The sequence below is a fragment of the Mucilaginibacter pedocola genome (assembly GCF_002013915.1).
GTDB lineage: Bacteria > Bacteroidota > Bacteroidia > Sphingobacteriales > Sphingobacteriaceae > Mucilaginibacter > Mucilaginibacter pedocola.
Genome location: NZ_MBTF01000012.1, coordinates 230,500 through 345,842, shown reverse-complemented (window position 1 = coordinate 345,842; position 115,343 = coordinate 230,500). Strand labels below are relative to the sequence as shown.

The 115,343-nt window shown below is 46.0% G+C and carries 91 protein-coding genes and 1 other RNA gene (2 of these 92 only partly in view); 48 read left to right on the top strand and 44 right to left on the bottom strand.

Features of this window, described 5'->3' with window-relative positions; genetic code table 11:
* Window positions 1–76 carry the final stretch of a hypothetical protein gene (locus BC343_RS13875; protein WP_078348391.1) on the top strand. It extends 305 nt beyond the left edge of the window, so 76 of the gene's 381 nt are visible here — the last part of the coding sequence; the start codon falls outside the window, past its left edge; its stop codon occupies window positions 74–76.
* A 97-nt stretch (window positions 77–173) separates the two neighbouring features.
* Here BC343_RS13875 and BC343_RS13870 read toward each other — a convergent pair whose 3' ends face one another.
* Window positions 174–1,778 carry a Na+/H+ antiporter gene (locus BC343_RS13870; RefSeq protein WP_078348390.1) on the bottom strand — a complete coding sequence of 535 codons (1,605 nt, stop codon included), beginning with the start codon at window positions 1,776–1,778 and terminating at the stop codon, window positions 174–176.
* 171 nt (window positions 1,779–1,949) lie between these two features.
* Between BC343_RS13870 and BC343_RS13865 the strand changes: the two genes are divergently transcribed.
* On the top strand, window positions 1,950–2,534 hold the full coding sequence (locus BC343_RS13865) for a Crp/Fnr family transcriptional regulator (RefSeq protein WP_078348389.1): 585 nt from the start codon (window positions 1,950–1,952) through the stop codon (window positions 2,532–2,534).
* A gap of 55 nt (window positions 2,535–2,589) precedes the next feature.
* On the opposite strand, the gene BC343_RS13860 is transcribed toward BC343_RS13865, so the two are convergent.
* From BC343_RS13860 to BC343_RS13850, 3 genes are all read right to left on the bottom strand, one after another.
* Window positions 2,590–3,141 (bottom strand): nuclear transport factor 2 family protein, encoded by a 552-nt coding sequence (locus BC343_RS13860; RefSeq protein ID WP_078348388.1) that lies wholly within the window; start codon window positions 3,139–3,141, stop codon window positions 2,590–2,592.
* Between the two features lie 183 nt (window positions 3,142–3,324).
* Window positions 3,325–3,695: a transfer-messenger RNA gene (gene ssrA / locus BC343_RS13855) on the bottom strand.
* A 183-nt stretch (window positions 3,696–3,878) separates the two neighbouring features.
* Window positions 3,879–4,916, bottom strand: coding sequence for an acyltransferase (locus BC343_RS13850; RefSeq protein ID WP_078348387.1), 1,038 nt, complete (start codon window positions 4,914–4,916; stop codon window positions 3,879–3,881).
* A gap of 103 nt (window positions 4,917–5,019) precedes the next feature.
* Between BC343_RS13850 and BC343_RS13845 the strand changes: the two genes are divergently transcribed.
* From BC343_RS13845 to fucP, 4 genes are read left to right on the top strand one after another with little or no spacing between them, the layout of a single operon-like run.
* Window positions 5,020–6,183: a glycoside hydrolase family 172 protein gene (locus BC343_RS13845; RefSeq protein WP_078348386.1), complete on the top strand. Its 1,164-nt coding sequence runs from the start codon at window positions 5,020–5,022 to the stop codon at window positions 6,181–6,183.
* A 1-nt stretch (window position 6,184) separates the two neighbouring features.
* Window positions 6,185–7,048, top strand: coding sequence for a fumarylacetoacetate hydrolase family protein (locus tag BC343_RS13840; protein ID WP_078348385.1), 864 nt, complete (start codon window positions 6,185–6,187; stop codon window positions 7,046–7,048).
* A complete protein-coding gene (locus BC343_RS13835; RefSeq protein ID WP_078348384.1) occupies window positions 7,045–8,274 on the top strand; it encodes a DUF6786 family protein in 1,230 nt (409 codons plus the stop codon). The genes BC343_RS13840 and BC343_RS13835 overlap by 4 nt, the downstream gene beginning before the upstream one ends.
* Window positions 8,275–8,321: 47 nt before the next feature.
* Window positions 8,322–9,602 (top strand): L-fucose:H+ symporter permease, encoded by a 1,281-nt coding sequence (gene fucP / locus BC343_RS13830; protein ID WP_078348383.1) that lies wholly within the window; start codon window positions 8,322–8,324, stop codon window positions 9,600–9,602.
* 84 nt (window positions 9,603–9,686) lie between these two features.
* On the opposite strand, the gene BC343_RS13825 is transcribed toward fucP, so the two are convergent.
* Genes BC343_RS13825 through BC343_RS13815 form a run of 3 tightly spaced genes read right to left on the bottom strand, consistent with a single transcriptional unit; the run spans window position 9,687 to window position 13,624 of the window.
* Window positions 9,687–10,370, bottom strand: coding sequence for an arylesterase (locus BC343_RS13825; RefSeq protein ID WP_078348382.1), 684 nt, complete (start codon window positions 10,368–10,370; stop codon window positions 9,687–9,689).
* 8 nt (window positions 10,371–10,378) lie between these two features.
* Window positions 10,379–12,931 (bottom strand): ABC transporter permease, encoded by a 2,553-nt coding sequence (locus BC343_RS13820; RefSeq protein ID WP_078348381.1) that lies wholly within the window; start codon window positions 12,929–12,931, stop codon window positions 10,379–10,381.
* Window positions 12,932–13,624: an ABC transporter ATP-binding protein gene (locus BC343_RS13815; RefSeq protein ID WP_078348626.1), complete on the bottom strand. Its 693-nt coding sequence runs from the start codon at window positions 13,622–13,624 to the stop codon at window positions 12,932–12,934.
* 155 nt (window positions 13,625–13,779) lie between these two features.
* Between BC343_RS13815 and BC343_RS13810 the strand changes: the two genes are divergently transcribed.
* From BC343_RS13810 to BC343_RS13800, 3 genes are all read left to right on the top strand, one after another.
* Complete coding sequence (locus tag BC343_RS13810) at window positions 13,780–14,484, top strand: NUDIX hydrolase (RefSeq protein ID WP_078348380.1); 705 nt, start codon at window positions 13,780–13,782, stop codon at window positions 14,482–14,484.
* A gap of 238 nt (window positions 14,485–14,722) precedes the next feature.
* On the top strand, window positions 14,723–18,124 hold the full coding sequence (locus BC343_RS13805; protein WP_078348379.1) for a gliding motility-associated C-terminal domain-containing protein: 3,402 nt from the start codon (window positions 14,723–14,725) through the stop codon (window positions 18,122–18,124).
* Window positions 18,121–19,137, top strand: a complete 1,017-nt coding sequence (locus BC343_RS13800) for a PorP/SprF family type IX secretion system membrane protein (protein ID WP_078348378.1) — start codon at window positions 18,121–18,123, stop codon at window positions 19,135–19,137. Before BC343_RS13805 ends, BC343_RS13800 begins: the two co-directional genes overlap by 4 nt.
* A 163-nt stretch (window positions 19,138–19,300) precedes the next feature.
* Here the strand turns inward: BC343_RS13800 and rpoN are convergent, their stop codons facing one another.
* On the bottom strand, window positions 19,301–20,776 hold the full coding sequence (rpoN, locus tag BC343_RS13795) for an RNA polymerase factor sigma-54 (protein WP_078348377.1): 1,476 nt from the start codon (window positions 20,774–20,776) through the stop codon (window positions 19,301–19,303).
* A 154-nt stretch (window positions 20,777–20,930) separates the two neighbouring features.
* On the opposite strand from rpoN, the gene mscL reads away from it, so the two are divergent.
* Genes mscL through BC343_RS13775 form a run of 4 tightly spaced genes read left to right on the top strand, consistent with a single transcriptional unit; the run spans window position 20,931 to window position 22,389 of the window.
* Window positions 20,931–21,341: a large-conductance mechanosensitive channel protein MscL gene (mscL, locus tag BC343_RS13790; protein WP_078348376.1), complete on the top strand. Its 411-nt coding sequence runs from the start codon at window positions 20,931–20,933 to the stop codon at window positions 21,339–21,341.
* Window positions 21,342–21,344: 3 nt separating this feature from the next.
* Window positions 21,345–21,719, top strand: a complete 375-nt coding sequence (locus BC343_RS13785; protein WP_078348375.1) for a hypothetical protein — start codon at window positions 21,345–21,347, stop codon at window positions 21,717–21,719.
* 5 nt (window positions 21,720–21,724) lie between these two features.
* A complete protein-coding gene (locus BC343_RS13780; protein WP_078348374.1) occupies window positions 21,725–22,069 on the top strand; it encodes an MmcQ/YjbR family DNA-binding protein in 345 nt (114 codons plus the stop codon).
* Entirely contained in the window at window positions 22,069–22,389 is a 321-nt protein-coding gene (locus BC343_RS13775; protein ID WP_078348373.1) for a hypothetical protein, read from the top strand. The genes BC343_RS13780 and BC343_RS13775 overlap by 1 nt, the downstream gene beginning before the upstream one ends.
* On the opposite strand, the gene BC343_RS13770 is transcribed toward BC343_RS13775, so the two are convergent.
* The gene (locus BC343_RS13770) at window positions 22,376–23,248 is read right to left on the bottom strand and encodes a ChaN family lipoprotein (protein ID WP_078348372.1); all 873 of its coding nucleotides are present in this window, start codon (window positions 23,246–23,248) and stop codon (window positions 22,376–22,378) included. The genes BC343_RS13775 and BC343_RS13770 overlap by 14 nt on opposite strands.
* A 142-nt stretch (window positions 23,249–23,390) precedes the next feature.
* On the opposite strand from BC343_RS13770, the gene rpmH reads away from it, so the two are divergent.
* The 4 genes from rpmH (at window position 23,391) to tsaB (ending at window position 25,058) form a co-directional block, all read left to right on the top strand.
* Window positions 23,391–23,549 (top strand): 50S ribosomal protein L34, encoded by a 159-nt coding sequence (rpmH, locus tag BC343_RS13765; RefSeq protein ID WP_078348371.1) that lies wholly within the window; start codon window positions 23,391–23,393, stop codon window positions 23,547–23,549.
* Between the two features lie 76 nt (window positions 23,550–23,625).
* The gene (locus tag BC343_RS13760) at window positions 23,626–24,009 is read left to right on the top strand and encodes a ribonuclease P protein component (protein ID WP_078348370.1); all 384 of its coding nucleotides are present in this window, start codon (window positions 23,626–23,628) and stop codon (window positions 24,007–24,009) included.
* Window positions 24,009–24,248, top strand: coding sequence for a membrane protein insertion efficiency factor YidD (yidD, locus tag BC343_RS13755; protein WP_078348369.1), 240 nt, complete (start codon window positions 24,009–24,011; stop codon window positions 24,246–24,248). Before BC343_RS13760 ends, yidD begins: the two co-directional genes overlap by 1 nt.
* 135 nt (window positions 24,249–24,383) lie before the next feature.
* Window positions 24,384–25,058, top strand: coding sequence for a tRNA (adenosine(37)-N6)-threonylcarbamoyltransferase complex dimerization subunit type 1 TsaB (gene tsaB / locus BC343_RS13750; RefSeq protein WP_078348368.1), 675 nt, complete (start codon window positions 24,384–24,386; stop codon window positions 25,056–25,058).
* Here tsaB and BC343_RS13745 read toward each other — a convergent pair.
* On the bottom strand, window positions 25,055–26,494 hold the full coding sequence (locus tag BC343_RS13745) for a DUF5723 family protein (protein ID WP_078348367.1): 1,440 nt from the start codon (window positions 26,492–26,494) through the stop codon (window positions 25,055–25,057). The two genes, tsaB and BC343_RS13745, sit on opposite strands and share 4 nt — an antisense overlap.
* 123 nt (window positions 26,495–26,617) lie before the next feature.
* The gene (locus BC343_RS13740; RefSeq protein ID WP_078348366.1) at window positions 26,618–28,228 is read right to left on the bottom strand and encodes a hypothetical protein; all 1,611 of its coding nucleotides are present in this window, start codon (window positions 28,226–28,228) and stop codon (window positions 26,618–26,620) included.
* A gap of 85 nt (window positions 28,229–28,313) precedes the next feature.
* On the opposite strand from BC343_RS13740, the gene BC343_RS13735 reads away from it, so the two are divergent.
* The 4 genes from BC343_RS13735 (at window position 28,314) to BC343_RS13720 (ending at window position 32,483) form a co-directional block, all read left to right on the top strand.
* A complete protein-coding gene (locus BC343_RS13735; protein ID WP_078348365.1) occupies window positions 28,314–28,700 on the top strand; it encodes a DUF423 domain-containing protein in 387 nt (128 codons plus the stop codon).
* 6 nt (window positions 28,701–28,706) lie between these two features.
* Window positions 28,707–31,196 (top strand): replication restart helicase PriA, encoded by a 2,490-nt coding sequence (gene priA, locus BC343_RS13730; RefSeq protein WP_078348364.1) that lies wholly within the window; start codon window positions 28,707–28,709, stop codon window positions 31,194–31,196.
* A gap of 83 nt (window positions 31,197–31,279) precedes the next feature.
* Entirely contained in the window at window positions 31,280–31,693 is a 414-nt protein-coding gene (locus BC343_RS13725) for a GxxExxY protein (protein ID WP_078348363.1), read from the top strand.
* A gap of 133 nt (window positions 31,694–31,826) precedes the next feature.
* The gene (locus tag BC343_RS13720; RefSeq protein WP_078348362.1) at window positions 31,827–32,483 is read left to right on the top strand and encodes a protein-L-isoaspartate(D-aspartate) O-methyltransferase; all 657 of its coding nucleotides are present in this window, start codon (window positions 31,827–31,829) and stop codon (window positions 32,481–32,483) included.
* Between the two features lie 4 nt (window positions 32,484–32,487).
* Here the strand turns inward: BC343_RS13720 and BC343_RS13715 are convergent, their stop codons facing one another.
* Entirely contained in the window at window positions 32,488–33,546 is a 1,059-nt protein-coding gene (locus BC343_RS13715) for a nucleoid-associated protein (RefSeq protein ID WP_078348361.1), read from the bottom strand.
* Between the two features lie 157 nt (window positions 33,547–33,703).
* Between BC343_RS13715 and mnmE the strand changes: the two genes are divergently transcribed.
* From mnmE to BC343_RS13690, 5 genes are all read left to right on the top strand, one after another.
* Window positions 33,704–35,119: a tRNA uridine-5-carboxymethylaminomethyl(34) synthesis GTPase MnmE gene (gene mnmE / locus BC343_RS13710; RefSeq protein WP_078348360.1), complete on the top strand. Its 1,416-nt coding sequence runs from the start codon at window positions 33,704–33,706 to the stop codon at window positions 35,117–35,119.
* A gap of 466 nt (window positions 35,120–35,585) precedes the next feature.
* Window positions 35,586–37,496 (top strand): type I restriction-modification system subunit M, encoded by a 1,911-nt coding sequence (locus BC343_RS13705; RefSeq protein ID WP_078348359.1) that lies wholly within the window; start codon window positions 35,586–35,588, stop codon window positions 37,494–37,496.
* Window positions 37,493–38,713 (top strand): restriction endonuclease subunit S, encoded by a 1,221-nt coding sequence (locus BC343_RS13700; protein ID WP_078348358.1) that lies wholly within the window; start codon window positions 37,493–37,495, stop codon window positions 38,711–38,713. The genes BC343_RS13705 and BC343_RS13700 overlap by 4 nt, the downstream gene beginning before the upstream one ends.
* The gene (locus tag BC343_RS13695) at window positions 38,704–39,255 is read left to right on the top strand and encodes a uracil-DNA glycosylase family protein (RefSeq protein WP_078348357.1); all 552 of its coding nucleotides are present in this window, start codon (window positions 38,704–38,706) and stop codon (window positions 39,253–39,255) included. The genes BC343_RS13700 and BC343_RS13695 overlap by 10 nt, the downstream gene beginning before the upstream one ends.
* A 28-nt stretch (window positions 39,256–39,283) precedes the next feature.
* A complete protein-coding gene (locus tag BC343_RS13690; protein ID WP_202909788.1) occupies window positions 39,284–42,559 on the top strand; it encodes a type I restriction endonuclease subunit R in 3,276 nt (1,091 codons plus the stop codon).
* A 108-nt stretch (window positions 42,560–42,667) separates the two neighbouring features.
* Here BC343_RS13690 and BC343_RS13685 read toward each other — a convergent pair whose 3' ends face one another.
* Window positions 42,668–45,040: a TonB-dependent receptor domain-containing protein gene (locus tag BC343_RS13685; protein ID WP_078348356.1), complete on the bottom strand. Its 2,373-nt coding sequence runs from the start codon at window positions 45,038–45,040 to the stop codon at window positions 42,668–42,670.
* 109 nt (window positions 45,041–45,149) lie between these two features.
* On the opposite strand from BC343_RS13685, the gene BC343_RS13680 reads away from it, so the two are divergent.
* From BC343_RS13680 to BC343_RS13645, 8 genes are all read left to right on the top strand, one after another.
* A complete protein-coding gene (locus BC343_RS13680; RefSeq protein WP_078348355.1) occupies window positions 45,150–46,613 on the top strand; it encodes a sensor histidine kinase in 1,464 nt (487 codons plus the stop codon).
* The gene (locus BC343_RS13675; RefSeq protein ID WP_078348354.1) at window positions 46,603–47,292 is read left to right on the top strand and encodes a response regulator transcription factor; all 690 of its coding nucleotides are present in this window, start codon (window positions 46,603–46,605) and stop codon (window positions 47,290–47,292) included. Before BC343_RS13680 ends, BC343_RS13675 begins: the two co-directional genes overlap by 11 nt.
* 82 nt (window positions 47,293–47,374) lie before the next feature.
* Complete coding sequence (locus BC343_RS13670; RefSeq protein WP_078348353.1) at window positions 47,375–48,310, top strand: helix-turn-helix domain-containing protein; 936 nt, start codon at window positions 47,375–47,377, stop codon at window positions 48,308–48,310.
* Between the two features lie 97 nt (window positions 48,311–48,407).
* Complete coding sequence (locus tag BC343_RS13665; protein ID WP_078348352.1) at window positions 48,408–49,148, top strand: SDR family oxidoreductase; 741 nt, start codon at window positions 48,408–48,410, stop codon at window positions 49,146–49,148.
* Between the two features lie 133 nt (window positions 49,149–49,281).
* On the top strand, window positions 49,282–50,034 hold the full coding sequence (locus BC343_RS13660) for an SDR family oxidoreductase (protein WP_078348624.1): 753 nt from the start codon (window positions 49,282–49,284) through the stop codon (window positions 50,032–50,034).
* A 306-nt stretch (window positions 50,035–50,340) separates the two neighbouring features.
* Entirely contained in the window at window positions 50,341–52,683 is a 2,343-nt protein-coding gene (locus tag BC343_RS13655; RefSeq protein ID WP_162276871.1) for a glycoside hydrolase family 31 protein, read from the top strand.
* Window positions 52,684–52,963: 280 nt separating this feature from the next.
* Window positions 52,964–55,381 carry an ABC transporter permease gene (locus tag BC343_RS13650; protein ID WP_078348350.1) on the top strand — a complete coding sequence of 806 codons (2,418 nt, stop codon included), beginning with the start codon at window positions 52,964–52,966 and terminating at the stop codon, window positions 55,379–55,381.
* Between the two features lie 145 nt (window positions 55,382–55,526).
* Window positions 55,527–55,949, top strand: coding sequence for a hypothetical protein (locus BC343_RS13645; protein WP_202909787.1), 423 nt, complete (start codon window positions 55,527–55,529; stop codon window positions 55,947–55,949).
* Window positions 55,950–56,025: 76 nt separating this feature from the next.
* On the opposite strand, the gene BC343_RS13640 is transcribed toward BC343_RS13645, so the two are convergent.
* The 3 genes from BC343_RS13640 to BC343_RS13630 all read right to left on the bottom strand — a co-directional run bounded on the left by BC343_RS13640 (window position 56,026) and on the right by BC343_RS13630 (window position 58,298).
* On the bottom strand, window positions 56,026–56,457 hold the full coding sequence (locus BC343_RS13640) for an SRPBCC family protein (RefSeq protein ID WP_078348349.1): 432 nt from the start codon (window positions 56,455–56,457) through the stop codon (window positions 56,026–56,028).
* Between the two features lie 6 nt (window positions 56,458–56,463).
* The gene (locus BC343_RS13635; RefSeq protein WP_078348348.1) at window positions 56,464–56,784 is read right to left on the bottom strand and encodes an ArsR/SmtB family transcription factor; all 321 of its coding nucleotides are present in this window, start codon (window positions 56,782–56,784) and stop codon (window positions 56,464–56,466) included.
* A gap of 455 nt (window positions 56,785–57,239) precedes the next feature.
* On the bottom strand, window positions 57,240–58,298 hold the full coding sequence (locus BC343_RS13630) for a glycoside hydrolase family 130 protein (RefSeq protein ID WP_078348347.1): 1,059 nt from the start codon (window positions 58,296–58,298) through the stop codon (window positions 57,240–57,242).
* A 355-nt stretch (window positions 58,299–58,653) separates the two neighbouring features.
* On the opposite strand from BC343_RS13630, the gene BC343_RS13625 reads away from it, so the two are divergent.
* The 4 genes from BC343_RS13625 to BC343_RS13610 all read left to right on the top strand — a co-directional run bounded on the left by BC343_RS13625 (window position 58,654) and on the right by BC343_RS13610 (window position 65,661).
* Entirely contained in the window at window positions 58,654–59,265 is a 612-nt protein-coding gene (locus BC343_RS13625) for a TetR/AcrR family transcriptional regulator (RefSeq protein ID WP_078348346.1), read from the top strand.
* Window positions 59,266–59,596: 331 nt separating this feature from the next.
* On the top strand, window positions 59,597–60,736 hold the full coding sequence (locus BC343_RS13620; protein WP_143822176.1) for an efflux RND transporter periplasmic adaptor subunit: 1,140 nt from the start codon (window positions 59,597–59,599) through the stop codon (window positions 60,734–60,736).
* A gap of 166 nt (window positions 60,737–60,902) precedes the next feature.
* Window positions 60,903–64,109 (top strand): efflux RND transporter permease subunit, encoded by a 3,207-nt coding sequence (locus BC343_RS13615; RefSeq protein WP_078348344.1) that lies wholly within the window; start codon window positions 60,903–60,905, stop codon window positions 64,107–64,109.
* A 136-nt stretch (window positions 64,110–64,245) separates the two neighbouring features.
* Window positions 64,246–65,661, top strand: coding sequence for a TolC family protein (locus tag BC343_RS13610; protein ID WP_078348343.1), 1,416 nt, complete (start codon window positions 64,246–64,248; stop codon window positions 65,659–65,661).
* A gap of 261 nt (window positions 65,662–65,922) precedes the next feature.
* Here BC343_RS13610 and BC343_RS13605 read toward each other — a convergent pair whose 3' ends face one another.
* The 5 genes from BC343_RS13605 to BC343_RS13585 all read right to left on the bottom strand — a co-directional run bounded on the left by BC343_RS13605 (window position 65,923) and on the right by BC343_RS13585 (window position 75,606).
* Complete coding sequence (locus BC343_RS13605) at window positions 65,923–66,711, bottom strand: hypothetical protein (RefSeq protein ID WP_078348342.1); 789 nt, start codon at window positions 66,709–66,711, stop codon at window positions 65,923–65,925.
* A gap of 327 nt (window positions 66,712–67,038) precedes the next feature.
* Window positions 67,039–67,464: a DUF417 family protein gene (locus tag BC343_RS13600; protein ID WP_078348341.1), complete on the bottom strand. Its 426-nt coding sequence runs from the start codon at window positions 67,462–67,464 to the stop codon at window positions 67,039–67,041.
* Between the two features lie 121 nt (window positions 67,465–67,585).
* Entirely contained in the window at window positions 67,586–69,937 is a 2,352-nt protein-coding gene (locus BC343_RS13595; RefSeq protein ID WP_078348340.1) for a TonB-dependent receptor, read from the bottom strand.
* A gap of 56 nt (window positions 69,938–69,993) precedes the next feature.
* A complete protein-coding gene (locus BC343_RS13590; RefSeq protein WP_078348339.1) occupies window positions 69,994–72,672 on the bottom strand; it encodes a ThuA domain-containing protein in 2,679 nt (892 codons plus the stop codon).
* A gap of 438 nt (window positions 72,673–73,110) precedes the next feature.
* Window positions 73,111–75,606, bottom strand: coding sequence for a glutaminase family protein (locus BC343_RS13585; RefSeq protein ID WP_078348338.1), 2,496 nt, complete (start codon window positions 75,604–75,606; stop codon window positions 73,111–73,113).
* A 232-nt stretch (window positions 75,607–75,838) separates the two neighbouring features.
* Between BC343_RS13585 and BC343_RS13580 the strand changes: the two genes are divergently transcribed.
* Entirely contained in the window at window positions 75,839–76,387 is a 549-nt protein-coding gene (locus tag BC343_RS13580; RefSeq protein ID WP_078348337.1) for an acyl-CoA thioesterase, read from the top strand.
* A 154-nt stretch (window positions 76,388–76,541) separates the two neighbouring features.
* Here the strand turns inward: BC343_RS13580 and BC343_RS13575 are convergent, their stop codons facing one another.
* Window positions 76,542–76,862: a hypothetical protein gene (locus BC343_RS13575; protein WP_078348336.1), complete on the bottom strand. Its 321-nt coding sequence runs from the start codon at window positions 76,860–76,862 to the stop codon at window positions 76,542–76,544.
* Window positions 76,863–77,088: 226 nt separating this feature from the next.
* Between BC343_RS13575 and BC343_RS13570 the strand changes: the two genes are divergently transcribed.
* The 4 genes from BC343_RS13570 to BC343_RS30765 all read left to right on the top strand — a co-directional run bounded on the left by BC343_RS13570 (window position 77,089) and on the right by BC343_RS30765 (window position 81,123).
* Window positions 77,089–77,955, top strand: a complete 867-nt coding sequence (locus BC343_RS13570; RefSeq protein WP_078348335.1) for a glycoside hydrolase family 25 protein — start codon at window positions 77,089–77,091, stop codon at window positions 77,953–77,955.
* Between the two features lie 166 nt (window positions 77,956–78,121).
* Window positions 78,122–78,472 carry a hypothetical protein gene (locus BC343_RS13565; protein WP_078348334.1) on the top strand — a complete coding sequence of 117 codons (351 nt, stop codon included), beginning with the start codon at window positions 78,122–78,124 and terminating at the stop codon, window positions 78,470–78,472.
* Between the two features lie 324 nt (window positions 78,473–78,796).
* Entirely contained in the window at window positions 78,797–80,941 is a 2,145-nt protein-coding gene (gene glgB, locus BC343_RS13560) for a 1,4-alpha-glucan branching protein GlgB (protein WP_078348333.1), read from the top strand.
* Window positions 80,938–81,123, top strand: a complete 186-nt coding sequence (locus BC343_RS30765) for a hypothetical protein (RefSeq protein WP_143822175.1) — start codon at window positions 80,938–80,940, stop codon at window positions 81,121–81,123. Before glgB ends, BC343_RS30765 begins: the two co-directional genes overlap by 4 nt.
* A 54-nt stretch (window positions 81,124–81,177) precedes the next feature.
* On the opposite strand, the gene BC343_RS13555 is transcribed toward BC343_RS30765, so the two are convergent.
* The 3 genes from BC343_RS13555 to BC343_RS13545 form a co-directional block, all read right to left on the bottom strand.
* Window positions 81,178–82,140, bottom strand: a complete 963-nt coding sequence (locus tag BC343_RS13555) for a CvpA family protein (RefSeq protein WP_078348332.1) — start codon at window positions 82,138–82,140, stop codon at window positions 81,178–81,180.
* Window positions 82,141–82,193: 53 nt separating this feature from the next.
* Window positions 82,194–82,628 carry a hypothetical protein gene (locus BC343_RS13550; RefSeq protein ID WP_078348331.1) on the bottom strand — a complete coding sequence of 145 codons (435 nt, stop codon included), beginning with the start codon at window positions 82,626–82,628 and terminating at the stop codon, window positions 82,194–82,196.
* A gap of 130 nt (window positions 82,629–82,758) precedes the next feature.
* A complete protein-coding gene (locus BC343_RS13545; RefSeq protein WP_078348330.1) occupies window positions 82,759–82,992 on the bottom strand; it encodes a hypothetical protein in 234 nt (77 codons plus the stop codon).
* 187 nt (window positions 82,993–83,179) lie between these two features.
* Between BC343_RS13545 and queG the strand changes: the two genes are divergently transcribed.
* Window positions 83,180–84,133, top strand: a complete 954-nt coding sequence (gene queG, locus BC343_RS13540) for a tRNA epoxyqueuosine(34) reductase QueG (RefSeq protein ID WP_078348329.1) — start codon at window positions 83,180–83,182, stop codon at window positions 84,131–84,133.
* Between the two features lie 87 nt (window positions 84,134–84,220).
* On the opposite strand, the gene BC343_RS13535 is transcribed toward queG, so the two are convergent.
* On the bottom strand, window positions 84,221–85,240 hold the full coding sequence (locus tag BC343_RS13535; protein ID WP_078348328.1) for a 3'-5' exonuclease: 1,020 nt from the start codon (window positions 85,238–85,240) through the stop codon (window positions 84,221–84,223).
* Window positions 85,241–85,359: 119 nt separating this feature from the next.
* On the opposite strand from BC343_RS13535, the gene BC343_RS13530 reads away from it, so the two are divergent.
* Together BC343_RS13530 and BC343_RS13525 are read left to right on the top strand one after the other, a co-directional pair.
* Window positions 85,360–87,333, top strand: a complete 1,974-nt coding sequence (locus BC343_RS13530) for a DUF3857 domain-containing protein (protein WP_238381773.1) — start codon at window positions 85,360–85,362, stop codon at window positions 87,331–87,333.
* Complete coding sequence (locus BC343_RS13525) at window positions 87,334–89,244, top strand: DUF3857 domain-containing protein (RefSeq protein WP_078348327.1); 1,911 nt, start codon at window positions 87,334–87,336, stop codon at window positions 89,242–89,244.
* Window positions 89,245–89,246: 2 nt separating this feature from the next.
* Here BC343_RS13525 and BC343_RS31810 read toward each other — a convergent pair whose 3' ends face one another.
* Window positions 89,247–89,369, bottom strand: coding sequence for a hypothetical protein (locus tag BC343_RS31810; RefSeq protein WP_262493378.1), 123 nt, complete (start codon window positions 89,367–89,369; stop codon window positions 89,247–89,249).
* 34 nt (window positions 89,370–89,403) lie between these two features.
* Between BC343_RS31810 and BC343_RS13520 the strand changes: the two genes are divergently transcribed.
* Complete coding sequence (locus BC343_RS13520) at window positions 89,404–90,138, top strand: TMEM175 family protein (protein WP_078348326.1); 735 nt, start codon at window positions 89,404–89,406, stop codon at window positions 90,136–90,138.
* A 1-nt stretch (window position 90,139) separates the two neighbouring features.
* Here BC343_RS13520 and BC343_RS13515 read toward each other — a convergent pair whose 3' ends face one another.
* A complete protein-coding gene (locus BC343_RS13515; RefSeq protein ID WP_078348325.1) occupies window positions 90,140–90,760 on the bottom strand; it encodes a C40 family peptidase in 621 nt (206 codons plus the stop codon).
* A 214-nt stretch (window positions 90,761–90,974) separates the two neighbouring features.
* Entirely contained in the window at window positions 90,975–93,551 is a 2,577-nt protein-coding gene (mutS, locus tag BC343_RS13510; RefSeq protein WP_202909800.1) for a DNA mismatch repair protein MutS, read from the bottom strand.
* A gap of 293 nt (window positions 93,552–93,844) precedes the next feature.
* Between mutS and BC343_RS13505 the strand changes: the two genes are divergently transcribed.
* Entirely contained in the window at window positions 93,845–94,930 is a 1,086-nt protein-coding gene (locus tag BC343_RS13505) for a winged helix DNA-binding domain-containing protein (protein WP_078348323.1), read from the top strand.
* A gap of 3 nt (window positions 94,931–94,933) precedes the next feature.
* On the opposite strand, the gene BC343_RS13500 is transcribed toward BC343_RS13505, so the two are convergent.
* The 15 genes from BC343_RS13500 to BC343_RS13430 all read right to left on the bottom strand — a co-directional run.
* Entirely contained in the window at window positions 94,934–96,163 is a 1,230-nt protein-coding gene (locus BC343_RS13500) for a cation:proton antiporter (protein ID WP_238381772.1), read from the bottom strand.
* A 71-nt stretch (window positions 96,164–96,234) separates the two neighbouring features.
* Window positions 96,235–97,650 (bottom strand): PAS domain S-box protein, encoded by a 1,416-nt coding sequence (locus BC343_RS13495; RefSeq protein WP_078348321.1) that lies wholly within the window; start codon window positions 97,648–97,650, stop codon window positions 96,235–96,237.
* 120 nt (window positions 97,651–97,770) lie between these two features.
* Window positions 97,771–98,484 carry a phytanoyl-CoA dioxygenase family protein gene (locus tag BC343_RS13490; RefSeq protein ID WP_078348319.1) on the bottom strand — a complete coding sequence of 238 codons (714 nt, stop codon included), beginning with the start codon at window positions 98,482–98,484 and terminating at the stop codon, window positions 97,771–97,773.
* Window positions 98,485–98,542: 58 nt separating this feature from the next.
* Entirely contained in the window at window positions 98,543–99,454 is a 912-nt protein-coding gene (locus tag BC343_RS13485; protein WP_078348317.1) for a polysaccharide deacetylase family protein, read from the bottom strand.
* A gap of 89 nt (window positions 99,455–99,543) precedes the next feature.
* The gene (locus BC343_RS13480) at window positions 99,544–100,710 is read right to left on the bottom strand and encodes a Gfo/Idh/MocA family protein (RefSeq protein ID WP_078348316.1); all 1,167 of its coding nucleotides are present in this window, start codon (window positions 100,708–100,710) and stop codon (window positions 99,544–99,546) included.
* An 18-nt stretch (window positions 100,711–100,728) separates the two neighbouring features.
* Window positions 100,729–103,017: a GH92 family glycosyl hydrolase gene (locus tag BC343_RS13475; protein WP_078348315.1), complete on the bottom strand. Its 2,289-nt coding sequence runs from the start codon at window positions 103,015–103,017 to the stop codon at window positions 100,729–100,731.
* A gap of 96 nt (window positions 103,018–103,113) precedes the next feature.
* The gene (locus BC343_RS13470; protein WP_162276870.1) at window positions 103,114–104,616 is read right to left on the bottom strand and encodes a RagB/SusD family nutrient uptake outer membrane protein; all 1,503 of its coding nucleotides are present in this window, start codon (window positions 104,614–104,616) and stop codon (window positions 103,114–103,116) included.
* A 27-nt stretch (window positions 104,617–104,643) separates the two neighbouring features.
* Window positions 104,644–108,048 carry a TonB-dependent receptor gene (locus BC343_RS13465; protein WP_078348312.1) on the bottom strand — a complete coding sequence of 1,135 codons (3,405 nt, stop codon included), beginning with the start codon at window positions 108,046–108,048 and terminating at the stop codon, window positions 104,644–104,646.
* A gap of 221 nt (window positions 108,049–108,269) precedes the next feature.
* Complete coding sequence (locus tag BC343_RS13460; RefSeq protein ID WP_078348310.1) at window positions 108,270–109,463, bottom strand: FecR family protein; 1,194 nt, start codon at window positions 109,461–109,463, stop codon at window positions 108,270–108,272.
* 90 nt (window positions 109,464–109,553) lie between these two features.
* Window positions 109,554–110,147: an RNA polymerase sigma factor gene (locus tag BC343_RS13455; protein WP_078348308.1), complete on the bottom strand. Its 594-nt coding sequence runs from the start codon at window positions 110,145–110,147 to the stop codon at window positions 109,554–109,556.
* 166 nt (window positions 110,148–110,313) lie between these two features.
* On the bottom strand, window positions 110,314–111,336 hold the full coding sequence (gene ruvB, locus BC343_RS13450; protein WP_078348307.1) for a Holliday junction branch migration DNA helicase RuvB: 1,023 nt from the start codon (window positions 111,334–111,336) through the stop codon (window positions 110,314–110,316).
* Between the two features lie 137 nt (window positions 111,337–111,473).
* Window positions 111,474–112,205, bottom strand: a complete 732-nt coding sequence (locus BC343_RS13445) for a polyprenol monophosphomannose synthase (protein ID WP_078348306.1) — start codon at window positions 112,203–112,205, stop codon at window positions 111,474–111,476.
* Window positions 112,206–112,322: 117 nt separating this feature from the next.
* Window positions 112,323–113,810 carry a POT-type proton-dependent oligopeptide transporter gene (locus BC343_RS13440; protein WP_078348304.1) on the bottom strand — a complete coding sequence of 496 codons (1,488 nt, stop codon included), beginning with the start codon at window positions 113,808–113,810 and terminating at the stop codon, window positions 112,323–112,325.
* A gap of 109 nt (window positions 113,811–113,919) precedes the next feature.
* Window positions 113,920–114,849, bottom strand: a complete 930-nt coding sequence (locus BC343_RS13435) for a hypothetical protein (RefSeq protein ID WP_078348302.1) — start codon at window positions 114,847–114,849, stop codon at window positions 113,920–113,922.
* A 60-nt stretch (window positions 114,850–114,909) separates the two neighbouring features.
* Window positions 114,910–115,343, bottom strand: the end of a protein-coding gene (locus tag BC343_RS13430) for an acetyl-CoA C-acyltransferase (protein ID WP_078348300.1). It continues 745 nt past the right edge of the window; only the last 434 of its 1,179 coding nucleotides appear in the window; its start codon lies beyond the right edge, outside the window; the stop codon is at window positions 114,910–114,912.

Sequence of the window (115,343 nt, the reverse complement as noted above, 5' to 3'; positions counted from 1 at the left end):
ATACCGGGTGGACAACCTGTACGATGAACGCGTGATGAAGCTGCTTGAAACCCTGAAAGGTACTTTGGTGGATTAAGTCGTTTCCAGGCCAGGCACGAATTTATTTTCTTACCGTAAGCAAAACATATGCTCAACTTACGGTAAGTAGTATTGGTAGAGGCTCATCCACTACCTTACCTATTGGTAATACGCAACTCGGCAATATCCACCTGCATTTCTTCCCTGCGGATGGCCTCGTCAGAGTATTCTTTTTGTTTGCGGATGTGGAACAACTCGAGCCTTTGTGCGCGGTAAACATCTTTCAATACACGCTTATACACCTGCAACTCCTTTTGGTCTTTTTCCACGCAGTCCATACACTCCAGTTTGCGGTTGGTGTGGGTGAGGTGGTTCTCCAGTTCGGCCTTTAGGCCTATAAGCAGGTCGTTGTTTTCTATGGCTTCGGCATGTTTTTCTTCCAAACGGTTAAGGGCCACGTTTATCAGGCGCAGGCGTATCTCCGCTTCCTGCTGCTCCTCGGGCAGCATGGGATCTATCTCTTGAATTTTTAGCGCTTTAATGATGAGCGGTAGGGTTAGGCCCTGGAACACCAGCGTCACCAGTATCACCACGAAAGTGATGAAGATGATAAGGTTACGCTCGGGTACAGGTTTGCCGTTATCGAGCGCAAGGGGGATAGACAGTGCCGCTGCCAGCGATACCACACCGCGCATACCCGCCCAGCCAATAATAAACGAACCTTTCCAGCCCGGGTTAGGTTCTCGGTCCCTCACACGTTTAGAAAGCCATCGTGGTATAAAAGTACCGGGGTATATCCATGCCATGCGGATAAAAATTACCAATGCGCTAACCAATAGGCCGTACTTCAAAGCCTCGGAAAGCGAGTAGCCTTCCAGCCCCGCAACAATGGTGGGCAATTCCAGCCCGATGAGTATAAACACCAACCCATTTAAAATAATGGATAGGGTAGACCATACATTGATGGTTTGCAGGCGGCTTTGCCCGTCGGTAAATATCTCGTGCGAGCGGTACGATAAAAACAACCCGCCGCTTACTACCGCCATTACGCCCGAAAAGTGAAACTCCTCTGCCAGCAGGTACATCAGGTAGGGCGAAATAAGCGTAAAGGCAGAATCGATACTGGCCGTGGTAGGCAGAAAACGGTGGATAAGGTACATCACGTGCGCAACTGCCAGCCCTATAACTATCCCCATCAGGGTAACGCTAACAAAACTAACCGATGCCTGCTGGAACGAAAAACTCCCAGCAACCGCCGCCGCCAAAGCAAAGCGGAACACAATTAAACTCGAGGCATCGTTCACTAAACTTTCGCCCTCTAATATGGTAATGATACGTTTGGGTACGCTGATGCTTTTAAGCACTGATGTGGCGGCAATAGCATCAGGCGGGGAGATGATACCTCCTAAAAGGAAACCGGTTGCCAAAGTAAAGCCCGGGATAAAGTTAGATGCGGTGTAGGCAACTACGGTTGAGGTAAAAAACACTAATCCGAAAGCCAGCAGCGCAATGGGACGCTTCCATTTCCAAAACTCGTTCCACGATGTCCACCAGGCAGCCTCGTAAAGCAGGGGCGGTAGAAATATCAGGAAAACCAGATCTGGCTCAATATTGATAACCGGCATACCGGGTATAATACTGACGGCCAGGCCGGCAAGCACCAAAAAAATAGGGTAAGCAATTTTTAATCGGCGCGCCAATAAAATAAGTAAAAAGGCAGCCGATAGTAGTAACGAAAACTGGAATAAGGTATAATGCATACCTAAAGATAATAGTTTTGGCGGATATGGCAAGGGTGGGCGGTAAGCGCGAAGCTTTCACTAATTACAAATGGTAAGCGGATGATGCGCCAAGTCACACGGGCAACATATTAATACATACATACTTTGAGTGCCGCCCCTTTTTGAATAATTTTGTTAAAAGCCACGCCAATGTTCCACCCTTTTGTAATATACCTTTCCCAAAAAGGAACCCTGACAAACAGCGAACTTGAACATATTGAGCAGGCTTCGGTACAAAAAAAGCTCCGTAAAGGCCAGTACCTGCTTGAAGAGGGGACGGTAAGCAATTTTGTAGGATTTGTTGTAAAGGGCAGTTTTCGGCTATTCCGCGTTGCCGATGACGGCACTGAGCACATCATGAAATTTGCGATAGAGAACTGGTGGATATCCGATTTTACCAGCTTCATGTCGAGCCGACCTTCGCAGTGCTATATCGAGGCGTTGGAGAATAGCGAGCTGATATGGTTTTCGAAAGAGAAATGGGAACAACTGCTGGCAACTATCCCCACGTTTAAACAAATTATAGAAGAGCTTACTGCACGTAACTTTGAAGCGCACCAGAACCGCATTTTCAGTAACATCAGCGAATCGGCAGAGGAACGGTATGATAATTTTGTACGCCAATACCCTACGCTTTATAACCGTGTGCCCCTGTATATGATCGCATCTTTTTTAGGCCTAACGCGCGAAACCCTGAGCAGGGTGAGAAAACAAGCGGTAAAAAAGCCGGCATAATTAAAATGGGCGATACTTGTGAGTACCGCCCATCAAATCCAAAATATCCCGGCGTTTACAGTTTGGCCTTATCCGAAACTTCGAACGAATCTTCCAGCAGATGGTAGCGGGTAATTAGCCCATTCTCTACAACAATATCAATGCTGAACTCCGACTTCATTACTTTATCGTTCTTTTTCATGCGCGATTCGAGGTAGCCCAGAATGACCACGCGATTACCTTTGGCCAACATATCGGTGAACGTTAGTTTTTCCGGTTTTATGTTTTCGCGCAACAGCCTGAAACTTTCCTTAATGGCTGCATGCCCGGTTCGTTTGCCTATCCAGGGTACGTTTTTAGTATCGCCGGGGATAAAGTAATCGGCTTTTTCATCAAAACTCGCCACAAGGTCATCCAGTGGGGCGCCGCTTTTAAATTTATCAAAAAAGTGGTTTACCACCTTAACTGCCGCCGAATCTGTTTCGCTTGTTTGTGTTGCTTCATCGGCTGCGGTTGTTGGGGCGGTTTTCTTTGTTAACCTGTCGATACCCCTGTTACCTTTTCCATTTTTTGCAAAGGCCGCTACTACTATAATAACCAGCCCTGTAATCAAAATTAATATTTTCATGGTATTATTTATTTGATACCAAAGGTCGCGTGCGTGGGATTTGGAGGAGAGGGCATTTATCACAATCGGAGCGTGATAAATGTCAATATGTTAAAACGGATAGTGGAGTTTGACCGAGGCGTATAGCCTAAGTTAGCGTATAAATAAAAAAGCCCCGGCTTAAATAATATAAGTCGGGGCTTTCAGTGGAGCCGGAGGGATTCGAACCCTCGTCCAAACATGGTATAAAGTAAGCTTTCTACATGCTTAGCTGTTATTTAATTGTAGGGGATGAGGAAGGCCAACCGCTTGCCTGTACCTTAAACCTTAGGTGCTTTGTTTCGCTTGCTTTCCACACCTTAAAGCAGGCTATTTCCGTTTTTCGATGCCCCGTTTGCCGATCCAACAGAACAGAAAACCGGCAGGACAAAAGCTATGCTAATTCTAAATTAGGCAGCTAAGGCGTAGTTATTTTCGCCATTTATAGGTTTGAGTGTTCAGATTAAAGCGCTAATTCACCCAACGCGCTGCATGCTTACTTATTTATCTCCATCCTGTCAATTCCGGTCGACCCCAATTTTTGAGTTACGGTTTGCGGTGGGCAGTTTGCAGATTTGTAACTGCAAAGATATAGCTTTTTTTGGTTTTTTTTGGGATTTCACCGTTTGGGGGATGATTCCACTGATTGATTTTTCGATATTACTGATCGGCATTTAAATAACCGTCGAGCTGCAAACTGCAAACCGCCCACTGCAAGCCTATCCCGTTATGTGCTTTAACACCGGCACTTTACCCATTACCCATATCACCAACCATGATATTAAAAAGCAAATCAACGCCACCACTGGTATACCAATCCAGGGGGAGAAAATTAAATAGTTGATATCATTTATCTCCAGTATATTCAATATCAGCGCGTGCACAAAGTAAATACCCAGCGTATTGGCGCTGGCTTTATCAAATACTTTGGTAAGCCGCGGACCAATAGTTATAAGCGTGTTTTTTGCAATAAGGAAAGCACTGGCTGCTAACACTACCACAAAAGGCCCCAACGGCTCGTAAAAGAAGGTGCTTAATTCATGGGTTTTTACCTCGAGGTAATAGGTGCCGATGGCAATCACTATCGCGAAGCAAACAAAAAGTAGGGTAGCTATTAAAGCAAGGCCCGGGAAATTGATTTGCTTATTGGCCAGATAATAGCCCAATACCAGGTAACCAATGTATCCGCTAAAATAACGCAGTTCTATAGCAGTGCTATACCTGCTTAAATAAGGCCCGCTGATGAGTATGGTAATAAACCATAAGGCCAAAAAATAACGCAATTCTTTTTCGGTGGCCTGCCGGGCGAAACGGCCAATAATGGGTATGATAAGGTAAAGCCCGATGAGCAGGTAAACATACCACAGGTGGTATGAGGTGCCGGTTTTTAATTGGTGAAGCACCAGGCAGATGTTTTCCCAAACTGTGCCTTTAAAATAAATGATCTCCTCGTACCATTGGTAAAACACGTATACCAAACTCCAGAATAAAAAGGGGAGAATCAACCGGCCGATGCGCTTTTTCAGGAAACTGCTCAATTCATACTCGCGGCCTAAAGAGAGCGCCCCGGTTATCATTACAAATACAGGCACGGCAAAACGGGTTACCGCATTGTATACATCGCTTGCCATCCAATTGCCGACAGTTGTTGTTTTATAAGCGAATAACAATGGCGATGCGGTATGCAAAACCACCACAGCAAACATGGCCAACAGCCGCAAATTATTTACCCAATTTAGTTTCGGTTGGCGGTTCATTAGTTCGGTGGTTCAGTTTGTTTATTAGTAGCTGTCGGGTGTTTGGTAATGCCCTGCAAACTACAAACTATTTACTACATTGCAGTTCCTATAAACCACAACCATGAAGAAGCAATTGTTTTTTGCGGGGATGCTTTGCCTCCTTGCCCTAACTGCACGCGCGCAGCAAAAGTACGATGGGTTAAACAATAATATGGGTAACATCTTCCGCACTTCAGATGCCATCAGCCGCTCCATCAGTCCCGAGAATTTTAAAGGTGAAAAAGGAAAGGGCGGTATGGCCACTACGGGCACAGGTGCCGGCCCCTCGCGCGATTTGGGCCCCACCTGGAAGGTGAGCCCCAGTGTGGTCATCAAAAAGCATACAACTTATACCGTTGCCGAGATAGACGGCCCCGGCGCCATCCAGCACATTTGGATGACACCCACCGGCAACTGGCGCTACTCCATTATCCGCTTTTATTGGGACGATGAAACTACACCATCGGTAGAAGCACCCGTGGGCGATTTCTTTTGTAATGGTTGGGGAAAATACGCGCCCGTTACCTCGCTGGCCGTGGTGGTGAACCCCGGCAGTGCTTTTAACTGCTACTGGCCTATGCCTTTCCGTAAAAAATGCCGCATTACTATGGAGAACATTGACGACGAGGATATGGTACTGTATTACCAGGTAGATTATACGCTAACCAAGGTGCCCGATGATGCGGGGTACTTCCATGCGCAGTTCCGCCGTATAAACCCGCTGCCATATAAAAAAGATTATGTACTGGTTGATAGCATACAGGGCAAGGGCCAATACGTGGGTACCTATTTGGCGTATGGATCTAACAAGAACGGTTGGTGGGGCGAAGGCGAGATCAAATTTTTTATGGATGGCGATACCAAATACCCCACCATTATTGGAACCGGCACCGAAGATTATTTTTGCGGATCGTATGATTTTGACACCCGCCGTAAACGCCCCGATGGGAGTGAGGGTACCGAGTATACCGAATTTAGCGGCCCATACACCGGCCTGCCGCAAGTGATACGGGGCGATGGGCACTACAACATTGCCCAGCGCTTTGGCCTGTACCGGTGGCACATTGCCGACCCAATACGTTTTGAAAAGAACCTGCGCGTAACCCTGCAGGCATTGGGCTGGCGCAGTGGTGGCAGGTATTTGCCCCTGCAGGACGACCTTGCATCGGTAGTGTTTTGGTACCAAACCGGCGAGCACGGTGCTTTCCCTAAATTCCCCTCAAAAGACGACCTCGAGATAAACTAATATGAAACTCTACAAAACCAAAAAAGGCAACCTGCTGCAAACAACCGATGGATTTTTTAAAGTTAAAGGCGATTGGGACACTATTGTAAATAACGACTGGCTGGAGAGCTACCTGGCAAGCCTCATCACCAGGAAACCGCTTAGCGAAGCCGAGAAAAACGATTGGCTGAGCGCCGAAAATATTCTGCCGCCCATAGGCACGCAGGAGGTTTGGGCCGCTGGTGTAACCTATCTGCAAAGCCGTGATGCAAGGATGGAAGAATCACAGGAATCGGGTGGGGCCAGTTTGTACGATAAGGTTTACGATGCCGAACGGCCCGAGCTGTTCTTTAAATCTACAGCCGCGCGCGTGTCGGGGCATTTAAAGGAGGTTTATATCCGTACCGATTCTACATGGGATGTACCCGAGCCCGAACTGGCCTTGTTTATTAACTCGAACGGAAACATACAAGGCTATACCATTGGTAACGATATGAGCTCGCGCAGTATAGAAGGGGAGAACGCCCTGTACCTGCCGCAAGCCAAAATATATGAAAAAAGTGCCGCCCTTGGCCCATGCCTATTCGTGAGTGAGCAACCTATCGATAAAGAAGCTGCTATCAGGATGAAGATAATCCGTAACGGCGAGGTGGCTTTTGAAGATGAAACCACGGTATCGCGCATCAAACGGTCACTTACCGAACTTAGCGGTTTCCTTTACCGCGAATTGGATTTCCCGGTAGGGTGTTATTTAATGACGGGCACTTGCCTGGTGCCGCCGCCAACTTTCACCCTGCAGGCCGGCGATGTGGTAGAGATGAGCATTGACCATATTGGTACGATGGTGAATACCATTAATCTGAACCCCAAACATCAGCGGGCATGAAAAGAATATGTTTATTGGGTTTGATACCTGCATTGGCCGTTTACTCTTGCGGACAGAATGCCTCAAAACAGCAGGCCGCCGCTACCGATACAGCCAATTTCGCCAAAGGTACCTTTGGATATGATAGTGTGTTCTTAAGCTCGCGCGATAGTTTGGTGATATTGTCGGCAGGTAACTCGAGGGTCATTGTTTCGCCAAAGTATCAGGGTAAAGTATTTACTTCAACGGCTGACGGCGATACAGGCAAAAGTTTCGGCTGGATAAACTACAAGGCTTTTGACGGTAAGCCCGATGAACACATGAATGCCTATGGCGGCGAAGACAGGCTGTGGCTGGGGCCGGAGGGCGGGCCTTTCTCACTGTACTTTAAGCCCGGTACTAAAATGGAGTTCGATAACTGGCATACGCCGCCGGCTATTGATAACCAAGCATGGAAGTTGGTTTCGGCAAATGGCGGGGAGGCAACTTTAGAGAAAACTACCGAAATGCTCAACTATGCCAACACGCCCCTGAAGATAAAATTAGCCAGGCGCATAAAGATACTAAACAGCGAAGATGCGCAAAAAGAATTGGCGATAACATTGGGCAGCGATGTGAAAACAGTAGCCTTTACCACGCAAAACGCTATTACAAATACTGGCGATAAAGCCTGGGACAAAACTACCGGTGCACCATGCTTGTGGAATTTGGATATGCTTACCCCATCTGATAAAACGGTTATAGTTATTCCTTACAACGAGAAAGCTGCGGGCAATGTAGCAACCACCAATTACTTTGGGCAGATACCTCCCGACCGGGTGAAATTTGATAAAGGCATTTTATTATTTAAGGCCGATGGGAAATCGCGTGGGAAATTGGGCATGCCGCCCGTACGCACAAAAGGCGTGGCCGGTAGCTACGATGCGCAAAACAATGTGCTCACCATAACCACCTTTGATGTGCATCCTAACGAAACCTACCTGAACCAGGAATGGCGTACTGATAAGCCACCTTTTGTTGGCGATGCTGTGAATGCGTACAACGACGGCCCTTTAGCAAATGGCACCCAAATGGGTCCTTTTTACGAGTTGGAAAGCGTATCGCCTGCCGCGTTTTTAAAGCCGGGCGAAAAGTTGGTGCATAACCACACGGTGTACCATTTCACTGGTAGCCGTTCAGCGTTAAACGCAATTTCTTTTAAGATATTGGCAATTTCGCTGGATGATATACAAGCTGCCTTTAAATGATATATATTGTGCCACCAATTTTGCCCTTTTACATTTAAACCGAAAAAATGCAAAAAAATAGCAACGCCATAGCAGTAGCGCTTATAACTTCCCTGTTTTTTTTATGGGGATTTGCCCTGAACCTCAACCCGATACTTATACCGCACCTTAAAAAGGCCTGCCAGCTCAGCGATTTTCAATCCTCATTAATAGATTCGGCATCGTATGTAGCTTACTTCATTTTTCCTATCCCCGCGGCCTTATTCATGAAGAAATACGGCTATAAGGGTGGCATTGTGTTTGGTTTGCTGCTTTTCTCGGTCGGTGCAATATTATTTTACCCTGCTGCTGATGCGCGTAATTATGCTTACTTCCTGGGCGCTTTATTTGTGGTGTTTTCGGGGATGGCTTTTTTGGAGACAGCCGCCAACCCGCTCATCACCTTAATTGGCGACCCAAGCAGCGCTACCGTGCGTATCAATATGGCGCAAACCTTTAACGGGCTTGCGGCCGCGTTGGCACCCTTCATTGGTAAAACATTCATACTATCGGGCACCGTGTTAACCGATGCGCAGGAAAAGGCCATGCCGCCCGAGCAACTCAATGCCTATTTAAACCACGAGGCATCTTCAGTAAAACTGCCCTTTGTGGTTATAAGTGTTGTGGTATTGTTAGTTGCCATATTTGTATGGCGCACGGCCTTCCCCGAAATACACGAAGAGTCTGCAGAAGTACGCGCGGCCGAAAATAAACCATTGCTGGGGCGAATTAAAGTTTTGATAAAAGATAAGCACCTGATGTCGGGCGTGTTGGCCGAGTTTTTCTACGTAGGTGGCCAGGCTTGTGTAACCAGCTTCTTCATCCGCTACAGCGAACATGTGGCCGGCTTTGGCGAACATACCGCAGCAGAATTGTTAAGCGTAGCACTGCTACTGTTTATGTTTGGCCGCTTATCGGGCACGGCATTAATGCTGGTATTTAACCCGGTAAAGCTTTTGGTTACTTATGCCATTATCAATATAGGGCTTATTGCTGCGGCGGTTACGCTGCACGGTGCATGGCTGGTTTATGTACTAATGGCCGTGCTGTTTTTTATGTCTATCATGTTCCCAACCATATTCTCGCTCAGCATCCGCGATCTGGATGCGCCAAAGAAAAAACTGGGGTCGTCGCTGGTAATTATGGGTATAGTTGGTGGCGCCATTATGCCGCCAATAATGGGCCGCGTGTCGGACATGACCAATATCCAAATGGCCTATATTGTACCAGGTATAAGCTTTGTAGCTATCCTTTGGTTCGCGTTAAGGAATTTGAAAGTTAAGACGGTGGAGATGGTTGGTGGACACTAATTTATATTTTACCGCAATTGCGCAAAGAAAAACCGAAGGCCGCAAAGTGAAAACACTCTGCGGCCTTTGCGGTTAAAAAATCAACTACAATATTCCCTCCAATTCCTTCCACACATTAGCCCCAACAATTTTAGCACCTTCCTCGGTGGGGTGTATTCCATCTGCCTGGTTAAGTTTGCGCACGCCGCCTACGCCTTGCAGCAGGAAAGGGACTAGTGTCATTTTATTTTTATCCGCCAGCTTTGGGAATACGTTTTTAAAATCGGTAGAATAATCGGCTCCCATATTGGTAGGTACCTGCATGCCCAGCAGCACCAGTTTGGCTTGGGGGTATTTGGCTTTTACCTTGTCGATAATACCTTGGAGGTTCTTTTCTGTAGAGGCTGGGGGGAGGCCTCGTAGGCCGTCGTTCGCGCCAAGTTCAAGTACAAATATGTCGAAGGGTTGCTGTTTCAATAGCCAGTCTATACGGCTTAGGCCGCCTGCTGACGTTTCGCCGCTTAGGCCACCGTTCACTACGGTGTAAGGCAGTTTTGCCGAATCTATTTTTGCCTGCACCACGCCGGGGAAAGCCTGTGTGGCATCATCTAAACCATAACCCGCCGTTAAGCTATCGCCAAAGAATAATATGATCTTTTTTGGTTTGGCGGTTTCGGCAGATGCTGCTGTTGCAGTAGTATCTTTTTGGTCCGGTTTTTTATCTCCGCCGCAGGCCGCTAAAAAAAGCGTAAGGACAGCTACAGGTAATATCTTAAAAGAATGTTTCATGTTTTAAATTATGCGTTTGAACGTAACACCTCCAACGGTGGTTTGTTTAAAATGCCACGGCTGTTCAGTAGGCCGATGACAACAGTTAAGGCTGTAATAGCGCCAAATATACCTGCTACCGGCCATAGGTTTACTTTGTACGGCATCTCGAACTGATAGGTCGCCAGTAACCAACTTGCTGCAACGGCTATTACGATACCGGTTAATGCCGAAAGCGCGCCGAGGAATAAATACTCTAACGCGGTTATAGAGAATATCTGCCTGCGGCTGCCGCCTAAAGTACGCAGTAGTACACTCTCCTGTATGCGTTGGTATTTACTGATGCGTATCGACGATATCAGCACGATGATGCCCGTAATGATACTGAAACCGCTCATGAATTTGATCACATAGCCTATTTTATCCAGCAGTTCGTCCAGCACGGTCAGCACCAAACCGAGGTCGATAATAGAGATGTTAGGGAATTGTTTAACTACCGCCTGCTGGTAAGCTGCCGATACCGTTTGTGAGGGGACATGTGTAAGCAACACGTGAAACTGCGGCGCTTCCTCCAACACACCAGCCGGGAACAATACCTGGAAGTTGGTTTGCACCTTGTTCCAGTTCACCTTGCGGATGCTGCTTACGTAGGTGTTCATCATTACGCCCTGTACGTTAAATACCAGTTTATCGCCCACCTTGGCGTTAATACGCTGCGCAAAACGCGATTCGGCCGATATCGGGATATCCTTACCCGGCTCTGCTTTACCTATGAATTTACCATCGGTTATCTGTTCCGAATCGGTAAGCGAATCGCGGTAGGTAACGCGGTACTCCCAGGCGTAGGCACGGGGCGATATGCGCAGGGTGGTATCTTTTTTAGCATCGGCGGCGGTTTTGCCGTTCACTTTTTCTAAGCGCATGGTTATGATGGGCACCTGCGATAATATGGGCAGCCCCTGTTTGCGGGTAAGTTCTGCCAGCGGTTTTTCCTGCGCGGTTTGTATATCGAACAATATCATATTGCTTTGGTTGCCGCTTGCCGATAGTGATACCTGTGCGATCAATAATTGCTGAATGAGGAACAAGGTAGCGATGAAAGCAGTGCTCAGCCCGATAGATACTGTTAGGATAATGGTTTGGTTATTGGGCCTGTACAGGTTGGCAAAACCCTGCCGCCAAATGTAACTCCAGCCGCTCATGATCAACAGACGGGTAAAACGTATCAGCAGCCAGGCGATGGAGGTTAGTATCAGGAAGGCTACCAAAATACCTACGGTGAATACAGCAGCGCCAACCCAATCTTCCAGTTGCAAATAGGCAAAGCAAACTACAAAGCACACCACCAGCAAGTACACCAGCCAACGGAACGGGTCGCGTTTGGTGGCCGTTTCCTCGTACGACATGCGCAGGGTATTCAGTGGCGATATATTACGGATATTGATGAGCGGCAGTAGCGCGAACAGCACCGAAATAATAACACCCAGCCCAATGCCCTGCCAAATGGCCACCCACGATATCTGCACCGAAATTTCTATCGGCAAAAAATCCTTCAGCACAAAAGGCAGCAAATGCTGGATAGATGTACCCAACGCCGCACCCGCCAGTGAGCCGATAAGCCCGATGCCGGTTATCTGGATGAGGTATATCAGGAAAGCCTCGGAGGCCTTTACGCCCATGCAGCGCATAATGGCTATAGAAGCAATTTTTTCGCGGATGTAAATATTGATGGCACTTGCCACACCCACACAGCCCAACAGCAAGGCAATAAAGCCTACAAGCGATAGGAACCGAGACAAGTCGCCAAAAGAGCGGCCGGTGTTCTCTTTACGGCCTTCCACTGTATCGTAACCGTAATCTGCCTTATCTAAAGTTGGTTCTATTTTTTTGGCGAGCTTTTCTACATCAAAACCCGGCTTAAACTTGTAGTAATAAGCGTAGTTGATGCGGCTCCCCATGCCAATCAGTTTAGTATCATCAAGATACTTAAAAGGAATATATACGATAGGGGCAATGCCTGCCGATAAACCCGTTTGCCCCGGCGCTTTGTTCAAAATACCTGCTATTGCGAAGGTAGCATTACCCACCTTAATCGAATCGCCCACTTTGGCGGCAAATTGCAGCATCAGGGTTTTATCAACCAAAGCATATTTACCGCTTTTGAAATCGGTACCTGCCTGCACGGGCGTAGTTTCTAAACTGCCGTAGTAGGGGAAGGCACCATCCAAAGCTTTAATATTCACCAAACGCGTACCCTGCGTGCGGGTGAAGTATATCATCGAGGCAAAACTGCGTTCCTGCGAGCGGTTCTCGCCAAGCGAATCGAGCAGGTTTTGCAACTTTTTATCAGGTTCTTTATTGCCGGTAATGCTCAGGTCGGCACCAATAAGGGTTGCTGCCTGACTGTTAATATCGTTTTGGATATTGTATTTGAACGAGTAGATGGCCACCAGCGCCGCTATCCCGAACACAATAGACGAGATAAACAGCAGCAGCCTGGCGCGGTTTCGGCGGCTATCGCGCAGCGCCATTTTAAACAGCCAGCTAAAGTTTATTTTGCGGTTATAATTTATACTGTCCATTTATACCGCTTTTGCTGTTAATTCGTCGGATACCAGTTTGCCGCCTTTTATGCGCAAAATGCGTTGGGTTTTGGCTGCCAGTTCCAAATCGTGTGTTACCAATACCAGGGTAGTGCCTGCATCTTTATTCAGGTCGAAAATGAGTTTTACTACCTTCTCGCTGGTTTCGGCATCCAAATTACCGGTAGGTTCATCGGCAAATAATATTTTTGGTGAATTGGAGAACGCCCTTGCCAATGATACCCTTTGCTGCTCTCCGCCCGATAGCTGGGCAGGGTAGTGGTGCCCGCGGCTGGCCAGGCCCACCTTGTCCAGCAGGTCTAAAGCGCGGGGTTTTATATTTTTTTCGCCCCTGAGTTCCAGCGGTACCATTACATTTTCCAGCGCAGTTAGAGTTGGGAGTAGTTGGAAGTTCTGGAATATAAATCCAACATATTGGTTACGCACCTGCGCGCGTTTGTCTTCGCTCAGGCCGCCAAAGTTTACGCCGCTCAGTTCCACGATGCCCGATGTGGCGCTGTCCAACCCCGCGCAAAGCCCGAGTAAAGTAGTTTTGCCGCTGCCCGATGGGCCTACAATGGCATTGGTAGAGCCGGCACCAATAGCAAAGTTTATATCATCTAAAACAGTAAGCGTTCGGCCGGCACTTTTATAAGTTTTATTAAGGTTGGCTATGTTTAATATGGTTTCCAAATTTTTATGTGTATTTTGCTGTGTTAATGTAAATATCAAAGTATTATCAAATTTGTGCGGGGCTAATGTGTTTACTTACAAAGCCATTACATTTCTGCACTTTTTGGCATAGTGCCGATATTATAATTACAATTGTAAACTAATTATACTCTCGTATGCACGAATATTCCGGGCAGCACCGTATACTGGTAGCTGTAGACTGTATCATATTTGGTTTTGATGGCGCAAACGTAAAATTGTTACTGGTAAAGCGCGATTTGGCGCCCGAGTTGGGCAAATGGAGCCTGATGGGCGGTTTTATAGCCCCTTCCGAAAGCCCCGAAGATGCCGCCACCCGCGTATTGGAAGAACGTACCGGCTTGAAGAACGTGTACATGGACCAATTTATGGTGTTCGGCAAACCCGACCGCGACCCTGTAGAACGCACTCTCTCGGTAGCTTACTTTGCACTGATAGACATCCACCAGTATGAAGAGCAATTAACAGGCGAGTTCAGCCCTGAGTGGTTCCCGCTGGATAATATGCCCGAGATGATATTCGACCATGCCGATATGGTGAAGATAGCCCTAAAAGAATTACGCTATAAGGCTGCGCTTCACCCCATATTGTTTCAGTTACTGCCGGGCAAATTTACTGTGCCGCAATTGCAGTCCCTGTACGAAGGCGTTTACCAAACCGAATTTGACGACCGTAACTTCAGCCGCAAACTGCTATCAACGGGGCTGCTGGTTAAGCTGGACGAAAAGGATAAGCAATCATCAAAAAAAGGCGCTTTTTACTACAAGCTCGATCAATCGCACTACCGCGAAAATTTCGAGAAGTTTTTAAACCTGGTGCCAAATCCCGATAAGTTTTTTTGATGCTAAAACAATATATTTACCCCACCAATAAGGCGTATACTACTTTGTAGGTGCCTAAACTGAACGTATAAATAGTTTGATATTACCCCGCATCATCCTGTTTGTTAATTTATACTAATTGCAAATACTAATTAAGTTGAACAGGTTAAGGGCCCTAAGTGCAGTTTTAGCATTCTTTTTAATTAGTAGCACGTGCTTTGCTCAATCAAACCAGGGGAAGGAGTTTTGGACGGCTTACATGACCCACATGGAAACCGCCGGGCTTAGCGAAATGAGCCTTTATATAACCGGCAGTGCAAATACTACCGGTAAAGTAGAGGTGGCTGATGGTAGCTTTTCTAAAACGTTTACCGTTACGGCCAACCAGGTTACGCAGGTTGCCATACCACGAAGCGCATTTTTAACTACACAGGGTACATTTAACAAAGGCATTCATATTACAGCGCAAAAAAATGTGGCCGTTTACGGGCATATTTATGCCAGCAGTGTATCGGGCGCAACGCTTTTATTGCCGGTTAATGCTTTGGGCAAAAACTATTACTCCATTAATTATAACCAGAAATCAAATTCCGACGATGCAAACGTGCATTCGCAATCTGCGTTTATGGTTATTGCTACCGAAGATAATACGGAAGTTGAAATAATACCTACAGCCGACCTGGCAAACGGCGAACAAGCAGGTAAAACCATAACTCTTACACTAAAAAAAGGCGAAGTTTACCAGGGGCTTTCTCTTGCCGACCTTACCAATACCATCATCCGCACCAAAAGCAGCAATGGCGATTGTAAGCGCATTGCCGTGTTTTCGGGCAGTTCAAAAATTGGCATTGGCTGTATAGATGCAGGTTTTACATCCGATAATCTTTTTCAGCAGGTTTACCCCACTTCGTCATGGGGTAAAAAATATATTACCGTGCCCCTTAAAAACCGCAATTACGATGTTATACGGGTTATATTGAGTGATGATAATACCCGCTTTACAGTAAACGGCGAAGAAACCTACGTAACCCTGCGTGGAAACTATTACTTTCAAATGTCATCAAACCAGCCCAATATAATTACTGCCGATAAGCCTATACAGGTGGTGCAGTATGCGGTTTCGCAGGGCCAGCAATTAGGAAATTGCATAACCGACGAAACCGACGTTGGCGACCCGGAGATGATATACCTAACGCCAACAGAACAAACGCTTGACCATGTAACCCTTTACTCGAGCCCTTACTACGGTATTTCGCGCCAATACATTAATGTAGTTATCAAAGATCAGTATAAAAATACCTTTCAGTTAGATGGGGTGCCTTATACCAACTTTACACAACTGGCAGGCGATCCAACCTACGCTTACGCTCAAATAAATGTATCGAGCGGTGCACATAATATAAAGGCGGCTGATGGTTTTAATGCTATTGCGTATGGCTTTGGCGATCACGAATCATATGGTTACGCAGCCGGCGCCAGCCTAAAAAACCTCAACCAGTATATAGCCCTGCACGAAAATGGCGGCACCGATGCCAATACCGTTAAAGTAAACGGCTGTCGCGATGTGGAGTATAAGCTGCAGGTTACCCTGCCGTACCAAACCACAAGTATAGCGTGGGATTTTAAAGATGGTACTCCGGTTGTAACCGATAATAACCCCGCGGTGTCGTCAACAGTTGTGAAAGATGGGAAAACCCTGTACAATTACGATTATTACAAAACGGTAAAATTTACCACAGGCGACTACAGCGTAACTGCCACCGTAATAAACCCGCTTGGCGATGTATGCGGCGCTACTACCGATATTGATTTCGATTTTAGTATTACCGATTACCCCAACGCTAAGTTTAGCTACATTGGCAACTGCCTGAGCGAGCCCGTGAAATTTAAAGACGAAACCGATGCCAAAGGGAGCGAAATAAAAACCTGGCTATGGGATTTTGGCGATGGTAAAACCAGCCCGCTGCAAAACCCCGAACATACTTACGAGCAGCCCGGCGATTACCACGTAGTGCTTACCACGCAAAACGTAAACGAGTGCGCTAATGTATCGGCTCCCATAACAATACACATATCCGTTCCGCCTGTGGCTATATTTAATGTGCCGCCGCCATTGTGCGCAGGGGCAGAAGTTACTATAAAAGATGCATCGACCCCGGGCGATGGCACAATTGTGAAATGGGATTACGATCTTGGCGACGGCAGCACGGTTACCCGTACCGATAAGTTGCCCTTTACACACCTTTATGCAGCCAAAGGCAATTACACTATTAAACTAACGCTTACCACCGATAAAGGATGCATTAGCACAACCGCAGAAAAAAACATTAACATAGGCGCGGCTCCCGTTGCAGATTTTACACTGCCCGATGTTTGTATTAGCGATGCCGCAAAATTTAACGATAAAAGCACTATTGACGATAACACCGAAAGCGGCTTTACCTACCAGTGGAATTTTGGCGATGCTAATGCCAACGCGGCAAACCCCAATACCTCCACCGAACAAAACCCGCGGCACCGCTACACCGTTGCTGCCGAATATACAGTTACGTTGATGGTAACATCGGCAAATGGTTGTCCTGCTTTTAAAACGCAAAAGTTTACCGTGAACGGCGCACAGCCTAAAGCCATTTTTGCGGTGGAAAACAAGGACGCCCTTTGCAGCAGCGCGCCTGTAATATTTAAAGAACAATCCACACTTGATTTTGGCAGCTTTACCAAAATTGTTTGGTATTACGATTATAATGGCGACCGCACGGTTGCAGAAACTTTCACGCGGCCCAATATCCCCGCCAGCCGTACTTATAACCACGCATACCCCTTGTTTAACAGCCCTGCCAATAAAACTTACCGCGTGCGTATGGAAGCTTACTCGGGCGAGAGCTGCGTGGATATTACCGAGCAGGATATCACTGTAAACGCCAACCCAATTGTACAAATGGCACAATTAAACGGCATTTGCGGTAACGAACAACCGGTGCAATTAACGGCCAACAATAATGGTTATACAGGCACCGGCGTGTTTAGCGGAAAGGGCGTAAGCGCCAACGGCATGTTTGACCCTAAAGTTGCGGGCGCAGGTACTTTTACCATAAATTATACGTTTACCACAACACGCGGCTGTAGTTATACTACCGGCCAGGATGTTACGGTATACCCCGTGCCTACGGTTGACGCAGGGGAGAACACCGGTTTACTGGAGGGCGGCTCGGTGCTGCTGAAGGCGAAAGCCAGCGGTAATAACTTAACTTATAAATGGACACCCGCGACGGGCTTAGACCACGATGACGTTTTAAACCCGGTTTGCTCGGCCGTGGAAGATATTAATTATACTTTAACAGTAGTCAGCAGCGATGGATGCAGCGCAAAAGACGAAATTTTTATAAGTGTGCTGAAAAATTTGGGCGTAATGAATACCTTTACACCAAACGGCGACGGCGTTAACGATACCTGGACCATCAAATATTTAAACAGCTACCCCGGAAACACCGTAAACGTGTATAACCGATACGGAGAAAGGGTATATTCGTCTGTTGGATATGGCACCCCCTGGGATGGGACCTATAAGGGCGTTAATTTACCTGCAGGAACTTACTATTATATAATAAACCCCAGGAATGGCCGCAAGGTGGTTTCGGGAAGTGTCACGATTATCAGATGAAGAAAAATTTACTTTTATTGGTATTGCTCTCGTTGGGTGTACGAGGTGCTATGGCGCAACAACGCCCTCAGTATACGCAATATGTTTTTAACAATTACCTGCTTAACCCCGCGGTAACAGGTATAGAAAATTATACCGATGCTAAACTGGGCTACCGCAGCCAGTGGACCGGCCTGCAGGGCGCACCGGTAACCAGCTACTTTAGTATTAACGCGCCGCTTGGCGAAGCCTTTTTACAGGGCGATGCTACGGCCTTCCCGGCATCGGGCGGCGAAAACCCATCGAGCAGGCTTTACACGCAGGAATACCGCGCTGCCGAACCGCACCATGGTATTGGCTTTATGGTAGTATCCGACAAGGCAGGCCCCATTACCCAAACCAATCTTGATGCATCTTATGCATATCACCTGGGTTTAACCAGCAAACTTAACCTCGCGGTAGGTGTATCGGCAGGGTTGAGCCATATCAACCTCAATACCGATATGATAACGCTGGAGAACAGTAACGACCCTGCGTTGAATAACATTAACAACAGCCAATGGAAACCCGATTTGGGCGTTGGTATCTGGGCATATTCGTCTAACTACTATTTCGGGGTATCGGCAGCGCAAATATTGCCGAATAACCTGTACATCACCACAGGTAATACCGCCAACCAAAGCAAAACCGTACCGCATTATTTTGTAACCGGCGGTGTTAAGGTTTTCCTGTCTGATGATGTTACCCTGCTGCCATCGGCCCTGCTGAAATTTATTGAGCCTGCGCCGGTAAGTTTCGATATCAATATGAAATTATCCTTCCGCGATAGGTTCTGGTTCGGCGGTTCGTTCCGTAAAGATGATTCGTACGCCGTATTGGTGGGCCTTAACCTCAGCAGCGTAGTAAACGTAGGCTACTCTTACGATGTATCTACATCAGCCCTTCGCACTGTAAGCAATGGTTCACACGAGATAGTATTGGGGATACTTCTCAATAACAGGTATAACCTGAAGAGCCCGATGCATGGGTTTTAGGCCCGAGCCCCGAGCCCCCTCCGCCCCCTGAAGGGGGAACTTTTGAAAATTATAACAAAAATGCCCGGCAGTGTAAACTACCGGGCATTTTTGTTTATACATATTGTGTATTCCGCAATCCTAATCAAAGGTTCCCCCTTCAGGGGGCGGAGGGGGCTAACCACTAAAGTTCTTTCCTCAACCTCGCAACCGGGATATTCATTTGTTCGCGGTATTTGGCAACGGTGCGGCGGGCAATGTTGTAGCCGGCATCTTTTAGTATTTCGGTAAGTTTTTCGTCGGCGAGGGGGTGGCGTTTGTCTTCTTTGCCAATGTGCTCTTCCAGTATCTTTTTTACTTCTTTGTTTGATACCTCTTCGCCGCTTTCGGTTTGGATGGCTTCGCTGAAGAACGATTTCAGCAGGAAGGTGCCGTGCTCTGTTTGTACGTATTTGGAGTTGGCCACGCGCGATACGGTGGAGATATCCATACCAATGCGGTCGGCAATATCTTTTAAGATCATCGGCTTCAGGTTCTTATCGTCGCCGGTTAAAAAGAAATCGTACTGGTACTGCATTATGGCGTTCATGGTTTTCAGCAGGGTTTGCTGGCGTTGCTTAATAGCATCAATAAACCATTTGGCCGAATCGAGCTTTTGTTTTACGAATTGTACGGCCTCTTTCAGCTTTTTATCTTTTTGCGATGCCTTCTCGTAATGCTGAAACATCTCCTGGTAGCTGCGGCTAACTTTCAGCTCGGGCGCGTTTTTAGAGTTTAGGGTCAGTATCAATACCCCATCGTTATTGGTGATATGGAAATCGGGTATCACCTGCATTTGCTTGGTGCTTACTTCGTTGCTATCGCCGGGTTTTGGGTTAAGCTTCAATATTTCGTTCACTACCGCACGCAATTCGGTGGAATTCATATTCAGCGAGCGCTCCAGTTTATCGTAATGCTTGCGGGTAAATTCGTCAAGGTAATCTTCAACCACCATTATCGCTTTTTTGATGATGGGGTCGGTAGCATCTTTTTTGCGTAGCTGTATCAGCAGGCATTCCTGCAGGCTGCGTGCGCCAACACCGGCCGGGTCGAAGGTTTGAATCACCTTCAGCATATCTTCTACTTCCTCGTCTTCGGCCATTACGTTTTGCGAAAAGGCAAGGTCGTCGGTAATATTCATCACAGGGCGGCGCAGGTAGCCGTCATCATCAAGGCTGCCTATTATCTGGCGGCCAATGGCAAAGTCTTTGTCTGATAGTGGTAACAGGTCCAGCTGCGCCTGCAGGCTCTCGAAGAACGAGCTTTGCACGGCAATAGGTATTTCTTTACGGTCGTCTTCGTCGTCACCGTTTTGGTCATAGCGCGATCCGTAGTCGTTTACGTTATCTTCCTGCAGGTAATCGTCAATGTTAAACTCATCGGCTTCGCCGCGTTCCTCGTCGCCACTGTTGTAATCGTCGTCAGGGTCGCGGTCGGGGTATTGTTCTTCAGGTTCGTTTAAGTTGGTTAAGCTGATATCTTCGAGGGCGGGGTTTTCTTCCAGTTCTTCTTTTATGCGCGTATCAAGCGATACGGTAGGCACCTGCAGCAATTTTATAAATTGAATTTGCTGCGGCGATAGCTTTTGTAAAAGTTTCTGTTGAAGGTTCTGTTTAAGCATAAGTTAAGACGAGCGCAAAAATACATCAAATAGCCCGAGTTATGAAATTAGTTATAGCTGAATGATGTAAAGTTGTAAATGCTTTTTCGGCTATTTTGTTTGCGGGCAATTATGAAATATTAATAACTTTAAATCACAATAAACTTTAAGCATTATGGGATTTGTAAAAGAATTTAAAGAGTTTGCCGTAAAAGGCAACGTGGTTGATTTGGCCGTGGGTGTTATCATTGGCGCTGCATTTGGTAAAATTGTAACCTCTTTAGTGTCAGACGTTATTATGCCGCCAATAGGCTACATCACCGGCGGTGTAGATTTTGCCGATAAAAAAATAGTGCTTACCCCCGCCAACGAAGCCACAAAAGTTGCCGAAGTGGCCATACACTACGGGCTGTTTATTAATGCCGTAATTCAGTTCCTGATTATTGCTTTCTGCATATTTGTTGTGGTAAAAGCTATCAACGCCATGAAGAAGAAAGAAGAAGTTGCACCATCGGCACCGCCTGCGCCATCTAAAGAGCAGGTATTGCTTACCGAGATAAGGGATTTGCTGGCAGCGAAGAAATAAGCTATGTACTACAGCCGCGAGGACGAAAAGGCGATGTTTTACACCTATGGAATTCTTGGGGTAGTGATAGGTATTGCGATATATTTTTGCACACAGTATAACGAGAAGCAAGTAGGCCATAAGTTGGCAGTTGATGGAGTTTCGGTTTATTGCAATATCGATTCGGTGTATGAGGAGCCTACGGGGCGGCAACCTATACCGCATACTTTATTGAGTTACAATTACCAGGGTAGTAAACATCAATTAGATATCGTATTTGATGCAAAATGGGTTCCTAAAGGAGATACCGTGATATTGCGAAGGTTAACCAATAACGATGCACCCTCTTTTATGAAAGTGATAGGTTTTAGGCATCAGGGTGTAAACATTATGCGATAAAACCAATGATAGGCACAGATACGTTCAGGCAGTTTACGCTCTCGCTACCTCACGTAACAGAAGAGCCGCACTTTGATAAAACATCATTCAGGATAGGTGGCAAGATATTTGCAACCATGGTAGCGGAGCATCATCGCGCTACAGTAAAACTTTCGCCTACCGATCAGTGCCTGTTTTGCCTTGCCGATGCCAACATGGTTTACCCCGTACCAAATAAATGGGGCAAACTGGGCTGGACGCACCTGAATTTGCAAACTGTTTTACCCGAAATGTGTACCGAGATATTAAAAGTAGCTTACTGCGAGGTAGCACCTAAAAAATATGCGGCACTTATAACCTTCGACGAATAATGGCCGACCTGTATGTAGTATTGCTGTTTATTGCCTTTTTGGTGTTATCGCTGCTCTTTCGTAAAGTATTGGTAGGGGTAAAGCGCCCGTTTATGTACTTGCTGGTCCCTGTTTACCTTCTGTTTACTTTTATTTATTCGATAGCCGCCTTTTACCTGGCCGATTATGTTAGCGATAATACAGCCATCCAACTCTACTTCGGTAACGATGTTATAGAGCTGGTGCTGCTACTGGTTGCCTGCTTTGTAAGTGCTGTATTTTTTATTGCCAATGCCATTGCCGTACGCAGCAAACGCACAGGTAGCATTAAAATGTTTTAGGCAGCTTGGGGTCGGTTAGGATAATGTAATCGCCAAACGTGGCAAACTTTTCCCAGTTGGGGTTATCAAAACTGTCATCGGCGTAGGCCTGTATGTTAATAGCTTTTATGCCCGGCGCATATTTTTGTAATTGTGCAAAAGTTCCCAGCTTTTCTTCGCTATGGAAACCGCCATTCACCTGGAATATTTTGGTGCCTTTATTAGCCTTGTAAAATTTAGCAATGCTGTAGCCCATGGCAGCATCCCACAGGTTTTGCGATTGGTAAACGTGCATAGGCCCACCGTGCCCGCCCATTATTTCGCCAAACTTATCGTAATAGCGCCCGGTAGCGGTATCAATAGGCAACGGAGGCAGCCAGCTTTTGGCCATTGCATCAAGCTTTTGCAATTCGGGCAGCCCGGCGCGGGTAGTTAGGTTGGTGTAGCGGGTGGGGGCGTTGGCTGCAATAACGGGCAGGTGCGCATCCTTAGCGGCATCAACCATGGCGCGGTAATCTTTGTAATTCTTCCAGGCGCGGCCTTCGGTAATTAAGTTCTTCTCGCGGATGAAACCACCAAGGTATTCGTTCATCACCGTTTGGCAATCGGTTTGGAACATCTCCATCGAGAGGGCCAGTTTGCCGGGATATTTCTCTGCCAACTTTTTAAATACCAAAGCTTCTAAATAATGCCCGGTGCTGTCGTTATGCTCTTCGCCAAAAAATAATACGTCGTTTCTGGCCATATCGGCCACTACATCGTCTAAAGTAGCGGGTGCTTTTTTTGCGGTATTGTATATTTTGTAGTGGGCGGCCATAGGGTCCTGGCAAAAAGCAACTAAGGGGAACAGCAATAGAAGCAATGCGGCGGCAAATTTCATAGTTTAAGCAGGTGTGTTAATATGTTGATAAATACGCGTTATCAAATTACAACATTTATATTTGAAAAAACTAAAAAATACCCTACATTTGCACTCTTGTTTTTTGGAACGACAGATTAGAATAAAAATATAAAATAGAGCCATGAAAAGAACATTTCAGCCCTCACAAAGGAAAAGGAAAAATAAACACGGTTTCCGTGAGCGCATGTCATCTGCTAACGGCAGACGCGTATTAGCAGCAAGAAGAGCCAAAGGCCGCAAAAGATTAACTGTATCTGACGAGCGCAGCCACAAAGCTTGATATACCGGTTGTTTCTCCTTATCAGATAAGGGGCTGAGCCTGTTATTAGTTTAAATTTGGTTCGGCGCTAACAACTATGCATACTTTTAAAAAAGAAGAACGGTTATGTAACAAAAGGTTTATTGATGGCCTTTTTCATAGCGGTTCTTCTTTTTTATGTTACCCATTCAGGGTGTCATGGCAGCTCGCACCCGCAGAGCAAGCCTATCCTGTGCAGGTATTATTTTCGGTTGGTAAAAAACGCTATAAGCGCGCTGTCGACCGTAACCTGCTTAAGCGCCTCATGCGCGAAGCTTACCGCTTAAACAAACAAACCTTACTTTACCAGCAACTTACCGGTGCCGATAAGCGCATTTTGCTTTCTATTGGTTACATTGGTAAAGAACTGGCCGACTACGCCTTCATCGAAAAAAAGATGCAGAAGCTTTTGAACCAGTTGGCAGGGGAGGCCACCAAATAATGTTTTTGTGGAACGGACTAAAGCGGCTGATAGGCAGTTTGTTTTTGCTGCTGATAAAGCTATACCAATACCTGTTATCGCCAATGCTGGGTGCATCTTGCCGGTACACGCCCACCTGCTCGCAATACGGGGCAGAGGCTATACGCAAATACGGGCCGTTTAAAGGCGGCTGGCTTACCGTTAAACGCATAGCCCGCTGCAACCCCTGGGGAGGCCACGGGCATGATCCTGTTCCTTAGGGCTGGTTAGTGGTGAATGGAGGGTAGTGAGTGGTTTTATATTGCGTATTACTTACCCACTGCTTATTTTTGCCCGCTATATTATTATCGAATTTTGCAACTATTCTCTACTCACCAGGCAACTACTCACCAATCATGACCATCCTACAAATAGAAACAGCAACAACATCGTGTTCGGTAGCCATTGCGCGTAATGGCGCGGTGTTGGATTTTAAAGAGATAGACCAGCGTAATATACACGCCGAAGTAATAACCGTTTACATAGGCGAGCTTTTAGCTGAACTGAATTTGGCTTATGCCGATATTGATGCCGTTGCTGTGAGCTGCGGGCCTGGTTCATACACGGGCTTACGTATAGGTGTATCTACCGCAAAAGGCCTGTGCTATGCGCTGGAGAAGCCACTGATAGCTGTTGATACCTTAGCCGCTATGGCAGCCGGTGTTGAGCAGGATGACGCGGCAATGCTGTTATGCCCCATGATAGATGCCCGCCGCATGGAGGTGTTTACCGCGGTATTTGATGCCGGAGGCAATGCTATAAAGCCAACCGCCGCCGAAATTATTGATGAAAATAGCTTTGCCGATATTTTGACGGATAATAGAATATTGTTTTTTGGCGATGGTGCCGCCAAATGCCGCCAGGCGCTGGGGCATAATGCCAATGCATATTTCTTAGATGGCTTTGCCAACTCGGCAAGGCACCTTACGGCAATTGCCGCCGCTAAATTTGAGCAACAAGATATTGTAGATGTTGCTTACTTTGAACCCTATTATTTGAAAGATTTTATTGTTGGCACTAAGAAGGCTTAATAGTCTTCGTCGCGGCCGAATATGCGGCGCCATATGCGCGATATAAAACCACGCTTTTGTTCGGTTGGTACGTAGCTTGCATTCAGCGGATGCTCTATAAGTGGCCCAAACTTAAATGCTACCCCCAAAAACAAGTCCGCGCTCGTATACGAGGGGTTTTTATTTATCTGGCTTTGGTTCCTGAGCGATGCCATGGCAAGCCTTGTGGTAGGTATTATTCTTTCGCTACCTACAAAAAACTCTGCATTAGGCGTTTTTATCATAAACTGCCCGCCCACGCTGAGTAATTTATAGTTATTATAGGCCGTTGTAAGGCTAAGCGTGTAATTGCCTTTGGTAATAGGGTTTACCAGGGCTGCCGTAAAACCATCAAAAAATACTTCTTTAGATAGCACCAGTGTTGGCGAGTAACGGAATTGGTTACCGTAATCGAGCCAGAAGGTTTTGTTGGCACTTGCCTCAAACCTCGAGTTGGTAGGCGTTATAAAACCACCGCGGGTTTCGTTGGTTTTAGCTACATTTTTGGCAGCATCGTATATGTTATTTTCGCGGCGTCCCGTAGAAAACTGCGGGATGGTATCCATCGATGCGAAATTGTAATTGTACGAACGGTTGCTCCAGTGTATAAAACCAAGGTCTTTTAAGTTAAATTGCAGGTTAAAAGCATCGCGGGTTTTAAATGATACACCTAAGCCTATTGCCGCACCCGGGTTGCGGAAGGTTGGCAGGTAATCGTGCGTGGTAAAGCTGCCGGGTATATAATTCATTTTGTAGCGCCCCGTCATAGTAAGGAAGGCCTGGTCGTTAAGCCTGTCAATATCTAAAGCCGATGTAGCGATGTCTATTTTTTGGTAACGTATACCCATCAGTGCGCTAAGTTTAAAGCCAACTGCAAGTTGTCGGTTTATTTTTTCGCGGTAGGTAAAGCTAACCTGGTGGTAGGCCTGATAGATAGCACTGTTGTTAAAAATATTTTGGTAGTGGTCGTTCTCAAAAGCGGTTGGGCCATTAAACAGAGCGATAGATTCGTCTGAAAATAATCCGCGTAGCTCCGTTTTAACTTGTGCCGATATCCCCATCTCGGTGTTGCCATCCAGATTACTGAATATTTTGAACATGATGGCGTAGTAATTGGCATTAAAGTTTACACGGTTAAACTTGTTCTCGCCAAACTTTAGGTTATCCATAGTGTAATAACCCAAAAATGCTCTCGATTTTAATGGTACCTGCGAGTTGCCTGTTAAAAACGAGTTTACAGAAAAGTTTGGTAAGAAAAAGTTGAAGGCGTATTTACGGCTCGAGTCGGGCGTGAAAGAAGCCCTCGAAGGGTTTTCAAACGAGTCGTAAAGGGTACCGGTATTGTACTGCGAATATTGTTGGCCAAAACAGTGGATGGTAAATAGTATCAGTGAAAAAACCAGTAAAATTCTCTTCATAAAATCTCGCCGTATCTATGCTGGCCGTTTGCCGCCCTTAAATATATAACTCCAATTTGATTTAGCTGTAAACTACTCCAAATTATACTGCCTTTTAACGGAAAAAGTGTTTTTTAGTTGCGCTTAAGGTACATTTTTAACCGTTGAAGAAAGGTTAGTGCTATCGGCAGCATTGCGCAGCATGCAAAAGTTGGTGTAAAAATTATTGTCGGTAGCAGTAAGCTGGTACGAAGCACCGTAGAAGTTTTCGGGCGAAAGCTCGTTGCTTTTGTAAGCTTCCCAAACGTTCTCTTTCAGATCGTTTTGCAATATCATCCGCGAGTTGCGGAAGTTGATAAAAAAGGTAACGTTGCTGCGCTCGCCGGTAAGGTTATCAAAATGGCTGTATTGCTCGGTTTTGTTAATGAATTTTCGGTTCAGGTAACTATCGGCAAAGCTATCCAGCTCTTTCACGCTGTTGGCCAACACCAGGTAGTTATCCATAATGCGGAAATAGGGGCGCCTAAAGGAGTTGAAGGCATCGCCCAATAAAAAGTAGGGTAGCTTGTTGTAGTTAAATTGGCCCATATCATCATTCACCATGGTGCTGATGTTCACCATAGCGGGGCGTAATTTGGCTCCATCTTTTATTGTAATAATGGCAAAGCGTTCGCGGTAGCGGGTGGTTACTACAGCAAATTCGTTACTAAGGGCTTGTTTTAGTTCGCTGCGCAGGTCTATCCCTGTTTCTTTTTTTACGCGTGCAAATGCAGTGTCTCTTTCTGTTTTAAGCCCTGCCTTTTCATGAAAGGTAATCAGGTCGGACAGGAACTTTGCCGGGTCTGATACGGCCATGCTCATGGAGTACGATGTGGTAGATGGGAATATCTCCTTCAGGTTGTTTTCTACCGGGGCTTGCGTGGCAAAAAGGTTTAAATAGCTGGCGGGCTTATCGCGCCTGATGTTGGTGTAACCATTAAACATCAGAGCATCGGTTTTATAATTCAAGTTCAGCCCGGCAGTTGCAGGGAGCAGACGAAAGCTTTTGAACAAGTCGTGGTTTTTAGTGCGGAATAGTTTATCGAACAGGGGCGTTAACTCCTCGTAATTAATATACAGGTTGGCCAGCGAGTTTAAGTTCTGCTGATCGGGCAGGGGCTTAAAGGTGTCGTTCTCTTTATCGTTCTTGTATAGCGCCGCTTTTACCACCAGGTCTTTAGAAAAACTTGCCGAAAAGATGTTCTCATCGGTATTTACCAGGTAAAAGCGTTTTTTAAGCGCAGTGAAATATACCGTGAAGCCTTTCTTCTCGTCGATAGTGAAGGATGTGATGAGCATCCCGGTTTGCTTTTGCTTGGCAAGGTCATCAAAGGTATTAACGTCGAAATCCTTTGCGGCGGCGGCAGTAAGCAGCAAGCCCGGGCCACCAATTGCCGATGGGTGCAGCGAGATGAAAATGTTGCTCGCATCAAAAAAGCGCTGTAAGGCCGGGTTACTAAATAAAACCTTGCGCACGGTATCTAACTGGCTTAATTGTTTTTCGCCAATAAGGCTGCCCAGTAGGGTGTTATCGGTAAATATTTCGTAAAAGCCTTTATCGTTACTAAACTCAAAAACGGCCACTGCACTATCGGGTATGGTGCGCATAATATTACCAGCATGCACGCCGGATGTGGTTAAGCTTTTAAAATACTTAACCGTTATAAACCCTAAGGCTGCAACCAATACCAGTGTAAATAGAATGAGTTTTTTCATTAAGCTTTGCGGCCGCAATTTAGAATTTTACTGTACCACAATAAAGTAATACTTTCATTTGGTTAACTTAGCCTTTTATATCTGCATGAACAAACAAATTATAGTAACGGCCGCGCTGTTGGGCGCTGTTGCCGTTGTTGCCGGCGCTTTTGGCGCGCATGCCCTTAAGGCCGTTCTTGACGCCCGCCAACTCGAAGTATGGCATACCGCTGTACAATACCAGTTTTACCATGTTTTTGGTTTGCTGTTCCTTTCTACTTTTTCGCGTTTTAAAAACGGAATGGTTACCGCCACTTATTACCTGTTTACCATTGGTATTGTGTTTTTCTCGGGCTCGCTTTACCTGTTGGCCTGCCGCGATCTGCTTAAAATGCCGGGGCTTGCTGCTATTGGCCCTGTAACGCCCCTTGGTGGTTTGCTGTTTATAATTGGCTGGGTAACACTTGCCCTGGCCGCCCTGCGTAACAAATAACCTGTAATGTTAGAGTTTGCCGAAGTACAACCGCATAACCGTAAAACGTTTTTTGTTGAGGTGATATTGCCTTTGGCCATTAGCCGCAACTATACCTACCGCGTGCCTTTTGATATGAATGGTACCGTAGCTGTGGGTAAACGCGCCGTTGTGCAGTTTGGCAAAAGCAAACTGTATACGGCTGTTATTGCAAGCATAAGCGAACAGGCACCCGAGAAGTACGAGGCCAAATACATCATCGAGATTTTGGATGATGCGCCCGTTGTTACCCAAAAGCAGCTAAAGTTTTGGCATTGGATAGCCGATTATTACATGTGCAACGAGGGGGAGGTGATGAACGCCGCCCTGCCCTCGGCCCTTAAGCTGGCCAGCGAAACCAAAGTGATGCTTAACCGCGAGTTCGAGTTTGATAAAACCCAACTGAACGATAAGGAATACCTGATAACGGAGGCGCTGGACATTCAACCCGAGCTCACCATCAGCGATATTGTAAAACTGCTCGGCCAAAAAACGGTGATGCCGATTTTGAAATCGCTGTTCGAGAAAAACATCGTCACCATATCCGAAGAGGTGAGCGAACGGTATAAACCCCGCCGCAAAACTTACATCACCCTTAACCCCGTTTATCAAAACTCCGATAACCGCCGCGAGCTTTTTGAGATACTGGAAAAGCGCGCGCCCAAACAGGCCGATGCCTTGCTGTCATACATGAAATTATCGCGCCAGCAAAAAGCAGTGCTCAAATCTGACTTGATAGAAGATAGTGGTGCAGGTGATAGCAGCATTAAATCACTAATAGAAAAGGAAGTTTTTTTTGCTGAGCATAAAACCGTAAGCAGGTTAAGTTACGATGAGGGCGACGAGTTGCTGAGTAATTTTACCCTAAGCGAATCGCAGGAAACGGCACTGGCCGCAGTACAGCAACATTTCGAGCAAAAGGATGTGGTGTTGCTGCATGGCGTAACCGCATCCGGCAAAACGCAGGTATACATCAGGCTGATAGAGGAGATGATGGCCGCCGGCCGGCAGGTACTCTACCTGTTGCCCGAGATAGCCCTCACTACACACATTATAGAACGCCTGCGCATTTACTTTGGCAGTTCGATTGGTGTTTACCACTCCAAATTTAATGATAATGAAAGGGTAGAAGTTTGGCAAAAGGTACTGCGCAACGAGTACAAAGTTGTACTGGGTGCGCGCTCATCGGTGTTTTTACCCTTCGACGACCTTGGGCTAATTATTGTAGACGAAGAACACGAAACATCCTACAAGCAATACGACCCTGCCCCGCGCTACAACGCACGCGATGCGGCCATTTACCTGGCCAATATGCACGGCGGAAAAGTGCTGCTGGGTTCGGCTACGCCGGCTTTTGAAACTTATTATAATGCCCGCCTGCACAAATACGGTTTGGTAGAAATGACCGAACGCTACGGCGGCGTGCAACTGCCAGTGATAGAGGTAGTAAGCATATCAAAAGAATTGAAGCAAAAGACCATGCAGTCGCACTTTACGGGTGTGCTGATGGAAGATATGCGGGTGGCGCTGGAGCAGAAGGAGCAGGTGATACTCTTCCAGAACCGCCGCGGCTATGCACCGGTGCTGATGTGTAAGGTTTGCGCCTTCACGCCCAAATGCATTAATTGCGATGTAAGCCTTACCTACCATAAACACAGCGGTAAATTGCATTGCCATTATTGTGGGTATAAAGAGGATACGCCTACGGTTTGCCCCGCTTGCGGCGCTACGCATTTAGAATATAAAGGCTTCGGTACCGAGAAGGTGGAAGACGAGCTATCGGTGCTTATGCCCGATGTACGGCTGGCACGTATGGATTTGGATACCACTCGTTCGCGCAATTCGCTCCAAAACATTCTGAACGACCTTGAAGAAAAGAAGATAGATATACTGGTAGGCACCCAAATGGTGGCCAAGGGATTGGATTTTGCCGATGTAACCGTAATTGGTATTATTAATGCCGACAGCCTGCTAAAATACCCTGATTACCGCGCCAACGAACGTAGTTTCCAGATGCTGGCACAGGTGAGCGGCAGGGCAGGCCGCCGAGGCAAACAAGGCAAGGTAGTTATCCAAACTTACGACCCCAACCATCGCGTAATAAAACAGGTGATAGAAAACGACTACCTCGACCTGTACCTTACCGAAATGGAGGAGCGCAAAAGCTTTAAGTACCCGCCATTTTACCGCATCATCAGCATCGATATTAAGCACAAGACCCCCGAAATACTCTACAACCAAGCCGAGTACCTCGCCGCCGAACTCCGCAAACACTTCGGCGAACGCGTAATAGGCCCCGAACCACCCTTAGTGAACAGGATACGCAACTACTACATTAAAACTATTATGCTGAAGTTTGAGAAGGATGGGGTATCGGTAGTTAAGGCGAAGGCATTGATACGTGATACCATCACACAGTTTCAGACTACCCAACTAAGCAAAGGAAGCATTGTGCAGCCGGATGTGGATCCCTATTAACACGATTTTAACAGGATGACAGGATTGAGGGATTAACAGGACTCTTTTTTGATTCTTTAAGATTTATTAGATAGATTTTGCTAATGGAGAAGTTTGCAGATATAAATGAGTTGACCCATAAAATAATAGGGTGTGCAATGCAAGTACACAGCGTTATAGGGTGCGGATTTCAGGAAGCTATTTATCAGAAGTCGTTGGCTATTGAACTCGCATATAACGGCCTGGCGTTTGAGATGGAGAAGGAAATGCATATTTACTATAGAAGCGAATATGTAGGTACACGTAGGGTTGATTTGTTTGTAGAAGGTTTGGTAATGTTAGAACTAAAAGCGTTACCAAAAATTGAAGACATTCATAAAAATCAGGCTATAAACTATTTAGAGATCTACAATATAGCAGATGGCTTGCTTATAAACTTCGGCGGAACTTCTTTGGACTTTAAACGTTTATATAACAAAAAACTCACAGGCTCTACAGACCACCCATATAAAAAGTAGTGAATCTATCGAGTTTGCTATTTCTGTTAGTAAATTATACTCCTGTAAATCAAAAACCTTAGCGTAAATCAAATCCTGTTCATCCTATCTTCCTAAAAATCCTGTTAAAATCGTATTATCTTAGCTGCTTGTTATGGCATATAAGTTTATAGATAATTACAAGGAACAGGGAGCACGAAAACGTCTTGTTGAGGTACTAAAAAAGAAAGGTATTGAAGACGAAAATGTACTTGCTGCGATAGCAAAAGTTCCCAGGCACTTCTTTTTCGACGAAACTTTTTGGAACCAGGCCTATAAAGATATTGCCTTTCCGATAGGTGCCGGGCAAACCATTTCGCAGCCCTATACGGTTGCATATCAAACCGAACTGCTGCACATCAAAAAAGGCGATAAGGTGCTGGAAATAGGCACGGGCTGTGGTTATCAAACCTGTGTATTGATGGAGGTTGGCGCTAAAGTTTTCACTATAGAAAGGCAGGAAAGCTTATATGAGCGCACTATAAAAGTACTGCCCCATATGGGTTATAAACCCAAATTCTTTTTGGGCGATGGCTCGGTTGGCATAGCAAGCGATGCGCCTTACGATAAGATAATCGTTACCGCCGGCGCGCCCACCGTGCCAGACCTGCTTCTGCGTCAACTCAAAATAGGTGGTATACTGGTTATCCCCGTTGGCGACGAAAAATCGCAAAAGATGGTTACCGTACTAAAAACCGCCGAGAACGACTACGAGCGCCATGTGTTAGATACCTTCAGGTTTGTTCCGCTGGTGGGGGATAGGGCCTGGTAAACGCTTATGCTTCTTCCTTAAAATATACTTTGTAGTAGTTCATGGACTTGTCGTCGTCAAAGCCTTTCTCTATCAGCTTGTTGTCGCCATGAATATAGATGTGGAAGTTCTTATCCAGCTTTAACACGCTTTTGTAAACACGAGCCTGCTTTTTAACGGCATTGTCGGATATTTCGAAACTATCACCAATTGGGTAGCCAAATTCTTCTTCGTACTGGTTCTTGAAGTTTTTAAATGATGTAATGGCTTCCGGGTTGCTGATCACCTCCTCCGCAAACTCATCCAGATCGAAAGTCTCTTTCTCTTTAAAATACTTCATCGAGCGGTTGAGAAGGTCTATCTTGTCGGCTTTGCTCATCTCAAACTCATCGTCAAGCTTTTGGGTAACGAAGTTTTTGTAGATACCCATGGTGTTATTGGTGCGGTTGAAGCTATCGTTACGCACCTTTAGCTGCAAAAACTCGTCTTTCCAGTAAACGGCTGCATCCTGCCCGCCTGTAGTTTTGTCTAACACCACCACTTTATAGCCATTCTCTTTTTCGATATTGAAGATGAGAACGCCCTTATCCAGCTTATTAATGTTGATAGCTTCCTGCTCATAATCTACCACAAAACCGCCTTTATCGGGGTACACCTTTAGGTAGGTTTCTTTATTTTCCGATTTAAAAATGCCTATCGCATCAAGTGGGTTGCCCTCTATTTGCACGCGGTTAAAGTAGGCCACGTACAATTCGCCGCCTTTGATGTTGGGGTGGGTACTTACTTTATACAAGTGTTTGGCTATTTGTTCCGATGCTTCGTGAAATTTGCTCTCATCCTCAAAAGCCATGGTAGCAAAGTGGTGCACTTCGTTCAGTGCCAGGTCGTCGCTGCTGTGCATCAGGTGATAAACCTCGTTAGATTTCTCGAAGGGTTTTAAAAAATACTGCATCAAAAGGCCCGGAATAACGTCGTCTTTTAACTCCAACGGCGCCTCCGAAAGGGCGTATAACTCGTCTTGTGACTGATTACCCACATGATGTACCGAAATTTTATCTAACGAAGCTTCAAAAAATGTTACCATAGCAGGGGCGAAGGTAAATATTTGTCATTGAGTCATTGGGTCATTGAGTCATTATTTTTGCGTAGGCTTGCACAATTATGACTTAGGAACATTAATGCGAAATAGCGACTTTTGCAACGGCGCATTGGAAATGACCCAATGACCCAATGACCCAACTATGAACACCACCGAAGATACCATCGTAGCCCTTGCCACCCCCAGCGGAATTGGGGCCATTGGCGTTATCCGCCTTTCGGGCCCCGACGCCATAACCATTGCCCAAAAAGTTTGGAAGGGGAAAGACCTTACCAAACAGCCCTCGCACACGCTGCATTTTGGCCGCGTTATGGATGGCGATATGGAACTGGATGAAGTGGTGGCATCGCTATTTGTGGCACCGCGCTCATACACGCGCGAAAACGTGGTGGAAATATCCTGCCATGGCAGTAATTATATCATTGAAGCCATTATTAAGCTCTTTATTAAAAACGGTGCACGCGCGGCCAAAGCAGGGGAGTTCACGCTCCGCGCATTCCTGAACGGCCAGCTCGACCTGTCGCAAGCCGAGGCTGTTGCCGACCTGATAGCCTCTAACTCTAAAGCATCGCAGCAAATAGCCCTGCAGCAACTGCGCGGCGGTTTCAGTAACCAGCTAAGCCACCTGCGCGAGCAACTGGTGCAATTTGCCTCGCTGATAGAACTCGAACTTGATTTTGCCGAAGAAGACGTAGAGTTTGCCAACCGCGATCAGCTTAAAAAACTGATACAAGAGATAACCAAAGTGATTGGCAGTTTGATACAATCGTTCGAATTGGGTAACGCGATCAAGAACGGTGTGAACACCGTTATCGCCGGTCGCCCCAACGCCGGTAAATCTACCCTGCTGAATGCCCTGCTGAACGAAGAACGGGCTATTGTAAGCCACATCCCAGGCACCACGCGCGATACCATTGAAGAGGTACTCAACATTAAAGGCATCAACTTCCGCCTGGTAGACACCGCCGGCATCCGCGAGGCCACCGACACCATTGAACAGATAGGCGTGCAACGCACCATGGAGAAGATTAGCCAAAGCGCCCTGCTGCTCTACGTCTTCGACGCTGCCCAAATAACCCCTGAAGAACTCGCTGCCGATCTGCAAAGCCTGCAAACGCCCGGCGTTGCCATGCTGGTAGTAGCCAATAAAATTGATCTGCTGAGTCGGAAAGACGGAAAGTCTGGAAGTCCGCAAGACGAATCCGGCATCAATGAGCTTCTTTCCGACTTCCGGACTTCCGGACTTTCGGACTTCATCGGCATTTCCGCCAAAGAAAAACAACACATCGACGAGTTGAAGCAGCAGATATACGCTGCCGCCATAAAAGAAAACCTCAGCGGCCATGAAACCCTGGTAACCAACATCCGCCACCTCGAAGCCCTCCAAAAAACCGAAGAGTCACTGGTGCGTGTACTGGATGGCATTGATGGCGTGACTTCGGATTTCCTTTCAATGGATATTAAACAGGCGTTGCATTACTTAGGCGAAATTACCGGCGCGGTTACAACGGATGATCTGCTGGAGAATATATTTAGTAAGTTTTGTATCGGGAAGTAAGAGTTAACATAACTTAACACATTTTTATTCTTTTAAATAAGTAAATAATTGATAATTAACTACTTGCTGGTTAAAGGGAGTGTTTTTGTGTTAACCATTGAAATTTAACTACTTTTTTATTTAAGTTGTTGATATATAGTATTTTATGACATATTTTATTTGCTAATATTTTCAGTAAATAAAAGAGCGGTATATTAATTGTGTTGGGGGACTGGCGGAAGTGTGTAGCGGTGCGCGGCGGGTCTGCACAATTTTGGCGAAATCACCGGCGCAGCGACCATCGATGATTCGTTGGAGAATATTTTTACTAAGTTTTGTATTGGAGAGTTGGTAAGTATTTAATAGCGAGTTCATTGCGTTATCTATGTCCTTTTGTAGAGCGCCTCTGATCTTAAATAATTAGGTAACCCGTTTTTTTAAGGCGAAATATATCCAGCTTTCCAGTAACTTGGTATCTTAAATATTTATGACAGCAGAGCAACTTAAACAACTGGAAGACAGCCTTTGGCAAGCAGCCGATAAACTACGTGTTGACAGCGGATTGAAGGCAAGTGAGTACGCGACACCCATTTTGGGTTTAATTTTTCTTCGCTTTGCCTCAATTAAGTACAACAAGGTAAAACCTGCTATTGAGCAGGAAATGATAGAGCAACAAAATAGCCGCAGACAAAGAGAAAAGCCTGAGATAGCTATTGAAAAGTGTGGTTTTTATTTACCACCTGAGGCCGAGTACGATTATTTACTTAACCTACCCGAGAAAGAAGATATAGCCAAAGCCATTAAAACGGCAATGGAGAAAATTGAGCTATATAAACCTGAGTTAAAGGACAGTTTACCTAAAGATGAGTACTTTAAGCTGGTTAACGACAAGGATAAAACCCTGCCTAAAACTTTGCTAAAGTATTTTAAGGATATACCAGAAGATGCAAAAGGTGATGTGTTTGGTAAGGTGTATGAGTATTTCTTAGCTGAATTTGCATTAGCCGAAGGGCAAGGCGGCGGAGAATTCTTTACGCCTGTCAGTGTTGTAAAACTGATGGTGGACATCATAGAACCTTATCGCGGGCGAATACTTGACCCTGCCTGCGGTAGCGGCGGCATGTTTGTGCAAAGTTCTTATTTTGTAGACCGGCGACGTGAAGAACTGCACGATACAGATAGCAAAGATTTAGTGGTTTACGGTGTTGAGCGTACGCCGGAAACGGTTAAGCTTGCCCGGATGAACCTTGCGGTAAACGGTTTGCGTGGTGTAATTAGCCCTGCTAATAGTTATTACGACGATCCGCACGATAGTTTTGAAAACTTTGATTTTGTGATGGCTAATCCGCCTTTTAACGTGAACGATGTAAATCTGAACCGTGTAAAAGATCAGCGGCGTTTTAACACTTATGGCATTCCACAAAACAAAACCAAGAGCAGCAGTAAGCAAAAGGAAAAAGAGGTTGACACAGTACCTAATGCAAATTACTTATGGATCAGCTTATTTGCTTCTTCATTAAAACCACAAGGTAGGGCTGCATTGGTAATGGCTAACAGCGCGAGCGACGCGCGTAATAGTGAGGCTGACATACGGCGAAAGCTGATAGAAGACGGTGTGATTGACTGTATGCTCACATTGCCTAAAAATATGTTTTATACCGTAACATTACCTGCAACGCTTTGGTTCTTCGATAAATCTAAGCAAGGTACCGAGCCAAAAGTGTTGTTTATTGATGCGCGCAACATATTCAGGCAGGTTACCAGAGCACTAAGGGAATTTACCGAAGAACACGTACAAAACATTGCTACAATTGTAAGGCTGCATCGTGGTGAAACCGAGCGGCTAACGGAGTTACTGGATAAATACCAAAAGCAGGTTGATCACTTTACGAAAGAAGCTGATGAATTAGCACCAATAGTAGCAACTGCTGTAGAACTACATGAAGAAGCTAAACAAGTGTGGGATGACTTACAGGAACAGATAACTGCAGGTAAAGGTGACGCTAAACGATTGAAAGCTGATTTAGGTAAAGCAGGCACTACACTCACCAAAGCCCAAAGAGACAAAGAAGAAAATGAGAAGGCATATAAAACCTTAGCTGACAAAGCCACATATTATCAAAGCCATATCAATTGGTTAAACGAGCGATTTCCGAATGGTGTATACGAAGATGTAATTGGCTTATGTAAATCTGCGATTTTAAAGGATATTGAGGAACAGGATTATAGCTTAAACCCTGGGCGTTATGTTGGTGTTGTAATTGAGGAAGATGGTTTGACTGATGAAGAGTTTATGGCCGAAATGCGAGAAAGGCATAATTCATTAGACAGCTTGAACGAAAAGGCAAAAGAGTTGGAATTACTTATCACTGAAAACTTCATTAACCTACAGTTATGAATTGGAAGCCATCAACATTTGATAAAGCAGTAGAGAGTAACCCAAAAGTCTTTGTAAAAAAAGGCGAATTTGTAGAAAACTGCGAAATGGAAGATATTGAGCCGACGTATCGATTCCTATATCCAAGAGAAGGTAAAATCTATAATGGAAGTAATTCGAAATTTCAAAACGGCGATACCGTATTTGCCAGAATAACACCTTGCTTAGAAAATGGCAAAATTGCCCAGATAAAAAATCTTAAGAACAATAAAGGTATAGGGTCAACCGAATTCTTAGTATTCAGAGGGAGGAATGGAGTTTCTGATAGCGATTTTGTTTACTATTTATGTAAAAGTGATTTTATAAGAGATACGGCAGTAAACAGCATGTCGGGTGCTTCAGGAAGGCAAAGAGCAGATCTTAAAGCAATAAAAAATATAAAACTGCTATTACCATCTTTGATAGAACAACGGCAAATTGCGGCTGTCTTATCAAGTTATGATGACTTGATCGAAGTAAACAATAAACGAATGAAACTCTTAGAAGAAACCGCAAGAGAACTTTATAAGGAGTGGTTTGTAAGGATGCGATTCCCGGGATATAAATCAACAAGGTATGAAAGTCTCTTGCCAGAGGCGTGGTGTGTTGGCTCATGTTATTCTTTCGCGGATGTAAAAGGTGGAGGTACACCCGTTACAACGAACCCTGCCTATTGGACTGGAGAAATTAGTTTTTTCACTCCGACTGATCATTGTGATAGCTTCTACATCATGGAAACAGAAAAAAAAATCACTGAGAAAGGGCTAAAAGAATCAAGCACAAAATTGTTTCCAAAGAACTCAACTTTTATTACTGCACGAGGTACGGTGGGTAACATTTGTTTAGCAGGTGAAGAAATGGCAATGAATCAGTCATGTTTTGGTATTATTTCACACCGGCCGGACGACCGTTTTTTTACATTTCTCTTTACAGATTCTATGGTAACTTATTTAAAGCAGGTTGCCAATGGTGCAACCTTTGATGCCATTACTTTAAATACATTTAAAAACTATAAGGCTACAATTCCTAATAAGGAATTAAGAAGTCATTTTCATTCCTTCGTATCTCCTATGTTCAATCAAATTGAAATTCTGATTCAACAAAACAGTGAACTACGCAAAATCCGCGACCGCCTTTTACCCCGCTTAATAAGCGGTAAATTAAAAGTTAAAATAGCTGAAGAAACACCATGCCTGTAATATTGCATAAGTTTAGAGATCATGGAGTTAATGCCAATACCGAAACCCTGATGTTGGGTACTTTTAATCCCGATATCCCTACAGGTCCGGATTTTTTTTATGGCCGGCTGCGCAACTTCTTGTGGCATTTGCTGCCGCAATGCTTTGGGTTACCTTCGCTTAAGAACGAATCACTGGCAAGCAAACAACAATTTATGGCAATTTATAAAATAGATTTTGCCGATATCATCCATAGCCTTGATGTTCCCGAAGGCACAGAAGGGAATGTAGATGACGATTTTATTGATGGGCATGTAAGCGAATGGAAAGACATCATCGGGCTAATAGACAGCCTTCCTAATCTGAAAGCTATTTATTTTACCCGGAAAACATTTAATGGCATACCCAATATGCGTACACAGGTTACTTTAATAGCAAATCACTGTTATCAGAGAAGCATTCGGTTTTGTAAACTCGAGACACCAGCCCGATTTTATAACGAGACAAAACAACAACAATGGATTGATACCATTGTTGCTCAAACCACTTGCTTACGACCATAACTAACCCAACATTAAGCAACCTAAACCAATGGCAAAAACTTACATCACCAATTTCATTTCTGAAGATCAGATAGAGAAAGCCATTATTGATGTATTTGTCAAGCAACTTGGGTATAGGCACCTAAATTGTTTCCTGGAGGATATAACGGGCCGATCAATGGAAACAGAGGTTGTTATAGAGCCTTTATTGAAGCAACGGCTCGAGAAGTTAAACCAACACGCACCTGCACATGCTATTGATTTTGCTGTTGAGCAGTTAACCAAAACACGAGCTGATCTCAGTCCCTTTCAGGCAAGTCAGGAACTTTACTATCTGATGCGGGACGGTGTTCGCTTAAATGTTAAAAATGATCAGGGCCGCGAAGAGCCCATAACTATTAAAGTGATAGACCTGGTTGATGAAACGCAGAATGATTATCTGATAGTTTCGCAGCTTTGGCTGCAAGGACAATACATAAGGCGCAGGCCAGACCTCATACTTTTCGTTAACGGCCTTCCACTCATATTCATTGAGCTAAAAAATAGCACTGTCTCGGTTCGTAACGCTTATGATGATAATTTGACCAACTACCGTAAGGATATCCCCTTGTTGTTCAACTACAATGCGCTTTGCATTTTAAGCAACGGACTGGAAACGAAGGTTGGTAGTGCGACATCAGGCTATGGGCACTTCTTTAATTGGCTACGGGTCGAGGATGAAAATGCCACGCCGGATAGAGAGAGAATCGAACGTTACGGTGTCAGCCTTGATTATGCCGTCTTAGGTTTATGCCATAAAAAGCGATTGCTGGACTACTTTGAAAACTTTTTGATTTACTATAAAGAAAGCTATAAAGTTGCCGCTAAAAACCACCAGTTTTTAGGTGTAAACAATGCTACCGATAACTTTGCTACTCGTTTAAAACACGACCAAAACAATACCGACTTAGAAAACAAGGGCAAGCTTGGTGTTTTCTGGCACACGCAAGGCAGCGGCAAAAGTTTTAGTATGATTTTCTTTACCCGCAAGATATTCAGGAAGTTTACGGGTAATTACACCTTTCTGATAATAACAGATCGTGAGGATTTGGATGGCCAGATCTACAAGAACTTTTTAGATGCGGGAGCGATAAAAAAAACGGACAAATGCCGCCCCAAAAACAGCGAGGAATTAAGAGAGTTATTGCAAACCAACCGCCGTTATATCTTCACACTTATCCAAAAATTCAGGTATGTGAAGGGTAAGGCTTATCCCATTTTAAGCACCCGTAATGATATTATAGTTATAGTTGACGAAGCCCACCGAACGCAATATAAAGACCTTGCCGAGAACATGCGTACAGGTTTGCCAAATGCTCAATACATAGCGTTTACAGGTACACCTTTGCTGGGTAGTAAAACACTTACTAACAACTGGTTTGGTGAGACAGTCTCTGAATATAACTTCAAACAAAGTGTAGATGATGGCTCAACAGTTCCGTTGTTTTACCATAAGAGAGTGCCTGAAGTACTTCTACAGAACGACGATCTGGACGAGGACTTAGCAGAAATTGTCAGCGATGAGAACTTAACAGATGCGGAACAGCAACGCCTTGAAAAAGAATTTGGGCAGGAGCTGTCTATACTTAAAAGCGACGACAGGTTAGAAACAATAGCTAAAGATATTGTATACCACTTCCCGCGTCGTGGCTATTTAGGCAAAGGGATGGTGATTACTTTGGATAAATTTACGGCAGTAAAGATGTACGACAAAGTTAAACGGTTGTGGGAGGAGGAAAAACGATCTTTACATGCTCAAATTAGATCGTCAGAAACTACGCAGAAAGAAAAGGATACTTTAAGGCAAATGCTTGACTGGATGAGAAAAGCAGACATGGCTGTTATTGTAAGTGAAGAGGCTGGCGAAGAAGAAAAGTTTGAGAAGAACGGCTTAGACATTACAACACACCGTAAGCGCATGAATGCGGTTGATGACAATGGTTTTGATTTGGAATGGAACTTCAAACAGCCCGAAAGCTCGCTGCAACTTGTATTTGTATGCAGCATGTGGCTTACCGGTTTTGACGCGCCAACTGTTTCTACCTTGTACATTGATAAGCCAATGAAAGACCATACCCTGATGCAAACAATTGCCAGGGCTAACCGCGTTACAGACTATCTGATAAACGATAAGCCTAAAAATAACGGGCTAATTGTTGACTACTATAATGTATTTAAAAACCTAAAAAAAGCGTTTGCCTCCTATGGAGGTGGCTTTAATGGCGACAAACCGGAAGAGGATGCACCGGTGCAAGAGAAAGACCAATTGTATGTATTGCTACAGGATGCTATTGATCAGTGTTCTCAGTTTTGTTTAAGTATTGGAGTAAACTTAAACGAAATTGTTAATGCTAATCAAGTATTTGGTCAGTTAGCTAAGTTTGATGAATACGCAGATATTATTGTAGCCCTTGATGATCGTAAAAAGCAATTTGTTGTTTACAATAATACCATCGAAGCTTTGTATGATGCTTGTCGTCCCGAGATATTAGGCAAGAGAAAGGACTTTCCATTGGTTGCTGTGATAACTTATCTACGTCTCGTAATAGATGGGAAAGCCGAACGCAGCAATTTAGATAATTCAAAAAGAAGGATTAGCCAGTTGCTTGACGAAAGTATAGTTGCGAATGAAGAATTCAAAAACGATAAAAATTTAGTAGCTGAGCCTAAAGCTTCCTACGGCTTAAAAACCGGGAAACAGATCGATCTAAGTAAGCTGGACATTGCAAAACTTAAAGAACAGTATAACGATGCCGTGTATAAACATATAGAAATTGCTGATCTTCGTGAGTTTATCTCTAAAAAACTGGAAGTAATGATGTCAATGAATATAACACGAATAGGATTTGCGCAAAAACTCCAGCAAATTATTGATAGATACAATTCAGGAGGTGCTTTAACAGAAGACTACTTTAACGATTTGATGGACTTTGTTGGACAGCTTAAAGCAGAAGAATTAAGGGCGGCTAAAGAAGGTTTATCAGAAAGTGAGCTTGAAATTTTCGATCTCTTAAAAAAAGATAATTTAACCAAGGATGAAGAGCAAAAGGTTAAACTTGCAGCTAAGAACCTTTTAACAAGGCTATATGATGAAAAGCCAACAGTACTCTTGCATGATTGGCACAAAGATTACCAAACACAACTCCAGGTAAAGTCTGTAATACAAGATATATTGGATAAAAACCTACCTGATAGTTATGATAAGATGGTTTATGATATCAAATGTAAAAACGTTTTTGATCATCTGTTTGTGCAGGCTGCAAATAGCGGAAGAGCCGTTGCATAACGTTAATTAGATTTTTATATCGGTAAATAAACCACGCCATCGCTTCAACCATCAAACTTTCTAATCAGATGATCGAAGCAATAGCATGATGGGTATTCCCATCCCCCCTCACTGCGCCCTCTTCCTCTCTTCCTCACTCGAAGTAACCCTGCTTCGCGATGCTGCTATGTTTTTCCCCAACCTGTAAGTAAAGCTTAAAGCCACCGTACGGCTTTCTACATGGTGGAAGAAACTGCTTCGCTGATCCTGGAAGTTGATGCTGGCTCTGTTTACGTTGGTGTTGAATATGTCGTTTACCGCAAGGCGAATGGTGGCGGCATTGTTTAGTATATTGGTTTTTATACCTGCGTCTACCTGTGCGTTATGCCCGTTGCGGTAAATGCCTTGTATGCCGGGGGCGTAGTATGCACCGTTTATTTCGGCTTTTAGGCTGCGTTTCGAATTGATGGTGAATGCCTGGTTAAGGTTGCCCGCGAATGAATACATGTGGTAATCAAAGCGCCCGTTGAGGTAGGCGGATGCTTCGCGCTGCCTGTACACATCGGCTGTTGTATTAATATCCCACCACGCTGTTGGGTGTAAAGCTGCAGTAAGCCTTACGCCTGCAATGGCGCTTAAACCAAGGTTGGCGTGTGTGCCGTAGTATATTTTGTTTTGGTTATCCTGTATATTAATGTTGGTAAACACATCGCTTGTGGAGGTATAATAAGCTGTGGCGCTGTATTGCTGTTTGTAGGTGTAGCTCAGTTCCACATTGTGCACAAAAGCAGGCTGCAGCGAGGGATTGCCCACGTAGATGTTGTAGGGCGATAAAAAGCGCTTGGCCGGGTTGAGGCGGTTATATTCCGGGCGTTCTATGCGGTAGGCGTAATTAAGTTGTAGCTCATTGTCGTCATTCAACTTATATTGCGCGTATACGGTGGGGAATAGCTTCAGGTAGTTGCGCTGGTTCAGTGAGTCGAGTGTTTCAGAATAACCTTTTGCGCGTGTATACTCGGCACGCAGCCCGCCCTGTAGCGTCCACTTGCCTAATGTTCCAGATAGGCTGGTGTAGGCGGCGGCAGTGTTTTCCCGGTAAGTAAATATGTTGCTGTTGGCGGGTATAAGCGTAAGCACGTCCCCGGCGCGGTCGTAATAGCTGAAGTTATTGCGGCTTTTGGTGCTGCTGTATTTAATTCCAGAGGTAACATCCCAACTTTTGCCGGCTTTGAAATTATAGTCGGCCTTGCCCGAGTAGATGTCTATCTGCTGTGTGCTGGGTGTGTAGATGTGGAACGTATTGGGCGATTGGCTGCCATCAGCATAAAACGACTGGTTATCGGTATATGCGTTAGAGCTTGTGCGGTACGGCGAATAGTCCATGTCGATATTCAGCCCGCGTCGGCCGCTGTCTAATTTCAGGTTGTAATTGAGGTTGTAGGTATACTGGCTACCGCTGCCGGGCGAAAATAGATCGGTCTTTAGGGTCGAATCCAATACGTTTTGGTTATTGGTGATACGGGTTGAGGCGTTGCCTTGGGTAGTTCCGCGGCGCTCGTTGCCGGTTACCAGTACGCCCAGTACCTGGTTGTTCGCCAGTTGGTAGTCGGCACCCAGCCTGTAGTTATGGGTATTGGACTTATAGGTGTTGCGGCTCGGGTTACTCCAAAGCGAGTTGCCGAAATCGATATCGGTATTATGATCCTGGTAGGTATGCCTGTGGTTATAGCTATAGGCGCCGTATACGTTCCATTTATTATTACGGTAATTAAAGGTTGCCCCACCGTTGTAACCGGTGTAAATGCCTTGCAATACTCCGCTGTTCAATGTTAAATTGAAGCCTTCCTTTTTACCTTTTTTGGTGACGATATTGATCACAGAAGCTCCCTCCGCCTCGAAACGTGCGGGCGGGTTAGAGAAAACCTCTATCTGCGATACCTGGTCTGATGGCAAGCCCTGCAAATAGGCGGATAAGTCCTCGCCCGAAAGCTGCAGCGGTTTACCGTCCATGTATATTTTAACGCCTTTGCGGTTGGCGGTAACTTCGTTGCTCGAGTTTACCTGCACGCCGGGGGCTTTGGTCAAGGCTTCCCAGGCGCTTCCGCCCGAGGCAAGTATGCTGTTTTCTACATTAAAGCTTACGCGGTCTATTTTCCGCTCTATTAAGGGGCGGCGGTACGATATGGTTACCTCGCTTAGCTGTTTGCTGTTAGGCTGCATTACTATCGTAATGCTGTCTTTAGGAAGCGCTACTTCTATCTGGGCTGGTTGGTAACCCACCAAGGTGGCTTTTACAATATAAGTACCGCTACCGTTATAACTAAGCGTAAAATTACCAAGGTCGGCAAATGCCGATGAAACTTGCTTTTGTTCTTTAATAAGGGTAATGGTGGCCGCATCCAGCGGGTGGCCTGCCGCATCGGTTACTTTCCCGGTAACTTTTAATTGGGCACAAACAAGCCCGGGCAGAAATATGAGGATAAAAAGAATGATATTTTTCATGCAGCAAACCTACCGCAAGCCCCGGTTAAGGCTCGTTAAGCAATGTTAAACAAGGTTAAATCGTGTATGGGCAGCTTTATAGCTGCTTATTTATTGCCATTTTCGTGTTATGAAATGGTTCTCTAAACGGTATGCATACCCATTGGTGGCGCTGGCCATACTTACCAGTGTGGGGCTACAGGCCGCGTGGCTCATCCAATTGTTCGATGCGCAGCGTAACCAGGTAAAACGCGACCTGGAACAAGCCGTAAACAATGCCGCCCGTATGAACGATTACCTGAGTGTGGTACAGGGGCACGAGAAGAGCGAGAACTTCCGTAATTTTTTCCTTTCGCCCGAGTGGCTTCAGTTTAAACAGGCCTTCACCAATATGCGCAAAAGGCATGTGGGCGGGCGCTTTAGTTCGGATATAAAGAACGACAGCACCTTAATTGATATCGGTTTAAGGATACCAAATAACCACCCTAAGGCGTCGCGGGGTAGGGTGGTGCGCTCGTTCGATAAAGGGGAGACCATTGAATCGGTTATGGCTGCCGACCATAAGGACCTCCTGCGGATGGATAGCCTTGTTAAAGTAGAATTTGCAAAGAATGACCTGAATGTTGAGGGTTACCATCTGCTATACAATTATGAAAGCGGTAAGCCCGAAGCGCCCGGGGTTTGGAAAAAGTCGCTGGATGCAGATTATCATAGCCAGTTGTACGCCTATAATATCAACTTCTTTTTTCATAGCTATCAGTTCATCGTACCGTCTATTAACAACTTGGTGATCTACCGCATGCGGTATTACCTCATTTCTTCGGTATTGATGCTATTGCTTACAGGGCTCGCTTTTATTGTACTTTTCAGGCTGATGCGCAGCCAGCGGCTATATTCGCAAGCGCGGATAGCATTCACCGGTAACATGACGCATGAACTAAAAACACCTGTATCAGTTATTGAAGCCGCTCTTGATGCCGTAGGGCGTTATAAACTGGTTAACGACCCTGCCAAGCTGGAGAACTACCTCGATATCAGCAGGGCAGAGCTGAAGCGTTTGAATATCATGATTAACAAAGTGCTGAGCCTCGACCAGCTGGATAACGGCTATGTTAAATTACGCACCGAACTTTACGATGTGCAGCAAGGCTTAGCCAACGTGGTTGCCTCCATGCGTTTGCGTAACCAGGGGGGAGGTGCCGAGATCATTTATCAACCCAATGAAGAGCCTTGTTTTGTAGATGGCGACCCGGTGCACCTCACCAACGTATTTTATAACCTTATTGATAATGCGTTGAAATATAGCGGAAGCAATGCCCTGGTAACTATCGCCTGCAGGCAGGAGAAGGAGATGATCAACATATCCATTGAAGACAATGGTCCGGGTATAGCAGGTGTTTACCGCGAGAAAATATTCGAACGCTTTTTCCGTATACCCGGTGCGCCCGATGTACACAATGTTAAAGGCTCGGGTCTTGGGCTGCATTATGTTAAACAAATAGTTGTGCTGCATGGTGGCAAAGTTTCGGTACAAAGCGAACAAGGCCATGGCAGTAAGTTTATGATTGAATTACCCGCTTACAATGAAATATAAAGTACTTTACGCGGAAGACGAACCCACGCTTGCCCAAATCATAAGCGATGGCTTGCGCAGCAGTGGCTACGAGGTTGACTTAGCAGCCGACGGCAAGCAAGCACTGGAACTATATTTGGCGGCACCGCCCGATATTTGCGTACTTGATATTATGATGCCGCTGAAGGATGGCTATTCGCTGGCAGAAGATATCCGCAAACAGGATAGCGGCATCCCTATCATTTTTTTAAGCGCAAAATCGCTGCCCGAAGATGTGATCAAAGGGTTTAAAAGCGGCGGTAACGATTACCTGCGCAAACCTTTTAATATGGGCGAACTGCTGGTGCGGATGGAAGCATTGCTTACCCGTTTTGGCAATGCCTCAACTAAAGATGAGCCGGTTTCGGGGCGGCTTGCATTTGGTAACTGCGAACTTGATGCAGTGAGCCAGCAACTGATCACGCCGGTGGCCACTTATTCCTTATCGTTCAAAGAAACTGCATTATTGAAATTATTGCTCCAACATCGAAATAACTTACTCCCGCGGTCGGTGCCTTTGCAGGAGATATGGGGCGATGACAGTTTTTATAATGCCCGCAGTATGGATGTTTTTATGTCGCACATCCGCAAGATGCTAAAAGATGACTCGGCTATTCAATTAATGAGCATTAGGGGCGCGGGTTATAAACTCATCTTCTGAGTTATCGGGGTGATAAAACCTGTTCGCCTTTATTCATTTCTGTATAACGGGCAACTCTTGTATCTTCATCAAAAAAATTAAAATGAGTAACGCGCCCAGATCCTTCCAAACCCTTCGCGACCAGTACCGCCACATGGGTTTGCGTACCGATCTGATGGAGGCGGAGCCGGAGTTCACCATTTTTAATTTACGGGATACGCTGCATGAGCATTTGCCTTTTCATTCGCCCGTGCACAGGCTCAATTTCTTTGTTTTTAGTTTTACCAAAGCAGGAAAGGGGCAATATACTATCGACGGGCAAACCCACCCCATCGAGCCGGGCATGGTGTATTTTACCAACCCGGGGCACCTGCGTTCGTACATTTGGGAAGATATTGAGGAGGCTTACCTGATAACCCTTAGTGAGGCTTTTTTAAAAGAGAACGTACATGCCGATATTTTTGATGAGTTCCCCTTTTTGCTGGCCGAGACCTTCCCCGGCAGGCGACTAAGTGCGGAGGTATACAGCGAATTTGAGAGGATATACAAGCAGATACACCACGAGTATTTGCATCATTCGCCTTTCAGGAAGCGAATCATCGGGAACCTGTTCGTTGTGTTGTTGCTGAAGATAAAGGAACATTTCTGGCTCGATTATAACCCCATTTACGAGGGCAACCGCAGTTCGCTCATTGTAAAGAATTTTAAACTGCTGCTGGAGAAACACTACCGCGAACTCGGCGAGGGCAAGGTATCGCAGCCTTACCGCGTGCAGGATTATGCCGATGCGCAAAGCCTGCATCCCAATTACCTCAGCACGGTCATTAAAACAAAAACCGGTAAATCCATCGGCACCTGGATAGCCGAGAAAACCATAGGAGAGGCGCGGTCGCTATTGCAGCATACCGATGTTTCGGTGAAGGAAATAGCTTACCGGTTGGGCTTTACCGAGTCGGCACATTTTAGTAATTACTTTAAAAAGCATACAAAATTGTCGCCCGCTGCTTATCGAAACGAAAGAAACAGAACCCAATCTTAGAAATTTGCATCACCTGCTTAATTCTGCGCAATTTTACCCTTAGCGCAAACATGACCTTTGTTCTGTCGATCAACGACAACTAAAAAACAAAGAAGTCATGAAAACATTAAATGAAAAAGTTATCCTGGTTACCGGCGCCTCAAGGGGCATCGGTGCCGAAATTGCTCGCCAATTTGCACAAGCAGGCGCAAAAGTTATTGTAAACTATTCGGGCAGTAAAGATGCTGCCGACGAAACCGTAAATGCCATACAAGCCGCCGGCGGCCAAGCCATTGCCGTGAAAGCCGATGTGAGCAAGGCCGATGAAGTTGCCCAACTATTTGATGCCGCCATTGCCCGATACGGAAAAATAGATGTACTGGTAAACAACGCAGGCATCATGATAACCAAATTACTGAAAGACACTACCGACGAAGACTTTACCCGCCAGTTCGATATCAACGTGCGCGGCACCTTCAACACCCTGCGCGAGGCCGCAACCAAACTGGCCGACGGTGGCAGTATCGTTAACTTCTCATCAACCACCACCCGTTTGCTGATGCCAACCTACAGTACCTATGTTGCCACCAAAGGCGCGGTAGAGCAGCTTACCCGCGTATTTGCCAAAGAAGTTGGCGCTCGCGGCATTAACGTAAACGCCGTACTGCCCGGCCCAACCAATACCGAATTGTTCACCAAAGGCAAACCACAACAAGTGATAGACCATCTGGCATCGCTCAACGCCTTCAACCGCTTGGGCGAACCCGAAGATATTGCCAAAGTAGTAACCTACTTAGCATCCGACGATGCCAAATGGATAAGCGGCCAAACCATCGGCCTAAACGGCGCCATGGCATAATTAAGAAAAATAGAATTTAAGTAAATAATCAATAGGATCGGTGAAATCGAAAGAATCGGTGCCATCGGTTAAAAAAATCAACCCCATCGGTGAAATCAAAAAAATCGGAGTAATCGGTGAAAAAACTAAAACAATGAACTCATTAAAAAATAAAGTAGCCGTAATAACCGGCTCAGCACGCGGTTTAGGTAAAGCAATTTCAGAACGTTATGCAGCATTAGGCGCAGATATAGTGATCAACTACTCGCGCGATAAAGCCTCTGCCGAAGAAGTAGAAAGCAACATCAAAGCCATGGGTGCCCGCGTAATATCGGTACAGGCAGATGTGAGCAAAGTTGCCGAGATAGAAAAACTGTTCACCGAAGCAAAAAAGGTCTTTGGTAAAATTGATATTGTAGTAGCCAATGCCGGCATCGAAATGGTAGAAACCCCGGTAACCGACTTTACTGAGGAGCAATTCGACAGGGTATTCTCTATCAATGCCAAAGGCTCGTACTTTACTATGCAACAGGCTGCCAAAAATGTAGAAGATGGCGGACGTATTATTTACATCGCATCGTCAACCACCTCATACCCCGTACCCGGTATGGCCGTATATGGTGGCAGTAAAACTACGCCCCGCTACATGGTTGATGTGCTGAGCAAAGAGATAGGGCACCGCGGCGTAACCGTAAACTCTATCATTCCTTTCGCGGTAGACCACTCGGGTATATTTGTGGACCCCGAAGCTTACCCACGTCTGCGCAAACAACTGCTGGATAGCTGCCCAATGGGCCGCTTGGCCGAAGTGGAAGATGTGGCTAACGTAGCCGAGTTCTTCGCCAGCGATCTGTCGTCCTTTGTGAATGGCCAGCACCTGTTGGTGAACGGTGGTGCTACTAACTAAATAAACCTTTGTAATAAAATCCCTCGACCTGCTAAGGTGGGCCGGGGGCTTTTGTTTTTAACAGCATTAGCAAATTATAATCGCAACTCTTTAACCGTTTTGCGAACCTCCGTGTAACTTCTGAGTCCTCCGCGGTTAAATAGCCTCCAACACTCATCTATCGTTAACATTTCTTTTATTAATATGTACAATTAACACATTGCCCCATACCCGCTATCCCTAATTTTAAAAACTCAATTATCAGATCATTTTATGTTTAGATCACGTTCTGTTTTTAAAAGCATTTTAGCGGGATTGGCTTGTGTTATGCTGTCGGCCCAAGCTAAGGCTACCGTTATTTCGTACACCAAAACCGCCAAAGGCGTAACTTTTAAATTAGATAAAGGCCTTATGCAGCTCAACATCTGCAAGGCCGACCTGGTGGAAGTAAAGTACACCATCTTCAATAGTTTCCCCACTACCGAGTCGTTGGTTGTGAACAATAAATGGGCTCAGCCAACCACTTTTACCGTTGCCGATGGTAAAGCTGAGCTTACCATTACCACCACACGCTTAAAAATAAAAGTGAACAAGGCCACCAACGCCATCACTTATTGCGATCTGTCAGGTAAAGTAATAACTGCCGAAACCGCAGCTAATAAAAGCATGGCACCGGCAACTATTGCGGGCATCAGCACTTATAATGTTACATCTGCTTTTAATTCTCCGGCTAACGAGGCGCTGTACGGCATGGGTTGCCACCCTTTGGATTCGCTGAGCATTAACTACAAGGGACGTAACCAGGATATGGCCATTAAATACCTAACCGGCGCTATACCGGTAATGCTTTCTACACAAGGTTTTGGGCTGATGTGGGATAACTATTCGGCATCTAATTTCTACGGTGCCGAAGAAGGCAATACGCAATTTAAATACACATCCGAAAGTGGTAAACAGGTAGATTACTATTTTTTCTACGGCCCGGATTTCGACCATATTATCGACTTATATCGCACCGCTACCGGCCGCGCACCTATGTTTGGTAAATGGGCTTATGGTTTGTTTCAATCGCAGGACAGGTATTTGAGCGAGGATGAAATATTAACGGTGAAGGACAATTACCGCAATAACAACATCCCCGTGGATGTAATTGTGCAGGACTGGTACTACTGGGACCCACTGCCCATTGGCTCGCACATTATGAAGCCCGAGCGTTACCCGCATCCCAAAAAACTGGTTGATGCTTTGCATCAGGCCAACCTGCATGCCATGATATCTATTTGGCCGGTATTTGGCAAAGGCACGCCTAATTACGATGCATTGGAGAAAATGGGCGGCCTCACCAGCATTACCTGGGATAACGTGGTTACTCATACTTTTGATACTTATTATGATGCCCACAACCCCAAAGCCCGCGAATTATATTGGGCGCAGGCCCGCGATAGCCTGGTGAAACGCTACGGCTGGGATGCCTGGTGGATAGATCAGTGCGAACCCGATAACGGCGCCCTTTTAGACGAGCGACGCAAAGCCAATTTTTACACAGGCAAGGGGATCGATTACTTTAACACTTATTCGCTGCAGCATACCAAGGGCGTTTACGAAGGTTGGCGCAGGGATATCCCGGGCAAGCGTGCTTTCTTTTTGGTGAGGCAATCGTTCGCGGGTGAGCAGCGCAATGCTTCTACACTGTGGTCTTCGGATATTGAGTGTACGTTCGCCAACTTTAAAAACCAGGTGCCGCAGGGTATAAATGCCTGTGCATCGGGCATACCGTACTGGACATCGGACATTGGTGGCTACCACTGGCACTGGACGGCGCCCGATTGGTCGAAACCCGAGTTTAAAGAGCTGTTTACCCGCTGGTTCCAGTTCGGTGCGTTTAGCCCTATATTCAGGATACACGGTAAAGGGGAGCGAGCCATTTTCTCTAAAAACTGGGATGAAGACACGCGTTCGATACTGCTGAACTTTGATAAACTACGCTACCGTTTGCTGCCCTACATCTACTCGCTGGCAGGCCGTGTAAATACCGAGAACTATACCATGATGCGCGCCCTCACCTTCGATTTTCAGAAGGATGCTAATGTGTACAGCATCCCGGATCAGTATATGTTTGGCCCGGCATTTTTAGTGAACCCGGTTACAGCGCAATTATACACCGGTGCCGATGCCGCAAGCAAAGCCAAAACCCGCGAGGTATACCTGCCCGCAGGCACCCAATGGTATAACTTCTGGACGGGTGAAGTAAAACAAGGCGGTCAAAAAATGACGGTTGATGTGCCGATGAATATGCTGCCGCTTTACGTGCGTGCAGGTTCTATTATCCCTATGGGCCCGGTGATGCAATACGCCACCGAAAAGCCTGCCGATAAAATAGAACTGCGCATTTACCGCGGAGCCAACGGCACCTTTAAATACTACGAAGACGAAAATGAGAACTACAATTACGAAAAAGGCGCTAAAGCAACCTTCACCTTAAACTGGAACGATAAGGCAAGCACGCTAAGCATATCGGCCACCAAAGGCAACTTTAAAGGCATGCTGAAAAAACATACGTTCAATATAGTTTTAGTAAATGGCGCACACGGCTCTAACACCGGCGAAGCGGATAAGATAGATAAGAGCGTAGTTTACACCGGCAACGCAATAAGTGTTAAGCTAAATTAATACACCGATCTTGAGTGGACACGAATTTCTCAAATGTTTCAAATTTCACAAATGAGGCTTAAATGTTCGATAGGACGGAAGCAAAAATTCGTGTAATTCGCTTAATTAGTGTTATTCGTGTTCACTCAAATCGTGTTTATACTGTTCGATATCGTACACCCCCATGTATTAAATCCGAACGCATTAGGAGTTTTTGTTTTCTTTTAATATACTGTAATTCAATTAGTTATTTTATTGGTATTCTTTTAGCATTATTGGTTCAACCAAAACTGATAGTCCAATGCTTAAAAATTACCTGCTTATCGCGTTCCGCAACTTGTCTAAGAACAAGGCGTTTTCGTTCATCAATATTTTCGGGCTGGCCATTGGTATGGCGGCCTGTTTGCTTATTCTGCAATACGTAAGTTTCGAACTCAGCTTCGATAACTTCCATGAAAAAGGCTACCGCGTTTTCCGCATCAATCAGGATAGGTACGATAGGGGCAAACTCAGCACCCAATGGGCAGGAGGGGCCTTTGCTGCGGCAAGCAGTTTTAAGGCCGAAGTACCCGAGGTAGAAGACTTTGTAAAGATAGTACCGGCGGGGAATGCCCTGGCTACTTATAAGGATGATAAGATGGTGATTCAACACGATTACTATTGCGGTGCCTCCTTCTTCAATATATTTTCGTTCCCCTTGCTAAGCGGCGACGCCAAAACTGCCCTAACTGAACCCAATACGGTAGTAATAACCGAAGAGGTTGCCAAAAAGCTTTTCCATAACACCGACGTTGTCGGGCAAACGCTTACGCTGAATACCACCAAATTGCTGAAGATAACAGGCGTGCTGAAAAGCCTCCCCGCCAATACGCATTTGAGGTTCGATATCCTGCAATCGTACGCTACTTTAATGAAAGAGAACCCGCCAAGGGATGGCTACAATATGGATAACGCCTGGTATTCCGACGGCTGTACCGGCTACGTATTGCTTAAAGCCGGCGCCGACCCACGCGTTGCCGAAGCTAAATTTCTGCCCATCGTTAAAAAAGCTTACCAGCCATTGGCCAGCCAGGGCGCAACTGCAGTTTATACCCTACAGAGTATGCCGAGCATCCATTTATACTCTAACCGCATGTTCGAGATACAGCCAAATGGCGATGGCAAGTCGGTTTACCTGTTGTTGGGTATAGCCATATTTGTAATTATCATCGCCTGGATAAACTATATCAACCTGGCTACTGCCCGTGGTGTGGGCCGAGCCAAAGAGGTGGGCGTGCGTAAAACATTGGGGTCGGCAAAAGGACAACTTATCAGCCAATTCATGCTGGAGGCTATGTTCCTGAACGGGTTGGCGCTGGTATTGGCTATGGCGTTCATCGCTATTTGTTTGCCTATACTGGCCAATATAGCAGGCGTGCAGATAGGTTTTGCGCTGTTTTTAAAGCCGGTGTTCTGGCTTACCGTTTTCGGGATATTTTTGGTAGGCACTTTCTTCTCGGGTTTCTACCCGGCCATTGTGCTGTCGGCATTTAAGCCAGTGGAGGTAATGAAAGGTAAATTAACCGCATCGCCAAAGGGCATTGTATTGCGCAAGGGGATGGTGGTATTCCAGTTCGCGGCTTCTATTTTCCTGCTGATAGGCGCGCTAACCGTTTACCGCCAAATACAGTTCATGCAAAGCCAAAGCCTGGGTGTTAATATCGACCAAACCCTCGTTATAAAAGCGCCGCTGGTAAAGGTAGATTCGTTTTACCGCAGCATGAGCACCTTTAAACAGGAAAGCCTGAAAATACCAGCCATTAAAAGTATAACAGTATCAACAGCGGTACCCGGCGAAGCGGTAGGGTGGAATGCAGGAGGTATAAAACTAACAGGTGCCTCCGATGCAACTGCCGACCAGTACCGCATTATAGGCGGCGATTATGATTTTTTGGGAGCTTATGGCCTTAAGGTTTTGGCCGGGCGCGTATTTTCAAAAGATTTTACTACCGACCCTAAGACGGTAGTGTTCAACAAAACGGCGGTAATTAAGCTGGGGTTTAATAACCCGCAGCAAGCTCTTGGTAAAAGGATAGACTTTTGGGGCGATGTATATGAAATTATAGGCGTGGTAGATGATTTTCATCAGCAATCTTTAAGGGATAAGTATGACGCGATAATCTTCCGTTGCATACCCGATGTGAGGGGAGATGTGTCGGTAAAAATTAGCACGAGCAATGTTGCCCAAACCGTTGCGGTCTTAAAAACCAATTGGGATTCGTTCTTTCCCGGCGACCAGTTCGATTACTTTTTTTTGGACGAACACTTTAACGACCAATATAAAGCCGACCAACGCTTTGGGCAGGTGTTCGGCATATTTACGGGCATAGCCATTTTTGTAGCTTGTTTAGGGCTGTTCGGCCTGGTATCATTTACTATTGTGCAGCGTACTAAGGAGATAGGCATCCGCAAGGTACTCGGCGCTACAGTGAACAGCATACTGCAATTGCTTTATAAAGATTTTGCCATGCTGGTGTTGATATCCTTCCTTATTTCGGCACCTATTGGCTGGTATGCCATCAGTAAATGGCTGGACGGGTATGCCTTCCGCATCAGTATAAACCCGGTGTTATTTATTGTGCCCTTCCTGTCGGTATTGGTTATTGCCTTTGCAACAGTGTCGTGGCTCAGCGTGAGGGCAGCGCTAACAAACCCGGTTAAAAGCTTAAAAACAGAATAGTTAATTTGTTATAGAGAGCACAAGCCCCGCCCTAAAAAGCGGGGTTTTGTGTTTATAATAAATAGCTTTTATACCCTAATGAGGTAATTTTTGGCATGGTTATTATTCTATAGTTAATATTATAAACCATAAAATAATAACTATCATGAAAAAGATATTAATGACATTGGCTGTAGTTGGCGCGTTCGCCATTGGTACAGCGCAGGCACAAGTTAAAAAAGATACTACCATTAAACCAAGGCAGAAAGTAACCCCCGTTACTCCAACTACGCCTACAACACCGGTAACGCCGACGCCAACCACGCCGACTACCCCAACAACACCAACTATGCCAACGGTGCCAACAACACCTACTACGCCAACAATACCAAATACACCAACTAACCCTACAAACCCAAGTTACCCAACAACACCAACAAACCCAACGGTGCCTACTACGCCTACAATGCCAACAACACCGTCGCCTACTACACCAACACCAACCACACCGACTACGCCAACAACGCCATCGCCGGTGCCAAGTACACCAACAACCAGCCCAACCACGCCTGTTAAAGCAGGTAAATAATTCTATATCGTTAATTAAACAGAAACGGTCCGTTGCATCGCTGTAACGGACCGTTTTATTTATAGCCCTTTTTCGCTTATTTTTCTTCTACAAAATTGGCGAGGCTGATTCCCAAAATATGTGTCCAGCCTTGGGTGAAGCTTTCCACGGCAAAGTCCGGTCCGTTTTGTGGCATGGTCTCCAGTCCGGTGTGCGTGATGCGCACAAGGGTTTTATCACCATCAGGAAACAATTCAAAACTCACTTCCGAATTGCCGGGGAAATCCTGGTAACGCCAGGTATAGCTTAATTTCTTTTCGGGTTCTACCGCGGTAATGCGGCAAAGGTGTATGTATTTTTCGCCTTTGCTGCCTTGCCCGGCAAAACTGAACTCGAATCCAACGCGCGGCTCGAAGCTTTCGAGCTGAAAATACCATTGCTTCATTTTGTCGTTATCCGTTAAGGCTTCCCAAATTTTGCTTGCAGGCGCATTAAGGGTGCGCTCTACTATTAGCGGTTGTGTTTCCATAGTTTATTATTGGTCTTTTAGTTTATCGTTCTCTAAAAAATTCTCCAGAGCATCCAATTTATCGTTCCAGAATTTGCGGTATTGCGCTGCCCAGTCTTCTATCTGTTTCAGCTTTTTAAAGTTCGCCTGGCAAAAGCGTTCTCGCCCTTGTTGTTTTATGGTGATGAGTCCGCACTCGGTTAGTATACGGATGTGTTTGGATATAGCAGGCCGGCTTATCTCAAAATTATCAGCAACGGCATTCAGGTTCATCTGCTTCGCGGCAAGTAAACTGATGATCTCGCGCCGGGTGGGGTCGGCAATAGCTTGGAATACGTCTCTTCGCATACAAGATTATGAAACCTTTTGGTTACGAATATAAACAAGAAACCTTTTGGTTACACGATCGGGGTGGTTTTTTTAACAGGATTTCAGGATGGAGGGATTTAACAGGATTTTTTATTGGGGATTTCCGCGATAAAGGATTCTCAGACACTACAGCGGAGACAGGATTTTAAGGAGGATAAGATGAGAAGGATTTTTTGACACGATTCTGCGATCAAACAATTTACATGATAAAAAGAGCGACAAGATTTTGAGGAGAGTTCAGGATCGACGGGATTTTTTGTTAACACGGATAACGAACGAATCCTTTAATTTTAAGTATGCGAGGAGCCGTTGTTTAATTAACTTTCAAATCGGTGAAATCATTCTTCATCGGTGGAATCCCTAAAAAATAATCCTGCCCATCCTCAAAATCCTGTCATCCTGTTAAAAAGAATCGTGCGAATCAAAAAACACTTTTATTCTACTCCCATCGTGTTAAATATCTCCTTCATCGAAAACCTCGCCCCGCAAACATGTTCATCCGCAGCGCCGTAGTACATGGTTATCGTGTCGCCGTCGTCTTCTACTATGTGGCCGTTAGTAAATACCACATGGCCGAAGAAGCCCGTGAGTTCGTAATGCTCGCTAGGTACCATAATGGGTTCTTCGGTGCGGGCGAGTACCTTGTAGGGGTTTTCTAGATCCAAAAGGAACGCGCCTAAACAGTATTGGTGCTCATAGTTAGCGCCGTGATAAATTTCGAGCCAGCCTTTGTCGGTTTTTATGGGCGAGCAGCCGGCACCAACGCGGGCACGGTCCCACATATTGGTGCGGGTTTTTACAATGCATTGGTGGTTGCCCCAATGCTCGCCATCCGGCGATTGCGCCAGCCAGATGTAGTTGCCGCCAATATCCACACTGCTGGGGCGGTGCAGGGCATAGAACATGCCGTTTATCTTTTCCTCAAAAATGGCGCAGTCCTTATTATGCGGCGGCAGTATCATGCCGTGGTCTTCAAAGGTTTTCCAGTCGGTAGTGGTGCGCATGCCAACGCCTACGCCGCTATCGCTAACGGCGGTGAAGGTGAGGTAGAATTTTTCATCGAGTTTGGTCACCCGGCAATCCTCTATGCCAAAGGTTTGCAATGGTCCCTTACCGAATAGGTATTTATAGCCTTCGGGTTCGTAAAATTTCACCCCATCATCGCTGCAAAGCAGGCGGAGGTGCGATAGGGTGGTGAGATAATCTACACCTTTATAGCGTACCACGCGGGCATCTGTGGCTATCAGGTCGGCATCATCTAAGGCAATTTCCATTATTTGTGTTTCGCCGGTGGCGGTGAGGATGGGGAAAGACACCACCACTTCGGTTTGCTCGGGGCGTTCGGCAACGCGTACCAGCAGCCAGGTTTTGCCCTCGTACCTGAACACGCCCGGGTTTAGCAGGCAGGCAATATGCAGCCCATCAAGGCTGGCCTTTAAATGGGAGGGAGATAATAATGGATTTTGCGGGAAGCGTTTTGCAATATCTGCCATAACGATATACGGTTGATGTATAAGTTTAACAGGAGGGAGGGGTATGGGTTTTGGGGAATGTGAAATAGAGGATTTGCAATCTCGCTATTTTACTCACCCCGGGTACGCTATCGCTGCCCGACCCTCTCTTCCTGCGGAAAAGAGGGTGAGCTACATATTTCTAAACCCTCTTTGCGAAGCAGAGGGTCGACGCTCGCGCATGCGAGCCGTCGGGGTGAGTTGACTCGACACAATGTAATAATAGTCTACCAAGTTGACTTATTTTTTTTCATGACAATTAAATTATACGGACATCAATTTTACGCTGTACATTTGCTTAACACTGTTAAATGAATTTACAGTAGTTATTAAAACAATGGCAAGTAAAGACAGAATACTAAGATTAAAGGAAGAGACCAGGGTAAATATCCTGGATGCCGCCCTTGATATAGTAAAGGAAGAGGGATGGCAAGCCTTGAGCATGCGCAAAATTGCCGATAAAATTGAGTACACCGCACCTATTATATACGAGTACTTCGCTAACAAAGAAGCGATATTATTAGAACTAACCCGCCAGGGCTACCTTAAACTGGGTAAAGAACTGCAGGCCGCCAAGGATGCACACGATACCCCGGCTGCCCAATTGGAAGCCATGTGGCTTACCTATTGGAACTTCGCCTTCGCTAACCGCGAGCTTTACCAGGGGATGTTCGGCATAACAACCAGCTGCGCCTGTAAGATGGTGAATGAGTTGCCCGAAGCAGAGTTGCCATGGGACATCATCACCGAACCTATAGGCAAGCTGATGCAGATTGAAGATATGGACTCTGAAATTATCTGTACCAAGTATTACACCTTTTGGTCGATAGTGCACGGATTGGTTTCTATCAACTTGTTAGACAGGGGCGACAGCGACGCAATAAACAGGCAGGTACTGCGCGATGCTATCACAGGCATTATACTGAGTATAACTCCCGTAACAGTTTAAACTCAAAATTAGGTGATGTTTAGGCATTAAACATCACTTAATTTAAAAAGGCTCTACATCATTTATTAACACTTAAAACTTGCACGCTATGAAAACACAACATACTATCTACACCAATTCACTTAACAGTGTTAAGAAATTTAATAATGTTATAACATGTAATTTGTTACAATTCCGTTAGCTAAGCATCGGAAACGTTAACAAACTCGCAAACATCAACCCTACATCAAAATATACCATGAATACCATCAACGCAAACGAAACAATATACCTCAATAGCCTCAGGGCAAAACTTAGTCCCACAAACTCCAATTCAAAAACAGTTATCATCATGAAAAGTGTATTATTAGCCATCATAGCCATAGCGCTCTTTAGCTGCTCGCCGAGCCAGCCAGCTGCGCAAGCCCCCGCGCCACCGGCGCTGCCTGTATCAACCGTAGTATCGGGCAACCAAACCACTTACCAGGAATACCCTGCCTCTATAGAAGGTACCGTAAACGTAGAGATACGCCCACAGGTAAGCGGCGCTCTTGACAAAGTATTTGTTGACGAAGGTGCATTTGTATCTGCAGGCCAACCTATATTTAAAATAAACGAACAACCTTACCGCGCTGCTTTAAACAACGCATTGGCCAGCCAGCACGCTGCCGAAGCTGCCGCAGGTAATGCACAGTTAGAAGTTGACAAATTAACCCCGCTGGTTGCTAACAAAGTAGTATCAGATTATCAGCTGAAAACTGCTAAAGCTGCCCTGCAGGTTGCCAAAGCCAATATCGAATCGGCTAAAGCAAATGTATCTACCGCGCAAATTAACCTGGGTTACACCTTAATAAAAGCACCCGTTAGCGGTTACATTGGCCGCCTGCTTAAAAAACAAGGTAGCCTGGTATCTCCGCAGGATGTTGATGCGTTAACGCAACTGTCTGATGTGCACGATGTTCACGTTTACTTCTCATTGGGCGAAAAAGATTTCGTAGCGTTTAAAGCACAATATCCCGGTAACACACTGAAAGACAAATTACAACACCTGCCTGCCGTTGCCCTGGTATTATCAGACAATACCGAGTATGCCAAAGAAGGGCACATTGATATGATAGACGGCCAGTTTGATAAAACTACCGGTGCTATCACCCTGCGTGCCAACTTCAGCAACCCGCAAGGTTTATTGCGCAGCGGCAACACCGGTAAAGTGCGCCTGAGCCTGCCACACAACAATACCCTGATAGTGCCCGAATCGGCCACTGTAGAAATGCAGGATAAAATATTTGTGTGGGCAGTAGCCGACAGCAACAAGGTTAAAAAATTGCCTATTACAATTGAGGGTAAAAGCGGCAATAACTACCTGGTTAAAGAAGGCGTTAAAGCCGGCGATCGTATAGTACTATCGGGTATAGACAAACTACAGGAAGGCGCGGTGATTAAACCCGAGCCTGTTGCAGCAGATAAAGTTGCAGCTGTAGCTAAAAACTAAGACTCACCCCAAATACCCTCTCCTTTAATTACTTCTTTGAACTGAAGGAGAGGGGTTTACAAACGAATAAAGTAACCGAGGGAGCAGGTGTAGAATTGGAGAGGAAAGCGTGGGCTATCCTGCTTCCCGGTTCTTTACGCCTTATTCCTTACAAAATATCAAAACCATGTTTCAGAAATTTATAGAAAGGCCGGTGCTGTCAACCGTTATCTCCATACTGCTGGTGATAGTGGGTGTACTGGGCCTTAGCAAACTGCCCTTAGAGCGTTTCCCTAATATTGCCCCTCCGGCCGTATTGGTAACCGCTGTTTATCCGGGCGCCAATGCCGAAACCATTTTGCGTTCGGTAACTCCTTCCTTAGAGGAAGCTATTAACGGTGTAGAGAACATGACCTACATGACCTCTACCGCCAGTAACGATGGTTCGCTGGGCATTACCGTGTACTTTAAACAAGGTACTAACCCGGATCAGGCTGCCGTAAACGTACAAAACCGCGTATCGCAGGCTACCAGCCAGTTACCTGCCGAGGTTGTGCAATACGGTATTACCACCACCAAACAGCAAAACAGCTTTATTGGTGCCATGGCCATTTACACCGAAGACCCTAAAAAATACGACGCTACCTTTGTGGCCAACTACGCGCAAATAAACATTGTACCCGAGATAAAACGTATCCCCGGTGTAGGTTCGGCACAGGTATTTGGTGGTGTTAAGGACTATAGCATGCGTGTATGGTTAAACCCTGCGCAAATGGCTACTTACAAAATTACCCCTGCCGAAGTAATGGCCGCCATTCAGGACAAAAACCTGGAGGCAGCCCCCGGCCGTTTCGGCGAGCGTAGCGATGAATCGTTCGAGTACGTTATTAAATACAAAGGCAAGCTTACCAAACCCGAAGAATATCAGAACATCGCTATCCGCGCAAATCCTGATGGTTCGGTTCTGCACCTTAAAGATGTGGCGCGTGTAGAGCTCGGCGCTTACTCATACAACAGCTATAGTAACCTTAACGGTCACGACGGTGTTATCGTAGGTATTATACAGCTTTCGGGCTCTAACGCTAACGAGATACAAATACAAATTGATAAACTGATGGAGAAAGCTTCTAAAAGCTTCCCGGCAGGTATCAAATACAACCAGTTCTACCGTACCAAAACCGACCTGGACGAATCGATCAACCAGGTAGAGCATACCCTGATAGAAGCCTTCGTGCTGGTATTTATCGTGGTTTTCATTTTCTTGCAGGATTTCCGTTCAACGCTTATCCCGGCCATTGCGGTTCCGGTGGCTATTATCGGTACGTTCTTCTTCATGAACCTTTTCGGGTTCTCGGTTAACTTGTTAACGCTGTTTGCACTGGTACTCGCTATCGGTATTGTGGTGGATGACGCCATTGTGGTGGTAGAGGCCGTGCACGCCAAAATGGAGCACGACCCGAGCCTGACACCTAAAAAGGCTACTACCGATGCCATGCACGAAATTACCGGCGCTATCATCTCTATTACCTTGGTTATGGCGGCGGTGTTCCTGCCCGTGAGTTTCATGAGCGGTTCAACCGGTATATTCTACAAACAGTTCGCTTTAACTATGGCTATCGCCATTATTATATCGGCTGTTAACGCGTTGACTTTGAGCCCTGCATTGGCTGCTTTATTCCTGAAGAATAAACACACCGGCGAAGGTGGCCACGAAGCACCTAAAAAAGGTTTTGCAGAGAAATTCTACGCAGGCTTTAACGGCAGCTTCAACTTCATCACCAACCGTTATGTTGGCGGCTTAAAACTGCTCATTAAAAACAAATGGGTGAGCATGGCTGGCCTTGCTTTAATTGTGGTGGCAACCATATTTATGGTTAACCGCACCAAAACAGGCTTTATCCCAACAGAAGACCAGGGCTTTGTGGCCATTGCGGTTTCAACACCATCTGGTACATCGTTGGCCGGTACCAACAAAATATTTAAGGATGCCGAAGACCAGCTGAAAACGCTGCCATCTGCCAGGTTCGTTACCGCTTTGTCGGGTTTCAACTTCTTAACACAATCAAGCAGCCCGTCTGCCGGTGTTATATTCCTGTTGCTTAAACCAACCGAAGAAAGGGGCGAGGTGAAGAATATCGATGATATACAAAACATCGTTCGTGGTAAACTGGGCGCTGTACCGGGTGGTACTTTCTTCGTGTTCAGTTTCCCAACTGTACCTGGCTTTAGTAACGTTGAGGCATTGGATGTGGTATTGCAGGATAAAACCAACGGCAAACTGGATAAATTCAGCGGGGTGGCCAATAACTTTATTGGCAAGCTGATGGCTAAACCGGCCGTTGCCTACGCCTTTACCTCGTACAAAGCCGACTACCCGCAATTACAATTAGAGATAGACGACGAGAAAGCAAGCCAATTAGGCGTGAACGTGAAAGATGTGCTGTCTACCATGCAGGCTTACTTTGGTACCGCGCAGGCATCAGACTTTAACCGCTTTGGTAAATACTACCGTGTAGTAGTACAGGCAGATGTTGCGGACCGTACCGACCCAAGCACTATCGACCGTGTGTTTGTTAAAAATAACCGTGGCGAAACCGTACCGGTAAACACTTTGGTGAAACTTACCCGCGTGTATGGTTCCGAAACTGCTTCGCGCTACAACCTGTTCAACTCTATACAGGTTAATGCTATCCCTAAACCGGGTTACAGCTCGGGTGATGCTATTAAGGCGATAGAGGAAACAGCTAAAGAAGAATTACCTGACGGATATTCTTACGAATTCTCAGGCCAAACCCGCGAAGAGATATCATCGGGCGGGCAATCAGCCGTGGTGTTCCTGTTATGTTTGGTGTTCGTATACTTCCTGTTATCGGCACAATACGAAAGCTACATCCTGCCGCTGTCGGTTATCCTTTCTATCCCTACCGGTATTTTCGGTGTGTTTGCAGTGCTGGGCTTAACCGGTATCGAAAACAATATCTACGTACAGGTAGCGCTCATCATGCTCATCGGTTTGCTGGCCAAAAACGCCATCCTTATAGTGGAGTTCGCGGTGCAGAAACGCCGTTCGGGTATGAGCCTGATAGATTCGGCTATCGAAGCATCCCGCTTAAGGATACGCCCGATAGTGATGACCTCGCTGGCCTTCGTATTCGGTTTGTTCCCGATGAGTATCGCAACCGGCCCATCTGCACAGGGTAACCACTCTATCAGTATTGGTGCAGCAGGCGGTATGGTGTCGGGCGTAGTATTGGGCTTGTTCATCATCCCTGTACTGTTCGTAATATTCCAGCACCTGCAGGAACGCATCAGCGGTGTACCTTTCGAAAGGCACCGCAAAAATGCCGACGGCAGCGACAAACATGTAAATGAATTGCAATCGGAAATGATATAAGTATTGAAGTAGCTCAGCCCCCCAATTTATTGCAGCTCACCCTCTTTTCCGCAGGAAGAGAGGGTCGGGCAGCGATAGCGAACCCGGGGTGAGTTAAATGACCGAAATGCTTTAACGCACTTTAACAACAAACACAATGAAAAATTTATTAAGCAAACTGGCCATTGTACTGGTAGTAATATCAGGCTGTTCAGTTTCAAAAGATATAGAAACACCCAAGCCCGAGCTACCTACCGAGTTCAGGAATGCGGCTGCTGTTTCGGCAGATACCGCCAGCGTTGGTGATATTGAATGGAAGAATTTCTTTGCAGATGCTACATTGCAGAAGCTGATAGATAGCGCCATTACCAAAAACTACGATATGCAGATAGCGGTGAAAAACATCGAATCATCGCAACTGCTGTTCAAACAAGTTAAATGGGACTACGTGCCTACTGTAGGTTTAAACGTAACCGCCAGCAGCAACCGCCCAAGCGATAACAGCGTTACCGGCTTAAGCATTGCACAGTTTGGCATTGGTACCAGCCACGTAGAAGATTATTCGGCTAACCTTGCTTTATCATGGGAAGCCGACATATGGGGTAAAATTAAAAACCGCCAACGTTTGGCCCTTGCGCAATACCTGCAAACCGCAGAGGCAAAAAAGGCCATCCAGACTACCATAGTAGCGCAAGTATCGCAAGGCTATTATAACCTGCTGATGCTTGATGAGCAGTTAAACATTGCCCAAAAGAACGTAAAACTGAACGATAGCACCCTGCGCATCATTCGTTTACAGTACGATGCCGGGCAGGTAACTTCTTTAGCTGTACAACAAGCCGAAGCACAACGCCAGGCCGCACAGCAGTTAGTGCCGCAGTTTGAGCAGAATCTTACTATACAGGAAAATGCCCTGCGCATTCTTACCGGAGAGTTGCCAAGCGCTATTGAACGTAACGCTAAACTGGATGATGTGAAGGTGCCCGAAAATCTTTCGGCAGGTTTCCCATCAACCATGGTAAGCCGCAGGCCCGATGTTAAAAGCAGCGAACTGGCTTTAACCGTAGCCAACGCTAACGTAGGCATAACCAAAGCGGCCATGTACCCAACGCTAACCATCACTGGTACTGGTGGCTTAAACTCCTTTAAAGCCAGCAACTGGTTTAACATACCTGCATCATTATTCGGCACCGTAACCGGTGGTATTGCCCAGCCTTTGCTGAACCGCAAACGCCTGAAAACCCAATACGAAGTTGCTAAGGTTGACCGTGAGAAGAACGTGCTGCAATTCCGCCAGTCGGTATTAAAAGCAGTAGGCGAGGTGAGCGATGCTTTGGTGAGGATAGACAAACTGAAACAACAGCAAGCTATAGCAGCCAACCGTGTAAAAACCTTGCAGCAGGCAACTGCCAATGCCAACCTGTTATTTAAAAACGGTATGGCCACATACCTTGAGGTAATAACCGCACAAGGCAACGTATTACAAGGCGAACTGGAACTGGCCACCGTAAAACGCACCCAACTGGATGCCGTATCAGAACTGTACCGCTCGTTAGGAGGCGGCTGGAAATAAAAATAACACCCCTATCATATATCTCTAAAGCCCTGGTGTAATGCCGGGGCTTTTTTGGTTGAAATACTCCTCAAAACGTCATGCCGAATTTATTTCGGCACCTCACACGGCAGGTAGCGTTCATGCACAGCGGCTTTGCGTTGTGGCTTGTATGATGGGATCTTGAAACAAGTTCAAGATGACGAAGCTGTAACAAAAATGCCTTTTGCTTTAGCAAAAGGCATTTTTGTTACTCTTGTCAAATAGCGGGTGGCGCGCCATTTATACTATCTGTCCCGTCTGTATATCCACGGTATAAACATCGCCGTTGATGGTGATCTTCACTTTATGATTGCCGAGGAACTGGATGCTGCCTTTGTAATTCCAGGTGCCTTGCGGAGTATTGCCAACGGTTTCGAAGGTCGCCGAACCGCTTATGATGTCGCCATCTTTCACCGGATCAATTACCAGCGAAGTAAGTTTGTAATTGAACGTAGTGCTCATTTTTGGTTTCGAACCGGTTTTGTATTCCAGGTCGGCCTTCATGTTCATGATACCGCTGAAGGTTAGTTTAGCAGCATCATTAGCAGGATCTTGCGAGGTAACCGTAAGGTTTTGCAGGATGTTGTATTTAGCCGCCATTGATGGAGTGATCATCGAAACCAGCAGGCTATCGTACATAGCAATGCTGCTTGGTTGGCCATTAACGCAGGTTGATGAAACTTTAAAACGGCCGTTAATACTCATCTGCATAGTGTCGATATCCATCGAAAAGTTCATGGTGGTATCTATGCCTATGCCGCATCCTGAATTTACAGAGTTGATAACGATTTTTTTACGGCCGGGGGTAACAGCGTTTATCTGCTGATCCATACCGTCACTCAGGTCGAAACCGCCCATGCCACCATAAAAACTTTGCGCAATGTTAAGCGCGATCTGCCGGCTAACTTCTTTAGATGATACGGTGCTGCCGCCATTATCGCCAAAATCGGGCGCGTCTTTTTTACAGGATGTGTAAACAAGCGCTATAGTTGCTACAGTTATTATACAGGAAAGTAAATTTCTTTTCATGCGATGAGGATCTGGGTATCAATAATTTTGGGTATAAAGTTATAGAATTGCATAACACATTCAAAGAAAGAAATTTAAACTGAATGAAAATGAACGATTGCCTTGCAGGCCGTAAATAACAAAAGGCCTTTGCTCTTCGCAAAAAGCCTTCTCTTCATCACCCTCAACTTAACTCCTTCTGTGTACCGCACCAAGTGAGATACTTATAATATTTTAACTCCCACCTCACCAGATCCTTTTCTTTTTTTTGAAAAATACAGCCTTAAAAAAGGCATATTTTTCATAGGCAGATGTATTAAAATTTACGGTTTTTAATACCGCCCGGTTTTAATTTCCTGAAGTATTTTTTCCGATAATTAAAAAGCCAATGGCGAGGTAGGCCAGGTCTTTCACAATGAAGAAATCTGTAGTGGGTACACCGTCGACCACCTTCCAAACGCCGGGTGTGGTAAACAGGAAACTAATAGTCGTAAGGAAGATAACAAGGGTAAGATAACCGCCGATAAGGCCTGCTTTCCTATTCCAAAAAGAAGCTATCAGTAATAGCCCGGTTATAATCTCGAAGGTGCCGATGAAGTTAGATACGCCCTGTGTGCTGCCGATATTGTAAAGCCAGCTCATAAAAAAGCTATGTTGTACCAATGGCATAATGCCCGCCGCTTCGGTAGGGGTAAATTTAAATATGCCTATCCAAATTAAAATTAATGCTGTTGCGGCCACGCCAAGGGTGTAGCCTGTTTTACTAAAGTTCATACTGTTGTGATTATTTCGTTTTTGATGGCTTTGTCGGCGATAGGGGCAAAGCCTTACAACGGGTATAAACAAAAACGCCCCGGCGTTTGGGCCGGGGCGTTTAAATGGATTTTATAACCTATTAGAAATTGGTCCTTAAGGTTACGCCGTACATCCTTGGATTGCCCAGGTGTGCTGCGCCAAAATCGTAAGCATAATCAATATAGCGTTTATTGCTTAAGTTACTGCCCCAAACAAATACATCAAATTGTTTGGTGCTGACACCAACGCGCGCGTTAAAAGTGCTGTAGCCTTTCTGTTCTATGTTGTTAGCCAAATCGAAGTACTGTTTACCCAGGTATTTCCATTCGCCACGTACCACCAGTTTAGCACGGTTGGTAATATTGTGGCTTTGTTGCAGGGCCAGCATCGATGTAACATCTGGTGTGTATACCTGGCGGTTGCCTTCCAAACTCACTACGTTGCCGTCATCAGGTACGTTCAGGCTTTTGTAGCGGGCGTGGGTGTAACCAAAGTTGTATGATACATCAAGGCCTTTCAGTACGGTTGCGGCCAATTCCAGCTCGGCGCCTTTGCTGCGTAGTTTACCGGCGTTGCGGGTAACTACAATAGCATCGGGCAGTACCAGTGTAGGCACCTGCGCGTTATTGATAGAGATGTAGAATAACGACACGTTTACCTTCAGTTTGTTGTTGAAGAACATGTTTTTAGAACCTACCTCAAAATTGTTGCTATACTCTGGTTTGTAGCTCAGCAATGGCGGCTGCGATGGGTCGCTGCCCAGTTGGCTTAAACCACCCGCCCTAAAGCCGCGGCTGTAGCTGGCGTATAGGTTGCTGGCTTCTGATGCATGGTAAGCAAGGCTCAGCTTTGGCGTAAACGCTTTAAAGTTGGCCGTGGCCAAAGAATCGTTTTGGGTAACCATTGGCTGGTCGCCATCCATCTGGAACTCGCCTTTTATCTGGCCTTTTTTATGCTCGTAATCGTAACGTAAACCGGCGGTTAAGTCCCATTTAGGATCAAGCACAAAAGTTGCCTGGCCAAATACTGCTGTACCGTAGTTACGCTCGATATTGGTATTTATCTGCGTGAAGAATGGGAACGGAGCGCCTAACAATTCGCCATCGGCACCAAAGTGGGTACCGGTTTTGGTTGGTGCATAGCGGTAGAAACCGTATAAGCCTGCGGTCCATTTAATATTGGTTGCCGAGGCTGGCGACGAGAACCTGAATTCCTGTGTAGTTACCTTCACTTTGTTGAAATCCGGCCCATAGTTATTTACAACCGATACACCATCAATAGGCGAGAAGTCGCCATCGATAGGCACGGCGTAATAACGGTAATTTTGCTGGAAGGCAGTTGCCGAGGTAAAGTTGAAATCTTTCCCGGTATAGCTGGCCGCTAACGAAGCGTTGAAGATGTTATCTATCATCCTGGTAGTAGCATTCTGGCTAACCTGGAATGGTGAATTGATAGCATCATCAGGTGAACTTGACAGCGCAAACGGGCCGTTGTTGCGGTTAGCGTAATGCTTCACATTCAAGGTTAAGTTAAAGTTTTGCGATGCCAGATACTTCAGGTAATAGTTACCCATAAAGCTATGCTGTTTATCCAGCTTGGTATTGTTGAACTGGTTATTGTAAAAACCATCAAAGCCATTGTAAAGGCCGGCAACACCTAAGTAAAGTTTATCGGCCACCAGCGGGGTGCGGAAACCAGCGCTGATACGTTTCTGGCCATAGCTGCCAAAATTCACTTCGGCAAAGCCGTTGGCTTGGTTGCTTGGCTGTTTGGTTACCACATTAATAACACCTCCCATGGCATTACGGCCATATAACGTACCTTGCGGGCCGCGCAATACTTCCACGCGCTCCACATCAAATAATTGAGGGATATAGGTATCCAGGCTAAACTGGTTAACGCCGTCGATGTAAGTAGCAACTGCAGGGTCGTACGACGTTGTTGCTACACCACGGATGCCGGTAACGTTACGGTCGTCACCGGGGCTGGCGGTGTACAAGTTAGGCACAATGCCGGTAATATCCTTTAGGTTCCAAACACGGTAATCCTGTATCTGCCTGGCTGATAGGGTAGAGATACTGGCCGGTACCTGCTGGGCAACCTCTTGGCTTTTTTGCGCAGTAACCACTACCTCATCAAGGCGGTTACTGGTTTCGTACAGATGGATGCCGGTAGAATGCTGGCTGCTGTTAATGGTAATGCTTTTGTTAACTGCTGCGTAAGCAACGCTCGTAACGTAAAGCGTGTATTTGCCTGCCGGTACGTCTTTAAAAGCAAACTCGCCTTTTTTATCGGTAATGGCCACATAGTTGGTGTTTAATAAACTTACTGTAGCGCCGGAGATAGGGGTAGAACCTGCTGTTGAGATGGTACCCGTAAAATTAACACGGGTTTGAGCGAACGCTGTGCAGAGGGATGCAAGCGTAAATAGTAGTGTAAATAGTTTCTTCATATCAAATAAAAAGCGGATATGATGGGGGTATCATATCCGCTGCAAAGAAAAGCATTTTATTTTAGGGAGTAAATCCAGTCGATGATCTTTTTGGTATCGGCCGGTTTCAGCGCCGGGTGTGCCGGCATATCCACATCGCCCCAAACACCGTGGCCGCCGTTCACTATCTTTTTCTGTAAGTGCGCGGTTGATGCTGCGTTGTTAGGGTATTTTTTAGCAACTTCGGTAAAGGCGGGGCCAACCGATTTTTCTGACACCTTGTGGCAAGCCGCGCAATCAAGCGACATCATCAGCGCTTTGCCAGCGGCGTTAGCTTTCATGGCAGCCATTTTTACTTTCATGTCAGGCGAATCTTGCCCTGCTAATACTGCAACAGTTTTATTGCTGGTGCTTACAGCATCAAACTCATCACGAGCTTCTACCGATACGGTGTAGTTGCCTTTTTTGGTGTAGGTGTAAACCAGTTTTGGCACAGTGGTCATTTTTTTAACGCCGTTGCCCAGGTTCCACATGTAGGTTATTTTGTTTTTCTCGGGGTCGGTTGCTTTAACGGTTAGGGTGGTGGTTAAAGGCAAAGCACCGTAAGTTTTGCTCGATGCTACGCTGGCCACTTCCGGTGCGCGGTTACCGCTGTTATAATCTATACGGGCCAAACCGGCATCCTTGTTTTTAGCGAACCAGCCTGTACCATACTCCAGCAGGTAAATTTTACCATCTGGGCCGGTCTCCATATCAATAATGTTATTGAATTTGGTGTTGGCCATAAATGGCTCCATTTTATCAAGGTCGCCGTTTGGCTGCAGGGTAAGCAATTTGATGAACCCGCGGATCCAATCGTAAAAAACAACTTTCTTGTTAAAGTAATCAGGCATACGGGTAGCCTTCGGGAACATATCGGTATAGTAAGCAGGGCCTGCCATAGCGTTACGGCCACCGGTACCAACCTGCGGGAAATCCGGGGATTCGGCATACGGGTACCATATAAATGCAGGCTGTGCAGGAGGCAATTCGCGCAAACCGGTATTGTTCTTCGAATCGTTTACCGGGTGCTCTGGGTCATAAGCCGGGCCCGATACACCTGTTGCGTAATCATAAGGGTGGTAAGCATAGTTGTTACCCACAAAAAATGGCCAGCCAAAAAAGCCTGCTTTACGCGCTTGGTTAAACTCATCGTAACCGCGCGGGCCGCGTGTTGCTAAACTATCTTTTTGTGCATCCGGGCCAACTTCGCCCCAATACAGGTAACCATTCTTTTGGTCGACTGATATACGGTACGGGTTCCTGTCGCCCATTACATATATCTCGGGGCGGGTTTTTGGTGTACCCGGTTTAAACAGGTTACCATCCGGGATGCTATAGCTACCGTCGGGGTTTATTTTTATACGGAGGATCTTACCACGCAGATCGTTAGTATTACCTGCAGAGCGGCGTGCATCATGGTTCAGAAATTCAGGGCGGTCATCCTGTGGTGCAAAGGCAAAAGTGTTGTATGGCTTTTTGCCCGGCTCGTCAAAAGGCGTAGTGTTATCACCTGCCGAAAGGAACAAGGTATGATCGGGACCGAAAGCGATAGAACCACCGGTGTGGCAGCAGATCTCGCGCTGCGAGTACATCTGCAGGATGATCTTTTCGGTTTTATTATCGATGGTATCGCCCGTCATGGTAAAGCGCGATAAACGGTTCACCGAAGTATCTGCCGGGCTGTAGTAAACGTAAACGTAGTGGTTGGTTTTAAAGTCAGGGTCGATGTTAAGGCCCAGTACGCCTTCTTCGGCATTAACGCCCTTGGTATGCGTTTTCCAGTATACATCTAACCAGCCGGCTTGTTTAACGGTTTTGGTGCCGTTTTTATACAGCATCAATTCGCCGCGGCGTTGCGATACCAGTATATCGTAATTTGGCAATACGGCCATTTCAGTAGGCTCGAAGAAAGTACCTTGCACCAACTGCGTTTTCTCGAAGCGGTTAGCCTCTGGTACGCGCAGGCTGGTTACTTTGCTGTAATCTAAAGCTTTGTTATCGCCAATGGCGTATTTAATACCACCCAGGATGTGGCCAAGGAACAATGGATCGCTCCACGATTCGTTAGTATGACCCAACTCGGTGTAGAATGAGCGCCCGTTCTCGAAGTTTTGGTACCAGGCCATAGGGTGGGTGGCGCCGTTTTTACCGCCTTTGTAGCTGGTTTCATCAATGGTCATCAGCACTTTTATTTTAGGGCTGATGCTTTTAAAGTTGTACCATTCGTCCTTACGTTTCCAAACATCGGGCAAGCCTTTGGTCGATGCGTGGTTTTTATCAACCACATTCAAAACGGCTTCCTGTTGCTCGGGATGGCTATCAAAGTAAGCACCTACCAGGCGACCATAGTATTTCCAGTCGTACTCGGCATCGGCAGCAGCGTGTACACCTACAAAGTTACCGCCGGCTTGCATGTAGCGCTCCAGGTCGGCTTGCTGATAATTGTTCAGCATGTAGCCGGTAGTGTGCAGGAATACCACTGCGGCATATTTTTTAAGGTTGGCTTCGGTAATTTTAGAAGCATCGGAAGTAGTATCCACCAAAAAGTTGTTTTGGGCGCCCAGTTTCATAATGGCGGGTGCGCCTACTGCAATACTTTCGTGGTGGTAGCCGCTGGTCTTGGTGAATACCAGTATTCTCGGCTTTACGGGTATGGTGCCGTAGCTAAACAGCAGCACACACAGCGCAAGTAAAAGGGTAATTTTTATTCGCATATAGAGGATTGGTTTGTTGGCTTATAATTGGCAGCATAACAGCTATTATTCATTGTGTTATCTGTACGCAATAAAAGTAATATTAAATTTTAATAAATGGCAATAAGTATCTCAAATATTACAGATTTGGTCGACAACGAATTTGCTGAATAAAATTGGGATTTTATGAAATCGATTGCATAAAATTAAGCGGCTTGCTTTGTGGCTATTTGAGTGAACACTAATTTTTCGAATTAAGGCTAATTTCACGAATTGAGTGAACACGAATTTTTTCTAATTAAGGCGAATTACACAAATTTTTAGCTTCGTCCTTATGGCTTATTTCTTTCAGATTTGATCTGTGAAATTCGATAAAATTTATTCAATTCGTGTTCACTCAAAAAGAAATGGCGATGAGAGCCAAATCCCATCGCCATTTAAATAAAACTACAAATCGTTTTATTTCTTGCCGGTTAGTTTAAATTTTAGGGCTTGCATGTAGTAGCCGCCTACCACGCTGCGCGCCTGGAAGCCTACTTGCTTGCCGTCGGTGGTTTCGTGCCAGTCGTTCAACGGTACGCGCGATGGGGTTTCCTGCGCGAATTTGTAGATAGGAGCAACCAGTGCCTGAAAATCTTTAGGGTCGCTGGCCATGGCGGCGGTCCACATTATCCAGTCGCTTTTAGTGTAGGTTTTACGGCTATCTAATGGTAAACCATATTTTTCCTGTTTGCCCAAGTAGTATTTTATCTCTTTATCATACACCGCTTTCGGGAACAGGTTAAGGCCCAAAACTTTGTCCCAAACCATATTATACTTCTGGCTCCAGGTATTTTTATTATCGAAAACCAAAGCGAAGTGGTCGCCGGCATCGTCTTTAGCTATCCATTTAGCGGCCATATCTTTTGCCATAGCGGTGTATTTAGCGGCGGTTTTTGTATCGCCCAGGGCGGCGGCCATTTTACCGTAAGCGCCGATAGCTACAATGGCTTTTATTGATAGGTTGGCATTATGCGCCAGGTGGCCGGCAAAGTCGTCGGTGCATAATTGGTTGCCCGGGTCAAAACCTGCCTCAGCAAGGTAGTTGGTCCAGGTGGTAAGGGTTTTCCAGTGCTTTTTTGCGTAAGATGGATCTTTCTCCACTGCAGTAATAGCCGCCGCTAAGATCACCATGTTACCGCTTTCTTCAACAGGCATATCCTCGCCGTAAGTTTGGCCATTAGCCAGCGGATAGGTACCCAAATCGTGCGCAGCAAAAGGCTTGGCCCACTTGCCGCTTTCGCTGTAGTAGAAAATGCCGTTCATCATCCCCTTCAACAATTCGGGGTTGTATAGAAGGTACATTGGTGCGCATGGGTAAGTAATATCCACGGTATTGATAGAGCCATTGCTGAAGTTCTCTTTCGATAAAAACAGCAACTCGCCCTGCGGGCTTTTTACCAAAGCGTGTGCAGCAAGGCCCTGGCGGTAGGCCAATACGCAAAGCTTAGCATATTTTTCGCCGCCGGCCTGGTAGGCGTTCAGGTATATTTTAGCATCCTCGTTACGGCAGGTAGCCATTACAGTAAGATAATTTTTTAAAGATGCAGCCAGCACGCCATCGATAGTTGCGCCCGGTGTATTGCGCCACCATGGGCGCAGGTTGGTACCAAAGTACTGTACCGAGTAAATATCATCATAAGCCAACGCTATGTGCTTTTCTGCACCGTTTTTGCCGATGCGGCCGAATGGTAGCAGGGTGTTCAGCATCAGTTGTTTACCAACAACAGTGGCGTTGGTGCCGGGCGTACCTAAGTAACTGCTGATGGCGTTATCCTCGGTGCTGATGTACTGCCTTGCATTGTAAGTGGGCGATGCAACATAAAGGTAACCCCAGTCTATACGCAGGTCGTCGCCGCGTTTTTGTAATACGGGTTGCTCGGTGGTGCCGGCCTTCATAATTTTAAGTCCGTTGGCGTTGTAGGTTTCGGCTTTTACTTCCTGTGCGGCAGTGTTGCTCGCTGCAGTGGTAGATACGCCCTGGTAAATATCAACCGCATGGGTTTTACCATCATTAGCTTTTACCTCGTAGGTAATGTACGATACCGGGTTGGCCAAAGCTTTAAGGTCCTTCATCAAGAGGGGCGAAGTGAAGGTAACATTCAAATCAACCGCGCCGCATTTAAAGCTGTAATAGGTTTGGGTAGCATTAACCTTTACCGAAGTTTGTTTTGCCACTTTAACGGCCTCGTCGGTTTTGTCTTCCAGTTTTACCGAAAGCCCAACATCAAGCGAACCGGGGCCGCCGGTGTTAACGCAATGTATAGCTAAAACATTCTCACCGGTTTTTAGCGCCGATGATGCTGATTCGGTAAGCTCGAACATTTGCAGGTCGCCATTTGCGCCGGGTGCGGTGTATATGAGTTTACCGTTCAGGTAAATTTCGGCACCATCATCGTGGAAAAGGCTTAATAGTAAACGCTCTTTAGGCAACTCGTTCATGGTAAAACTGCGACGCACCCAAATATCTTTTGTTTCCCAACGAATGCCCTTTACCGATTCGCGGCTGCTGACAGGCCCTTTACCGGTCGTCCACGCTGCATCGGCAAAGTCACTTTTCTCCCAACCCGCGGCAGGTTCGGTAAAGGTGTATTTGCAGGTATAGGTAGTTTCGTCGGATGCGGCCAATATGGTTTTATACTTCGGCGCAGGTTGGCCCATAAAGCGGTAAAACTCGCCATCAACCTTTAAAACGCCAAGCAACGATTGCGGCTTACCGGTCCAGTGCGTGGTGGTAGATTCCGTTAGCTTATCAGTGTTGCTCCAAATGCTGAAATACGGGGTGTGCGTAATCAAGGGGTAAGAGGGCGCATGGTCTTGCGCCATGGCCGGCGCAGCCGACGCCAGTAGTGCGCCCATAGCCAGCGCGCGGAAAGTTTTTACCCCGCTGCGGAGGATATCGAAGTTATTTTTCATGTAAATGAATGGTTTAAAAAATATTGGTTCGCTGTGTTTTAACACAACACGAACACAATAGTATTGATTTGTTTTTTGTTGGAAAACGAATGAGACGTTTTGGAGAGGTTTTGACGCAATGCCGCTAACAAAGCACAATATTGTTACAAAAACATCCTCCTTAGGCTTGTTTTGATGCTTTTTTGAAACCCGGAATTATTTGCGCAACTTAAGCCAATATAAAAGCTACTCCATGGATACTTATAAAACTGTTTCCCAATCGCAGACCACGCTTACCGAATTGATGATACCCTCGTACGCCAACTTTGGCGGTAAAATACACGGGGGCATTATTATGGGGCTGATGGATAAGGTAGCCTATGTATGCGCGGCCAAGCATGCCGGTGCCTATTGCGTAACCGCATCGGTAGAAGGTATAGATTTTTTGGCCCCCGTAGAGGTTGGCGAAATGGTATCGCTAATGGCATCTGTAAACTACGTAGGCAAAACTTCGCTGGTAGTGGGCATCAGGGTGATATCTGAAAATGTGAAGACCCAGGAAGTAAAGCATACCAATACCAGCTACTTTACCATGGTGGCCATGAGCGATGGGCATACGCCCTTTAAAGTGCCCGGGCTTATCCTCAGAAATGATGTAGAGATACGCCGCTTTTACCAGGGGCTGCATCGAAAACAATTGAAGAAATACTATCAGCAAGAAGAATCGCGCGTAAAGTCGGATTTCGAGCGCGACGAAACTTTTGAATTGCTGAAAGGGGAGAGGTGCAGGATAGAGAGATAAATAATCTCGGATGCCGGATCTCTCCCAAACGTCATGCGGAATTTATTTCGGCAGCCCACATGCCAGGTAGCGCTCGTGCAATGCGGCTTAGCACTGTGGTTTGTATGATGGGGTGTTGAAACAAGTTCAACATGACGTAGAGAGTGGCGTTCGACTATTCCTGCTTAGCCTGGTATTTATAATGCAATTGCTTTAAAGTTTCTTCTGCCACCTCATCTGCCGAGTAGCCGTAACCGGTAACCAAAATACCTTTTTGACCTGCGGGCGATGCTAAAGCGTATACGGTAGCTTCGTCGGCTGGGTCGGTTTGGCCTTCGTAGCGGTAAACGTCAACAATTTCAAATTCATCGGCAGGGTAGGTAAACTCATCGGCTTTTAACTGATTAGCTTCGAGGTTAAAATCTAATGTAAAGCCTTGTTCTTTCAGTTTATCGATAGCTTCGGTAACGGTAGCGTAGTGGAATTTCTGTTTCATGGAGAATGTGTGTTAGGTAATATGCTGAACAAACTTAAAAAAAGAAGTTTGGTTTGTCGGAATCAGAATTTAAGAGTGAAAGAATTTCTAATATGCTGACATAACTTATACAAAGCGATTGATTAACAACGGCAAATACAATGCATCATTTCACTGAGTTAGATTTTTTTATCAAGGTATATCCTAAAATCAAGCAAATCATGGTTCAGACCACTACCTTTGCACTGTGGCACCTCCCAGATCTACCAAAACTCCCGTAAAAAGAACAACAAAACCCCGCGCATCAAAAAAGAAGCGCAAAACCGCCAGTACCTGGTGGCGCTGGCCTGCGGTAATTTTTGTATTGATATTGCTTTCGCCGCTTTATTACGGGTACATCCTCAACTTTTTTTCGGCCACCTGGCGCTGGATGCGCGATATTGGCGAAGACCCGCATTACCGCACTTATAAAAGTTATAAAATACGCATCCCCTCAGGCTACCAGATACATGGTATAGATGTATCGTACGCGCAAGGCAAAATAGACTGGCACCGCGTAAAGGCTATGGAAGAAGATAGCGTAAAAGTTGGCTTTGCTTTTATCAAGGCTACCGAAGGCCTGATGCTGGTAGACTCGTACTTTAAGCGAAACTGGCGCGAGGCGCCTAAAGCGGGCATTACTTGCGGTGCCTATCATTTTTTCCGCCCTAAAAAGAGTGGTTTGTGGCAGGCGAGGTTCTTCCTGCAAAACGTAACCATTGAGCGCGGCGACCTGCCTGCTGTTTGCGATATAGAGGTGTTGGACGGTACATCTCCCGCAGCCATGCGCAAGGAACTGAAAGAGTTTTTACGCTTTGTAGAGAACAAGACGGGCGTAAAACCTATCATCTACACCAGCATTAGCTATTACAGAGATTATCTGCAGGGCTACTTCGATGGTTACCCGCTGTGGATAGCCCACTATTACCAACCAAAATTGAAACTGGGCGGCTCAACTGCCTGGCACTTTTGGCAGCACTCGGATAAGGCCCGTGTTAACGGTATAAACCACGTGGTTGATTTTAATGTGTTTAAAGGGGATAGTTTAAGCTTTCAGAAATTGCTGGTGAGGTAGGTTTTTTAACCGCAAAGGGCGCAAAGGGCGCAAAGAAAGAGCGCAAAGAGCACGAAGCTTTGCAAGTGTTTAATAAGGTTGTTTTTGAGGGAATAGTGCTTGCTAATTAGCAATATTCGATAAATGAGATATTGAGCATTTACCGATATTTGAAGAAAAAAGGAAGATGCTCTGGAAGATATCAGCGGTTATTGCGGGTTATATGGTGTTTGCTATCAGCTCGGTGTTGTTGTTCAACTTAACGCATCATCATCCGCATGCCGATGCGCCGCTTAGCTTTAAACTGATAACCATTGCATATGGTGCATTCTTTTCCATTTTAGCAGGGGCAGTGGTGCAGCTCATCGCGAAGCAAAATAAACTTACGCTTAATTATATTTTAGCAGGGCTAATGTTCGTGCTGGCAGGTACCTCTATGGCATTATCCTCAGGCAGCCATTGGACGCAGTTGTTCGCTATGTTCATCTTCGCGCCGGTTTCGGTGTTGGGAGGGTTTATCGTTTTTAAAAGGCAGTGATATTTTAACCACGGAGGGCACTGAGGTTACGCGGAGGTTCGCAGACGCCTTTGCATGTGGTTAGTGAGTTTGTATGGTGGTTAAATCGTGTTTACTTATTGGCGTCTTTATCCTCTGTGTAAAAAATAAGCCGCTATCCAAAACTCTGCGCACCTCAGTGTAATCTCCCATACCTCCGTGGTTAAAATAGCCACCAACACCTCCCGGCCTTCTTTTTTGTTTTAAATAAACAACTCCTGCTATAGTATGTTCAATAATTATATATTTGAGCAGCAGCAATTGTACTGTGCAACCAATTAACCCCGGCGCATAGCGCTACCCATTATGGCAAAGAAAACAAAAACTACCGAAGCCGAAAGCCCTGAATTGAAACCTGCGAAAGCAGCTAAACCAAAGGCCGCCAAAAAAGCCGAAGCGCCTAAAGTTGAGGCCGTTGAAGCTAAGAAGCCTAAAGCCGCACCTAAAAAAGCTGTTGCAAAAGCTAAGGCCGAGCCTGCTGCCCTCGCATCACAGGATATTAAAGCCGTAGAGCCCTACAGCCGCTTTACCGATTTCGATATCGACTTATTTAAGGCCGGTAAGCATTACAAGCTTTACGAAAAATTGGGTTCGCATGTGGTGGAGTATAAGGGAGTGGTAGGAACCTATTTTGCTGTATGGGCACCTAACGCGCAGTATGTGGCCGTTATTGGCAACTTCAACGGCTGGAACCGCGGTTCGCACCAGTTGAATTACCGCTGGGATGCCTCGGGTATCTGGGAAGGCTGGATACCTAACATAGGTAACGGCGAAACTTATAAATATTTCATCAAATCGCATAACGGGATGGAGTTGGAAAAAGCCGACCCATTCGCCTTGCGCTGGGAACTGCCTCCGCAAACAGCTTCGATAGTTGCCGATACTTATTACGAGTGGAAAGACCAGGACTGGATGGCCAAACGCCATAGCCACAATGCGCTTGATAAACCGCATTCGGTTTACGAAATGCACGTAGGCTCCTGGGCGCGCAACCCCGAAAGCCCTGATGAATTTTTGAACTACCGCCAACTGGCCGATAAACTGGTGCCTTACATTACCGAGATGGGCTTTACCCATGTAGAGTTTATGCCGATAATGGAGCACCCATATTACCCAAGCTGGGGATACCAGATAACGGGCTTCTACGCGGCATCGTGCCGTTATGGTAGTCCGCAGGACCTGATGTATTTAGTAGAGCAATTGCACAATGCGGGCATAGGCGTTATACTGGATTGGGTGCCTTCGCACTTCCCCGGCGATATGCACGGGCTTTACATGTTTGATGGTACACACCTTTTTGAGCATGAGGACCTGCGCAAAGGCTTCCACCCCGATTGGAAATCGTACATATTTAACTACGGGCGCAATGAGGTACGCGCGTTCCTGATTAGCAACGCTATCTTTTGGCTGGAGCGTTACCACGTTGACGGGCTGAGGGTTGATGCGGTAGCATCGATGCTTTACCTCGATTACTCGCGTAACCACGGTGAGTGGGAAGCTAACGTGTTTGGCGGCAACGAGAATTTGGAAGCTATATCTTTCCTGAAAGAGTTTAATACGGCGGTATTTAGCAACTTCCCTGATGTGCAAACCATTGCCGAGGAGTCTACATCGTTTACCGGCGTAAGCCGCCCGGTGTATACCGGTGGTTTGGGCTTTGGCATGAAGTGGATGATGGGTTGGATGCACGATACGCTTGACTATTTTAAACTGAACCCTATTTACCGCCAATACCACCAAAACCAGCTTACCTTTAGTATGGTGTATGCCTTCACCGAAAACTTTATGCTGCCTTTCTCGCACGATGAGGTAGTATATGGCAAAGGTAGTATGCTGGGCAAAATGCCGGGAGATGACTGGCAGCGTTTTGCCAACCTGCGCCTGTTGTACAGCTTTATGTATACGCACCCGGGTACCAAACTACTGTTTATGGGTGGCGAGTTTGGCCAAAGCGCCGAATGGAACTTCAAGCAATCGCTGGACTGGCACCTGCTGGAATATGATAGCCACAACGGTATTAAAGAAACGGTAAAAGCTATAAACCATTTATACAAAGCCGAACCTGCGCTATACGAAAAAGCCTTCGACTGGACGGGCTTTGAATGGATAGATGCCAGCAACCCGTCGGCATCGGTAATTGTTTACACCCGCAAAGCTAACGACCATGCTAACGACCTAGTAGTGGTATTGAACATGACGCCCATACCGCACTATAACTACCGCATTGGCGTGCCCGAAGCAGGGGAGTGGCAGGAGATATTCAATTCGGATGCTAAGCAGTATTGGGGCGGCGGGGTAAATAACCCTAACCCGATAGCTACAGATGCCGAAGCATGGCACGGTAAAGAAAATTCGATGCAGATAACCGTACCACCACTGGCCGCAGCCATATTTAAAAGAGTAACGCAGTCCGAAACAAAAGCGAAGAAAACGCGGTTGAAGAAAGCATGAAGTTCTTCTATTTATATCTCATAGGCGGCATAGTAGCGTTGGCCTTATTGGTTTACCAACTCATAGTAACTTACCCCGATGTGAGGTATAACGGTGTGCTGGTTTACGCCACGGCAACCGGGGTATTGTTTTACATGGCCAATAAGGCGTATCATGTTAAGAAGGATAAAGAATTGATGTAATGGAAGCGTATAGATCTGCCAACTTTCAAAAAGTTGGCAGATCTTATATAGTTTTCAATTCCTGAAATTCTGTGTTATCATCAATCCGTAAACGCCGCCATCTAAAATACCTATACCCAGGCGCCCATAGTTGGGGTTAAGTATATTGGCCCTATGCCCGGGCGAATTCATTAAGCCATTATGAGCTGTTATGAGTGTTTGCGCCAGAGCAATATTTTCGCCGGCAGTCATGTACTTTATCCCGCCTTTTTTCATCCGATCGAATGGGTCTGCTCCCGAGGGGGTATAGTGCGAAAAGTAACTTTTGGCAAACATATCTACAGAATGCTTGCGTGCAACTACAGCCATTTCCGGGTCGGCTTCTAAGGCTTTTAAGCCGCGTTTTGTGCGTTCCTTATTCACCAATTCCAGCATCTCGTCTTCCAGGTCTTCCCTAACTTTAGCGTCGGTTACTTTAAAAGGCAGTTTTATAAATTCCTTATCCGTATGTCCTTCGGCTTCCTCTTTCTTTGGTGCTACGTTACTTAATGCTTCTTTAAATACAGGTGTGAGCGAATCGTCCAACCAGGTAATGCGCGATATCAGTTTGTTTGCCAGCCTGCTTTCGCGTGTTTGTTTCGATAGCCCGGTATTGAAGGGAATGAGTAACAAAATGCCGGATAGCAATACCGCCCAAACAAAACCATTGGCGAAGCCCGGTATGGTACCCAGCAATTGGTTGAGGGCGTTCCGGTGAATATGGTTGGGGATTTGCTTCAGCCAGCTATTAATAAGCCTGTCTATAAACACTTTACCCAGTAATACACCCAGCATAAACGATAAGGGCGGCAGCCAAAAATCTGCCGAGGGCATCAGCATTTGTAAAAAGCCCGCCAATGGCCTATACGCTAAAAAGCCGGCAGCTAAACTGCCCACCCACGATAGCAGCGAAAACGCCGCCAACACAAAGCCCTGCCTTATGCCGCCCCAAATACTAAGTATAAAAATAAGGATGAGCAAAAGGGTAACGTAGTTCATATGGTTATTGGTGCTGTTTTACCTCCTAAAATAGGATTAGTTTTTGATTTTCTTTATTGAGGTTGAGTTGAAGCCTCGGCCGGAAAACTATAAAAACGGATGCACAGTATTAACGATGCAAAACAGGCAATGAGTATCATTAAAATATTTACGAACGAATAGTTGCGGGAATTTTGCACTACAAAGAAATACAAACAGGCCAGCGGCACAGCAAAGAAAAGTGTAGAAACCGTAATTCGCGATTTTTTATTGTAAATGCCGTCTGCCGATTGGCCGATACGGAAAGTTGTAAAAAACAACACCAGGGACGAGATTGCTGTTATAATGCCTATGTCATAGAAATGAATATGAGCGCTAAAGCTCCAATTGGCAAATTTCACCAATATAATAAACCCCATTGCTGCATAGAGAGCGGCGAGATTGAGGATCGGCGATAGTAACAAAGTTGTGAAGCCAACTTTTAAACAATAGATAGATGCTTTTTTCATGATAAGGTTAAGTAAAAATAACCTTTATCTTGAAATTAAAAAATATGAGATTAACCCTTAGAAGGTTGAAAGGAAATTAACCTCTAAGCAGGTAAAGATTACTTCGCCTGCTTAGAAGTTATACAATGAACTACAGATTTTCGCCCGCCGGGCCCTGCCCTTTATTCGATGCATTTTGCGGTTGCGGGTCTTCTAACTCCGGGTTGTCGTTAAAGGGTACCACGGTTGGTATTTCCTTAGCCTTATCAGGGTCGTTAATGTTTTGTTTAAGGGTATCGTTACCTACGTTGGCCACATTACCTGCGCCATCATGGTTTTTGCCTTGCCCGTTGGCACGGTCGTATTTTTCTGCTACACTTTCCATAATTCTATAATTTAAGGTTGATGTTTGATAGTTTAGGTATAGAAAAAACCGTACCAATTAAGTAGGAAGCCCGAAGTTTTAAGTCGGAAGTTAAGTACAAACTAAGGTCATGCATCATTTAAAGCTTAGGGCTTACGACTTCGAACTTAAGACTTACGACTTAAAACTTAACACTATCTTTGCCCCAATGCAAAACCGCCACGCATATTCGCAGCTTATTAAAACCGAGGCTAAAAACCTGGGCTTTTTGTTTTGTGGTATATCCAAGGCAGAGTTTTTAGAGGAGGAGGCCCCGCGGCTGGAGAACTGGCTGGCTAAAGGCATGCATGGCGAAATGAAGTATATGGAAAACTACTTCGATAAGCGGTTAGATCCGCGCCTGCTGGTAGATGGTGCCAAATCGGTTATTTCACTCGGCTTAAATTATTATACCGATGAATTGCAGCTCGATTCATCAGCCCCTAAAATATCCAAGTATGCCTACGGCGCCGATTACCACACCGTTATTAAAGATAAGTTAAAACTGCTTTTAGAGTTTATTAACGAGCAGATAGGAGAGGTGGGCGGCCGTGCCTTTGTAGATTCGGCACCCGTACTGGATAAGGCCTGGGCAAAAAAGGCCGGGCTGGGCTGGGTTGGCAAAAACTCTAACCTCATCAGTAAACAGGTAGGTTCCTTCTTCTTTCTGGCCGAACTCATCGTCGACATTGAATTGGAGTACGATATAGAACCCACTGCCGACCATTGCGGCACCTGCACCCGCTGCATTGATGCTTGCCCTACAGATGCCATAGTTGGCCCTTACATTGTGGATGGCAGCCGCTGCATATCGTACCTCACCATCGAACTAAAAAACGAGATACCCCAGGAGTTTAAAGGCAAAATGGATAACTGGATGTTCGGCTGCGACATTTGTCAGGACGTTTGCCCCTGGAACCGTTTCTCGGTACTGCACAACGAACCCGCCTTTAAACCCCATCCCGAATTACATGGCTTAAAAAAAGCTGATTGGGAGGATATTACCCGAGATGTGTTTCAGAAGGTGTTTAAAAACTCTGCAGTGAAGAGGACGAAGTTTGAGGGGCTGCAAAGGAATATCAAATTCTTAGTCCCCCAGCCCCCTGAAGGGGGAGCAAAATAAAAAGCCGCGGATTTTCGTCCGCGGCTTTCTTTCTATTAACTCATGCTTTTCAAAAGCTCCCCCTTCAGGGGGCTGGGGGGCTCGGGCTTACGCCTTCCCAAACTTATTCTTCAACGCAGCCAGCATATCATTATCTACCGGCTTTGCAGGCTCATCCTTCTTTTTAAAATTCTGGTTGTTATTGTATGGCTTGTTTATTTGCGGGCTTGTGCGGGGCGCGTTATTTGCAAAATTTGGCCTTGGTGCATCCGGTTTTGGAGCAGCGGGTTGCGCAGGTTTGTTGGCCTGGCGCTCGGCATTCTTTTTGGCATTCCAGCGTTTGTATACTTCTTCCAGTTTGCGTTTGGTATAAAGCGGGAAATCGCCCTGCATCATCCACGAATAATAGCTTGGCTCGGCGTTAAGCACGTCTTCTACGCGCCTGCCTTTATGCTTGCCAAAGTTTATGGTTTCGTGCCCCTCTTCATCATAAACCATACGGCCCGCAAAATCAACCGGGCGGCTTAGGTTGGTAAATTTGTGCAGGTCTTCAATATCGCCGGTAACGGGTTTACTGCGGTTACCTTTTTTATCTTCAAATTCGGTATCTACATAGCGCTCTACCTGCGCAATCAGCACTTCCATAGTAGCGCGGGTGTCCGCCTCTGCGCTGTGGGCATTTATAATGTCTTTATCGCAATAAAATTTATAAGCTGCCTTTAATGTACGCTGCTCCATTTGGTGGAAGATGTTCTGCACATCTACAAAAAAGCGGTTCTCCAAATCAAACACTACGCCCGCGCGCAGAAACTCTTCCATCAGCATAGGTATATCAAACTTGTTGCTGTTGTAACCTGCCAGGTCAGCTTCACCAATAAATTCGGCTACGCTGTTGGCCAATTCCTGAAAGCGTTTTTCATCCTGCACGTGCTCATCGTATATGCCGTGTACCAGTGATGATTCCAGCGGGATAGCTATCCCCGGGTTTACGCGCCACGTCATAACCTCTTCGCTGCCATCGGGATTCATTTTTATTACCGATATTTCTACGATACGGTCGGTGCCTATGTTGGTACCTGTTGTTTCCAGGTCGAAGAAGGCCAGAGGGCGTTTTAAATTCAATTTCATGCTATACTCTTAAGGATTGCAAAGTTGGCAAAAACCTTAAACTTATTGGCTTTTATTTTTCTGATAAATAATGGCGAAAATGATTATTTTCATAGCTGCTAAAATTGACTTAAACCTATATGATTAAAAAGATTTCCCTGTTGGCGCTTTTCGTTGTAACGAGTGCTGCTTCCCGCGCACAGGATTTCCGCTATGGCGGTATCACTGCCGACGAACTTTACCTTAAAACTTATAAAAATGATACATCGGCCCGGGCAGTATATTTGAACGATTATGGCACAACTTCGCTTAACATAGGCAGCGATGACCATGTACAGATAATGCACGAGCGCCATGTGCGGATAAAGATCCTGAAAACGCAAGGCTTTGATAAGGCTACCATTGAAATTCCGCTGCGCGTGCGCGAACAGGATGAAGAAGTAGCGGAAGATATAAAAGGCTTTACCCTTAATGTAACCGAAGGCGGAGTTGAAACCCGCACCCAACTGGAACCCGCCAAAATTTTTACCGAGAAAAATAATAAATATTGGAAAACGGTGAAGTTTACCATGCCTAACTTAAAGCCGGGCAGCATTATCGAATACAGTTATATGCTGCGCTCGCCTTATTGGTGGTATTTTCCAGAATGGATGTTTCAGGACGATATCCCTAAACTAAATTCTAAATACGAAGCGCATATCCCCGGCTTCTGGACGTTTAACGTTTCGTTACGCGGGCCTTATAAGCTTACAACTAACAATGCCGAACTGGAAAGGGAGTGTTTCACTTATCACGCTGCCAAGGCCGATTGCTCGCACCTAACATTTGCAATAGCGGATGTACCGGCCTTTACCGAGGAGGATTACATGACATCGCGCAAGAACTTCCTGTCGGCCGTGTATTTCGAACTATCGGAGTATACCAACCTGGGCACCGGTGCAAAAATTAAAAACGCCAAAGAGTGGAAAGATATTGATTACAGCATGAAGCACTCCGACTATTTTGGCTCGCAACTGAAAAAGAAAGACCAGCTTAAGCCCTACATAACGCCTGTTATTGCCGGTAAAACTACCGAACTTGAAAAGGCGGAGGCCATTTATGCATACATACAAAAAAACGTTAAGTGGAACAATATAACCTCATACGGCAGCGAGGGTGTACGCAAAACATTAGATAGCCATACCGGCGATGTGGGCGATATTAACCTCGCGCTTGTAACCGCGCTTTCGGCGGCGGGTATTAATGCCGAGGCTGTGTTACTAAGTACCCGCGCCAACGGGCTTATTAATAAACTGTTCCCGGTAGAAAACGATTTTAATTATGTAATTGCCAAAGCCAATATCGGCGATAAAACTTATCTGCTTGACGCTACCGACCCATTGCTGGGCTTTGGCATACTGCCCCTGCGCTGCCTTAACGACCAGGGCCGTGTAATGAGCCTTGATAAACCCAGCTATTGGATAGATATGCCAACCAAACAGCGTAAAGCGCAAACCAGCGCCTATGATTTCACTTTACAGCCCAACGGCAAGCTTAAGGGCACCATTACGGCCTACTACATTGGGTACGATGCTTACGAAAAGCGCAAAGCCATAAAAAAATTCAATACCACCGAAGAGTACGTGGAGAACCTTGATGAGCAACTGACAAAAACGAAGATAATAAGCTCGGAGATAACAAACCTGGATAGCCTTAACCTGCCCATAACCGAGAAATACGAAGTTGAGATTGATGCTTTTGATAAAGGCAACCAGGCTAAATTGGCATTTAACCCTTTCTTTTTCGATAGGATAACTAATAACCCCTTTAAACTTACCGAGCGCCTTTATCCGGTAGATTGGGGGATGCCATCAGACGACCGCTTTATATTAAATATGCACCTGCCCGATGGTTACGAGGTAGAAAGCGCTCCGCAGGGGCTTGGCATAAGCCTGCCCAATGGCGGTGGCAAGTTTATTACAAATTTTGCGGGCGAGGGAAATAATTTTACCTTTTCAAACGTGTTCCAACTAAATAAATCTGTTTACGAACCCGAAGAATATCCTTACCTTAAAGAACTGTATAACAAAGTAATTGCTGCCGAACGTGCAGAGATTGTGTTTAAAAAGAAATAAATGAGAGTGTTTTATATTGCTGTATTGATGCTTGCCCTAACAACGGGCGCAAACGCGCAGCAAAACTACGATGTAAGCCTTATACCTAAAGATTTGCTGCCCTACGCCAGCGCTGTAGTACGCAACGAGGAGGTGAATATAGAAGTGAAGGATGATGATAATACCGTTTACCACGTAAAGCGGGCCATTACCGTACTGAATAAAAATGGCGATGATTTGGCCCGCATTGTTTTGTGGTACAATAAAAGCAACCCCATACGCGGGCTAAAAGGGTTAACTTATAACGAGTTTGGCAAGCCTGTTGGCAAATTCAGCGAGAAGGAACTGGTTGACCAAAGCGCTACGGCCAGTTATTCGCTGTTCGATGATTCGAGGGTGAAGCATTTTATACCTTCTATAGGTTCGTACCCGTACACAATTGAGTATGAGTACGAGCAGCGGTCGCGCCAGTCGCTTAATTTCGACGATTGGCAGCCCAATAGCGAGCCGGGGCTGGCAGTTGAGAAAAGCACCTTTGTTTTTATTTGTGCACCATCGTTCCGTATCAGGTATAAAGAAATTAATGTACCTGTTGCAGCGGTTACAGGTACAACAAAAGATGGGCTTAAAACTTATACCTGGCAACTGAAGAATGCAAAAGCTATCCGGAACGAGCCCATGAGCCCCAATAAGGAAGAATATCTTACGTCGGTAAAAATTGCCCCGCAGGATTTTAAATACGAGGGTATCAGCGGATCTTTTACAAACTGGAAAGAACTTGGCCAGTGGAATTACGACAAGTTGCTGGCCAGCCGCCGTGCTTTGCCTGCTGCCACCGTGCAGCAAATGAGGGATCTTACTGCCGGTATAACCGATCCGAAACAAAAAGCTAAAAAGATATACGAGTACATGCAGGGTAAAACGCGCTACATAAGCGTGCAGGTAGGTATTGGTGGCTACAGGCCTTTTTTAGCCTCGGAGGTTGACCAAACCAGCTACGGCGATTGTAAGGCATTGGTGAATTACACACAGGCGCTGCTGGATGCTGTGGGCATACCATCGTGGTATTGCGTAGTGCAGGCCGGCAGCCGTAAAATAAGCCTCCTGTCCGATTTTGCCAGCCAGGGGCAGGGCAACCATATTATTTTATGCCTGCCCTTTAAAAACGATACCACTTTTGTGGAGTGTACCAGCCAAAAAATACCCTTTGGTTTCCTGAGCGATTTTACCGACGACCGTAACGTATTGGCCTGCACACCCCAGGGCGGCAAATTAATGCATACCACCAAATACGCAGCGCAAACTAACCTGCAAGCTCGCCGCGCCGATTTAGTAATTGGCGACGACGGCACGCTTACCGGCAGCGTAAATACCGTTTTTAAAGGCACGCAGTACGATAACCGCGAAGATATGCTGGATGAGCCGCGAACAGAGCAGCTTAAGCGCTTTCCGAAGTTGTACCCCTCTATTAACAACCTTGAGGTAGATGCATATACTTTTAAGCAGGATAAAAATATACTCCCTGCTATTACCGAAGACCTGAAAATTACGGCGAGGGATTTTGCTACCAACGATAATGGCAAGCTTTACTTTTCGGTAAATCCCTTAAACCGCACAGGCAGGCGATTGCGCGATATACGTAACCGTACCACCGCGCTATACATTAACAGCGGCTATACCGACGATGATGTGATAACGTACAAGCTGCCGGCAGGTTATAAGCCCGAATTTAATATGCCCAATGTTTCGATAGAAAAACCTTTCGGTAAGTTTACAGTAAGTGCCACCGTCAGCGGAGATAAGCTAAGTTTTAAGCGCCACCTGCAACTGGTTGATGGTACTTATGATAAAGCACTGTACGCCGATTTGGTAAGCTTTTACGAAGCTATTGCCGATGCTGATAACTACAATGTAGCGCTTGTGAAAAAGTAGGCCTAACTGAAGATGATGATGCCGAGGATAATTCCTACGATCATGATGATGTAGAGCATTATTTCGTTACCCGCAAAGCGCTTGTATTTCGTCCAGAAAGAGTAATCGTGTTTGGGGTTTTCCATATACCCTGCAAAAATATACAAAATACCTTAGGCCATGAATATACAAGAGGAAGAAGAAATTAAAAAAGAGTTTCAGTTGGAGCGGGTGATCCTGTTCAGCGATGCGGTGTTTGCCATCATCATTACCATTATGGTGCTGGAGATAAAGCTGCCCGAGGGGCTTAGGCATGCCGAAAGGAGCGAAGTGCAGCACGCCATAATAGAAGTGCTGCCGAGGCTGTTCGGGTATATGACTGCCTTCTTTTTTGTGGGCATGTTTTGGCTGAAGCACCTCAAAATGTTTAGTTACCTTAAAGATTACAGCAAGGGGCTAATTATTTGGAACCTTGTGTTCCTTTTCTTTATATCGCTGTTCCCGTTCGGTGTTTCGGCCATGATAGAATCTTTAGGGCCGGGTAGTGCGATGGGATTGTTTATCTATTTTAATGTGATAGCATTGAGTATGCTGGGGCAAACCATGCTCACCGGTTACCTGGTAAACCATGCCGATACTTTATGCATTAAACCAAAACAGCTGCAAACCAACCTGCAATGGAAGGTGCAAAAACTCAATTACATCAGCATTCCCGTTTTGTACGCATACATCATTTGCTGCCTGTATTTTGAGGTGCCTACGGCTTTTTTTAGCCTTGGGTTTTTGCTGTGGGCGGTAACTAATATCCGTGCACGCAAAAAGTTTTATAAAGCTGAGGACGATGCCAAACCCGTATTAAACCGCTTATTTGCTTCGCGAAAGAAACAGCCGGCGGCACCCGATGCTGCAGAATAAATTAATAGTTGGTTTGTTGATTTTCGGGCACCATAACGGAAGCCGGGTCTAACACAGAGCCGCCGCGCGAGAAGTATTGATAAATCCCTCTGTCGTGCAGTTTTACGATAACCACGCCGCGGCGGGTGCTGGCATGTACAATGTAGCCGTTTTGCAGGTATACGCCCACATGGCTAAACTGCTTGCCATCAAAATCAAAAAACACCAGGTCGCCTTCTTTTAATTCCTCTTCGTATTTACGCTTGATGTTGTTTACCTGCATGGCACAGGTACGCGGCACGGGCATATCATAAACCTGCAATTGCAGCAAAAATACAAGGCCCGAGCAATCAACCCCATCCTTATCCATACCGCCAAACCGGTAGGGCACGCCCATCCATTCATCAATAAAGTTATACAGCCTGCCGTTTTGTATATCATCTCGCTTAAGCCCCATCATGGCCGAGTATTTATCTGCGATAGACCGCTCGGGCTTTACCATAACATAAGGCCCGCGTTTTACGGGCATGTTTATACCGGGATTATTGGTATTCCGCACGGTTAACTTGCGCGAGTGGCAGGCGGTTAATGAAACGGCAACCGCGAAAAAAAGCATCAGCTGGTAATGGCGTAGATTTGGCATAAAGTAAAGATATTGCGAACAGGGAAAACGTTACAACGGATGTTATAAACATTTTAACAATGGGCTATCAAATACGCTTGTCATGCTGAGGGACGAAGCATCTAATCGCCGATTTGCAATGCCGTTAAGCACTGGGCTATCAGATCCTTCGCTATCGCTCAGAATGACAATGTGTAATAATTAGATTGGTTAAGCTAATTGCACATCAAAACGCCTAACTCTTCACCACCCTCTGTATCTCATCAAGTTTCATTAATGCCTCAACAGGGGTAAGGGTATTCACGTCGAGGTTGTTCAGGGTGTCGCGGATCTTAACCAGTACCGGGTCATCTATCGAGAACATTTGCATTTGTACGGCTTGCTTTTGCACCTTGCGGATGCTTTCTTTAATATGCTCGCCGCCGGTACGCTCGTTCTCCAGCTTTTTCAGTATCTCGTTGGCGCGGTTGAGCACTTTGGTTGGCATACCCGCAAGTTTGGCCACGTGTATACCAAAGCTATGTTCGCTGCCGCCGGGAACCAGTTTACGCAGGAAGATGATCTGCTGGCCAACCTCTTTTACCGATACGTTGTAATTTTTTATCCGCGGGAAACTGGTGCTCAACTCGTTCAACTCGTGGTAATGCGTAGCAAACAGCGTTTTGGCCCGCGCCGAATTGTTGTTGTGCAGGTACTCGGCAATCGACCAGGCAATAGATATACCATCGTAAGTAGATGTTCCGCGGCCAATTTCATCCAGCAAAATAAGGCTCCTGTCTGATAAGTTATTGAGGATGCTGGCCGTTTCGTTCATCTCCACCATAAACGTCGATTCGCCCGAGGAGAGGTTATCTGAAGCGCCCACACGTGTAAATATTTTATCAACCAAGCCAATCGAAGCAGCCTTGGCAGGCACAAAACAGCCCATCTGCGCCATCAGTACTATTAAGCCGGTTTGCCTAAGCAATGCCGACTTACCCGCCATGTTGGGACCGGTAATAATGATGATCTGCTGCGAATCCGAATCTAAGAAAACATCGTTGGTGATGTACTCTTCGCCCAGCGGCAGGTTTTTCTCTATAACGGGGTGGCGGCCGCCTTTTATATCCAGTACGCGGCTATCGGTAACCGTGGGTTTTACATAATAGTTTTTGATGGATATAGTGGCAAAGTTAAGCAGTACATCCAGTCGCGCTACCAATTGCGCATTCAGTTGAATGGGTTTGATGTACTCGGCCAAAGCGTATAATAAATCATTATACAGCTTGGTTTCCAAAGCCAATATCTTTTCTTCCGCGCCCAAAATCTGTTCTTCGTATTCCTTTAGTTCGGGCGTAATGTAGCGCTCTGCATTTACCAGGGTTTGCTTGCGTATCCACTCTGTAGGCACTTTATCGCGGTGGCTGTGCGTAACCTCTAAATAGTAGCCAAACACGTTGTTGAACGATACTTTAAGGGAAGGGATGCCCGTTGCTTCGGCTTCGCGTTTTTGTATCTCCAGCAAATAGCCTTTTCCACCAAAAGCAATTTTACGCAGGCGGTCGAGTTCTTCGTTAACGCCGTCATTCATCACCGAGCCTTTTACCAGCATCACCGGTGGCTCGGGGTGTAGTTCGCGCGCAATGCGTTCGCAAATACTGCCGCAAGGGTTTAGCTGCTCGCCAATAGCGCGTAGCGGGGCGCTGTCGGTAGCTTCTGTTACCTTTTTTATTTCGGCAATGGCCAGCAACGCTTTTTTCAGTTGGCTAACCTCGCGCGGGTTGGCGCGTTGTAAACCAATTTTAGAAATAAGCCTCTCCAGGTCGCTTATCTGGCGGATGTATTGTTGCAGGTCTTCGCGCAGCGGCTCGTTTTCAATAAAATATTCTACTACGCCAAGTCGGTCGTTAATAGGCTTTATTTCCTTAAGCGGCATCACAATCCAGCGGCGCAACAGGCGAGCACCCATAGGCGAACAGGTGTTATCCAGCACATCAACCAGTGTTTTAGCATTCTCGTTGGTAGAGCCCACCAGCTCTAGGTTGCGGATACTGAACCTATCGAGCCATAAATAGCGGTCTTCCTCAATACGGCCTATGGCGCTGATGTGCTGCAGGTTGCGGTGTTCTGTCTCATTTAAATAATGCAATGCAACACCGGCCGCTACAATGCCGAGGTTTAACTTATCGATACCAAAACCTTTCAACGATTTTACGCCGAAGTGCTTCAGTAGGGTTTCGGTGGCATAATCGCCGCTGTAAGGCCAATCGTCGAGCGTATAGGTGTAAAAGCGGTCGCCGTAATTATCTTTAAAATCGTGCTGGCGGCTTTTGGGGTAAATTACCTCACTCGGGGCATAGCTTTGTAATAATTTATCAATATAGCCAGGGTTGCCCTGTGCGGTTAAAAACTCCCCGGTTGATATATCTATCAGCGCAATACCGATGCTGTTCTTCTCAAAGTATAAGGAAGCAAGGTAATTATTGCTCTTTTGCTGCAGTATATTATCGTTAATGGCAACGCCGGGGGTAACCAGTTCGGTAACACCACGCTTAACGATGGTTTTGGTGGTTTTGGGGTCTTCCAGCTGGTCGCAAATGGCCACGCGCTGCCCGGCACGTACCAGTTTGGGCAGGTAAGTTTCCAGCGAGTGGTGGGGGAAGCCTGCCAGCTCTATAAAAGTGGCAGCGCCGTTGCCGCGGCGGGTGAGCACAATGCCCAAAATGCCGGCGGCTTTAATGGCATCTTCGCCAAATGTTTCGTAAAAATCGCCCACACGGAACAGCAGCAGGGCACCCGGGTACTTCACCTTTATGGCGTTGTACTGCTGCATTAAAGGGGTTTCTTTGGTTTCGGTAGACTTAGCCAAAATAGTGCAATTAATAATCTGCTAATTTAATCCATTGCGTTTGGATTAATGGCATTGTGGAAAAGTAGATCGTTGTTGGAAAAGTTAGAGAGGTTGGAAGTGTTGGAAAGGTTGAAGAAGTTGGAAGGGTTGAAGAGGTGCTGCCCTTGTTGGAGATGGCTCTAAGAATGGTGTGAAAGAGCTGACGCGTGAATCCGAAATCGAACATCTCAATTCCGAAATTTTTATTGCCTATCTTGCCATAAATCGTCCTGCCGATGGAATCTTTTAATATCACCCAATTACGCCTGCAAAACCAGCATTTGGTACAGCCGGAGTTTATCACGCCTTCGGATATTGTGAAACACATGGGGGCGATGCAATCGCAGGATTATGCCGCTGCCAAATGGGCTTTGGGGCAACGCTTGAAAGGTTGCACCGATGATATGGTTGATAAGGCTCTTGCCGATGGCAGTATTATCCGCACGCATGTGTTGCGGCCTACGTGGCATTTTGTACATCCCGATGATTTGCGATGGATGCTGATGCTTACCGCCAAGCGTATACAAGCCGCAGCAGTAGCCCGGCACAGGCAATTACAATTGGATGCAGCAGTATTAGCCAAATGCGAAAAGCTGATTTTAAAAGCCCTGGATGGCAAAGAGCAAATTACCCGCGATGATGCCGCAGCTTTCCTGACAGCGCATGGCGTGGCTACAAACGAGCAGCGCTTTGTGCATATTATGGAGCATTTAGAGCTGGCGCAATTGGTTTGCAGCGGTGGGCGCGAGGGCAAGCAGTTTACCTACGCTTTATTTGACAAGCGGGTGCCTGCTGCAAAGCTGCCCGAAAAGGAAGAAGCCCTGGCCATGCTTGCCGGGCGGTATTTTACTTCGCATGGCCCGGCAACAATTGCCGACTTTGCATGGTGGAGCGGCTTAACCATAACCGATGCCAAAGCGGGGCTCGAGTCAGTTAAACAAAAATTAACCAGCCATACTTTTGGTAAAGAAGCCTATTGGTTCGCCGAACGGGAGAACCTGAGCGATAAAGCAACAGCTGCACATCTATTACCCAATTACGATGAATATATTGTTGCCTACAAAAACCGAGATGCTACCATTGATGCCCGCCACATCAGCAAAGCCGACCCGCGCGGCACTATTTTTAACCATACCTTCCTCATCAATGGTAAGATAGAAGGCCTTTGGAAGAAAGTTGTTAAGAAAGATACGCTGGAATTGGAGCTGAACCCTTTTAGAAAATTGAACCAAAAAAGTTTAAAAGCGGTTGAGCAGGCTGCCAAACAGTATGCTAAGTTTTTGGGGTTGAAGAAATCACAATTTGCGGAAGTGATTGCGTAAGCCTCAAGCTTGCAGTCGTTTAGCCAATTTTCCTATAGTTAAGCCCTGTACCAAGATTGAAAAGACCACAACGATGTAAGTGATTAGTACAAACTCATCGCGGTACATATTGCCGCCTAAGGATAAGGCCATAGCAACGGATAGTCCGCCGCGCAAGCCGCCCCAGGTGAGCATAGCTACGGCATTTTTTTCGAACTTTATTTTATAGCGCAGTAACGATACCGGGATGAATACGGAAACCCAGCGGGCCAGGAGTACGATAAGGATAACTATTAAACCGATAGCCAAAATGGTGGTGTTAGTTTTTACTACCAGCATCTCCAGCCCAATAAGCAGGAAAAGCACGGCGTTCAGTATCTCATCCACCAGTTCCCAAAATTTATCAAGGTAATCTCGCGTTACGTCAGACATGCCTTCTTGCCTTTTGTTACCCGTGATGATACCGGCAACTACCATGGCTAAGGGTCCCGATATATGAAGCAAGCCCGCGAAGTAATAGCCGCCCATTACTATAGCCAGCGTAATAAGTACTTCCACCTTATAATCATCAATAGAGCGTAGCGCCCAAAAGCCTGCATAACCCAGCACTGCTCCAAACAGCAGCCCGCCCACGGCCTCCTGCAAAAATAAATGCCCTACGGCAGTCGGCGAAAAATTACCCGAAGCGGCTATTTCCGCTATACTGATGAAAATTACTACTGCAATACCATCGTTAAATAACGATTCTCCGGAAATTTTCAATTCCAGTGAGGGCGGTATTTTAGCCTCCTTTAGTATGGCCAGTACGGCAATAGGGTCGGTAGGCGATATTAGGGCACCAAAAAGTAGGCAATAAATAAAGGGCACCGGGCTGTTGAAAAGGGTGAACAACCCATAAACCATGCCTCCCACTAAAAAAGTAGATATCAGGGTGCCGGCCGTGGCTAACAATATAATGGGCCAACGCTCTTTACGCAGGGCATTGGCATCAATGTGGATGGCACCTGCGAACAATAGAAAGCTGAGCATAAAATTCATCAGCACATCCTTAAAATCTACTGAGGCCGCCAGTTGAATGGCTTTTTTTGATAAAGCCGAATTGGAATTACCAAAGGCCGCCAACAAAATGGAGCACAGCAACGATAGCACCATAACGCCAATAGTAGGCGGCCACTTAATAAATTTTTTATTGATGTAGGCAAAAACGGCGGTGATAACGATGGTGATGGTTATGATCTCTTGGGTATTCATCATAGCACCTGCAAGATACTCAATTTAGAGGGGATTTGGGGTAAAAGCAGGGCGATTTAGGGCCCTAAGAAAGCCTACTTATACACCGTTTGCGCATCCGCCTCGTTACTCATCTCGATGATCACGGTATCAAGCCGCTCTAATTCGCTGGAGATGTAGTTAAGCACTACCGAATCGGCTGGGTCTACCTTTAGGATATCTACCAATGCTTTCAGGTTGGCCAGCGGGCTGCGGATAAGGTGCGATTGCTTCCAGGCCATATCTTTTATGCTTTCTATATGGCGGTGTATATTGCGGTAGGCTTGTTGCAGATGTTGTTCGGACCGCTTTCGGTCGGTTATATCTGTAGCCGCCAATACTAACCCTAGTATATTCCCTTCGCGGTTGGCAACGGGCACCATGCGCACATGGTACCACAAATGGCCGCCCTCGCTATCCGGAAAGCTTATCTCGTAACTAACGGTTTCGCCATTAAGCACCATGGCAATGTACTCGCTGAATTTGCCCATGCGCTCGGGCAATATATGCGATACCAGGTTGGCGCTCAGGGCCGGGTCGTAATTAAATTCTTTTTCGGCATAGTCCAACGCCAGGTTATTATATTCTATTATCTGCAGTTCGGTACTTAGCAGCAGGTAGGCCGTATCGGTATTATTGAGGATGGTTTGCAGGTTGGCCTCGGTGCGTAGCAAGGCTGCTTTTTCGCGTTGTATCAGTTCTTCGGCATGCTTGCGTTCGGTAATATCCAGCATGGTACCAATAATTGATGGTACGCCGCTCATGATCACCCGGCTGCCGTAAAACTCGATCCAGTTGTGGCTGCCATCTTTCCGCAAGCCGCGTGTCTCGTAATGCACGCTTTCTATTTCTCCATCTAAACGCGCACGGATGCTTTCGTTAACATGATCGCGGTGTTCGGGGTGTATGATCAGGCCTGATGGATACTGGCCCACCAGTTCCGAAATTTCGTAACCAAATACTTCGGCAAAGCGCGGGTTCACATAACTAAATTTACCATGCTGCACAATGTAAATGCCTACCATAGATCGTTCGGCAATGGTGCGGAATTTCAGTTCGGCATCCGTAAGCCCTTGTTCCATAGCTTTGCGTATGGTAACATCGCGGGCTATAACCATCACCCTGTCGTTGGGGAAGGTTTTTACATTTACCTCTACTTCAAATACTTCGCCGTTTTTGCGCATAAAACGCCTTTCGCGTACGGTGGAAGTGGCAGGGGCAGAGGGGGCAACGTATTTAAGCGGGTCGGTTTTTAACTGTTCGGGGTCAACCAGCTGCGTAATATTCATTTCCAACAGTTCTTCGCGGGTGTAGCCCGTCATGCTGCACATGCTTTCGTTCACGTTGGTGAAGCACCCGTCGTGGTCGAGGATATATATAGCATCCGAAGCCTGCTCAATAAGCTCGCGGTATTTCTCCTCGCTCTTTTGCAGCTGGTGTAAAAGGTTTAGTAACTCTATCTTTTCGTTCATGCAGGCCGGGTAGATGTTAGCTTGAAGGCGTTGATAATGTAGTTATTATAAAACTACTAATAAAAATTGATGATTTTATGCAAGTAAATAAATATCACTAACAGGAATAAAAGCAAAAGCCTATAGCTCAGCTTTTTCTGCCCAGTTAATTTCCTGTGGCAGCGCAGCCCTGCTAAACTCAATATGCATTACTTTGCGCGGTTTGCTATTGGTAGTGCGGTTAGAGGCATGCAGCAGCAGCGGCCGCATGATCATGATGCCGCCGGCCTTAACGCAGCAGGTGGTTTCGGTTTCGGCGTTCCAATCAATAGTTTCGGGGCGGTATACGCCTTTGAGGTGTGAGCCGGGTACAACCTTTAAAGCGCCATTACCTTCGTCGGCATCATCAAGGTGAATGCGGATGGTAAAGTTGTCTTCGAGAATATTTAAAGGAGGCTGCACGGCAAATTGGTTTTGCTTCACCGTCCATGGCCCAAAGCCGGGCAGTTCCACTTTTTGATCTACGGATATGGTTAAATCCTGGTGCCAGGCTACAAACCAGTTAGATTCTTCGGGTTTATCGAAATAGATGGATTTCACTACGAAGTAGCCTTCGCCAAATAATTCAGTAATGATTTGGCTCAACCTATCATTAAAAATAACTTTTGAAGTACCGGGCACTTCTTTCAAGAACTGGCGGATAGCGAAAAGCCCCGCGCTTTTACGGAAAGTGTCGCTATCTGTATCAGCTTCGCGGATGTGCCTTAAAACAGCAAGGATCTCGTCCTTGCTATAAACATCTTCGATAACTGTAAAGCCGTTATCAGTGATATTTTGCAGATGAGATCCTTGCATGTTCGTTCCCTGGAAGATTTGACAACTTTCGAAAAGTTGACAAATTTGACGCGAGTTGTTAGAAACTGTTCCTGATGCTGTTGCTCAATGTTTTGGCGCTCCAGTAACCGCTATCCAAAATACGGCGAACGGTTAACAGCGGGTAGTTAGGGTCGCGCTTATCGGCCAATTGGAATGCCATTCTGAAACCTTTTTTATTCAATTCAGGCAAAACAGGCGGTTTCCAAATACCGAAGGGATAAGCAAAGTACTCTATTTTTTTACCGGTTATTTCTTCCAGCTTTTTGGTTGGCTTGTCTATTTGGGTAACCCAATCGTCAACAGGTTTTGTTGTGATCTTACCGTTTTTGCCAATTATCTTTAATTCGCCATTGTGGGTGTATTTGTCAACACGGTGGTGGTCCCAGGTGTGGCTGGCAATTACGTTACCCGCATCCGATAGGCTTTTTACCATTTCGGGCGTCATGTAATGCGGGCGGCCAAGCGATACTGTCATTACAAAGTACACTGCTTTAAAGCCGTACTTTTTCAGCTCAGGGGCAGCAATGGTGTACTGGTCTAAATCGGTATCATCAAACGTGAGCATGATGGGTTTTTTAGGCAATGCCGCACCGGTTGTTAAATAGTTGTATAGCTGATCGGGCAGTATGGTATGGTAACCGCTATCGGCCAGCATTTTTATGTGTTCTTTAAAGGCTGCTATCTGTACAATATAATCTTTTGCGTTTTTGCTGTCGGTGGCTTTCCAATCGCGTATTTGGTGATAGCATAGGATAGGCACTTGTTTGCGGGCCAACACCGCTGCATTGTCAACCGGGCCGGTAGCCAGCTTTACTTCTGCTGCAGGAGCTTCGCTCTGTTGCGTAACCGCTGCGGTGTCGGCTTTTTTATCGGTTGATGTTGGTTTGCTTTGGCAGGATATCATGCCGAAAACGAGGAGCGGCAGCACTGCCGAAAACTGCTTTAACATAGCTGAGATGGTTGATTATAAATTACAGGGCGCTAAAATAATATAATTCTGAGGTATATATTATTAACTGTTAATAAATAAAATAGGAATTAAAGCACAATGCGTTTGCCTTCGGCGATGGACCTTTTGGCGGCATCCAGTATTTGCATCACTATCATGTTGTACTTTAACGATGAGCGGTCGTTAATGCCCAGCAAACGATTTTTGAGTACCATTTGCAGGTAGGTTACCGGGTTATCCAACGGTGCTTCTAATGCCGTAGTTATGTTGGCATTTGTTTGCACATCGTTTACGCGGGTGAGCGTGTTGTTTTTGTCGAAGGCGTGCATGTAACCTTTATCACCAAACACCTCCAGGTCTTTTATAGAGAAGGGCCAGTTCCACGATGCTTCTATTAAACCGGTAGCGGTGGGGTATTCTACCACAATATTAACATCATCTTCTACCTTGGGGTACACGTTCATTTTAAAATGGCGTGCCACTGCTGTAACGGCAACCGGCCTTTGGCCTTCCATCAGCCAGGTCATCAGGTCGGCACCGTAGCAACCGAAGTCTATCAGGGCACCGCCGCCATTCAGTTCGGGGTCGGTAAGCCAGCTTAAAAATTCTTTGCTGCAGCCAATTTCTTTTGGCCCCTGGTGGCCATCGTGCACCACCATTTTGCGAATGTTGCCAATGCTATCTTTAGATGCCATGTTGTACACATGCTGGTAGGAGGGGTACCAGGTTGTTTCGTAATTGGTGAGCAGTTTTATGTAATACTTCAAAGCCAAAAACTCCATGCGTTTGGCCTGTGCCAAAGTTGCGGCCAATGGTTTTTCAACCATCACGCTAATGCCCAGGGGGGCACAAGTTTCCACTACATCAATATGTTTTGCCACCGGGTTATAGCCCAAAACCGCATCGGGCTTGGTGGTTGTGCACATCTTTTTAAGGTCGTCGTAAAAAATGGAATCGGGCAGGTGGTAGCGCTCCTTGTATTTGGTGCGCAGGGCTTTGTCGGTTTCGGCAATGCCCACAATAATTACTTTTCCCTGCTGGTAATCGCTCAGGATGCCGTTCACATGATCGTGCGACATACCCGCTATGCCCAGCCTTAAAGTACTTAACAACACCGGGGTTACCGGTACTATGGGGGTAACCGCCGGTGTTGTAGTAACAGCAGGTTTTACCTTGGTGGTATCCTGCGCAAATGAAATTGATCTGAATGCAGCTAAAAGTATGAAAAGGCAGAATAAAGATCTTGATAATTTCATGATGGTATAATTCAAATACTATTTCTCTAACGATAATGAGTAAGGTACGTCATCAACCTTTGTACCCCTTGTTTTGTTTGGAGCAGCCGACATGCCAAAATTCAACACGCCGCCTTTTAACAGGTCGGTGTGGTTTAAATAGTTGTGATTGTATGGCTTACCGTTTACCATTAAAGTGCTTACATAACGGTTAACATCGCTGTTAGCAGGTGCGTTTATTACTACTTGTTTACCGTTCTCTAAATTCAAAGTTAATTTTTTGAACAAAGGTGCGCCTAAAACGTACTGGCCGCTGCCAGGGCATACAGGGTAAAAACCCATTGCCGAAAATACATACCAGGCACTGGTTTGGCCGTTATCCTCGTCGCCGCAGTAACCGTCAGGAGTAGCTTTGTATAGTTTGTTCATTACATCGCGTACGTGGGTTTGGGTTTTCCATGGCTGGCCTGCATAGTTGTACAGGTAAGGCATGTGTTGTATAGGCTGGTTACCGTGCGCGTATTGGCCCATACCGGCTATTTGCATTTCGCGTATCTCGTGTATCACCTGGCCGTAATAGCTATCATCAAAAATTGGTGGCATGGTCCATATCGAATCCAGTTTGGCAACAAATTTTTCTTTGCCACCCATCAGGCCAATTAAGCCATTCATATCGTGGAAAACGCTCCAGGTGTAGTGCAGGCTGTTACCTTCGGTAAAAGCATCGCCCCATTTAAATGGATTGAAAGGGCTCTGGAATTTGCCATCTTTGTTTTTACCGCGCATCCAACCGGTTTGGGTATCAAACAGTTTTTTGTAGTTCAGGCTGCGTTGTTTGTACAGGTCGGTTTCCGAAGCAGGTTTGCCCAAGGCTTTACCCAATTTGTAGATGGTGAAATCGTCGTAGGCGTACTCTAAAGTACGGGCGGCGTTCTCGTTTATTTTTACATCGTAAGGTACGTAGCCTAATTGGTTGTAGTATTCTACACCATCGCGGCCCGATGCGTTTGGCCCATCGTTATTAGCGCCATGTATCAAAGCTTCGTAAAGGGTGTTAATATCATAACCACGCAGGCCTTTCAAATAAGCATCAGATACTACCGATGCAGAGTTGTTACCCACCATTACATCCGAATAGCCCGGGCTGCTCCACTCAGGCAACCAGCCGCCTTCTTTATAATCGTTAGCTAAACCTGCCTGCATCTCTTTGTTGATAGATGGGTAAACCAAGTTCAGGAAAGGGTACAGGGCACGGAAAGTATCCCAGAAACCGGTACCTGCAAATTTGTAGCCCGGGTGAACATTGCCATCCTGAGCGCTCCAGTGTATAGGTTGGTTCTTAGCATCCAGCTCGTACATCTTGTTCGGGAAGAACAGCATGCGGTACAAGCAAGAGTAGAAGGTACGTGCCTGGTCAACCGAACCGCCTTCTATTGATAAACGGCTAAGCGTTTTGTTCCAGGTAGCTTTGCCGGCCGCGCAGGTAGCATCGAAGCTGTTTTTACCAACTTCGCGCTGCAGGTTCAGTTCGGCTTGTTCTAAGCTGATGAATGATGAAGCTACGCGCAGGTTTACTTTTTCGCCCGCTTTGGTGCTGAAAGCAATAAGCGCGCTAACGTGCTTGTCGGTTATTTCGTTACCCGATGACAATACGCTATCGGCATATACTTGTGCCAAGGTGATCGGTTTATCTACATAAATAACAAACCAATTTTTGAAGTTCTTTAACGGGCCGCGGGCGTACTTGGTAGAGTAGCCTACGATCTTGTTTTCGCCGCGCAGTACTTTTATGTACGATCCTTTATCAAAAGCATCGATAACAATGTGCGAGCTATCCGATTTCGGGAACGTAAACCTGAATTGTGCCGCACGCTCGGTTGCGGTAATTTCGGTAGTTACATCGTGGTCGGCAAGGTAAACGCTGTAGTAATATGGTTTTGCAATTTCGGTTTTGTGCGAGAACCAGCTCTCGCGGCCTTTCTGTGTTACCGTTAGCTTATGAGTAGATGGCATAATGGCAAACTGGCCATAATCGTTCATCCATGGCGATGGCTGGTGGGTTTGCTTAAAGCCATTTATTTTATAGGCATCGTAAGTGTACTGCCATCCGTCGCCCATGCGGCCGGTTTGTGGCGTCCAAAAGTTCATACCCCATGGTACGGCCACAGCAGGGTAGGTGTTACCATTACTCAGGTCGTATTTGCTTTGGGTACCCATCAGCGGGTTTATCCATTCAACGGGGTCGGTAATTTTGGGTGCAGGCGGCCTTTGAGCCATGGCAGATGTTGCCAGTAAAACTGTGCTTAAAAACAGCAAACTTTTTTTCATAAACAATTAAAAAATAAAGGATAGAAGTAAACCGGCGGTAAATATAAAAGACTGGCGGGGATTGCCAGTCTTTTATGCTTAAATAATATTGTAAAATTATTGCCACCCGGGGTTTTGGGTGAGCTTAGTGTTGGTATTCATTTCGCGCTGCGGTATTGGCCACAGGTAATACTGCTGTTTCATGGTTACGCCCTGCTCATTGGCAGTTGAAGTAGCATCGCCAAAAGTGCTGTCGCTCACTTTATATATTTTATGCGTGCGCTGTATGTCAAAGTAGGCTTTATCCTCGTAGGCCAGTTCGTGGTAGCGTTCGCGCCAAACGGCCTCGCGGAAAGCGGATTGCGATAGCCCGCTTAAAGGTGCCAGCTTTGCACGCGCCCTGATGGCATTTATTTGTGCGTAAGCGGTAGCATTAGGCCCGCTTTCAGCCTCGTTGCTGGCTTCGGCGTATATCAGCATGGCTTCGGGTAAACGCAGTAGAGTGAAGTTCTCGTCGCTTTTGCCGTTACCCAGGGCGCTCTCTACGTGGAAGTATTTGTATAGCGCATGTTCGCCGAACTGGATGATGGTTGCCGGCTCTTTATCCTTAGGGTAGCTGCTGAAGTAGAATTGCCTTTCCTCGGTACGTTTGTCACCGGCTTCGTAGCTGGCAAAAAACTCGTTAGTAGGTATCATAGCGCCCAGGTGGTCGCCGTAGGCACCTACCTGCAGGTTAAATGGCAGGGTTAGCTGCGGTATAGCATTCTCGCGCACGCCCACCAGGTAGTTTATCTGGAAGATAAGCTCGCCCATATTTTTGTGGGCATTATCGTGCAGGTAATCGTAATTATCAAACAGTGTGTATTGTGTTAAAACCGGCTGTACTTCCTGCGCGGCCAAAGCGTAGTTCTCAGGTTTGTTCATGGGGAAGCCTGCCATGGTTAAATACACGCTGCCCAATAATGTGCGCACCGCACCTAATGATACCTTGCCGGTTTGGTCGGTATCGGGCAAGCCCGATACTTTAGCGGCCTGCAGGTCGCTTACTATTTGTGCATAAACATCTGCATAAGGTGTGCGGGTAGGGTACAGGTTCTCGCTGTTGATGGCCACGGGTTCGGTTATCAAAGGCACATCCCCATACAACCTTACTAAATGGAAGTAAAAGAACGCGCGAAGAAAGTATGCCTCGCCCAGCAGCGCCTTTTTAGTGGCATCGGGCATGGCGATATTCGGGATGTTTGCTATCGCGATGTTGGCGTTAGAAATGGCATTGTAGCTGTTGGCCCAAACGGTTTGGAAACCGGGGTTTACCGAACTGGTGGTGTTAAGTATTACCGCCCTGTTGTTTACGCTTTGGCCCAGCGATGTAGCGTGCCCTGCAAACAGTTCAAGCGTAATAAAAGGGCTTTCGCCATAAGCATCGCCATTTTGGAACATGTATAGCGATGTGTATATACCATTCACAAAAGTGCGCGCCTGCGATTCGGTTGTGAAGTAGTTATCTTTCACAAAGTTGCCTTTGTTTTCCTCGTCGAGGTATTTTCTGCAGCTGCCAAGCGGGGCCGCAAGGGTCAGTACTAATAAACCAACCCGGTATTTTTTTAAGTTAAACTTCATAGTAGTGTGCATTAATATGTGGTTTAATTAGAAACTTGCATTTACGCCAAGCAAAAAGGTCCTGGCTTTTGGATAATCGTAAAACTGGATGCCCTGTGTGAAGTTGCTGCTACCGTTATAGGTAGAAACTTCAGGATCGTAGCCTGTGTATTTGGTTATCAGGAACAAGTTTTGCGCCTGTGCGTAAAGCCTCAATCGGCTCATTTTTAATTTCTTCAGGATGTTGTCTGAAAATGTATAACCCAGCGTAACAGCCCTGCCGCGAATGAACGAACCGCTCTCTACTTTGGTAGAATATATTTCGGTTTGGTAGCGCACATAAGCAGGCCTGTTTTCGGCAATGCTAGTGTTTTGGTTCTGCGGTGTCCAGGCGTTTAGCACGGTGGCATAGCTATTGGCCTGCCCGGTACGATCCTGCCCCGAGTGGCGGGTTAGGTTCATGATCTGGTTGCCGTAGTTAAATTGTAGCTCGATACCCAAATCGATGTTTTTGTAGCGGAAGTTGTTGGTAAACGTACCGAAACCATCTGGGGTTGATTTACCCAACACTTCACGGTCATCTGCAGATATTTTGCCATCACCGTTAAGGTCTTTGATCTTCAGGTCGCCCGGCAGCAGGCCGTATTTGGCAGCTTCGGTAGCCTCTGCGGTACCCCAGGTGCCTAAAACGGTGTAGCCGTAAAAGCTGCCCGGTGCTAAACCAACCCGCATCAGGTTAAAATCTGAAAGGAAGCCTGGTGCCAGAAAGATATCATCGTTGTTTTGGCCCAGCGCGATCACTTTAGTTTTTAACAGCGTAATGTTAAATGCCGAAGTCCAGCTGAAATTATCTGTTTTGATGTTCTGCGTGCTCACGGTGAACTCCAAACCTTTGTTTTGCAGCCTGCCTATGTTTTTGTAAACACTACCGAAACCACTGGTTTGCGGCAGTGGAGCGTTCAGCAATAAGGCCTGGGTTTTTTTCAGGTAAGCGTCGGCTTCAATGGTAACACGGTTGTTGAATAAGCCCAATGATACGCCAAAGTCCACTTCGGAGTTCTTCTCCCACGATAGGTCCTCGTTACCAATGGTAGTTTGGTGTGTACCAATAGCTTGCGAACCGCCGAATACATAGTTGGTAGTCTCTATACGGGCTTGCGATTGGTACTGGCCAATCTCAGAGTTACCTGTTAAACCGTAGCTCAGGCGGAATTTAAGGTCGGATATGGTTTTGTTATCCTTCAGGAAAGCTTCCTGCGATGCACGCCATGCCAGCGCTGCCGAGGGGAAGAAACCGTACTTAACATTCTTACCAAAACGCGACGAACCATCCTGGCGGCCCGTAACCGTTAACAAGTATTTCTCTTTGTAGTTATAATTCAAACGGCCAAAGAAGGATTGCATTTGGTACGCATCGTAATTAGAGCTTGGTATGCCCGGTACACTACCCGCGGCAAGGTTATAGTAACCATAAAAATTGTCCGACAAGATGCTGGTTGATGCACCAAAGCCGGTTTGCTTAAAGTTTTGGCGTTCGAAACCTGCCACTACGTTTATCTTATGCACATCGGCAAAGGTTTTATCGTAGGTGAAGTGGTTCTCCCATTGCCAAAAAGTATTGTTACGCTCGCTGATGGATGCCGAGCTGTATTTCTGGTCGGCAGTTGCACCGCCAACTAAACCGGTTTGCGAGTTAGGGTAGTAGTTAGCCGATGTAGTAACACCCAAAGTACTGCGGAACTGCAGGCCCGGTAACAGGTTGAAATTTAAATAGCCGTTACCGCTAAATACACGGATCTTGGTCAACTGGTTAATTTCATTTGCCTGCGCAACGGGGTTATCGCCGCCCTCCATGTTAGGGTAATCGGTACGTTTGCCGTAGCTGCCATCAGGGTATTTTATGGGGATGATGGGTATCATCTCAACCAACATACGCGGGATGTTGTTACCACCGGTGCCGTTATCCTGTGCGCGGCCGTCCTGAGCGTTGTAGTTTAATGTAGCGCCGACCTTCAGCCACGATTTTACCTGGTTGTCAAAAGTTAAACGGGCATTATAGCGTTTAAGGTAGCTATTCAGGATGATACCCTGGTCGTCGGCATAGTTCAGGAACAAGCCGTAGTTAAGCTTTTCGGTAGAGCCATTGAAAGCCAAATTATGGTTTTGGCTAACCGCAGTGCGGGTAACGGCATCTTGCCAGTCAACATCATACAAAGGCTGCAGGTTGCTGTCGAACAGTTTGCCTACAAGCGCCGTGCGGATAACTTTCGGGTCGTCATCGGCATATTTACCTGCCGCCCAACCTACAGGGTCATATTTTTGGATGTTGGCGTATGATTGGTCTTCCACCGCTAAAAATTGTTGGGCATTCAGCACCGGTATTTTACGCGCCATTTTACTAACGCTCACGTAGGCATCGTAGCTAATGCCCGATCCGCCGCCTTTGTTGCCGCGTTTAGTAGTCACCAAAATAACACCGTTGGCACCACGCGTACCATAAATAGCGGTTGACGATGCATCTTTCAGTACATCTATCGATTCGATATCGTTAGGGTTTATCGAGTTGCCACCTTCTGTCCAAACCACACCATCTACTACATATAGCGGGTCGGTATTGGTGTTTATGGAGCTGTAACCACGTATACGCACTTTGGTAGCGCCGCCCGGTGCACCCGAGTTGGTAGATACGTTCACACCGGCAATTTTACCGGCCAACTCCTGCTCCAAATTGGTTTGTGGCCTATCCTGCAAGGCTTTGCCGCTTACGCTACCTACCGAGCCGGTAAGATCTACACGTTTTTGCGTGCCGTAACCCACAACCACTACTTCGCTAAGCGCTTTGGGTTGCTCTACCAGCACCACATCAATAGTGGTTTTGTTGCTGATGGGCACTTCCTGCGTGTTGTAGCCTATAAAGCTGAATACCAGGGTGCCGTTACCATCAGGTACAGTTAATTTGTATTTACCATTTACATCTGTGGTAATACCGGTGGTAGTGCCTTTCAGCTTTACGTTTACGCCGGGCAGCGGGCCTTTGGCATCGGTAACGGTACCGGTAATGTCAACCGCTTTAATTTCTGCAGGGGTACTATTGGCATCCTTCTTTTTTACCACAATGGTTTCCTGGAAAATTTTGTAGGTGAGGGGCTGGCCTTCAAAAGCTTTATCTAAAGCCTCGGTAACGCTAACCTTCTCTACATCAATGTTGATAGCGCCGGCTTCGGCAACATCCTGTTTATCATACATAAAATGATAGCCGGTTTGTTTTTCTATCTGGCGCAGTATTTTTTCTACCGAGGTGTTCTTTTGTTTTAAAGAAACTATCTGGCTGAACGTTTTAGCACTAAGCGATGTGAATGCTGCAATTATTAAAATGGCAGTGAGTTTCATAACCAAAATAATTTTGGAAAGTTTAGGCCACGCCACGGGCATGGCCTTAGAATTAAAATTCATAAGTTTGGTGTGTTTGGGTTAAACATTAAGTTTCAATTCGTCAAGATTGCGATGGATGGGAACCCGGACTTTATGCCGGCGAAGTGGTGCGAACACTTCCCGGTTTTTTTATTTGGGAGCCACCGCGCAATTGGCTAAGCGGGTGGTTTCTGTACTTCTCTTGTCATGGGTGCTTTTTAAAAGGTGAGATATTGGTAATATGTTGTTAATGATGTTGCTTGTTAAAGTACTACTATGTTTTTGCCCTCTATTTTCAGTTTAATGCCTGCATAATCGAGCATATTGAGTAGTTCAGATGCTTTTACATTGCGCGATATGCGGCCGGTAAATTCGCGCTTCGGCAGTTGCCCGCGATAAACCACATCTACATCGTACCAGCGCGAGGCCTGGCGCAATATGGTGCCCACGTTGGCATCGCGGAACTGGAAGATGCCATTCTTCCAGGCGGTTTCGTCGTCAACGTCTACATCGTCAACTACTTTGCTTTGCCCGTTGGTTTTTATTTGTGCCTGTTGGCCGGGTTTTAATTTGGCACTGAAACTGCCGCTGCTAATGCTTACTGCACCTTCCAACAGTGTGGTTTTCATAATGCTTTCGTCATCGTAAGCCATTACGTTAAAGTGTGTACCTAAAACTTCGATATCGGCACGGCCGGTTTTTACTTTAAAGGGCATGGCGGCGTTTTTAGTTACCTCGAAGTAGGCCTCGCCGGTTATCTCTACCTGCCTTGTTTTGCCTGTAAAAAATGTGGGGAAACGTAATGAAGATGCAGCATTGAGCCAAACCTTGCTGCCATCGGGCAGTATAACCTGGTATTGCCCGCCGCGCGGCGTGGCTATGGTATTGATGGATGGAGTAGGGTTGGCAGCAGCAATGGCAGATGTGTTATAGATCAATTGCCCGTCGGCAGTTTTTTTAACTATGGTTGCGCCTTGTTTGGCAAGCGTGCCGTTTTGGGCATCGTCCAGCACAATGGTTTTGCCGTTGGCGAGGGTAAGCAAAGCTTTGTTACCGCCGGGGAGCGCATCATGGGCGGGGCGCTTTACTACGGCTACTTGCGGTTTGGCAAGCTTTGCGGGTTGCAACCAATGGTAGGCATAAATGCCTGCGAATACCATAAGCGTAGCTGCAATGGCTATTTTGCCCCAAAGCAGCAAGGTGTTACCTTTTTTTTGTGGTTCGTCGTCTTCGCCTTTTTCGATAATGTTTTTTAAAATAGCATCGGATTTGGCTTTGTCGAATAACTCCTCGCCTTGGTGCAAGCCATCCCAGGCCTGTTGCATATGGTGCGCAAGCTCGTCGTCGGTTATGCCCGCGTTTATAGCGGCCAACAGTTCGTCGCGCTCTTGCGGCGTAGCCGTTTGGTTATAATAACGATCAAAAAGGTATCGCAACCTTAATCCGGATGTATTCATTAAATGTTCGTTCAATAATTGGTAGTGTAAAAAGCCGGGGAAGCTTTATTCTAAAGACACAGCAAGGGGATAAAAAGGGGGTATGCCTTTTTAATTTTTTTTGAAAATAATTGCAGCCAGTACCACCACGGCCGACATATCCATATTGGCCTGCACAAAATTGGTGATGGATAGGGTAGATGCCTGCAGGTATTTCTTTACGGTTTCGCGCGAGAGTCCCATTTGCTCGGCTATCTCATCGTACTTTAATCTTTTATGGCGGCTAAGAAGATAAACCTTTTGCTGCTGCGGTGGTAAATGATCAATTGCCCGGTCTATTAAGCTGTAGTAGGCATTCAGGCTCTCGTCTTCGTTGGGGAGTATTTGCAGGGCATTATCCTCCAGCGCTTTCTGCTGCATACGCTCTTTAGCCATTTTGCGCAGGCTGTTAAGCGCATGGTTTTTTGATGCCACGTACAGGTACGCCTTAAAGTTTTCAATTTTTGCCAACCCCTCGCGGCCCAGCCATATTTTCAGGAAAACATCCTGCACTACCTCCTCGGCAAGCTCCACCGAACCGGTGAGGCGGTAAATATGGGTGCCCAAAAGTTGATGGTGCAGAGTGAATAGCTCGCTGAATGCGTGCTCATCCCCGCCCGAAACTTTTAAAAGCAGCTCGTTCTCGTAAGGTAGTACGTTAAACATAGGCTGTAGTTGGTGTGGCAAATAAGGAAAAAATATACCATAACTACAACCTGAAAATATTCTTAGTGTTAAAATATTTTCGTATTGCGTAAATAATACACAATGTAAATTATTGAATTATAAATGTTTAACTTTTGGTAAAGAGTGTGTTACGTGTAGCGAAACCTTAAAAAAGTGTGGGGTTTCCGCCGGGTTTCAGCTTGCCGAGGTGTTTATAAGCCGCATCGGTTGCTTCGCGGCCACGGGTGGTGCGCATTAAAAAGCCTTCCTGTATCAAAAAAGGCTCGTAAACTTCCTCTATGGTGCCTTCATCTTCGCCAACAGCGGTGGCAATAGTTTTTAAGCCTACGGGGCCGCCTTTAAACTTATCAATAATGGTGCTCAGTATTTTGTTGTCCATTTCGTCCAGCCCGTGTTCGTCAACGTTCAGGGCGTTGAGGGCGTATTGGGCTATGGCTGGGTCAATGTTACCTGTGCCTTTTATCTGCGCAAAATCGCGCGTGCGGCGCAGCAGGGCATTGGCAATACGCGGGGTACCGCGGCTGCGACGGGCAATTTCGTATGCACCTTCATCATTAATAGGCGTATTCAGGATAGCCGAAGAGCGCAGTACAATAGTGGTAAGCAACTTGGCATCGTAGTACTCTAAACGGGCATTTATACCAAAACGGGCGCGCAATGGTGCAGTTAATAATCCCGAACGGGTAGTAGCACCTACCAAAGTAAAGGGGTTAAGCGATATTTGCACCGAACGCGCATTTGGCCCGCTCTCCAGCATAATATCTATTTTAAAATCCTCCATGGCCGAGTAAAGGTACTCCTCCACCAACGGGCTTAAGCGGTGTATCTCGTCAATAAAAAGGATGTCGCCGGTTTCCAGGTTAGTGAGCAAGCCGGCAAGGTCGCCGGGTTTATCCAGCACCGGGCCCGATGTTATTTTAATACCTACGCCCATTTCGTTGGCTATGATGTGCGAGAGGGTGGTTTTCCCCAATCCCGGGGGGCCGTGTAGTAACACATGGTCAAGCGCTTCGCCACGCATGCGGGCCGCCTGTACAAATATTTTTAGGTTGGCTAATATCTTATGCTGCCCCGTAAAATCTTCAAAAGCCTGCGGGCGCAATACCTTTTCTATATCGCGTTCGGTAGGCGAGAGGCGCTCGCGTTCGGGGTCGAGGTGTTCGTTCATTGCCAACGAAATTAGTATTTTTTCTTTTAGTCCGGAAGTCGGAAAGACGGAAAGTCCGAAAGAAGCTCGAATTACTAACCACAGGGTGTAGAACAGGCAGCGTCTTCGGACTTTCGGACAGCGGACTTCTGACTAACCTATCCCTCAGGGTACTTCCTGAAAATACTGTTGAATTTCATTTGCAGCACGCCGAATACTGCTTCTTTGAATATGCCTTTAGACATTTTGGAAGTGCCGGCGGTGCGGTCGGTGAATATGATGGGTATCTCTTTTAATTTAAAACCATGTTTTATGGTGGTAAACTTCATCTCTATCTGGAAGGCATAGCCCACAAACTTTATTTTATCCAATTGGATGGTTTCGAGCACTTTACGTTTGTAACACATAAAGCCGGCGGTAGAGTCCTGCGTGTCTATCCCGGTAATAAACCTTACGTATACCGATGCAAAATAACTCATCAGCACGCGGCTCATTGGCCAGTTCACCACATTAACGCCTTTTATATACCTCGAACCTACAACCGCATCCGCGTCCTCTATACAGGCCTGGCGCAAGCGTAGCAGGTCGTCGGGGTTATGCGAGAAATCGGCATCCATTTCAAAAATATAATCGTAATGGTTTGCGATGGCCCACTTAAAACCCGTTATGTAGGCAGTGCCCAATCCCAGTTTGCCGGCGCGTTCAATAATGTGAAGTTTATCAGGATAATCGCGCTGTAGTGTTTTTACAATTTTGGCGGTACCGTCGGGCGAGCCATCATCAATAATAAGCAAATGGAAATCGTGCACAAGCGAGAACACCTTGTGTATCATCCTCTCGATGTTTTCCTTCTCGTTATACGTAGGTATAATTACAATGCTATCGGGCACTTAGCTAATTTTGAGGTGTGGTAAATGTTAACTGCGAAAATAATCGAAATAGTATAGCCTCAAAACAAAAAAACAGGAAAGCTTTCGCAATCCTGTAATTTTTAAGTAATTATTTCTTTACAGATTAGTGGTATCTGCCGCCACCTGGTTATCTACATGCGGGTCGGTAATATAATTTCTTTCTTTAAGCCTTGGCGAAACAAAGAAGAAAAGTATAATGAACGCGGAAATAAATGCCACAAAAAACCATTCGTAATTGGCACCTTTTAGGTTAGCTGCCCACCAGCCACCGTCTTCAATAAAGCTATTCACCAAAGCGGTTACCAAATTACCAAACGATACTACCAGGAACCAAATACCCGACATGGTGCTCTTCATTGATTTTGGCGAATGGGTGTAGGCATACTCTAAACCGGTGATAGATACTAAAACTTCTGCTGCTGATAATATTAAGAAGGCTAATACCTGCCACCACATAGATGGGGTGCCGCCATGCTCAATGCTTTCGTGGGTAAAACCAATCACCACAAACGATAATGCGGTAAGTACCAAACCCGCGCCAAGCCTGCGTAGCGGAGTAGTTTTAAGGCCTATTTTATCTAAATTAGGGTAAATCACATAGTTGAAAAACGGTATAAAGATCAACAGGAAGATGGTATTGAAGGTTGACATAGAACCCGGCTCAATTACAAATGATGTGAAGCCAAGGTTAATGTTCCTGTCCATTTTTTCGGCATACAGGGTCCACTCCGAAAGGCATTGGTCCCAAACGGCCCAAAACGCCAGCGCGAAAAAGAAAACGGCAATAACGCGGTAAACGGCTTTTACACCTTCAACACGCTCAGGGTCGTATTCTCCCTTGGCTATATCTAATAACGATTGGCCGGGTTTCTTCTTGCTTAAATGAGTTAGCGCATACCAGGTAATAAATACCAGGTTGTTGCGGTTTACGCCTTGCGGAGGCACTTTTACGTACTTGTTGCGCCCCATAAAAAATATCACGGTAGCCAGCGCCATTAGTATACCCGGCACGCCAAATGCCCATGCGGCGCCGTAGTATTTGTAAATAGTAGGGATAGCTACAGTTGATAGCATAGAGCCCGCGTTGATGCTGAAGTAGAACCAGCCATAAACTTTAGAAAGCATGTGTTGGTTGCTGGCATCGAACTGGTCGCCTACGTTGGCCGATACACATGATTTTATACCACCCGCACCAATAGCCACTACCAGCATACCAAACTCAAAACCGCCAAGGCTGGTGTCAAACATGGCAAGCAGCAGGTGCCCTATGCAGTAAACTATAGATATGTACAGGATGAGTTTGTATTTGCCTGTAAACCAGTCGGCTATCATGCCGCCTACGAAGGGTAGGGCGTAAGCCACCATTACAAACAAGTGGTTCAGTTTATTGGCATGTGCATCAGCCTGTTGGGATAATGCGGCATCGCCCGTGGGGTTAAAAAATTGCTTTACCAAAAAAAGGGTAAGGATAGAACGCATACCGTAAAAACTAAAGCGTTCTGCAGCTTCGTTGCCTATAATATAGGGTACGGATTTTGGGAGTATCGATTTTTTAACCGGAGCTTCGGCGGTGGCCTTTTGCATACTTATCAGGGGATAAAAATTTTGCCTAAAATACTATAATTCTACTAAATCGAAATTTTATACCGAAATTATTACACATCGGCTTATCAATATTGGGCTAAATTGCTGCTTATTGCTTTATTGTTTTTTTAAAGGGGCCAAGCTGCTGCCTGTCTAACTGTGCCTGTTTTTTGGGGTCTACAAACCCCTCATCTTCAGCCTGCGGGATATTTCGCATATCTAAATTATCTACAAATACCCATTTACCATTCTTTAGCTGGTAGCCATCGTAGCTTAGGTCGGGGCCAAAGGTATCGGGGCGGTCTTTCATGCGCGGATCAGGTGGCGATAGGTGGTCGAAAACGATAAGGTGCTGCTCGGGCACATAGCGCAACAACATTGATGCCTGGCGAGTGTATTCGAACACAATGCGTTTGCGGTTTTTGCCGTTGCCATCAAAAACAGGCGCACCCAAAACGGGGCGATTATCGCGGTTGAAGGATATTACGTCAATCACTTTTTTGTTGGAGCGCACGGTGCTGCCTTTCCAGCCCAGCATCACGTAGTAAGGGTTGGCAGCTTCTACTTTAATGATTTTATAATATTGCGCACCTATCCATTTGCGGTTGTCGGTAACACTATCTTCGGGATTTTTAAGCAGTGGGGTATAATCTTCCAGTGGGTACATTACCAGTTTGTCGCCGGTGTTCATTTGTATAGTGCCATAGAAACGGTAACTGCCGTCCTCGTTCATCACATGCCAGCTTAAGATGCGGAAACGATTATCGGGCGAATTGATGATTGTAATGCTCTTAACCGAATCGAAGGGGTAGCGGAAGGAGTTGTTGATTTTTAGTGCGGAAACCAGTGTAGGGATGAATTTATAATTAGCCTCTTTGCGCACCATATCAATAGTATCGTTTATGAAACGGTGCCCCAGTTTAGCCAGGCTATCTTCATACATGCGCAGCATCTTTTGATTGGCACTATCATCCGAATGCTGAGCGAATGATAGGGTAGTGCAGAATAAAAGCGCAAATGCTAAGTAAATAACTTTCATTTAATAGTTAACTATATAACAGGGAATGAATACGAAATACCAAAAGTAAGGCTTTTCCTGTTAACGTAAATTCTGTATCACTATTGCGCTTGCGCCACCGCCGCCATTGCATATGCCTGCTGCACCAATTTTGCCGCCGTTTTGCTGTAATACATTGAGCAGCGTAACCACAATGCGCGCACCCGAAGCGCCCAGTGGATGCCCTATAGCCACAGCACCGCCGTTTACGTTCACTTTAGCCGCATCAAGGCTTAGTAGCTGGTTGTTGGCCAGCGCCACAACCGAGAAGGCCTCGTTTATCTCAAAAAAATCTACTTGCTCTGCCGATAAGCCTGCTTTGTGCAGGGCGAGGGGTAGGGCTTTCGCCGGTGCAGTAGTGAAGTATTCAGGGGCTTGCTGGGCATCGGCGTAAGAAATTATTTTGGCCAAGGGTTTTATGCCCATGGCCTCGGCTTTGTATTTGCTCATTAAAACCAATGCTGCCGCACCATCAT

Bases quoted from the DNA above. Each gene is read 5' to 3' on its own strand.
- BC343_RS13870 (WP_078348390.1), bottom strand. From the start codon at position 1,778: ATGCATTATACCTTATTCCAGTTTTCGTTACTACTATCGGCTGCCTTT.
- BC343_RS13865 (WP_078348389.1), top strand. From the start codon at position 1,950: ATGTTCCACCCTTTTGTAATATACCTTTCCCAAAAAGGAACCCTGACA.
- BC343_RS13860 (WP_078348388.1), bottom strand. From the start codon at position 3,141: ATGAAAATATTAATTTTGATTACAGGGCTGGTTATTATAGTAGTAGCG.
- BC343_RS13850 (WP_078348387.1), bottom strand. From the start codon at position 4,916: ATGAACCGCCAACCGAAACTAAATTGGGTAAATAATTTGCGGCTGTTG.
- BC343_RS13845 (WP_078348386.1), top strand. From the start codon at position 5,020: ATGAAGAAGCAATTGTTTTTTGCGGGGATGCTTTGCCTCCTTGCCCTA.
- BC343_RS13840 (WP_078348385.1), top strand. From the start codon at position 6,185: ATGAAACTCTACAAAACCAAAAAAGGCAACCTGCTGCAAACAACCGAT.
- BC343_RS13835 (WP_078348384.1), top strand. From the start codon at position 7,045: ATGAAAAGAATATGTTTATTGGGTTTGATACCTGCATTGGCCGTTTAC.
- fucP (WP_078348383.1), top strand. From the start codon at position 8,322: ATGCAAAAAAATAGCAACGCCATAGCAGTAGCGCTTATAACTTCCCTG.
- BC343_RS13825 (WP_078348382.1), bottom strand. From the start codon at position 10,370: ATGAAACATTCTTTTAAGATATTACCTGTAGCTGTCCTTACGCTTTTT.
- BC343_RS13820 (WP_078348381.1), bottom strand. From the start codon at position 12,931: ATGGACAGTATAAATTATAACCGCAAAATAAACTTTAGCTGGCTGTTT.
- BC343_RS13810 (WP_078348380.1), top strand. From the start codon at position 13,780: ATGCACGAATATTCCGGGCAGCACCGTATACTGGTAGCTGTAGACTGT.
- BC343_RS13805 (WP_078348379.1), top strand. From the start codon at position 14,723: ATGACCCACATGGAAACCGCCGGGCTTAGCGAAATGAGCCTTTATATA.
- BC343_RS13800 (WP_078348378.1), top strand. From the start codon at position 18,121: ATGAAGAAAAATTTACTTTTATTGGTATTGCTCTCGTTGGGTGTACGA.
- rpoN (WP_078348377.1), bottom strand. From the start codon at position 20,776: ATGCTTAAACAGAACCTTCAACAGAAACTTTTACAAAAGCTATCGCCG.
- mscL (WP_078348376.1), top strand. From the start codon at position 20,931: ATGGGATTTGTAAAAGAATTTAAAGAGTTTGCCGTAAAAGGCAACGTG.
- BC343_RS13785 (WP_078348375.1), top strand. From the start codon at position 21,345: ATGTACTACAGCCGCGAGGACGAAAAGGCGATGTTTTACACCTATGGA.
- BC343_RS13780 (WP_078348374.1), top strand. From the start codon at position 21,725: ATGATAGGCACAGATACGTTCAGGCAGTTTACGCTCTCGCTACCTCAC.
- BC343_RS13775 (WP_078348373.1), top strand. From the start codon at position 22,069: ATGGCCGACCTGTATGTAGTATTGCTGTTTATTGCCTTTTTGGTGTTA.
- BC343_RS13770 (WP_078348372.1), bottom strand. From the start codon at position 23,248: ATGAAATTTGCCGCCGCATTGCTTCTATTGCTGTTCCCCTTAGTTGCT.
- rpmH (WP_078348371.1), top strand. From the start codon at position 23,391: ATGAAAAGAACATTTCAGCCCTCACAAAGGAAAAGGAAAAATAAACAC.
- BC343_RS13760 (WP_078348370.1), top strand. From the start codon at position 23,626: ATGCATACTTTTAAAAAAGAAGAACGGTTATGTAACAAAAGGTTTATT.
- yidD (WP_078348369.1), top strand. From the start codon at position 24,009: ATGTTTTTGTGGAACGGACTAAAGCGGCTGATAGGCAGTTTGTTTTTG.
- tsaB (WP_078348368.1), top strand. From the start codon at position 24,384: ATGACCATCCTACAAATAGAAACAGCAACAACATCGTGTTCGGTAGCC.
- BC343_RS13745 (WP_078348367.1), bottom strand. From the start codon at position 26,494: ATGAAGAGAATTTTACTGGTTTTTTCACTGATACTATTTACCATCCAC.
- BC343_RS13740 (WP_078348366.1), bottom strand. From the start codon at position 28,228: ATGAAAAAACTCATTCTATTTACACTGGTATTGGTTGCAGCCTTAGGG.
- BC343_RS13735 (WP_078348365.1), top strand. From the start codon at position 28,314: ATGAACAAACAAATTATAGTAACGGCCGCGCTGTTGGGCGCTGTTGCC.
- priA (WP_078348364.1), top strand. From the start codon at position 28,707: ATGTTAGAGTTTGCCGAAGTACAACCGCATAACCGTAAAACGTTTTTT.
- BC343_RS13725 (WP_078348363.1), top strand. From the start codon at position 31,280: ATGGAGAAGTTTGCAGATATAAATGAGTTGACCCATAAAATAATAGGG.
- BC343_RS13720 (WP_078348362.1), top strand. From the start codon at position 31,827: ATGGCATATAAGTTTATAGATAATTACAAGGAACAGGGAGCACGAAAA.
- BC343_RS13715 (WP_078348361.1), bottom strand. From the start codon at position 33,546: ATGGTAACATTTTTTGAAGCTTCGTTAGATAAAATTTCGGTACATCAT.
- mnmE (WP_078348360.1), top strand. From the start codon at position 33,704: ATGAACACCACCGAAGATACCATCGTAGCCCTTGCCACCCCCAGCGGA.
- BC343_RS13705 (WP_078348359.1), top strand. From the start codon at position 35,586: ATGACAGCAGAGCAACTTAAACAACTGGAAGACAGCCTTTGGCAAGCA.
- BC343_RS13700 (WP_078348358.1), top strand. From the start codon at position 37,493: ATGAATTGGAAGCCATCAACATTTGATAAAGCAGTAGAGAGTAACCCA.
- BC343_RS13695 (WP_078348357.1), top strand. From the start codon at position 38,704: ATGCCTGTAATATTGCATAAGTTTAGAGATCATGGAGTTAATGCCAAT.
- BC343_RS13690 (WP_202909788.1), top strand. From the start codon at position 39,284: ATGGCAAAAACTTACATCACCAATTTCATTTCTGAAGATCAGATAGAG.
- BC343_RS13685 (WP_078348356.1), bottom strand. From the start codon at position 45,040: ATGAAAAATATCATTCTTTTTATCCTCATATTTCTGCCCGGGCTTGTT.
- BC343_RS13680 (WP_078348355.1), top strand. From the start codon at position 45,150: ATGAAATGGTTCTCTAAACGGTATGCATACCCATTGGTGGCGCTGGCC.
- BC343_RS13675 (WP_078348354.1), top strand. From the start codon at position 46,603: ATGAAATATAAAGTACTTTACGCGGAAGACGAACCCACGCTTGCCCAA.
- BC343_RS13670 (WP_078348353.1), top strand. From the start codon at position 47,375: ATGAGTAACGCGCCCAGATCCTTCCAAACCCTTCGCGACCAGTACCGC.
- BC343_RS13665 (WP_078348352.1), top strand. From the start codon at position 48,408: ATGAAAACATTAAATGAAAAAGTTATCCTGGTTACCGGCGCCTCAAGG.
- BC343_RS13660 (WP_078348624.1), top strand. From the start codon at position 49,282: ATGAACTCATTAAAAAATAAAGTAGCCGTAATAACCGGCTCAGCACGC.
- BC343_RS13655 (WP_162276871.1), top strand. From the start codon at position 50,341: ATGCTGTCGGCCCAAGCTAAGGCTACCGTTATTTCGTACACCAAAACC.
- BC343_RS13650 (WP_078348350.1), top strand. From the start codon at position 52,964: ATGCTTAAAAATTACCTGCTTATCGCGTTCCGCAACTTGTCTAAGAAC.
- BC343_RS13645 (WP_202909787.1), top strand. From the start codon at position 55,527: ATGAAAAAGATATTAATGACATTGGCTGTAGTTGGCGCGTTCGCCATT.
- BC343_RS13640 (WP_078348349.1), bottom strand. From the start codon at position 56,457: ATGGAAACACAACCGCTAATAGTAGAGCGCACCCTTAATGCGCCTGCA.
- BC343_RS13635 (WP_078348348.1), bottom strand. From the start codon at position 56,784: ATGCGAAGAGACGTATTCCAAGCTATTGCCGACCCCACCCGGCGCGAG.
- BC343_RS13630 (WP_078348347.1), bottom strand. From the start codon at position 58,298: ATGGCAGATATTGCAAAACGCTTCCCGCAAAATCCATTATTATCTCCC.
- BC343_RS13625 (WP_078348346.1), top strand. From the start codon at position 58,654: ATGGCAAGTAAAGACAGAATACTAAGATTAAAGGAAGAGACCAGGGTA.
- BC343_RS13620 (WP_143822176.1), top strand. From the start codon at position 59,597: ATGAAAAGTGTATTATTAGCCATCATAGCCATAGCGCTCTTTAGCTGC.
- BC343_RS13615 (WP_078348344.1), top strand. From the start codon at position 60,903: ATGTTTCAGAAATTTATAGAAAGGCCGGTGCTGTCAACCGTTATCTCC.
- BC343_RS13610 (WP_078348343.1), top strand. From the start codon at position 64,246: ATGAAAAATTTATTAAGCAAACTGGCCATTGTACTGGTAGTAATATCA.
- BC343_RS13605 (WP_078348342.1), bottom strand. From the start codon at position 66,711: ATGAAAAGAAATTTACTTTCCTGTATAATAACTGTAGCAACTATAGCG.
- BC343_RS13600 (WP_078348341.1), bottom strand. From the start codon at position 67,464: ATGAACTTTAGTAAAACAGGCTACACCCTTGGCGTGGCCGCAACAGCA.
- BC343_RS13595 (WP_078348340.1), bottom strand. From the start codon at position 69,937: ATGAAGAAACTATTTACACTACTATTTACGCTTGCATCCCTCTGCACA.
- BC343_RS13590 (WP_078348339.1), bottom strand. From the start codon at position 72,672: ATGCGAATAAAAATTACCCTTTTACTTGCGCTGTGTGTGCTGCTGTTT.
- BC343_RS13585 (WP_078348338.1), bottom strand. From the start codon at position 75,606: ATGAAAAATAACTTCGATATCCTCCGCAGCGGGGTAAAAACTTTCCGC.
- BC343_RS13580 (WP_078348337.1), top strand. From the start codon at position 75,839: ATGGATACTTATAAAACTGTTTCCCAATCGCAGACCACGCTTACCGAA.
- BC343_RS13575 (WP_078348336.1), bottom strand. From the start codon at position 76,862: ATGAAACAGAAATTCCACTACGCTACCGTTACCGAAGCTATCGATAAA.
- BC343_RS13565 (WP_078348334.1), top strand. From the start codon at position 78,122: ATGCTCTGGAAGATATCAGCGGTTATTGCGGGTTATATGGTGTTTGCT.
- glgB (WP_078348333.1), top strand. From the start codon at position 78,797: ATGGCAAAGAAAACAAAAACTACCGAAGCCGAAAGCCCTGAATTGAAA.
- BC343_RS30765 (WP_143822175.1), top strand. From the start codon at position 80,938: ATGAAGTTCTTCTATTTATATCTCATAGGCGGCATAGTAGCGTTGGCC.
- BC343_RS13555 (WP_078348332.1), bottom strand. From the start codon at position 82,140: ATGAACTACGTTACCCTTTTGCTCATCCTTATTTTTATACTTAGTATT.
- BC343_RS13550 (WP_078348331.1), bottom strand. From the start codon at position 82,628: ATGAAAAAAGCATCTATCTATTGTTTAAAAGTTGGCTTCACAACTTTG.
- BC343_RS13545 (WP_078348330.1), bottom strand. From the start codon at position 82,992: ATGGAAAGTGTAGCAGAAAAATACGACCGTGCCAACGGGCAAGGCAAA.
- queG (WP_078348329.1), top strand. From the start codon at position 83,180: ATGCAAAACCGCCACGCATATTCGCAGCTTATTAAAACCGAGGCTAAA.
- BC343_RS13535 (WP_078348328.1), bottom strand. From the start codon at position 85,240: ATGAAATTGAATTTAAAACGCCCTCTGGCCTTCTTCGACCTGGAAACA.
- BC343_RS13530 (WP_238381773.1), top strand. From the start codon at position 85,360: ATGATTAAAAAGATTTCCCTGTTGGCGCTTTTCGTTGTAACGAGTGCT.
- BC343_RS13525 (WP_078348327.1), top strand. From the start codon at position 87,334: ATGAGAGTGTTTTATATTGCTGTATTGATGCTTGCCCTAACAACGGGC.
- BC343_RS31810 (WP_262493378.1), bottom strand. From the start codon at position 89,369: ATGGAAAACCCCAAACACGATTACTCTTTCTGGACGAAATACAAGCGC.
- BC343_RS13520 (WP_078348326.1), top strand. From the start codon at position 89,404: ATGAATATACAAGAGGAAGAAGAAATTAAAAAAGAGTTTCAGTTGGAG.
- BC343_RS13515 (WP_078348325.1), bottom strand. From the start codon at position 90,760: ATGCCAAATCTACGCCATTACCAGCTGATGCTTTTTTTCGCGGTTGCC.
- mutS (WP_202909800.1), bottom strand. From the start codon at position 93,551: ATGCAGCAGTACAACGCCATAAAGGTGAAGTACCCGGGTGCCCTGCTG.
- BC343_RS13505 (WP_078348323.1), top strand. From the start codon at position 93,845: ATGGAATCTTTTAATATCACCCAATTACGCCTGCAAAACCAGCATTTG.
- BC343_RS13500 (WP_238381772.1), bottom strand. From the start codon at position 96,163: ATGATGAATACCCAAGAGATCATAACCATCACCATCGTTATCACCGCC.
- BC343_RS13495 (WP_078348321.1), bottom strand. From the start codon at position 97,650: ATGAACGAAAAGATAGAGTTACTAAACCTTTTACACCAGCTGCAAAAG.
- BC343_RS13490 (WP_078348319.1), bottom strand. From the start codon at position 98,484: ATGCAAGGATCTCATCTGCAAAATATCACTGATAACGGCTTTACAGTT.
- BC343_RS13485 (WP_078348317.1), bottom strand. From the start codon at position 99,454: ATGTTAAAGCAGTTTTCGGCAGTGCTGCCGCTCCTCGTTTTCGGCATG.
- BC343_RS13480 (WP_078348316.1), bottom strand. From the start codon at position 100,710: ATGAAATTATCAAGATCTTTATTCTGCCTTTTCATACTTTTAGCTGCA.
- BC343_RS13475 (WP_078348315.1), bottom strand. From the start codon at position 103,017: ATGAAAAAAAGTTTGCTGTTTTTAAGCACAGTTTTACTGGCAACATCT.
- BC343_RS13470 (WP_162276870.1), bottom strand. From the start codon at position 104,616: ATGAAGTTTAACTTAAAAAAATACCGGGTTGGTTTATTAGTACTGACC.
- BC343_RS13465 (WP_078348312.1), bottom strand. From the start codon at position 108,048: ATGAATTTTAATTCTAAGGCCATGCCCGTGGCGTGGCCTAAACTTTCC.
- BC343_RS13460 (WP_078348310.1), bottom strand. From the start codon at position 109,463: ATGAATACATCCGGATTAAGGTTGCGATACCTTTTTGATCGTTATTAT.
- BC343_RS13455 (WP_078348308.1), bottom strand. From the start codon at position 110,147: ATGTTTAACGTACTACCTTACGAGAACGAGCTGCTTTTAAAAGTTTCG.
- ruvB (WP_078348307.1), bottom strand. From the start codon at position 111,336: ATGAACGAACACCTCGACCCCGAACGCGAGCGCCTCTCGCCTACCGAA.
- BC343_RS13440 (WP_078348304.1), bottom strand. From the start codon at position 113,810: ATGCAAAAGGCCACCGCCGAAGCTCCGGTTAAAAAATCGATACTCCCA.
- BC343_RS13435 (WP_078348302.1), bottom strand. From the start codon at position 114,849: ATGAAAGTTATTTACTTAGCATTTGCGCTTTTATTCTGCACTACCCTA.